We start from the raw sequence: 115,343 nt of genomic DNA, 5'->3' as shown, positions 1-115,343 counted from the left end.
CGGGAAAAACTGCGTGGCGATCTGGTGCAAGGCATCAACAAACGCTTGGCCGAGTTGAAGGCAGGCGGGCAGGGCATCGGCATCGAAGTCGCGCGGGTGGATGTGCAATCGAGTCTGCCCGATCCGGCGGTCAGTGCTTTCAACGCGGTATTGACCGCTAGTCAGCAAGCCGACAAAGCTGTGGCCAATGCACGCACCGACGCCGAAAAACTCACCCAGACCGCCAATGAACAGGCCGACCGCACGCTACAAGTCGCTCACGCGCAGGCTGGTGAGCGCTTGGCCAAAGCCTCAGCCGACACAGCCACGGTGTTGAGTCTGGCCAACACTACCGACCCGCAAATGCTCCTGCGCCTGTACCGCGAGCGCATGCCGAAAATACTCGGCCAGGCCGGATCGGTGACCACGGTCGACCCGAAAGACGATTCCCGTCTGATCATTCAGGGAGCCAGTAAATGACTGCGACCACCGCCGCACCGAGCCTGTTGTCTTCGGCAGAACAACGCCGTGCTGCACGGCAACTGACCTTGGCCATGCTTGCGCTGGGCCTGCTTGGTCTGGGTCTGATCTGGCGCTGGCAGATGCCCGAGCAAACCGGTGTCAGTCAGTTGCTGCTTGGGTTTGCATCTTTATTGGTTGGCGTGCCGGTAATGCGCTCGGCGTGGTACAGCCTGCGCTATCCGAGCTTGCACGGCATCACCGATCAACTGATTGCCCTGGCTATGCTCGGTGCATGGGCGACTGGTGACTTGCTGACAGCGGCGTTGCTGCCAATCATCATGATCTTTGGCCATGTGCTGGAGGAGCGCAGCGTCATCGGCTCGCAAGAGGCGATCCATGCCCTTGGCCAACTGACGCGCAGCCATGCGCGCAAGGTGCAAGTGGATGGCTCGATCATCGAAGTGGACAACGGCACGTTGAAAGCCGGCGACACCGTTGAAGTGCGCGCCGGTGATCGGATTCCCGCAGATGGTCGAGTGTTATCCGGTCAGGCCAGTCTCGACACTGCATCGATTACCGGTGAATCGGTGCCGGTCGAGACGGGTGTCGGCATGTCGGTGTTCGGCGGTGCGATCAACCTCGACGGTCTGTTGCGTATTGAAGTGACGCGCACCGGTGGCGAGTCGACGCTGGGCAAGGTCATTGCGTTGATGCAGAACGCCGAGCGCTCGAAACCGCCAATCACCCGGTTGCTCGAACGTTACGCTGGCAGCTATATGGTGCTGGTCTTGCTGCTGGCGGCAGTGACCTGGTTTATCACTCACGATGCGCAAGCGATGCTTGCGGTATTGGTCGCCGCTTGTCCGTGTGCGTTGGTGCTGTCGGCTCCGGCCACGGCGATTGCGGGTGTGGCGGTGGCCGCACGTCACGGCATACTGATCCGCAGTTCGGCGTTCCTTGAAGAACTGGCCGACCTGACTTCGCTGGTGGTCGACAAGACCGGCACCCTGACTTTCGGCACCCTGCGCCTGCAGTCGATCAATAATCCGTGTGCAGATTCGTCCGTGATCATCGCGCTTGCCGCCAGCCTTGGCGCGGCAAGCAGTCATCCGGTCAGTCGTGCGCTCGCAGGGTTGGTCAGTCAGGAAGAATGTTTGGCACTCAGTGATATCCACGAACGTCAGGGCCTCGGCGTAGTGGCCATGACCGCGCAAGGCGAAGCCGCGTTGGGCCGACCGGAGTTGTTCGCGCAACTGGGCATCACCACGACGACGGTTCCCGATCACGACGGTCCGATTGCCGGGTTGGCATTGAACGGTGCATTCCTCGCTTGGTTGTTGCTTGCCGACACGGTTAAACCGGAAGCGCGTTTTGCCCTCGACGAATTGCGCGAGTTGGGTCTTGGCCGGCAATTGCTGCTGACCGGCGATCGCCAAAGCGTGGCGCAATCGCTGGCCAGCGAGGTCGGCTTGCATGAGGTGCAAGCCCAAGCCCTGCCCGAGGACAAACTCAATCACGTACTCAAGGAAATCAACAATGGTTTCCGGCCGATGGTAGTCGGTGACGGTATCAACGATTCCCTCGCACTGAAGGCGGGCGTGGTCGGTGTAGCGATGGGCGCGGGCGGAGCGGACATCGCGCTGGCCTCAGCCGACATCGTGTTGATCGGCAGTGACCTGCGCCGTCTCGGTACATGTGTGCGGCTTAGCCGCCAGTGCCGCAGGACGTTGCAGGTCAATGTGATCATCGGCCTGGGCTGGACGCTGGCCATTGTCGTGTTTGCCGCTTTCGGTTGGCTGGGTGCCGCCGGGGCGATGATCGCCGCGCTGCTGCACAACCTCAGCACGTTGCTGGTCCTCGGGAATGCCGGGCGCTTGCTGCGCTTTCAGGAGCCGTTGCTCAAGCTCAAGAACGATCTTTGAAATTATTTTTCGATCCTCTGTAACGCCGTCGGGGCCGCTCTCTCTAGTGCTATGTCGGGACTGAACAACCTTCCAGCCGACACCCCTGACGATTACCGAGGATAATAAAAATGACCATCAAGACCGCTGCTGCTGGTGCCGCTCTCGCTTTGGCTGCCGCCACAATGTTTGCCGGTGTTGCCTCCAACGCGATGGCCGCCGATGCCAACGTTCACTGCTACGGCGTGACCGCTTGCAAAGGCCAGAACGACTGCAAAACCAAAGACCACGCCTGTAAAGGCATGGGCGCCTGCAAAGGCCAGGGCTTCAAGGCAATGACTCAGGCGGCGTGCGAAAAAGCCGGTGGCAAGGTCGGCGAATAACTGACCGGCAAGTGTTGCCGCAGTGGTTTGCGCCACTGCGGCCACTTTTTATCAGGAGTCCGCACATGTCCGCCTCTTTTCCTTTTCTGGGTTATGGCCTGGGTTTACGCAGTGCTTATTATCAACAGATCCTTGAGCAGTCGCCGGATGTCGACTGGTTCGAGGTGGTCTCGGAAAACTTCATGGTGCAGGGCGGCAAGGCTCTGTATTACCTCGATGCCTTCGCCGAACGCTATCCGTTGGTGATGCACGGCGTATCGTTGTCCATCGGCGGGCCGCATGCCCTCGATCCTGACTACCTCAAACAACTCAAACAATTGGCCGAACGCGTCCGACCGGCATGGATTTCTGATCACCTGTGCTGGAGCCGCGGCAATGCCCATCAGCTACACGATTTGCTGCCGTTGCCTTACACCGAAGAAAGCCTGGTCCACATTGCTGCTCGGGTGATGCAGGTTCAGGACATTCTGCAGCGCCCGTTGGTGCTGGAAAACGTCTCCAGTTACGTGCGCGGCGCCTCTGACGAATTCACCGAGTGGGAGTTTCTTGCTTTGCTCAGCCATGTGAGCGGCTGCGAATTACTGCTGGATGTGAACAATGTCTACGTCAGTTCACGTAATCATGGCTTCGATCCATGGGACTTCATCAGCAGCCTGCCCGTTGATAAAGTCCGCCAACTGCATCTGGCGGGGCACAGCGATTACGGCGATTACGTGATCGACACCCACGACCATCCGGTGAGCGATCCGGTCTGGGCGCTCTATCAACGCACACTCGAACATTTCGGCCCGGTGGCCACGTTGCTGGAACGCGACGATCATTTTCCGCCCTTCGAAGCGCTGCTTGATGAACTACAAACGGCCCGTCAGCTCGGGAACAAGGTTCTTGCGCGGAGGCAACCATGCTCCTGAAAGACTGGCAACTGGCGTTTGAAGCGTTTCTGCTCGAAGAAGACCCCAACGCGAATCCGACGTTGAGCGAGAGCCTGATCAGTGGCCCGACACTGGATGTCGGCACGGGACTGGCGATCTACCACAATGCTTACAAGGCGCGTTTGCTGGACGTGTTGCGCAATGACTTTCCCACGAGCCTGCACTGGCTGGGCGATGAGGAATTCGACCGCCTCGCAATGGCTTACATCTATCGGTATCCGTCTGCGCACTTCAGCCTGCGCTGGTTGGGTAAAGGCTTCGAAGGCTTCGTCCGCGAGCATCTGGTGCCGGAACAGAGCGCGCCGCTGGCCGAGCTGATTGCGCTCGAATGGGCCTTCACCCTGGCTTTCGATGCACCTGCCGCTGAGCCGCTGACAATTGAGGCCATGGCGGCCTTGGCTCCGGAGGAGTGGCCCGAATTACGCGTCAGAGCGGTGCCGTCCATGCAACGGCTGGAGTGCCGTTTCAACAGCCTTTCTTTATGGCGCTCGGTAAAGGAAGAAGCGCAATTCCCTGAAAGCGCGCCGATCGAAATCCCACAGATCTGTCTGATCTGGCGAAACCAGTTGATCTGCAGTTACCGCAGCCTGGATTCAGCCGAAGCCTCAGCTCTCATGGGCATACTCAACGGTGGCTGGAATTTCGCCGAACTGTGCGCCGAGTTAGCAGTCACTTATGGTGAGGGCGCGCCACTTCAAGCGGTTACCTGGTTGAAACAGTGGATACAGGATGGTTTGCTGGAGCGTCTGCAACGATAGACAAGGTTAATCAAATCGATAGCCTGCTATTTTTTCGGGATGGTCTACCCTCAGATCTGACGTCTGAAACAAGGGGGATTTTCCATGCTCGCGCAACTTCCACCGGCCTTACAGAATCTGCAGCTTCCGCTGCGCCTGCGACTCTGGGATGGCCATGAGTTCAATCTGGGGCCGGCGCCCAGCGTCACCATCGTGGTCAAGGACCCGACGATGGTCACCCAGTTTACCCATCCAAGCCTCGACACGCTCGGAGCGGCATTCGTTGAAGGCAAGCTGGAACTGGAGGGCTCGATCAGCGAGGTCATCCGGGTCTGCGACGAATTGAGCAACGCGTTGCTCGGCGAAGATGACGACAGTCAGCCAGTGCGTACCTTGCACGACAAGGAAACCGACGCCAAAGCCATTTCCTACCATTACGATCTGTCGAATGCGTTCTACCAGCTCTGGCTGGACAGCGACATGGCCTACTCCTGCGCGTATTTCGAAACCGGCAGCGAATCCCTCGAGCAGGCGCAACAAGCCAAATTCCGCCACCTTTGCCGCAAGCTGCGTTTGCAGCCGGGTGACTATCTGCTGGATGTCGGTTGCGGCTGGGGTGGGCTGGCCAGGTATGCCGCGCGGGAGTTCGGGGCGAAAGTGTTCGGCATCACCCTGAGCAAGGAACAGCTGGAACTGGCCCGCGAGCGGGTCAAAGCCGAAGGCCTGGAAGACCAGGTCGAACTGCAATTGCTCGACTATCGCGACCTGCCTCAGGACGGGCGTTTCGACAAGGTAGTCAGCGTCGGCATGTTCGAACACGTTGGCCATGCCAACCTGGCCGAGTACTGCAAAACCCTGTTTGGCGCGGTGAAGGAGGGCGGTCTGGTGATGAACCATGGCATCACCGCCAAGCACACCGACGGCCGCCCGGTGGGACGTGGTGCCGGGGATTTCATTGAGAAATACGTCTTCCCCAACGGCGAATTACCGCACCTGGCGATGATATCGGCCGAGATCAGCGAAGCCGGTCTGGAGATTGTCGACGTCGAAAGCCTGCGCCTGCACTACGCGCGCACGCTGGACCACTGGAGTGAGCGGCTGGAGGACAACCTGGAAGCCGCTGGCAAACTGGTGCCGGATCAAGCGCTGCGTATCTGGCGTCTGTACCTGGCCGGCTGCGCTTATGCGTTTGCGCGCGGCTGGATCAATCTGCACCAGATCCTCGCGGTGAAGGCGCATGCGGATGGCAGCCATGAACTGCCGTGGACGCGCGACGATATCTACAACCCTTAACCGCTAAGCAGTCCTTTTCTTACCGGTGAGGGCTTTCATAGAATCGGTGAAATAAGCCGGGCGATCCGCATGCCGACCTGTTGCAGGCGGTGGATCTCCCGGCTTTCTTCTTTGGCGACCTCGTAGGCTTGCGCGAAATCGGCGCTGAGCATGTTCTCCACGCTGGCGGCGAAGTCACTGTCGACGGTCAGCAGCATCACTTCGAAATTCAGCCGGAACGAACGGTTGTCCAGATTGGCGCTGCCGATCGCGCTGATCTCGCTGTCGATCAACACCACTTTCTGATGCAGGAAACCGGGTTCGTAGCGGAATACCCGTACGCCGGCGCGCACGGCTTCAAAGGCGTAGAGACTGGACGCGGCGTAAACGATGCGGTGATCGGGACGCGACGGCAGCAGCAATCGCACGTCGACGCCACGCAATACGGCCAGCCTCAGTGCGGCGAATACGGCTTCGTCCGGAATGAAATACGGGCTGGTGATCCACACCCGTTCGGTCGCCGCGTGGATCGCTTCGACAAAGAACAACGAGCAGGTTTCGTAGGCATCCGCCGGGCCGCTGGCGAGCAATTGGCAGAGCACGCCGTCATCCGGGTACTCGTCAGGCAGGATCAGTGGCGGCAGTGCGCGCGCAGCCCAGAACCAGTCTTCGGCAAAGGATTCCTGCATGCAGGCGACCACCGGGCCACGTACCTTCACATGCGTATCGCGCCAAGGTGCCAGCGGTGGTTTTTCACCCATGTATTCATCGCCAACGTTATGCCCGCCGACAAACCCGACCACTCCATCGACCACGACGATCTTGCGGTGATTACGGAAGTTGACCTGAAAGCGATTGAGCCAGCCACTGCGTGTGGCGAAGGCTTTGACCTCGACGCCGCCATCACGCAACGTCTGCACATAGCTGTGGGGCAGGGCATGGCTGCCGATGCGGTCGTAAAGCAGATGGATGGATACGCCTTCAGCGGCCTTCTTCAGTAGCAGATCACGCAAACCCTGACCGAGCCTATCATCGTGGATGATGAAAAACTGAATCAGCACGGCTTCTCTGGCTTGATCGATGGCGTGGAAAATCGCCTCGAACGTGGCTGCACCGTTGACCAGTAATTGCACTTCGTTATTCGCCAGACACGGCATGCGTCCGAGTTTGGGCATTGCGCGTAACGAAGCGTAGGCATTCGAGGCACGCGCGGTCAGCGCTTCTTCCACCCACGGACGCCAGTTCAACTCGGAGATGGCCTGACGCATCTGTTCGTTGGCCTGGCGTCGTGCCTTGATGTAACCATCAAAGGTGCTGCGCCCGAACACCAGGTACGGAATTAGCGTGAGATAGGGAATGAAGATCAGCGACAATGCCCAGGCGATCGAGCCTTGAGCCGTGCGCACGGTGAGCACCGCGTGAATTGCGGCGATCAAGCCGAGGGTGTGTATCAGGGCGATCAGATAACCGAAAATGTGTGGTCCAAAATAATCCATGGGGCAGCCTTGCTCCGGAAGATTCAATGCTTAACAGACCATGTTCTGCCGCGAATGTCGCTATTTAATTGGGGCATGAACCGAAGCAATCGGCCGACGTCTAACGGCCACTACTGATCAGGAGTTTTTCGATGAACGTTCGTCTGCTGGGTTTGGCGCTGGGCCTGGGTTTGGCATTGCCGGTGGTTGCGCAGGCGCAGATGCTGCAGCCGGGGCTGTGGGAAATGACATCGAGCAACGTCAAGGTCGATGACCAGCCGATGGATGTGCAATCGATCCTCGGCCAGTTGCAAGGCCAGATGACCCCGCAACAGCGTGCTGCGCTGGAGAAGAACGGGATCAATATCGGCGGCAAGGGCATTCGTGCCTGTCTGACGCCGGAGCAGGTGGCGACCAACGATATTCCATTGGCCGACCCGCAATCGGGCTGCAAACAGCAGATTACCGACCGCACGGGCAACCAGTGGAAATTCCGTTTCAGTTGCCCGAAAGCGCAGGGTACCGGGGTGGCGACGTTCCTCAGTGATCGTGAATTCACCACCGTGGCCAACGGCACGTTCAATGCGATCGGGATCAATCAGAAGGGCAGTCTGGAGACTCGCGCGGTTTGGTTGGGTCAGGACTGCGGCGCTGTGAAGCCAAGAGCTTAAAAGCTTCGCGAGCAGGTCGAATCGTCGTACCGTCGCTCCCACCTTTGAAATGCAGTCTAATGTGGGAGCCTGCTCGCGAAAGCGTCTTCGTATTCAGCGCATAAACCTCAGCGCCAGCCCCCGACATCCCTCGTTCACCCGACCCTCCCGCCAGGCAATCTGCCCCGACACCATCGTCGCATTCACCCGATGCCGAAAGCTGCGCCCGGCAAACGGCGTCCATCCGCACTGCGACAGAATGGGTTGCCGATCGACCTCCAGCGTCTGCGCCTCAACCAGCACCAGATCCGCCCAGTAGCCCTCACGTAGATACCCACGATCGGGAATCGCAAAAAGATCCGCGACTCTGTGGCTGGTCTTCGCCACCAGCGTAGTGATTGGCAGCACCTCGTCCGCCACTAACTCCAGCAGTGCCGGTAACGCGTGCTGCACCAATGGTAAACCCGCAGGTGCCTGCGCATAAGGTCGCTGTTTTTCAGCCCAGGTATGCGGTGCATGGTCACTGCCGATCACATCGAGTCGATTGCTGTTCAGTGCCGCGCGTAGTGCATCGCGATCGGATTGGGTTTTGATCGCCGGATTGCATTTGATCAGGTTGCCGAGATGGGGATAGTCGCGATCATCAAACAGCAAATGGTGCAGGCAGACTTCCGCCGTGATGTGTTTTTGCGCCAGCGGTCTGTCCTCGAACAACGCCAGTTCACGCGCCGTGGTCAGGTGCAAAACATGCAGGCGCGTGCCGTGACGTTTCGCCAGATCAACCGCCATTGAAGAAGAGCGATAACAGGTCACGGCATTACGGATCAACGCATGGGCAGCCGGGGGCAAACGATCACCGAACAGCTCATGCAAGTTGGCGGCATTGGCGTTGATGCTGGGCGTGTGCTCGCAGTGAGCCAAGAGGATCGTCGGCACCTCGGCGAACAGTCGCTCGAGGATCTTCGGATCGTCCACCAGCATGTTGCCGGTCGATGCGCCCATGAACACTTTCACCCCGGCGACTTCACACGGATTGAGCGCCGCCACTGTATCGAGGTTGTCCTGGCTCACGCCAAAGTGAAACCCGTAGTTGGCCACGGAGTTGATCGCAGCCCGGCGCTTTTTATCCGCCAACGCTTCGAGGGTGAGAGTGGCCGGGTTTGTATTCGGCATGTCCATAAAACTGGTGATGCCACCGGCGACCGCCGCCCGCGACTCGGTATGAATGCTGCCCTTGGCTGGCGCACCAGGCTCACGAAAATGCACTTGGTCGTCGATCATCCCCGGCAGCAGCCATTGGCCCTTCGCGTCGATTTCCACCTTGGCGTTTTCGCCTTCGATGCTGCGGGCAATCTTGACGATGCGCCCATTGCTGACCAATAGATCGCCGTCGAACTCGCGTCCTTCGTTGACCAGCCTTGCGTTGCGAATCAGCACGCTGCTCATGGTTCAGAACTCGTTCTGCAAGGCTTTGTAGCCGCGCACCAGGTCGACGTTGGTGCGCGCCACGTCTTCGGAAAACTCCGAGGCGCTGACGCTCACCGGTGGAAATTGCGAGAGGTCGGTGTTCGGGCCGATGCGAGTCGTCGAGGGCACATAGAAAGCGTCCGGCAAATCCCGACCGTCGACCACCGAGTTGTGCCGCACCACACAACCGTTGCCGACGACGCAGTTGAACAGGACGCTGTTGAAACCGATGAACACTCGATCGCCGACGACGCAGGGGCCGTGCACGATCGAGCGGTGGGCGATGGAACTGTACTCACCGATGGTCACTGCCGCGCCGGATTTGGAATGGATGACCACGCCGTCCTGGATATTCGAATTGGCGCCGATGATGATCGGCTCCATCTCGCCTGAGGCGTCTACTTCGTCGGCGCGAATGACTGCATAGGGGCCAACGAAGACGTTCTCGCCGATCACCACTTTGCCGCAGATGATCGCGGTTTTATCGACGTAGGCCGACTCGGCAATGTGGGGCAGATCACCTGAAGGATTCTTGCGGATCATGGTTGGCTCAGTGCGTCGTAAAGAGTGTTGAGGTTGTATTCGAACAGACCGGTGAAGGTACTGGCGGGACCGCTGGCAGCGAGGGCATCCGAGTACAGCGTGCCGCCAATGTGCGCGCCGCTTTCGTCAGCGATCTGTTTGAGCAGGCGTGCGTCCTTGATGTTTTCCATGAACACCGCTTTGACGTGGGCCTGGCGAATCTGGGTGATCAGCGCGGCGACTTCGGCAGCCGAGGGGTCGCGTTCGGTGGACAGGCCTTGCGGTGCCATGAAGTCGATACCGTAGGCCTGACCGAGATAACCAAAAGCATCATGGCTGGTAACGATCTTGCGGTTGCCCGGTGGCAGCGCACCGAGTTTGGCTTTGGCTTCGGCGAGCAGGGCGTAGATCTGCTTCAGGTAGGTTTTGCTGTTGCGTTCGTAGTCGGCCTTGTTCGCGGGATCCGCAGCGATCAGTGCTTTGGTGATATTGGCGACGTACAACTCGGCGTTTGCCAGATTGTGCCAGGCATGCGGGTCGGGAACGGTTTCGCCGTCTTCATCCAGCGAGCGTGGAATCACGCCGTGACTGGCACTGATGACCGTGGCTTTGGTCTCGGTGCTGGTCACGAGGCGATCCAGCCACGGCTCGAAACCAAGACCGTTCTTGATGATCAGTTTGGCGCTGAGCAGCGCTTTCGCATCATCCGGTGTCGGCTCGTAAGTGTGCGCATCGCTGTCCGGGCCGACCATATTGCTGATCTGGATATGCTCACCACCGACTTGATGAACCATGTCGGCGAGGATGCTGAAGCTGGTGACCACAGGCAGTTTTTCTGCCGCCGACAATGACATCGACAGCATCAGGCTGAACAGCACGAGTAGAGCGCGCATCGGGAAGCACCTCATTGGGATGTGAGCAAAGGCGGGCGGCGCAACAGACCGTGCACCGGCCCGAACACCACGGACAACAGATAGCCAAGACCGGCGATCAGCACGATGGCCGGGCCGCTCGGCAACGAGTAGTAGAACGACAGCAGCAAGCCGAACCAGACCGAGAGGCAACCGATGACGGCCGCGATGGCAATCAGGGTCGGCAGCCGGCGGCTCCAGAATCGCGAAGCCGCAGCGGGAAGCATCATCAGGCCGACCACCATCAGCGCGCCGATGGCACGGAAACCGATCACCAGATTGAGTACGACCAGCGTCAGGAACACGCCATGGGCGAGTGGGCCGAGGCGGCTGACGGTTCTCAAGAACAACGGATCGAGGGTGTCGAGCAGCAGCGGTTTGTAGATCAGCGCCATGGCGATCAGGCTGAATCCCGAAACCCACAACATGCCGGTGAGGGTCGGACCATCGACGGCCAGTGCTGAGCCGAACAGCAGGTGCAACAGGTCGAGGCGTTTGCCGGCGATGCCGAGTATGAGTACGCCACTGGCCAGCGAGATCGGATAGATCGCAGCGAGACTGGCGTCTTCGCGCAGGCCCGTGCGACGGGTGATCCAGGCGGCGAGGCCAGCCATGCTCAAACCGGCGCCCAAGCCTCCCAGCGTTAGCGCGGGCAGGCTCAGTCCGGCAAACCAGAAACCCAGTGCCGCGCCGGGAAGGATACCGTGGGCCACGGCGTCACCGATCAGGCTCATCCGTCGCAGGATCAAGAACACGCCGAGGGGGGCGGTGCTGCACGCCAATACCAGTCCGCCGAGCAGGGCACGGCGCATGAACACGAACTCATTAAATGGTTGCCAGAGGTGGGCGACGGTGAGCATCAGGCCACCTGTGTGTGAGGTGTTTGCTGAATGAGTTCTGCGCTTGCACCAAACACGCAGTCGCGGTTTTTGATCAGCAACGTTTTCGGGATGTGTTGGCGTACGGCGGCGAGGTCGTGACACACGACGACCAGTGTCCGACCTTCGCCGTGCCAGCCGTGGATGTGCTGCCAGAGCAACTGCTGACCGAGTTCATCGAGTGCGGCGTGGGGCTCGTCGAGCAGCAGCACGGGCGCGTCGGTCAGGCTCAGTCTCGCGAGCAGGGCGCGTTGCAGTTCGCCACCGGACAGGGCCATGAGTGGGCGTTGCTCAAGTCCGCTCAGGTGCCAGTTCGCCAGTGCGTCTTTCAGGCGCTGGCTTCGTAGTTGAGTCGAGAGCCTGCGTCCCCAGAAACCGGCGGCGACCAGATCTTCAAGGCTGATGGGGAATTGGCGATCCAGATGCTGTTGCTGGGGCAGAAAGGACAACCCGCTTTGACGTGGGACACTCAGCCCGACATTGCCTGCCAATGGCTTTTGTAGCCCGGCGATAACTTTCAGCAGGCTGCTTTTGCCACAGCCGTTGGCGCCGATGATCGCCGTCAGGCTGCCGCTGTCGAGTTCAAGGTCCAGGGGCACGGTCAGTGGTTGGCCGGGCGCACCCCAACTCAGGGATTGGCAGCGGATCATGCTTGCTCACGCTGCCAATGGCTTTCGGCGACGGCGTCGTGAGCGTGCAGACTTTCGGCGTGGATCACTCGCAGTTGAAATGCGCTGATACCGGGAGTACGTCGCAGGGCCAGATTCAGACGGCGTGCCGCGTCTTCGCAGAACATCAGGTTCTGCCCGTTGGCGAGGGCGAAGGCTTGTTCGTCTGCGCGTTTCACGGCGGTTTGTACGGCGGTGCCGAGGGCAGCTTCAGCGTCATTGATGATCACGCTAAGAGGAAACTCATCAATGAAGTCGTCGAGGTGAAGGTGCAATTGTGCTGTGCTGCGTTGGCTGTGAGGCGTGGCAAGGATGCCTTGGGTCGAGCCAAGCCATGCCAGAACGTCGGCGTGTTGTAGAGCTTTGTTGGCGAAGTCGGCGATGAATTTCTGCTGGATCAACTGTCGCGCCAAGGCTGCTGAGCAAGGGCAAGTTGAGGAGTAGGGCACTTCGATTTTGAGTTCCACGTGGAACACTTCATTTATCAGGCTGGCGAAAATGCTCGCGGGATATGACTTCCAGCCGGCCAATGGGCTGATCAGCGCTAACCTCTTTAGCAGCAAATCGGTGTGGATATTCAGGTAGGCGCGGGTGGATAAACCTTCGTGGCTTTGCAGGAAATCCTTGAGCACCTGATGCAGTAGCGCTGGGGACAGGTTCTTCTGTTCGAGTGCTTCCAAGGCCAGATACAGCCGCGACATGTGAATGCCACGCGCCTCGCCATCATCAAGACTGACACCCGCATCAGCCTTGGCGCTCAATCGCTGACCCTCTAACAAAACAGGTAACGCAATGCCGCGCATGCCCACCCATTCGAGTGGCAAAGTTTGGCGTGCGGCCTGCGCGGCGATATCCGGAAGTGTCATCGAATTCATGTTCGGGACCGTCATGTTGATTGAATTGAATGTTACATTATAACAATTCAAATCACGACGCCTTTTTCATGAACAGGCTTTCATATGCACAGACGCCACTTGCTTAATCTCATCCTGGCCAGCGCGGCCCTTGCCCTCCCTTTCAGTGTTTCAGCTACGCAAATTCGTAATGCGCGCCTATGGCGCTCGGATGCAAAGCTGCGATTGGTGTTCGATCTAAGCGGCCCGGTGCGCTATAAAACCTTCACGCTAACGGCCCCGGAACGTCTGATAATTGATGTGTCTAGTGCGAGCGTAGGCGCAGATTTCCGTCAGCTCGCGCTAAATGGAACGGTGATTCGTTCGATTCGCTCCGGGCCTTTTGGTCACGGTGACACACGGATTGTTCTGGATCTGAGCAATCCGGTGCTGTTGAACAGCTTCCTTTTGGCGCCGCTGGACGGCCAGGGCCATCGCTTGGTTCTGGATCTGGTTAGCGCCAAATCAACGCCAAATACGCCAATGGTTCCACGTGAAACACCTGCGCTGAAAGCGCATCCCAGACGCGACATCATTGTTGTCGTTGACCCTGGGCACGGCGGAAAGGATCCCGGTGCTGTCGGTGCCAAGGGCGAAAGGGAAAAGGATGTGGTGCTTGCCATTGCGCAACTGCTCGCCAAACGCCTGAAAAAAGAGAGGGGCTTCAATGTAAAACTGGTGCGCAATGACGACTTTTTCGTGCCGTTGCGCAAACGCGTGGAGATCGCGCGTCAGCATAAGGCGGACATGTTTATCTCAGTGCATGCCGATGCAGCGCCGCGTCTGACTGCTTCCGGCGCGTCGGTCTATTGCCTGTCTGAGGGCGGTGCGACATCGGCGACGGCGCGTTTCATGGCGCAGCGCGAGAATGGTGCGGATCTGCTCGGCGCCACCAGTCTGCTCAACCTGAAAGATAAGGATCCGATGCTGGCGGGGGTGATTCTCGACATGTCGATGAACGCGACGATCGCTGCCAGTCTGCAGTTGGGCAGCACGGTACTTGGCAGTCTGGCCGGCATCACTACGCTGCATCAGAAGCGTGTGGAGCAGGCAGGATTCGCGGTCCTGAAATCGCCAGACGTACCTTCAATTCTGGTGGAGACAGGCTTCATTTCCAATGCGCGCGACAGTCAACGGCTGGTTACTGCGCGACATCAGCAGGCCGTGGCCAACGGTTTGTTTGAAGGATTGCAGCGTTATTTTGCAAAGAATCCGCCCATCGACAGCTACCTTGCCTGGCAGCAGGCGCAGAAAAACACCCAGGTTTAACAGCCGGTAATGCGGCTGCAGGTGAATTTTGCGCTGCTGCCGCCCGAGCTGGAGAAACGATTGATGGTCGTCCAGCCGACACGTCGGGTGTAACCAACCCAGGCTTCGCCGTCAGAGGCGATCCCGGTGAAAAACGTCAATTGCCCGAAACGGCTGTTGGTCTGCGCCCAATAACGTTGGCCATTCTTCTCAAAACCGCGCAGATAAAGGGTGTTGCCTACGGTATTGACGCTATAAGCGTTGCCATCGGCGTCGACACAAGCCAGCAGGTTGGCGCTGCGTGTGCAGCTGGCGAGTGCCGGCAACTGCGCGTAGGCATTGCCGCCCAGCAACAACCCAAGGCTCAACATCGAGCATTTCAGCGCATTTCTCATGGCGATTTCCGGGTGCGGGATTGGCGAAGCTTCCTGTTGTTTGTCGATCAAGACAAGAGAAGGCTGGTTTCTTTTTATTGTTATAATATAACATTTATTCGAATTAAGCTTGGGCAGCCCGATTTCAAGGCGTTGGTTTTCTACGTAATCCACCCGTGGGAAGCGCAAAAACGCCATGCGCCAGTAAAAGCGCCAATTGGCTGCCTTCTGAAGAGGATTATCCAATGTCAGCAGAATTGCCCGTCACCGTACTTTCAGGATTTCTCGGCGCTGGAAAAAGTACACTTTTGAATTACGTACTACGTAATCGAAAGGGTTTGCGCGTGGCTGTTATCGTTAATGATATGAGCGAGATCAACATTGATGGCAGCGAAGTCCAGCGTGATGTCAGCCTGAACCGCGCCGAAGAAAAAATAGTCGAAATGAGTAACGGCTGCATCTGCTGTACGTTACGCGAAGACCTGCTGGAAGAAGTCAGCAAGCTGGCCCGTGAAAATCGCTTCGATTACCTGCTGATCGAGTCCACCGGGATTTCCGAGCCACTGCCCGTGGCAGAGACGTTTACCTTCCGCGATGAGCACGGCCAGAGTCTCTCCGACATCGCGCGTCTGGACACCATGGTCACTGTAGTCGACGGTGTGAACTTCCTGCCGGACTACCAGGCAGCGGAAAGCCTCGCGTCCCGTGGCGAGATCCTTGGCGAAGAAGACGAACGCTCCATCACCGATCTGTTGATCGAACAGATCGAGTTCGCCGACGTGTTGTTGATCAGCAAGATCGACTTGATCAGCCAGCGCGAGCGTGAGGAGTTGATCGCGATCCTCCAGCGTCTCAACGCCCAAGCGGAAATCATCCCGATGGTGATGGGTGAGGTGCCGTTGGAAAAAATCCTCAACACCGGGCGTTTCGACTTCGAGAGAGCCGCACAGGCACCGGGTTGGTTGCAGGAATTACGCGGCGAACACGTGCCGGAAACCGATGAGTACGGCATCGCCTCCACAGCCTATCGCGCCCGCCGACCCTTTCACCCGCAACGGTTTTTCAGCTTTATCGATCGTCCTTGGCTGAACGGGAAATTGCTGCGCTCCAAAGGCTTCTTCTGGCTCGCGAGCAAACCCACCGACGCCGGCAGCTGGTCGCAAGCCGGTGGTTTGATGCGCCACGGTTTTGCCGGGCGCTGGTGGCGTTTCGTGCCAAAGGAGCAGTGGCCACAAGATCAGGAAAGCACCGCTGCCATCATGGAAAACTGGCTGTCGAGCGTAGGAGACTGCCGCCAGGAGCTGGTGTTTATCGGTCAAAATATTGATTTCCTACAGCTCTCAGCCGAACTGGATGCCTGCCTGCTCAACGATGAAGAAATGGCGCTCGGTGTCGAAGGCTGGCAATTGTTGCCCGATCCGTTCGGCCCTTGGCACGAAGAGGCTGCCTGATGCTCGCGCTAAAGCTGCTGCAGAACCGTACGCGCCATCAGCATCAAGGTCCGACACCGAAGGCGTTGACGCGAATCCTCGAAGACGACACCAACCTCGCCGTCTGGCAACGCCAACTGCCGTTGCACATCAGCGAGTTCGCCCACCTGCTGCTGTCGCTCAATGAACCCTTGGCGGAATCGTTGTGCCTCGAGTTGCCGGATGAGGACGCCGAGCCTGATCTCACCGGTGTGGCATCAGGCTTCCGTGATCTGGAAGGCTACGAGGGCTTTATCGCCGACCTGAAATGGCTGGTCAGCGCATTCGCCTGCTTACTGGGGGCAAAGCGCGTGGGCCTGCGCCTGCGGGTACTGGATAAAGCCATGTGTCCACGCTTCCATGTCGATCACGTGCCGGTGCGACTGATCACGACTTATGCGGGCGTTGGCAGCCAATGGCTCAAGGAAGGTGCGATGGATCGCAGCCAGCTGGGGCAGGCCAACGCCGAGCCCCACGTGCAGATCCAGCAACTCAACAGCGGCGACGTGGCGCTGTTGAAAGGCGAGAAATGGCACGGCAATGAAGGCTTTGGCCTGATCCACCGCTCGCCGCACCCGGACGCGGGGCAGCGCCGTCTGATACTGACCCTCGACTGGCTCGGCTGACGCCTCAAGGCTTGAGCCACTTACCCTGGCTCAGGCCTTCGCAGTACGGTTGCAGATACGCCGCATCCGTGGCCACGCCGTAATAGTGGATATCCTGGCGATAGGGCATATTGGCGACTTGCGCGTTGCTGCATACGCCAAATGCACCGCTCGGGCACTGGTCGACGTACTGCACTTTGACTTTCTGCCCGGCCAGCGTCGGCTGGCAGAAACCGTCGTTGAACAGTTTCTCCGGGATATTGCGGTTCTGCTGACAGACTTTGACGTCGAGCCGCTCGCCCTGACTGTGCACCACGCAGGCCTGGGCCCATGCTTCACTCGACAGCAGCGCCAACAGCAACGACCATCCCCTCCAACGCATCTTTGAATCTCCCAAGAAAGCTCCCGGCCATGTTGCAGAACATTCCTACCCATGTCATTGCTGGCCCTTTGGGCGCCGGCAAAACCAGCCTGATTCGCCAACTCATGGCCCAGCGTCCAGAAGGCGAACGTTGGGCGGTATTGATCAACGAGTTCGGCCAGATCGGCCTCGACGCCGCCCTGTTGACGAGTGACGCCGAGGGTATCGCACTGGGCGAAGTGGCCGGCGGCTGCCTGTGTTGCGTCAACGGCGCGCCGTTTCAGATTGGCCTGGGGCGGTTGTTGCGCAAGGCGAAGCCGGATCGGTTGTTTATCGAACCGTCCGGGCTGGGGCATCCGGCGCAGCTGATTAGCCAGTTGAATGAGGCGCCGTGGCGAGGTGTGCTGGCGGTGCAGCCGTGTGTGTTGGTGCTGGATGCTCAAGCGCTGCAGGCAGGGAAAGCCTTGCCGGTAGCGCAACAAGAAGCCTTAAAAGCCGCTGGCCTGCTGTTGTTGAACAAGGCTGAAAACCTTGATGACAGGGCCAGAGAAAAAATCGCCAGTCAGTTGCCGGCAGTGCCGTTGGTCTGGACTCAAGAGGCGCAACTAAGCCTGGGCGAACTGCCGGGCCTAGCCGCAAAAGCGGTCAACGGTGTGGATAATTTGGCCGTACCCAAGGGATTAGGACAAATGCCGGCCGTCTGGACTGATCCGACGCTGCCGATTTGCCTGAGTCAGGCGCAGGAGGGAGGCTGGAGTATTGGTTGGCGTTGGCATCCGGGACAGACGTTCGACAAGCGGCAGATTGCTGACTGGCTAGCCAGCCTCAATTGGCAGCGGGCGAAACTGGTTATCCACAGCTCGCAGGGTTGGGTGTCGGCTAATGCTCTGAATAATGCCGAACTGATCTGGCAAGCCAGCGAATGGCGAAAAGATTCGCGACTCGAGCTGATCTTCGCTGAGGCACAGAGTGTTGAAGTGTTGCAGCGGGAGCTATTGGGGTGTCGGGAGGGTTAGATCAAAAGATCGCAGCCTTCGGCAGCTCCTACATGGGATTTTTGTGCACCCTTTAGAAGCTGCCGAAGGCTGCGATTTTTACGGTTTCCACTTCGTATGTTCTTGCCGCCACTGGCTCAACTCGATCACTTCCGCCCGCGGCTTGTGCACTTCCACTACTGGCGGCGTGTCGTCGAACGGTGCCGGGTAGGGCGCCAGTTCGATCTGCGCACTGTGCGCGCCAAACTGGGTGATGGTGCCGTTATGCCGGGTTTCGCCGGTCACGGTGAATTCAAAGTTGTACACCCGCGCCAGTCGTCGGCGACCGTTGGCGTCCTTGATGAAACCGATCCTCTTCAGGGCAACGTTGCCGTCGAGCAACTCGACCCGTACGTTCAGGCAATGCTGTTTGACCCGCTCCAGCGCGCGCTCGCGCAAGCCGTGGTTGTGCCATAACCACGCGCCGGCAGCGGCGAACAGTATCAGCACGAAGATGTTTTCCAGGGTCAGCATCAACATCGAACTCCAAAAGATAGCGTCAGCTTAACTGCGTCGCTGGTCTGTCGTACAGGCTGCGTTTCGTCGCATACTGCGCGGCTTGAATTTCAATCGTTTTACGGAATGACCCGAATGAAACGTACGCCTCATCTGCTCGCCATTCAGTCCCATGTGGTGTTCGGCCACGCCGGCAACAGCGCCGCGGTTTTTCCGATGCAGCGGGTCGGGGTTAATGTCTGGCCGCTCAACACCGTGCAGTTTTCCAACCACACCCAGTACGGTCAGTGGGCTGGCGAAGTGCTGGCACCGCAACAGATTCCCGAGCTGGTCGAAGGGATTGCTGCGATTGGCGAGCTGGGCAATTGCGATGCGGTGCTGTCCGGTTACCTCGGCAGCGCGGCGCAGGGCCGGGCGATTCTCAGCGGCGTCGAGCGCATCAAATCGGTCAATCCGAAGGCGCTGTATCTGTGCGATCCGGTGATGGGCCATCCGGAGAAGGGCTGCAGCGTGCCGACCGAGGTCAGTGATTTCCTGCTGGAAGAGGCGGCGGCCGTAGCGGACATCATGTGTCCAAACCAGTTGGAGCTGGACAGCTTCTCCGGGCGCAAGCCGCAGTCGCTGTTCGATTGCCTGGCAATGGCGCGGGCCTTGCTGGCGCGCGGGCCGAAAGCAGTACTGGTCAAGCATCTGGATTATCCGGGCAAACCGGCCGATGGCTTTGAAATGCTACTGGTGACGGCTGAAGGCAGCTGGCATCTGCGCCGTCCGTTGCTGGCGTTCCCGCGTCAGCCAGTGGGTGTGGGCGATCTGACATCCGGCCTGTTCCTGGCGCGGGTGCTGCTGGGTGACAGTCTGGTGGCGGCGTTCGAATTCACCGCGGCGGCGGTGCATGAGGTGCTGCTGGAAACGCAGGCATGCGCCAGTTATGAGCTACAACTGGTGCGGGCGCAGGACCGGATTGCGCATCCGCGGGTGAAGTTCGAGGCGACGGCGATCAGTCTGTAAGACCGCGCTGCCCCCATTCGCGAGCAAGCTCGCTCCCACATTTGGTTTTGTGTACGCCACAGGTCCAGTGTGGGAGCGAGCTTGCTCGCGAAGGCTATAGCTCAGACAGCATCAGTTCAAAGACTGATCAGGCGTCGCCCTTGATCTCCTGATAGCGCTTTTCCAGCTCCTGACGAATCTGCCGACGCTGCTGCGCCTGCATGTAACGACGTTTGTCTTCACTGTTCTGCGGTTGCAGCGGCGGCACGGCGGCCGGCTTACGCTGGTCATCCACCGCGACCATGGTGAAGAAGCAGCTGTTGGTGTGGCGCACCGAGCGCTCGCGGATGTTCTCGGTAACGACTTTGATACCGACTTCCATTGAGGTGTTGCCGGTGTAGTTGACCGACGCGAGGAAGGTCACCAGTTCGCCGACATGGATCGGCTCGCGAAAAATCACCTGATCCACCGACAGCGTCACCACGTAGCGACCGGCATAACGGCTCGCGCAGGCGTAGGCCACTTCGTCGAGGTATTTGAGCAGGGTGCCACCGTGGACATTGCCAGAGAAGTTGGCCATGTCGGGGGTCATCAGTACCGTCATCGACAGCTGGGCGTTTCCGGGTTCCATAACGTTCTCACGGATCAAGGCTGATTGCTGGAAGCACCTCTGCGGGTGCCTGGTCGCTTTTCAAAAGCACCGTTATCGGGACGCCGGGCGACTGGCCGCCGTCACGCCGGAATCGATCTGTTTCCATATATTGCACCGCCTTCCAGCCGCAAGTCGCGGTGTTAACCTGCAAAAGCCCCTTACAAAGGCAATTCCCACAGGAAAAGCGGACTTTTACTACGCTCGCCCAGACCTTTCTGACGTCTGCTGGCGGGCCTCGTCATTCAAGGAGCCCACACCATGCATGCCATCAGCTTTATTCAGGATCTGGCAGTGATCATGTTGGTCGCGGGCGTGGTGACCGTATTGTTTCATCGCTTCAAACAGCCGGTGGTGCTCGGCTATATCGTCGCCGGCTTCATCATCGGCCCGCACACCCCGCCGTTCGGCCTGATCCACGACGAAGACACCATCAAGACCCTCGCCGAGCTGGGGGTGATTTTCCTGATGTTCTGCCTCGGCCTGGAGTTCAGCCTGCGCAAGCTGTTCAAGGTCGGCGCCACGGCGTTTATTGCGGCGTTCCTCGAGATCGTCCTGATGATCTGGATCGGCTATGAAATCGGCCGCTGGTTCGACTGGAACACCATGGACTCGCTGTTCCTCGGCGCGATTCTGGCAATCTCCTCGACCACCATCATCGTCAAGGCCCTCAATGATCTGAAGATGAAAAACGAGCGCTTTGCGCAGTTGATCTTCGGCGTGCTGATCGTCGAAGACATCCTCGGCATCGGCATCATCGCACTGCTTTCAAGCATCGCCGTCAGCGGCACGGTCAGTTCCGGAGAAGTGTTTTCCACGGTTGGCAAACTGTCGCTGTTCATGATCGTCGCGCTGGTCATCGGCATTCTGCTGGTGCCGCGATTGCTGGCCTATGTGGCCAAATTCGAAAGCAACGAGATGCTGCTGATCACCGTGCTCGGCCTGTGTTTCGGCTTCTGCCTGCTGGTGGTCAAACTCGAATACAGCATGGTACTCGGTGCGTTCCTGATCGGCGCGATCATGGCCGAGTCGCGACAACTGCTAAAAATCGAGCGTCTGATCGAGCCGGTTCGCGACCTGTTCAGCGCGATCTTCTTTGTCGCTATCGGGCTGATGCTCGATCCGATGATTCTGCTCGAATACGCGTGGCCGATTGCGGTGATCACCGTAGCCGTTGTACTCGGCAAGATGTTGTCCTGCGGTCTCGGAGCGTTTATCGCCGGCAATGACGGACGTACCTCACTGCGCGTGGGGATGGGGCTGTCACAGATTGGTGAATTTTCCTTCATCATCGCCGCTCTCGGGATGACGTTGCAGGTGACCAGTAACTTCCTCTACCCGGTCGCCGTGGCGGTGTCGGTGATTACCACTTTGCTGACGCCGTATCTGATCCGCGCGGCTGATCCGCTGTCGATCAAGTTGTCCGCGGCTGTGCCCAAGCCTCTCGGCCGCGTGCTGGGCATGTATGGCGAATGGCTGCGCAGCATTCAGCCGCAAGGCGAGGGTGCGATGCTGGCGTCAATCATTCGCAAGATCTTGCTGCAAGTCGGCGTCAACCTGGCGCTGGTGATTGCGATCTTCTTCGCCGGCGCGTATTTCGCTGAACGCATCTCGCTGTGGCTGCAAGACTGGATCAGCGACCCGAGCTGGCAGAAGGCGTTGATCTGGGGCGGGGCATTGTTGGTGTCGTTGCCGTTCCTGATCGCCGCTTATCGCAAGCTCAAGGCGTTGTCGATGCTGCTGGCGGAGATGGGTGTGAAGCCCGAGATGGCCGGGCGTCATACACAGCGAGTGCGCCGGGTGATCTCCGAAGTGATCCCGATTCTCTCGCTGCTGGTGATTTTCCTGCTGCTGGCAGCCTTGTCGGCCAGTATCTTGCCGACCAACAAGTTGCTGGTACTGATCGCTGTGGTGGCGGCGGCCGTGGCGGCGCTGCTCTGGCGCTGGTTCATCCGCGTGCACACGCGGATGCAAGTGGCGCTGCTGGAAACCCTCGACAACCATAAGGAGTCGTCGGGGCATTGATCATACGGGGCGGCTGGCCGATCAGCTTTCCAGCCAGACGTCCCGCGCCCAGTGCCATACCGATTCCCAGGTTTCCTCGGCAATCAACTCTTCTTCGGCCTGCCACAACACCACCGTGCCATCCTCTTCGACACAGTAGTAGTCATCGCCGTCCTGACAGATTGGAATCAGGCTGCGATCAACACCGGCATCCCAGGCGTTGGCGGCAACATCCGGCAAGTAGGTGTGGGATTGTGGGTCGGTGACAGTCACCGGTTCGAGGCTGCCATACACCACATCGCTGACGGTCAGCAAAAACTCTCTGAAGACAAACGGAATGTCGATGAACAGCTGTTCTTCGATTTCGACCAGCAGATCTTCGTCAGGCAACTCCAATGGAACCGGCACGGGTTCGTTGGCTTCACGCAGTTGTTCGATGATTTCTTCCACGTCCGGGATCCTCTTGCTTGAATGGCGCGGTTTATATGGGCCGGTTTATACAGTAGCTCGCTATAGATGCAACCGCGAAATAGAAAACCCCAGCCGAGGCTGGGGTTTTTTATTACGGCAAGTGACGCCTGGAAGGGATCAGCCGTTCTGGCGGATACCGGCAACCAGCCAAGGCTGGTTTTCGCCCTGCGGACGTTCCATGTTCCAGCTTTCGCTGAACACTTCGCCCTGGTCGAAACGCGAGGTCTTCGACACACCGCTGAAGGTCAGGGTGGCGATGGTCTTGTCGGCGCGGTCATCCACACCATCCAGTTGAACCTGGAGGTTGTCGATGTAGGTCGACTGGAACGCATCGCCCAGATCCGCACGCTCACGCTTGAGGAACTCGAGCATTTGCGGGGTCACGAACTCGGCGATCTTGTCCATCTCGTTGGCGTCCCAGTGCTGCTGCAGCGCCTGGAAGTGGCTGCGGGCAGCTTCAAGGAAGTTATGCTCATTGAACCAGGCTGGCGCGTTGATCACAGGACGAGCGGCGGCGGGTGCGGCCGAACCACCGAAGATCGAACCCATGGCGGCAGGCTTCTGCTCGAACACTTCACGCTGCATCGGCGCGCCGGCCGGAGCGAACTGCTCCTGCTGCTTGCGTCGACGCGCGGCGATGAAGCGGAAGATCACGAACGCGATCACGGCCATGATCAGGATGTCGAAGATCTGCATGCCCTGGAAGCCGCCGCCCATGAACATGGACGCGAGCAGGCCACCGGCGGCGATACCGGCCAGAGGGCCGAGCCATTTCGAAGCACCGCCGGCCTTGGCGGCAGCGCCTGCGGCACCGGCAGCACCTGCGGTCGCCGCAGCGCCGCCGACACCTGGAGAAGAAGGAGCCATCTGGCTGGTCTGGTGCGTCGGCGCAGCGCCGGCGCTTTTGCCACCACCAAAGCGCTTGGCGTTGGCGTCGAGGCTCATCGTCAGGCCGATGCACAACGCCATGGCGATGCTAAGAAAACGTTTCATAAAGGGAATTCCCGTTTGTGGAGACACGCGCGCCATGTTGCACAGCTGAAGTGTTACTGGCTAGCGAGAGAGTGTTTCGGGCTTTTGCCTGACAGGTTACGTTCAGCTCGGTCGGGACAATAAGGCCATGTACTTTTGGTTGTAGGAAATCGGGACAGGTTCAGTGAGAAAGCTCGTTTAGCGACGAAAAGCGAGCATCACCACACCTGCGGTGATCAGGCCGATGCCGCCCCATTGACGCAGGTCGAGTTTCTCGCCCAGCAGGATCACGCCGAGCACTGCCACCAGCACCACGCTGAGTTTGTCCACTGGCGCGACCAGCGAGGCCGGACCGACTTTCAGCGCGCGGAAATAGCACAGCCACGACGCACCGGTTCCCAGGCCAGACAGCAGCAGGAACAGATAACTCTTCGCAGAGATCGATCCCAAAGATTGATATTGGCCCGTCGCGTACAAAATCAAGGCCAGGCTGACGAGTACCACGATGGTGCGCAGCAGGGTGGCGAAGTCGGAATTGACGTTTTCGATGCCGACTTTGGCGAAGATCGCCGTCAATGCGGCGAAAGTCGCCGAGAGCAGGGCCCAGAATGTCCAAGAAGAAAAGAAGCCTGAGCCCATGGAAATTTCCTTTGATCAACCTGCCGACCCAGATCCTGTGGGAGCGAGCTTGCTCGCGAATGCCGCACCACGGTTTATCAGATCAACCGCGGTGATTTCATTCGCGAGCAGGCTCGCTCCCACAGAAAAGCGAAATCGGCGTCAGATCGCTTCCAGCTTGGCGTAACCGAGCATCAGCCATTTGCTGCCTTCGCTGAAATTCACCTGCACCCGTGCCTGGGCGCCGGCGCCTTCGAAGTTGAGGATCACGCCGTCACCAAAGATCGAATGGCGTACCGCCTGACCGAGGCTGAAACCCGTTTCCGGAATCTCGCTGCCGCTGAACAGATTGCTTCCGCTCATCGACTGATTGCCGCCGAAGGGTCGGCTGACGCTGTTCGACAAGCGCACTTCCTGAATCAGGCCTTTCGGTACTTCGCGCACGAAGCGCGAAACCTTGTTGTAGGTCTCGCTGCCGTACAGGCGTCGGGTTTCAGCATAGGTCATCACCAGATTCTGCATTGCCCGGGTAATGCCCACGTAAGCCAGACGCCGCTCTTCTTCGAGACGCCCCGGTTCTTCCAGGCTCATCTTGTGCGGGAACAGGCCTTCTTCCATGCCCACGAGGAACACGTAAGGGAATTCCAGGCCTTTGGCGCTGTGCAGGGTCATCAGCTGAATGCTGTCTTCGTGTTCGTCAGCCTGAGTGTCCCCGGCTTCCAGCGAAGCATGGCCGAGGAACGCCGCCAGCGGCGTCAGTTCTTCATCCTCTTCGGTGTTCTCGAAGTTGCGCGCGGCGCTGACCAGTTCCTCAAGGTTTTCTACCCGGGCCTGGCCTTTCTCGCCTTTTTCCGCTTCGTGATAGGCGATCAGCCCCGATTGCTCAATGACGGTCTGGGTCATCAAGTGCAGCGGCATCTCCATGCACTTGGCAGCGAGATTTTCGATCAACTCGATAAACGCACCCAGCGCACCGGCTGCTCGACCGGTCAGGCCTTTGTTGGCGACCAGTTGACGCATCGCTTCCCACATCGACACATCGCTGTGGCGTGCGTGATCGCGGATGGCTTCGACGGTTTTTTCGCCAATGCCTCGGGCCGGCACGTTGATCACCCGTTCCAGCGCCGCATCGTTGCCGCGACCTTCGAGCAAACGCAGGTAGGCCATGGCGTTCTTGATTTCGGCACGTTCGAAGAAGCGCTGGCCACCATAAATGCGGTAGGGAATGCGCTCACGCAGCAAGGCTTCTTCGAGAACGCGCGATTGGGCGTTGGAGCGGTACAGAATCGCGATATCGCTGCGGGCCAAGCCGGTTTTCAGCGCGCTTTCGATGGTTTCGACAACGTAGCGTGCTTCGTCGTGTTCATTGAACGCGGCGTACAGATTGATCGCTTCGCCGTCGCCGCCGTCAGTCCACAGCTCTTTGCCCAGACGCCCGGTATTGTTGGCGATCAAGGCGTTGGCGGCCTTGAGGATGCCGGCGGTGGAGCGGTAGTTCTGCTCCAGACGAATGGTCACCGAATCCGCGAAGTCGGAAGAATACTGATGAATGTTCTCGATTTTCGCGCCGCGCCAGCCGTAGATCGACTGGTCGTCGTCGCCGACCACCATCAGGCTGTCGCCGCCTTTGCCAAGCAGGCGCAACCAGGCGTACTGCACGGCGTTGGTATCCTGGAACTCGTCCACCAGAATGTGCCGAAAGCGCTTTTGATAATGCGCCAACAGGCCCGGGTGATCGCGCCACAGGTCGAGGGCACGCAGCAGCAGTTCGGAGAAATCGATGACGCCGGCACGCTGACACGCCGCCTCATAGGCCTCATAGATGCCGCGCATGGTCGCCAGGTACAAATCGCCGCTGGCCTGAATGTGTTGCGGACGCAGGCCTTCGTCTTTCTGGCCATTGATGAACCACTGCGCCTGACGCGCCGGCCAGCGTTGCTCGTCGAGGCCGAGTTCGCGGATCACCCGTTTGACCAGCCGTTGCTGGTCATCGCTGTCGAGAATCTGGAAAGTCTGGCTCAGGCCTGCTTCCTGCCAGTGCGCCCGCAGCAAGCGGTGCGCCAGGCCGTGGAAGGTGCCGACCCACATGCCGGCCGGGTTGATCCCCAGCAACTGCTCGATGCGGTGACGCATCTCCGCAGCGGCCTTGTTGGTGAAGGTCACCGACAGAATGGAGTGGGGCGAGGCGTTTTCTACCTGGATCAACCAGGCGATACGGTGCACCAGCACTCGGGTTTTACCGGAGCCAGCACCGGCCAGGACCAACTGACGGCCAACGGGGGCTGCTACGGCCTGGCGTTGGGCATCGTTGAGGGAGTTCAGCAGAAGGGAGAGATCATCGCGCATCGGGGCATTCTAGGGTGCGCCGCAGGCCCGGGCAAACCGAGCTTTGCATTAGCCGATGAAACTCCCGTCGATGACGACCGGTCGGTCACTGGCTACAGGCATCGGCCCGCCGCGCTCCAAGGGTTTGGCCGGTGGCAAAGGACGGAAAAGTTTCGCTGAAATTATGATGTGGAGCAGTTTGGCAACGGGATCGGCTTGTGTATGCTCCGTCCACGTTTCGGGCGCACGCCCTCCTTATAAGAACAAGAACGTTGCCCATGACCCTCAGCTCCGAACTGTCGGGCCCCTCCGTGGATCCCCGGGTTATCCGCAAGCACTATGCCGTCGAGATGGCGGTCGAGCGCACGCGTCTGCTGTATCAGGGCTCGTTGTTGCCCACGCTGTTCATGTTGATCAATGGTCTGGTCTGCGCCGCTTTGCTCTGGAGCCCGCAGCGCTATTTCGTGGTCAGCGTCTGGCTGGTGTGGTTGCTGTCGCTGGTGGCATTGCGGGTGATTCAGGTGGCGGCGTTCGATTCGGCGATCCCTGATCGTCAGGCGCAACCGATCTGGCGGCGGATGTTTCTGCTCGGCTCGACCATGACCGGTCTGACCCTGGCCGGTGCCGGCATCGCCCTGGTGCCCGCCGACAACTTCATACAACAGGCCTGGGTGTTCGGCCTGATCGGCGCCGCAACCCTCTCGGCCAGCGTCGCCTACGCGGTGAGCCTGCCAGCGTTTCTGTCATTTACCTTGCCCTGCCTGTTGCCGGCGATCGGTTATCTGTTCTGGGGCGGTGACGAGCAGGCGCGCGGTTGGGGCTGGCTCGGTCTGATCCTGCTCGGCTCGCTGAGCGTGGTCGCGTGGCAAGTCAATCGGCTGATTGATCGGGGCTTGCTGCGGCGCTTCCAGAATCAGCGCTTGATCGAACACCTGCAACAGACGCAGGCGCGCAGCGAACAGCTCAATCAGGAACTGGCCAAAGAAATCGATCAGCGCCGCTGCGCCGAGGGCAAGTTGCGTGAAGCGCAGGTCGAACTCGAAGACCGCGTTGCCCAGCGCAGCCTTGAACTGGACGCGGCCAATCAGGCCCTGAGCAAAAGCGAAGCGCGGCTGGCGCTGGCGCTGAAGGCCAGTGAGCTGGGGCTGTGGGACTGGAACCTGCAAACCGATGAGGTCCACCACACGCAGATTCAGGAACTGTTCGGCCTCGCTCCGGAATACGTCACGGCACTTTTGCGCGACCTCAAGCCACGTCTGCATCCAGACGATGTGCCGACGCTGAAATACGCGTTGATCGAGCACTTGAAGGGGCGCACCGAGGACTATCAGATCGAATACCGCGTACGTCACGGCGATGGCCATTGGGTGTGGATCGAAGACCGAGGCCGCGCCGTAGAGCGCAGCGACAGCGGCCGGGTGATCCGCATGGTCGGCACCCGCCGCGACATCAGCGCCAGCAAAAGCCTCGAAGAGCAGCAGCGCCTGGCGGCGACCGTATTCGAAGCGGCCAGTGAAGGCATCGTGATTCTCGACCCGAACTATGCGCTGATCGCGATCAATCAGGCGTTCAGCCGGGTTACCGGTTACGACATCGAGGACATGCTCGGGCGCAACGTCGTCGAGCTGCCGTGCAGCCGCGACGCCCGCCGTCATTACGTGGCGATACGTCATGCCTTGGAGCAGCACGGCAGTTGGCAGGGCGAACTGGTGGAGACGCGCAAGAATGGCGAGCTGTATCCGCAGTGGCTGCAACTGAATGCAGTGCGTGATGGTCGGGGAAATGTCAGCCATATCGTCGGCTTCTTCGCCGATCTGTCAGCACGCCGCGAATCCGAAGAGCGCATGCGCTATCTGACCCATTACGACGAGCTCACCGGGTTGGCCAACCGCTCGCTGTTCCGCGAGCGCTTGCATGAAGCGCATCAACGTTCGCGTCAGGGCCGGCGCAGCCTGGCGTTGCTGCACATCAATCTGGATCGCTTCAAATTGCTCAACGACAGTCTCGGCCATGAGATTGCTGACCAGTTACTGCAGAAAATGGCGCGCCGGCTGGTCAACGCCTTACCGGAAGCGGATACCATCGCCCGCTTGTCCGGTGACGAGTTCGCCGTACTGTTCGATGCCTACGGCAATCTCTCAAGTCTGGCCCGGGTCGCCACGCGCCTGTCGAGCAAGTTGCGCCTGCCACTGACGGTCGAAGGGCATGAGCTGGTGGTCAGCGCCTCGATGGGCATCAGCATGCTGCCGGACAACGCTCGGGAAATCTCCGCACTGGTCAGCCAGTCGAACATGGCCATGCAACATGCCAAGCATCTGGGCGGGAACAACTTCCAGTTCTACACCGACAGCCTGCAGGCCAGCACCCTTGAGCGCTTGCAGCTGGAAAACCATCTGCGCAAGGCCATCGAAGACAAGCAGCTGAAAGTGTTCTATCAACCGAAGCTGTGCCTGCAAACCGGGCGTTTGAATGCGGCAGAGGCACTGGTGCGCTGGGATCATCCAACCATGGGCCAGGTGCCGCCGGGGGACTTCATCGGGCTGGCCGAGGAAACCGGTCTGATCGGGCCGATCGGCGAATTCGTCCTGCGTCAGGCGTGCTGGCAGGCCTGCGAATGGCAGCGTCAGGGGCTGGAGCCGATTCGTGTTTCGGTGAACCTGTCGGTGCATCAACTGCGTCAGGGCAAACTGGTCAGTCTGGTGCGGCAGGTGCTGGAGGAAACCGGACTGGCGCCGCACTACCTCGAACTGGAACTGACCGAAAGCCAGTTGCTCGACAGCGTCGAGCACATCATCGCGACCTTCCAGCAACTGCGCGATCTGGGGGTGAAACTGGCCATCGATGATTTTGGCACCGGGTATTCGTCGCTGAGTTACCTCAAGCGCATTCCGGTGGATTACGTGAAGATCGATCAGGCATTCATTCGCGGTTTGGGGGAGGGCAGTGAAGATGCGGCGATCACTCGCGCGATCATTGCCATGGCCCATGGGCTGTCACTGAAAGTGGTCGCCGAAGGTGTCGAGCGCCAGGAGCAGCTGGAATTTTTACGCGCCGAGCGTTGCGATGAAGTGCAGGGTTACCTGATCAGCCGGCCGGTGGAGGCGAGCGGCCTCGCCGGGCTTTTGCGCGAACAGGAAAAACCGTTTTAAGGGCTACATACACCCCATCGCGCCTGATATGGGGACATGGAGTTACGCATTGAGCAGGCAAAAAGCCAATTCATGTAGTATAACTACAAGCGTGCTACATCCTTGCCCATAAGAAGAGTCCAGCCCCTTGAATCTGCTGCAACACATCGCCCAGTCACGTCACCTGTTACGCAAGTCGGAGCTCAAGGTCGCCGACCACGTGCTGCTTGACCCTGCGGCGGTGATGCACAGTTCCATGGCCGACCTGGCCCACAGCGTTGGCATCAGCGAGCCGACCATCGTGCGCTTCTGTCGCGCCATTGGTTGCTCCGGTTTCCAGGATCTCAAGCTCAAACTGGCGCAAAGCCTGGCCGCCGGTGCCAGCTTCGGCCAGTTCGCAATCCATGAAGACGACTCGGTTGCCGATTACAGCCTGAAGATTTTCGACACCACGTTGCACACCTTGATGGAGGTTCGCGAGAAGCTCGATCCGGTTGAGCTGCAGCGTGCGGTGACGTTGATGTCGCAGGCGCAGCGCGTCGAGTTCTACGGCTTCGGCGCGTCGGGCGCGGTGGCGGCGGATGCGCAGCACAAGTTCTTCCGTTTGCTGCTGACGGCGGCGGCGTATTCCGATCCGCATATGCAGGCGATGTCGGCGGTGACGTTGAAACCGACCGATGTGGCGATCTGCATTTCCCAGTCGGGGCGTTCCAAGGACCTGCTGATTACCGCCAATCTGGTGCGTGAGAGCGGCGCTTCGCTGATTACTCTGTGCCCTAGCCAGACGCCGTTGGCCGAACTGTCGACCGTCAATCTGGCAATCGATGTGCACGAAGACACCGAAATCTATACGCCGCTGACTTCGCGTATTGCTCACCTGGTAGTGATTGACGTGCTGGCGATGGGCGTGGCGATGGCGCGTGGGCCGAGTCTGGTCAATCACCTGAAGAGCGTGAAGCGCAGTCTGCGCAGCTTGCGCTTGTCGCCGAAAGCCGTGAAAGCGCTGGATGACTGAAGTTATCTAAGTAATCGCGAGCAGGCTCGCTCCCACAGGGGATTTCCTGTGAACACAGATTCTGTGTCATACCGAGATCAGATGTGGGAGCGAGCCTGCTCGCGAAGGTGTCCTCAAAAACACCACAACCCTGCGCAAGTTTCATCGCACTGTCATCCACACGCAGCCAAACCGTCATCCCTCCCGCCTATGGTGAAACTCCCGTAATCGCCTTGGGAGACTCGAAATGGCTCAGCCCTACGAAGAACGCAACAGCGCCGCGAAAACCCGTCGTCAGCAGGAAGACCAGCGCCGCATGGAGTTTCGCCGCGCTATCGAAGATCGCTTCGAACTTCGCCAGCTACAAGCCGAAATCGGCGATTTTCCCGAGATCAACCATTGGCAGGCAGCACCCGCAGCTTCCCGTCGAAGCGCTCAACCAGCGCGCTGATCTGCACCCGTTCGCTGCGGATAAACGCCAGGAAGGCGTGTGCCACCGGTGACAAGCGTTTGGCCTTGGCTTGCACCAGACACCAGCTACGGAATAGCGGCAATTCCTCGACCGGCAACTCGACGAGGCCGCCGGTCGCCAGCTCCAGGTTCAGGGCGTGGCGCGTCAACAGCGCCAGGCCCAGACCCGCCTGCACACATTCACGCTGAGCTTCGGCCGAGGCCACTTCCTGAGTCTGGGTGAAGTGCACGCGTTTCTCTTTGAAGTACTCTTCGCAGGCCAATCGTGTGCCCGAGCCGGGCTCGCGGATCAGCAGCGTGTAGGGTTCCAGATCCTGTAACCGCAGCGGACCCATGTGTGCCAGCGGGTGATCCGGGCGCGCCACGGCAACAATCGGGTTGTTGAGGAACGGCAGGAATTCCAGACCCATGTCCTGCGGCACCATCGACATGATCACCAGATCGTCGCGGTTGTCGGACAGCCTGCGAATCACCTGGCCACGGTTGACCACGGTCAGTTGCAGATTCACTTCCGGGTGCTGACGCTTGAACGCGGCGAACAGGTGCGGCACGAAGTATTTGGCGCTGGATTCCACCGCCAGCTTCAATTGGCCCTGCAGCGAACCCTGCATGTCGGACAGCTGCATATCGAGGTTTTCCAGACGCCCGAAGATGTCCCGGCTGGCGCGCTGAAGTGCTTCGGCGGCCTCGGTCATGTAGAGTTTTTTGCCGACGTAATCGAATAATGGCTGCCCGATCAGCTCTTCGAGCTGACGAATCTGTAGGCTGACGGCCGGTTGTGTGAGCGACATTTCCTCGGCTGCGCGGCTGTAAGAGCGTAAATCACACACTTCATTGAAGATTTGCAACTGACGCAATGTCATACGCATCAATGACTTACGCATTTCTTATAGGCTCTGATGGCAGGCTGATCGTTCAACTATAAGTCTTTGCTTATGGCTAACCCAATTTTTATTCATTTTTGTTAATCCCTCATGAGCGCTAGTGTGGACCTGCGACTGAATTGAAACATTTGGTCACGCGTCGACCTGGGTCTAGCAGGTCGTGGTGCCACCGGCTCAAGGGAACCTCCAAGTGATAACAAAGATCCTGATCGCCAACCGTGGTGAGATTGCCGTACGAATCGTGCGAGCCTGCGCCGAAATGGGCATTCGCTCGGTTGCGATTTTTTCCGACGCCGACCGCCATGCGCTGCATGTGAAACGCGCGGACGAGGCCCACAGCATCGGTGCCGAGCCACTGGCGGGTTACCTGAACCCGCGCAAGCTGGTGAACCTGGCGGTTGAAACCGGCTGCGATGCGTTGCACCCCGGTTACGGTTTCCTTTCGGAAAATGCCGAGCTGGCAGACATCTGCGCCGAGCGCGGCATCAAATTCATTGGCCCGTCGGCGGAAGTCATTCGCCGCATGGGCGACAAGACCGAAGCCCGGCGCAGCATGATCAAGGCCGGTGTACCGGTGACGCCGGGCACCGAAGGTAACGTCGCCGACATCGAAGAAGCCTTGGCCGAGGGCGACCGCATCGGTTACCCGGTGATGCTCAAAGCCACTTCCGGTGGTGGCGGTCGCGGTATCCGTCGCTGCAACAGCCGCGAAGAACTCGAACAGAATTTCCCTCGGGTGATTTCCGAAGCGACCAAGGCCTTCGGTTCGGCCGAAGTGTTTCTGGAAAAATGCATCGTTAACCCCAAGCACATCGAAGCGCAGATTCTCGGCGACAGCTTCGGCAATGTCGTGCACCTGTTCGAGCGTGATTGCTCGATCCAGCGCCGCAACCAGAAACTCATCGAAATCGCCCCGAGTCCGCAACTGACCCCGGAACAGCGCGCCTACATCGGCGACCTGTCGGTGCGTGCGGCCAAGGCTGTCGGTTACGAGAACGCCGGTACCGTGGAGTTCCTGCTCGCCGAGGGCGAGGTGTACTTCATGGAGATGAATACCCGGGTGCAGGTGGAGCACACCATCACCGAAGAAATCACCGGGATCGACATCGTCCGCGAACAGATTCGCATCGCCTCCGGCCTGCCGTTGTCGGTGAAGCAGGAAGACATTCAGCACCGGGGTTTCGCGTTGCAGTTCCGCATCAACGCCGAAGACCCGAAGAACAACTTTCTGCCGAGCTTCGGCAAGATCACCCGTTATTACGCCCCCGGCGGACCGGGTGTGCGCACCGACACAGCGATCTATACCGGCTACACCATTCCGCCGTTCTACGATTCGATGTGCCTGAAGCTTGTGGTCTGGGCGCTGACCTGGGAAGAGGCGATGGACCGTGGCCTGCGCGCCCTCGACGACATGCGTCTGCAAGGTGTGAAGACCACCGCCGCGTACTACCAGGAAATCCTGCGCAACCCGGAATTCCGTAGCGGCCAGTTCAATACCAGCTTCGTTGAAAGCCACCCTGAACTGACCAACTACTCGATCAAGCGCAAACCCGAAGAGCTGGCCCTGGCCATCGCCGCCGCCATCGCCGCCCACGCAGGCCTGTGAGGAATACAACAATGTCCAAGAAGATCTTTGTCACCGATACCATCCTGCGCGACGCTCACCAATCGCTGCTCGCCACCCGCATGCGCACCGAAGATATGCTGCCGATCTGCGACAAGCTCGACAAAGTCGGCTACTGGTCGCTGGAGTGCTGGGGCGGCGCGACGTTCGACGCCTGCGTACGCTTCCTGAAAGAAGACCCGTGGGAGCGTCTGCGCCAACTGCGCGCGGCGCTGCCTAACACGCGCCTGCAAATGCTTCTGCGCGGGCAGAACCTGCTGGGCTACCGCCACTACAGCGACGACGTGGTCAAAGCCTTCGTCGCCAAAGCTGCGGTCAACGGCATCGACGTGTTCCGCATCTTCGATGCGATGAACGACGTGCGTAACCTGCGCGTGGCGATCGAGGCGGTGAAGGCTGCCGGCAAACATGCGCAAGGCACCATCGCTTACACCACCAGCCCGGTGCACACCATCGATGCGTTCGTCACGCAGGCCAAGCAGATGGAAGCCATGGGTTGCGACTCGGTGGCGATCAAGGACATGGCCGGCCTGCTGACTCCGTACGCCACTGGCGAACTGGTTCGCGCGTTGAAAGCCGAGCAATCGCTGCCGGTGTTCATCCACTCCCACGACACGGCCGGTCTGGCGACCATGTGCCAGCTCAAGGCGATCGAAAACGGCGCCGATCATATCGACACCGCGATCTCCAGCTTCGCTTCGGGCACCAGCCACCCAGTGCACCGAGTCGATGGTTGCAGCACTCAAGGGCACCGAGTACGACACCGGTCTGAACCTCGAACTGCTGCAAGAGATCGGTCTGTACTTCTACGCCGTACGCAAGAAGTACCACCAGTTCGAAAGCGAGTTCACCGCCGTCGACACCCGCGTGCAAGTCAACCAGGTGCCGGGCGGGATGATCTCCAACCTCGCCAACCAGTTGAAAGAGCAGGGCGCCCTTAACCGCATGGCCGAAGTGCTGGCGGAAATCCCACGCGTGCGTGAGGACCTCGGCTTCCCGCCACTGGTGACCCCGACTTCGCAAATCGTCGGCACCCAGGCGTTCTTCAACGTGCTGGCCGGCGAGCGCTACAAGACCATCACCAACGAAGTGAAGCTGTACCTGCAGGGCGGTTACGGCAAGGCGCCGGGCGTGGTCAACGAGAAGCTGCGTCGCCAGGCGATCGGCAGCGAAGAAGTCATCGACGTGCGTCCGGCCGATCTGCTCAAGCCGGAAATGACCAAGTTGCGTGCTGATATCGGCGCCTTGGCCAAGTCCGAAGAAGACGTGCTGACCTTTGCGATGTTCCCGGACATCGGCCGCAAGTTCCTCGAAGAGCGTGCTGCCGGCACCCTGACCCCTGAAGTACTGCTGCCGATTCCGGAAGCGGGCGGTGTGACCAAGGCGGGCGGCGAAGGCGTGCCGACCGAGTTCGTCATCGACGTTCACGGCGAAACTTACCGCGTCGACATCACCGGTGTCGGCGTCAAAGCTGAAGGCAAGCGTCACTTCTACCTGTCCATCGACGGCATGCCGGAAGAAGTGGTGTTCGAACCGCTCAACGAATTCGTCGGCGGTGGCAGCAGCAAGCGTAAGCAAGCCTCTGCACCGGGCCACGTCAGCACCACCATGCCGGGCAACATCGTTGATGTGCTGGTCAAGGAGGGCGATACCGTCAAGGCCGGCCAGGCTGTGCTGATCACCGAAGCGATGAAGATGGAAACCGAAGTCCAGGCAGCGATTGCCGGCAAGGTAACCGCCATTCATGTGGCCAAGGGTGATCGGGTCAATCCGGGTGAAATTCTGATCGAGATCGAAGGCTGAGATAACGGCCGCGATCCAACGTTTTAAACCTCGGGGGGGCATGTGCTCCCCTTTTTTTCATCCGGAATTTGTCTGCATCACATGAGGCCTATGTGGGAGCGAGCCTGCTCGCGAAGAGGAGTGTCAGTCGATATTTATTCAACTGACCGATCGCATTCGCGAGCAGGCTCGCTCCCACAGTGACGATGTTCAATCCGTCAGAACGCCATGCGCCATTGGCCCATTACGCCATGAGTGCGGCTGTCAGTGGCCATTTCACCCGTGAGACCCACACCGACCGTGTGATTGGCAGACAGCCCGAGATCGAGGCCGGCATCCACCGACAGGCTGTTGCGATCCAGCGCGGCACCGGCAATTTCAAAGCGTTTGCCACCCTTGACCAGTTGCTGGCGGGTGTCGCTTTCGATCTCGCCAAAGGTGTGTTTCCAGCCGGCACTGAATCGCGGTGTCAGCGTCATGCCGTTGTCCAGCCGATTGATTTTCGCCGTGCGCAGGCCAAAGGTACTGCTGAGGTTGTCGCGGGTTTGTCCGAAGACTTTCAGCGCCGCATCCCCGCCGTTTTCGCGGTAGCTGTCGCGTTGATAGCGCTGATAGCCGACGCTGGCGAACGGTTCGAGCGTCGCGTTGTGCCGGCCGATGTTGACCGCCAGTTCGGCAAAGGCTTGTTGGGTGTTGGCGTCATAGTTGCCCTTGAGGCGATCGCTGAAGCCGTTGAAGGCCACGCGACGTTTACTGGCGCCGTCATGACTGGCGTAGGTCGCCCCGAGACGCAGCGAGAAGGGGCCGTCCTGACGTGCGGCGTAGGCACCGAGGTGCCAGCTGTCGAGGTCGCCATCGTATTGCCGGGCATCGAGTCTGGTCTGCGATTTACCGCCGACCAGGCCGACATGCCATTGCTCGTTGAGCCGCCAGTCGGCGCCCATGACCAGGCCTTGGGTAGCGTGTTTGAGGGTGCTGTCGAAGTTGCGGTCGACTTTGCCACCATGGCCAAGCGCCTGAATCCACACGCGCCCGGAATCGGCAGCGCCGGCGGCCTGACGCGGCGAGTTGCCGGAACTGTAGGCAGAACCGTAACGGCTGTTCAGTTGCTGCATGGCCGAAAGCATGCTCGCGCTTACGGGAGTGATGCTGCTCAGCGTGGCTTTGGCGAGGTTTGCATTGCTGCCGGCGGCGAGTTGTTCGAGGGCGACCGGTGCGGTGGTTTTGTCGCTGGTCAGAAGCGCGGCGACTGCTGCGTTTGCAGGTTTTATAGGCGCAGGTGCGGGCGGTTCGGCGGTCTCGTTAACTTGCGCAGTAAGAGGTTCGTCCGGCATTGGCGATGGGACGGACTCTGCAGTGGGAGTCGGCGCTGAAGTCGGGACAGGAACAGAAATTGGAGCTGGTGCAGACGCCGTCAATGGCGTTGTTGTCACTGATGGCGGAGGTGCTGTTGGATCGACAATGGCCTCGGCAGCGGCACGAGTGTTGGCTGTCGTGGCAGCGCTCGAAAGCGGCTTACCGTTACGGGCGTAAGTCAGCCCGACGGACTTTTTGTTGTATTGCGCAGTGGCTGTCATGAAGGCGAGGTCGCTAACGACCGTACCGAATTCGCCTTCTACCTTGCCCGCTTCGAGGATTTTGTACTGTCTGCTTTGCGGATATTCTCCCGGACCTGCAACGACTTTCAGGGTGGCGCCTTCCAGCTTGGCGGTGCCATCAACCTTGATCGTTTGACTGCCACCGGGGGTGACCTCGTAAGCCAGTTCGGCGGTCGGGGACAAGCGCAAGTCGCCTTTCACGCGCGGGCTGCCTAGCACCTCATTGACGGTGAGCAGGCCGGCGACCTCCAGGCTTCCCACCACACCTTTACCGGCAAAGCTGCCACCGCTCTCGACATACACGTCGCCCTTAATGCTCCCCAGGTTGGTCAACGTGGTACCGCTGTTGACCAGCACGCCCTCCTTGAAGTCTCCCTTGGAACTCAGCGCCCAATCGCCCCGGCTGAGGAACAGGCCGTTGAAATTACGTGTGTCTTTCAGCTCGCCGCCTGCCGCTGCATCCAGGAACAGGACGTTATCTCCCCCGCCACCATCCAGCAGGCCGGTAAAGCTTGCGCCGTCCGTGAGCGTGATCAGATCGTTTACAGCGGTACCTTTAAACGTTTCTTTAGGGGTTTTAAAAGCGATGGGCACCGTACTTGGGTCGGTGAGAAATCCCTTCAGTCGTTCAAGCGCCATTTTTTTAGGGCTGGTTTCGGACAATTCAGTGACATCCGCTACTGCGGTTGAATCAGCGACTTCAGAGGGTTGCTGAGCGTTGGCAACCGCTACGCAACCCAGCGCCAGCGAAATGGCCAAAGCCAGATGTTTTGGTTTGAACGTGTGTCGAATGGTCATTGAGTCGAGCCTCGGTTAGCAGGAGACCCAACTCTATTGATGCCCCAAAAAATCCGATGTCGGCTGCTTCCCGCAGGCTTGCAGGCGACATCGCATCGTTTTGTAGAAAATGACCGCGAGATCCGCAACCAGGATTTTTACTCGGTTGCAGCGTTCCCTTTTCCTACAACCATTCAAGACCCCGCCGGCTGTTCAACCCTCAAAAGCTCATCTGCCACTGCCCGATCAAACCGTGATTGCGGCTGTTGCTGCCGATCTCACCGCTGTATCCCACACCCAGCGTGTGCCGCGCCGAGATCCCCACATCCAGACCGGCCTCCAGCACCAGGCTGTCGCGATCCAGCGAGCTGCCATCGACACTGAACGCCGTGCCGCCAGTCACAAACGCCTGACGAGTCGAGCTGCTGACATCGCCATAGGTGTGTTTCCAGCCAGCGGCCATGCGCGGGGTCACGCTCATGCCGTTGTCCAGGCTGCTCAGGTGCGCTAGGCGCAGGCCGAAGGTGCTGCTGAAGTTGTCCTGGGTCTGGCTGTCGACTTGCAGTGCGGCGGCGCCACCTTTTTCCTTATAGCTGTCGCGGTGGTAGCGCTGATAACCGAGGCTGGCGAATGGTTCGGCGCTGAGGCGGCCGCTGCCCATGGCATAGCCGAGTTCGGCGAAGGCTTGCTGGCTATCGGCGTCGTAGTCGCCTTTCGGGCGGTCGCTGAAACCATTGAAGGCGATGGTGCGTTTGCTTTCGCCCTGATGGCCGCTGTACGCCGCGCCGAGGCGCAAAGCGATCGGGCCGTTCTGGTGCAGCGCGTAGACGCCGGCGTGCCAGCTCTCGACGTTGCCGTCGACGCCGGTCGCGTCCAGATCGGTTTTCGAATAGCCACCGAGTACGCCCAGCCGCCATGCTGCATTCAGCGACCAGTCGGCACCCAGCACGCTGCCCTTGGTGCGTTGTTCCAGACCACTGCTGCCATGTTCGCCATCGAGCTTGCCGTAGCCGCCGATGCCTTGCAGCCAGAGCCGCCCGCGAGCGTTCGGGTCATTCAGGTTGCGTGCTTCGGACGGCACGCCATTGGCTGCCAGCACGGGGGTGTCGCGCTGATCGAGACCGACCATCAGTCCCGGGCTGGCGCCCATTTGCTGCATCGCCGAGAGCATGCTGCTGCCGACCTGACTGCTGGCGCCGAGGGTGGCGCTGGTCAGGTTGGCATTGCTGGCACCGGCCAGTTGCTCGATCGCCGCGCCGGCGCTGCTTTGGCTGGTATTGAGCAAGGCGTTGTACAAGGCGTTGCCTTTGCCGATTGAGGCGAGGCTGTTGGCGGCGTTTGTGCCGTTGCCAGTCGTGGCGAACTCATTGAACGCCACATCATTGCGGGTGTAGGTCAGATCGACTTGCGTGGGTGTGTAGGCGAGAGTCGGCGTCAGGAATGCGTAGTCGCTGCTGACCTTGCCGAAGGTGCCGTTGACCTGCGCCGCTTGCAGTACGGTGTAGTGGCTCTGCCAGGGATAGGTGCCGCTGCCGGGATTGACGGCGAGCGTTGCACCGTTGAGGTTGGCGATGCCGCCGACCTGTACCGGCGCGCTGCTGCCGTCGGCATTGACGCCGTAGGCGAGGGTGCCGGCGCTGCCCATGTTCAAGTCGTGAACGATGGTGGCGCGGCCGAGTCCGGTGTCCGTGCGTAGCGTGCCGTTGACGTTGAGATTGCCCACCGAACCGCCACCGGCATACACACCGCCAGCGTCGACGGTCAGGTTGCCAGTGATGCTGCCTTGGTTGATCAGGGTGGCGCCGTTGCGCACCGCGCCGCCGTCGCTGAAATCGCCACTGCCGGACAGCGTCCACGCGCCTTGCTTGACCTCCAGCCATTCGAAGTTGCGACTGGCGCCGAAGCTGCCACCGGCCGCGTCCTCCATCACCACGCGGTCGTAACCGCTGCCGCCATCCACCACGCCGACAAAGCGACTGCCATTGCGCAAGGTCAGGCTGTCGTTGCCGCTGCCCAGATCCAGCGCCAGGCCATTGCTGCCGCTGATCGTGCCGCCGTTGATGACGTTGTCGGCGAACTCACCGACGAACTTCACGCCAAAACCGTTGAGGCCTTGGATGGTGCCGAAGTTTTCCAGGGTGGTCGCCGCCAGCCCCAAACCGCCGCTGCCATCGTCCACCAGGATGGCGCTGTCGGCACCGCTGATCAACGCGTTGCTGGCGTTGAGTATGTAGCCACCACCGAGGGCAATACCTTCGCTGCCGTTGGCGAAACCGCCCTTGTCGACACCACCTGCACCGACGCCCTGAATGGTCCCGTAGTTTTCGATGTGGGCGATCTTGTCGATGTCCACGCCATCGCCGTCACCGTTCGCTTGCAAGCCTGAGTAAGCGCCAGTGATGGTGCCGTGGTTAATCACCGTGCCATCGCCGTCGGAACCGAACCCGGAACCATTGCGGCCGGTGATCTGCCCGTAGTTGATCAGCGTCGCGCCGAGGTCGGTGGTGATGCCGTGCCGGCCGCCGGAAATCACCCCGTAGTTGGTCACGCTGACGCCACTCGCCGAGTCGATATCGATGCCGTCGAATTTCTCGTCGGCATTGTGCGAATCGCCGGTGGAAATCTCGCCGTAGTTGGTAATGGTCGCGTTGGCCCCGGTCTTCATGCCGTCGCTTGCGTCGCCGCGAATCAGCCCGCCGGCACGGTTGATGATGGTGGTTTTCACCCCGTCGCTGCGCAGCGCATCCAGATCCAGACCTTGGCCCGTGGTTGAGCGAATCACGCCGCTGTTGTCGATCAACAGGCTGCCGCTGACGAAGTTGCTGTCGATGCGCAAGGCGTCGTTGGCGCCGAGAATCTGCCCGCCGCTGCGGTTGTAGATCGTGTAGTTGCGCGCCTGGGTCAGGTCGCCGCTGCTGTCGATGGCCCGGCCACCGCTGGACACGATTTTGCCGGCGTTATCGATCACCACACCCGCACCACTGGTCTTGTCTTTCAGGCTCACGGCCTTGCCGCTGTTGGTGATGCTGCCCGGTGCGGAAATCGTCAGCGTATCGCTGCCTCCCAGCGTTTGCGCTGCCGTGGTGGCGGTGTCGATCTGCACGGTTTTGCCGTGGGCTGCCGTGGCGGTGATCAACAGGGCAATGGCGAGAGACAGACGCTGGGGCGGGAACGGCATGGTCGGACGGCCTTTTTGTTATAAGCGGGCCGTCCTGTATAGCGAAGGGTTTTTACAGAATGATGTCTTTGAGGTGATGAGTCACTGATCGCGACGCACGTAAGCCTTGCCGTAATGCCGCTCCATGCGTGCCTGAATCAACTCCAGGCCAATCGACATCAGCCAGTAAATGATCGCCGCCGTCGTCAGCATTTCGATATAGCGGTAGCTTGAGCGCCCGTATGACTGGGCGAGAAACATCACTTCCCAGACCCCCATCACCGAGATCAGCGACGAGTCCTTGAGCATCGAGATGAACTGGTTGGTGGTGGGCGGGATGATCGTGCGCATGGCTTGCGGCAGGGTGATGCGCCAGAAAATCACCGTCTCGCGCATCCCCAATGCCAGCGAAGCTTCACGCTGGCCGTGGTCGACCCCGAGGATGCCGGCGCGGAAGATTTCGCTGAGATAGGCGCCGTAGTTCAACGACAGGGCAATGATGCCCGCGACAATGGCGCCAGGCACGATGCCCAGTTGTGGCAAGCCGAGGTAGATCAACAGGATCTGAATGAGCAGTGGCGTGCCGCGAAAGAACGAGGTGTAGAAGCTGGCGATACCGAACGCCACGGCGCTTTTCGACAGGCGCGCCAATGCCGTGATGAAGCCCAGCAGGGACGAGGCGACAATCGAGCACATACACAGGAAAAGCGTCAGCGCCGCGCCTTGCAGAAAGCCGTTGGGCGCCAGGTGCAAACCGACCAGGTTGGGCAGTTTGTCGAGGATGATCGAGAACTTCAGGTCGAAGCTCAGGAAGAACCCGGCGAACAGGCAGAACAGCGCCGCCCATGTCAGGTACAGCCGCGTACGAAAACCGAACAGGCGTTGCATGCGTGATTCAGCCACCGGTTGTGGTGGCTGTGGCGGTGTCGGGAAAGAAGTCATTGGCTGATATCAGCACCGATCCATTTTTGCGACAGCTTGCTCAGGGTGCCGTCCTGTTTCAGTTGCGCGAACACCTCGCGCACTTTGGCATCCCATTGCGCGTCACCTTTTTCGATGGCCACCGAGTTCGGTTCCGAATACAGCGGCGCGCCGGCCAGTTTGAAGCGTTTGTCTTCGTTCAGGCGTGGCTGCGCGGTGACGAGGTTGGTGAGGATTGCATCCAGACGCACGCCGGCGCCCAGGCCCAAATCCTGGAAGGCAACGTTGTCGGTGTCGTACGGCGCGATCTGCACATCTTCGAACGGGTACTGCAACTGCTTGTCTTCGGCACCTTCGATGACCAGGTTCTTGTTCAGATAACTTTCGTAACTGGACGCGCTGGTGAGGCCGACTTTTTTGCCACTCAGATCCTTGGCAGCGTGAATCCGATCATCCTTGGCGTTGACTACGATCACTGCGGGCGAGGCGTAGTACTCGACCGGGAAATCGAACACTTCGGCGCGGGCCTTGCTCGGTGTCATCGAGCAGATGCAGATATCGTAACGCCCGCTCCAGCGGCCGGCGGCAATGACGTCCCAGGACGGCGTTTCCAGTCGCAACTTCACGCCCAACTTGTCAGCCACGGCCTTGGCGACGTCCACATCGAAGCCATCAAGCTGATTCTGGTCATTGAGAAACGAGAACGGTGGATAGCTTTCCATCAGCACACCGACCAGCTCTTTTTTCTGCTCGATACGATCCAGCGTGGCGCCAGCAAAGGCTTGAGTGGAAGCGGCCAGAATCGTCAGGCCCAGGGCCAGTAGCGGTTTAAATTTCACAGTCGATCCCTGGGTAAAAAAGAGGTTGTTTTTAACGGAATGGTGCGTATTAAATAGTTATAAGAACGACTCTGATAGTGAGTTATTTTCATAAGCATATGAGTGAAAAGCATATGGGCGCAGGAAGCACGATTATTCTCGATGGCGGCATGGGCCGTGAGTTGCAGCGCGCCGGGGCGCCATTTCGTCAGCCGGAGTGGTCGGCGCTGGCGTTGAGCGAGGCGCCGCAAGCGGTTGAGGGGGTGCATGCCGCTTATATCGCCAGTGGCGCCAATGTGATTACCACCAACAGTTATGCCGTGGTGCCGTTCCATATTGGCGAAGAGCGTTTCGCCGCAGAAGGGCAGGCGCTGGCCGCGTTGGCCGGTGAGCTGGCGCGACGTGCGGTGCAGGCCTCGGGGAAATCCGTGCGGGTGGCCGGCTCATTGCCGCCGCTGTTCGGTTCTTATCGTCCGGATCTGTTCGAGGCCGCACGAGTGACCGAGTTGCTGGCGCCCTTGGTCAATGGTCTGGCCCCGCACGTTGATCTGTGGCTGGCGGAAACCCAAAGCTCGATCATCGAGGCGCGTGCCATTCACGCCGGGTTGCCGAAGGATGGCAAACCGTTCTGGTTGTCGTTCACCTTGAAGGACGAAGACACCGATGAAGTGCCGCGCCTGCGCTCGGGTGAGCCAGTCGCCGAGGCGGCTGCGGTGGCGGCTGAGTTGGGCGTCGAGACGTTGTTGTTCAATTGCAGTCAGCCGGAAGTGATCGGTGCCGCGATTGATGCCGCGCGTGACACCTTCGAGCGTCTGGGGGCGAAAATTCACCTTGGTGCCTATGCCAATGCGTTTCCGCCGCAGCCAAAAGAAGCTACGGCCAATGACGGACTTGATCCGCTGCGCGATGACCTGGATCCGCCGGGTTACTTGCACTGGGCGATTGACTGGCAGCAGCGCGGTGCGAGCCATTTGGGCGGTTGCTGCGGGATCGGGCCGGAGCACATTGCGGTGCTGGCGCAAAAGCTGGTGTAACCGCAGATCAAAAGATCGCAGCCTGCGGCCACTCCTGCATGGGATTTAAATTCACCGTGTAGGAGCTGCCGCAGGCTGCGATCTTTTGCTTTTCAGATAATCAGGAACGGCACTCGACCAAACCTTTCACCTGCCCGTTGGGCGTCTGATTTTCATCCGACAGCCACCGCTCGAAACCTGCCGCAATTGCCGGCCACTCGCCATCCAGAATCGAGTACCACGCAGTGTCGCGGTTCTGGCCCTTGACCACCATGTGCTGGCGGAACACGCCTTCGAAGCTGAAACCCAGACGTTCGGCGGCGTATTTCGAGCGGGCGTTGCCGTTGTTGCATTTCCATTCGAGGCGGCGGTAGCCGAGGTCGAAGGAATATTTGGCCAACAGGTACACCGCTTCGGTGCTTCTCGGCGAGCGCTGCATCGGCGCGCCGAAGGTGACGTGGCCGATTTCGATACGGCCCTGGGCCGGGACAATCGACATCAGGCTGAGGATGCCTTGTACCTGACCGCTGGCGCGATCGACGACGCTGAAGAAATACGGGTCGCTGGCGGCCGCGTGGTTGTTCAGCCAAGCGTCGAAAACGCTGCGTTCCGGGAACGGGCCGTAGGGCAAATAATCCCAGAGTTTCGGGTCGGCACCGGGGCCTTCGAGTGCGGCGAACAGCTGGTCACCGTGGCGCGCCGGGTCGAGTCTTTCCAGACGAATAAAACGCCCTTCAAGCAAGGTGGCGGTGGGGGCGGCGACGCCTTTCCAGTCAGCGAGTGAAGCGGTCATGCGTGCGTCTCCTTAAAGGGCTTGGCGAAACTGGATGAAGCCCGGGCGTTCGGCGATACGCTCGTAGAGCTGGATCGCGGTGGCGTTGGTTTCGTGGGTCAACCAATGAACCTTGCAGCAGCCGTCAGCCTTGGCGGTGGCGTAGACGTGTTCGATCAACTGGCGGCCGACGCCGGTGCCCCGGGTCTCCGGGATCACCAGCAAGTCCTGCAGGTAGCAGGAGTTTTCGATGCTCCAGTTCGAACGATGATAGATGTAATGCACCATGCCTACCGCTTTACCGCCAGCCCAGGCGAGGGCGGCGTGGGTCGGTTCGTTCGGGTCGAGAAAGCGCTGCCAGGTGCTGTGCGTCACAGCGTCCGGCAGTTCGGTGTTGTAGAAACGCAGGTAGGCCTGCCATAGCGGCAGCCAGGCGGCGTGGTCGTCGGCGCTGACCGGGCGAATGTCGATCTGACTCATGGGGGATTTCCTTAGCGCATCAATCGGGCGAGGGTTTGATCATTGATGTCCGGGCTGGCGGCCAGGCCTTCGCGGACGCCGGCAATGTCTTCGGCGCTGCGGTTCTGGCTGAGTTTGCGCTTGCCTTCGAGGCGGTCGATGGGAATGGCGAAACCGACAATCGCCTTGAGCATGCCGTCGATGTAATCGGCAGGCGCGTCGGCGACCGACCACGGCTGGGCGCGGCCGGCCTCATGCCGGTCGGTGAGGGTGCTGACAATGTCGAGCAGGCGTCCGCCATCGCTGAAGGTTTCGGCGTGGCCATAAGCGTGCACGGCGATGTAGTTCCAGGTCGGCACGACTTTGCCGTGTTCGGCCTTGCTCGGGTAAAAGCCCGGGCTGACGTAGGCATCGGCGCCGGCGAAGATCAGCATGGCTTCGGCGCCGTCGCGCAGGTCTTTCCACTGTGGGTTGGCGCGGGCCAGGTGCCCGTAGAGCGTGCCGTACTCGCCCTGTTCGCAATGCAGCAGTACCGGCACATGGCTGGCCTGCAAGCCGCTTTCGCCATGGCTCACCAGAATGGCGAGGCGGGTGGCGAGAATCAGTTCGTGCAGTTGGGACAATTCTTCGATGGCAAAGGCGCGTGGCGTGTACATGGGCAGATTTTCCTTGGCGAATGCCAGCATCCTAGGCAGGCTATTGGTCTGTTGTAAGAGCCATTGATGACCAATTTCATAGGTCCATTGCCATGCCCGATTCGCCGCTGTTATCCATGCCGTTCAACCCTGCCGGGATCGAGCTTGATCGCCGCCAGGGTTTGAGTCGTCAGCTGTATCAGGCGTTGCGCCTGCGGGTACTGGACGGGCGACTGGCGAGCGGCACGCGGTTGCCGGCCAGTCGCGATCTGGCGGCGGCGTTGGGGATTTCCCGCAACAGCGTGGTGCGCGCCTACGATCAACTGTATGCCGAAGGCTTTATCGAAGGGCGGGTAGGCGATGGCACCTACGTCGCACAATTGATGCCGGTAGCGAGCCCTGCGAAAAAATTATCCACAAAAGTATCCACAGGGTTTTCAACAGGCTTACCCACAGCCTTATCCACAAATTGGCTGGATTTACCTGTAATTTCATCCAGTAAAGTTATCCACAGCGATAGTTTTTCGCGCATCGAAAAGAACCATTTGGCCCGGCCACCGAGTGGTCCGCCACGAGCATTTCGGGTCGGTGTACCGGCGTTTGATCTGTTCCCGTTCGAGGTGTGGGCCAAGCTGAATGCGGCTTTCTGGCGCAAACCGGATCTGGAGCAACTGTGCTATGGCGATCCGTCCGGCGACGCGCGCCTGCGTGCAATGATCGCGGCCTATTTGCGCAGTTCGCGCGGCATGCAGTGCTCGCCTGAGCAAATTGTGATCACCAGCGGCGCACAGCAAGGCATTAGCCTTTGTGCACAGTTGCTGGTGGAGCCGGGCGACGGTGTAGCGATCGAGAATCCGGGCTACCGCGCGGCCGGTCATGCGTTCGCGGTGGCAGGAGGTCGTTTGCAGGGTATTGCCGTGGACGAGGAGGGTATGGACTGCTCGGCGTTGTCGGCCACCGGGGATTGTCGGGTAGCGTATGTCACGCCCTCTCATCAGTACCCGACAGGCGTGGTGATGAGTCTTGCCCGGCGCCTCGAACTGCTCGCCTGGGCCGAGCGCAACCAAGGCTGGATCGTCGAGGACGACTACGATGGCGAATATCGCTACACCGGTGCGCCGCTGGCGCCGTTGGCGGCACTCGATCGACAGGGGCGAGTGCTGTATGTCGGCACTTTCGGCAAAGTTGCCTTTCCGGCATTGCGCCTCGGTTATCTGGTGCTGCCGCCGGCGCTGGTCGATGCCTTCTCGCAACGCCGCGCGGTGGATGTCCGCCATTCCGAGGTCAGTACCCAAGCGGTGATGGCCGAGTTCATGGCGGCCGGGCACTTCCAGCGGCATATCCGGCGCATGCGCCGCGCCGCCCTTAGCCGTCGCAACACCTTGCTCGACGGTTGGCCGACCGCCATTGCCGGTGTTGGAGATTTGCCCGCCGTTTCCGCCGGGCTGCACCTGACCGTGGCCGTAACAAGCATCGAACGCGAGCAGCAGTTGATTGCGCAGGCAGCAGGCGTTGACGTGGAGATCAACGGCTTGAGCAGTTACTGGCTGCCGGACTCCACTACACCGCTGGACCAGCGTGCCGGGCTGGTCCTGGGCTTTGCCGCCGTCCCTGAACCTGACATTACAGCGGCACTGAAGCGCTTGCGGCAGGTTTGGCAGGCGTGAAGAACAGATGCTCGGCTGACTGTCGTGAAATCTCGCTGCGATGGATTTCGAGGAGCTGCGAACTGGTGGGATCGCTCGGCTCGTGGGAACCGCCGATGTGTCGTTGCGCGACTGTTTTCATATGCCCGGCGGTGAACGAAGCGACGGGAGCGTCGACACTGCTGTAGTGGAAGTGTGCGTAACACAGCACCTTGCCGGTGTGGGCATCGCGTACTTCGTATTCGTCGAGAAAACCCCTTGAGTGGCCTTTGAGCCGGCGACGGGTAATGGTTTTGGAAACCGTTACTTCACCTTTTTCTTTGAGCCACTGCACCCCCGCCGCAGTCGGTGGTTGTTGTTTGACCAGTCCGATGCGAATGCTGGTGCCTTTTTCGTCAAGGGCGTTAGCGGCCTCGTCAAGCTTGTGGCTGATTTCTTCGGTCGGCTTTTTGAAGTCTGCGGTCAGATTACTGGCGGTCAATGCTTCATCAATCGCCGCATTGGCTTCGCGCAAGACAGCGGCATGCTTGTGGTATTCCTCCTCGACCTCGACAGGTATCCGCCGCCCTCGTTTGAGGTGAGCCTCGATACGTTGGTGGAATGCATCCAGGCCGTCGATCAGCGCCTGGCCGGCACGGCTGCTGGCACTCACGGAAGAATGGGCCTTGGGTTGGCGGGTCTTTGCCGTGCGCTGTTCTACCCAGACACCGGGTGACTCTTCCTGGAATGTGGCGATGACACCCGTCAGGGTGGTTCGTACTTCCACCTGGTCGGATTTTTGCCCCTTGATGCGTTTTTTTCGATTGCCGACTACCGTGCCTCTGGATTGGGTTTTGATGATCTGGCGCGTTGATGATCTCGCCTTCGAAGGCCCCGGTGTCGGTCCCAGCAGGTGCTTGAAGTGCAGCAACTCGGCCAGTTTTACATCCGTGCGCGCCCTGAACCCGTTTACCCGTTTACGCACATGCTGCAGTCGCTCAGTGTTGATCTGTTCGGGGTAGTCGATGAGCAGATCACCAAAGCGCTGATCGATGGCGGAAAACTGTTCGGCCACATTGCTCAGGACATCGATGCGTTCGCGCAGGTTGTCGAGGCTTTCATCCTCGGTCAGATTCAGCGTGCTCTGGATACTCAACGCGGCGTCTTCGACGAGACTGGCGAGTGCCTGATAGGCATTGGCCGCGTCCGCTGTCGTACCGGCCTTGATGCAAATCTCCTGGCCAAGACTGATCTGCAAAAGCTTGAGGTCGTTCAGATCATATTTCGGCAATGCCTTGCGATAGGTTGGAATAATTTTGACGGCATCTTTTCCCAACAACATCAGTTCGTCAAAACGGCTATTGGCCAACTCTGTTTTTTCAATGATGGCCTGGGTCTGGAGGGTCATTCTTTCAAAGGTCTGAACAAACGCCTGCGCGATGAATCCGGCTTCATCGGCAAGCATTGTCTGCATGGCCTTCAGGTCAGTCTGAAATACGGCGGAATGCAGGTCGAGCCATTCCTGCCCGAGAAACAGCTGCATTTGCAGGCGCTCAATCATGACGGTCCGGTAGTTCGGAATCGGCTCTTTCTGATTCAACGCCTTGATCTGTTCAATATTCGCGCCGTACGCCTTGAGCTGTGCGTCTAGCGTTGCCAGATAGTGCTCGCGTGCCGGTCCTCGTGCTTGCCCGTCCGCATCGTTGAAGGCCTTGTGGTCAGCATCACGCTGAATCTGCTTGGCTTTCATCGTTACGTCGAACGCACTGATTTCGGCAGTCAGTTGCCTGGCGTCCATTTTGCTCACGTCCTGAACGGCCTCAAGTGCGCTGTCGAGTCCGCCGCCTCGCAGGCGCAAGCGAAGGTCGACCACCCATTGGCCGTTGGCCGTGCGGGTCAGTTGCGGCCCGTTGCGTGGCGGTTGCTGGCGCGAGTCGATGATCTGCACCTCGGCGTGCTCATTGAGCATGACTTCGAACCAGCGCTGGCCTACGGGAGCGAACCACTGTTGTTGGCGGGGATAAAGATGCCTGTGCGTGCCCTCGGTGGCGGCATCGCCGATGCCTTTGGGTTTGGCGATCTGAAAACTGTCGAGCAGCGCTGCGAGTGCGACCGGGGATCGTTTCAGCGCCGTGAAGGGGTTGACCACCATCTCATGCGCAATGGGCAGTGCAGTGCTGGAGACGTCCGGCAACTGCAACGGTTTGCTGACGACGAGTTCGGTGGTGACGGTGGCGGTGGGTTCTTCCTGCGAGATCGACTCGCTGAATGGCTTGTCGCCGACCGCTGCGCGATGGGCGAGCACCATGCCCAAGGCCAGGAGAATGTCGGTGAGGGCTGTCCAGGCAAGCTTGCCGGATTGCTCATTGGCCTCGTCGCTGATCTCTTGCAGGTCGTCCATGATCTGCCAGATCCACGCTGCCGTGCCGACGCTGCGCCCGAGGAATGGCAACGCCGCGTTGAACAGCATCCAACCGCCGTGTTTGAGCGTTGCCCAGCGTGCTTCTGCATCAGAGACCGATTGCCGATCGGCCTGGGTGATGACAGCCTGCACGTTGCTGTTATGCAGGGTCGCCAGTACATCGTGTTCAATCGTTGCGGTCGCCAGCGCAACGGGGCCGGACATGTCGAGGGCGGTGAAGGGGTTCACCAGCAATTGCGGGATAGTCCAGACTGAAGGCAATCGGGCGGTGAAGACGAACTGGCTGTACTTGAAGCGCACATCGTCCGGCAACCAGGCCAGGACCGATTCGCGCAGCTCCTGTGAGTGCTGGATCTCGTAAAACAGGTTGGCGTGTGAGGGAAATTGCATCAGTGCCGTTTCGAACAGTGGTCGATAAAGCAGGCACGGCCCTTTGTCCGCCTCGCGCGGGCCGATGACGAACATGTTGTTGACGATGTCGGCCTGTGATCGACTGCGATGGGCCACGAACCCCAGCGGGCGAATGACGATTTCATCGCGATCGACATGACGCTCATCGCCGGTGTTTGCCAGCGCGGCAACCACATAGCGATAACCCTGCTCAGTGATGCCGGTCTTGCCCTGTATTTTGTGCTGTAACGCCAGCAGCGGCAGCTCGATGGGCAACTGGCTGGCATAAAGTGCTTGCACTGCCGACGCCTGCTCATTGTTGTCAATCAGCAGGTTTTGCAGGTACGCCGGGTAGGTCTGGCCGATATCGACGCTGCTGACCAGTTGTTGCAGGTAGCTTGCGGTCATCCACTCAGGCAACACGCCGCCATCCTTGTAACGTACGGTTTTGTTGCCGGCTGGCTGCCCCGCGAGGTTCTGCAGCGCGAGTTCAATGAGCGACAGCGTCTTGGTCTGCGTGTTACCCGGAAAGACAAATGTGCCCCAGACCACCAGGCTGGTGATGCTGATCTCGATGTCATCGATCCTCACCTCGCCGGCTTGCGGATGATCCTTGGCTATCTGTTGTTTCAGGGCATCACGGGTGAACGCTTGCAGGCTGATGACTTCGCTTTGAAATGATTTTCCCTTGTTCGTGTGCTGCACCATCGTCAGATCCAGCAGATGCCGGCTGTAACGGGTTTGATCGGCGGGAGAGGCGCTGTCGAGCCATTCTGGCAGCATCGGACGCAGGCGAGCGATATGAGGTTTGAGGCGCGGTGTCGGCTCTCGCGGATTGCCGACAGTCCCGGTGTGCGGATATAGCTCGCTGGAACTCGAACCCTGAAAATAATTGATCGCGCCCAGCGCCTCGGCTTCCAGGGCGACCAGTGTGCAGGCTTGATAGTCGAAGAAATGGCCCTGTGGTTCGACCAGTCGCCATTTCAACCCGGCACCGGAGGCACCTTGCCAATAACGACGCGGCAGGGCTTCGCCGAGTTTTTCCAGCGATTGAAAACTCTCGAAGCCCTGCAGCACCGAGTGGGTCATGATCAAGGTGCGCTTGTCATCGGTGCCGATCAGTACCGCGGTATCGAGCAGGGTCACATGCTTCTGCTCGTCACCCTCGCCACGGTCAAGATCAATCAGGCAGGCGCGGGTCTTGTATTTGTCGGTGGGCAGTCGCTGGTGTTTGTCCGGGTATTTATAAAGCGCTTCGGCCATGGCGCGCTGGTCGGCATCCCAGCCAGGGTTCGCGTCGACCTTCCACAAATTGCGCAGGGCCTGTGACATCTGCTGCCAGCGCGGCTGCCCTGGGTAGGTGAAATCATCCCAGTAATTGACCTGGTGTTCCTTGTAGGCGATGAACAGCAACGGTGCCAGCTCATTGAGCAGCTTACCGATCGCGCTGATTTTCACCGGCAGCTGGATGGCGGACGGCAGGTCGGGCTGCAAGGTCAGATAATGCTCACCGTCGAGATACGCCACAGTCGTGCCGGAGAGGCCCAGGCGTACCAGGGTGTCGGTCAGCGATTCGATCAGGTGGCGACCGGGGACGACCCGATCATCTTCAATGACCCAGGTCGGTCTTACGACCATGGCCAGCTGCGGGTCGAGATCGAGGTCGGGATACAGCGTCCTGAGCGCGGGGCGCAGCGTTTTCGACGCAACTTCTCGCAGTGAAGGGCCGGTCACCAGTTGAGTCACGACATCGACGGCGCTGGGCGAGGGGATTTCGGGCATGGGCAACTCCTGCTCTGATGGGCGCGCCCAAGGGCGGCGGTTCCGGGCAAGGTAGCGGCGAGCGGCGGCGCACGTGCGGTACATACATATTGCGGGCAAAAAAAGACCCGCCTGGGCGGGTCTGGTGTTTACGATTGCGACGGGAATCCGGTTATCGTTCGAAGCCTTCCAGTACGTTCACCGCGTTGATGCCGATTTCCTCCACAGCGTAACCGCCCTCCATGACGAACAATGTCGGTTTGCCGAGTGCAGCGATGCGCTTGCCCATCGCCAGGTAATCGGGGCTGTCGAGTTTGAACTGCGAAATCGGGTCATCCTTGAAGGTGTCGACGCCGAGCGATACGACAATGATGTCGGCGCCGTAGCGATCGATCTCATCGCAGGCCTGATCCAGCGCCGCACTCCACACGTCCCAGCCGGAGCCGGCGGCTAGCGGATAGTTGAAGTTGAAGCCTTCCCCAGCGCCTTCGCCACGCTCATCGTCGTAGCCGAGGAAAAACGGAAATTCTGCTTCCGGGTGGCCGTGGATCGAGGTGAACAGCACGTCGCTGCGCTCATAGAAAATCGACTGCGTACCGTTGCCGTGATGGTAATCGACGTCGAGGATCGCGACTTTCCTGTGGCCCTGATCGAGAAAGGCTTGTGCGGCGATGGCGGCGTTGTTGAGGTAGCAATAACCGCCCATCAAATCGCTGGCGGCGTGGTGTCCCGGTGGCCGGCACAAGGCGAAGGCCGCGCGCGCGCGCGCTGAATTTCCGCTTGTGCGGTCAGGGCCACTTGCGCCGCGCTGTACGCCGCTTGCCAGGTGCCGGCGGTGATCGGTGCGCCGCCATCGAAGCTGTAATAACCGAGCTGGCCGTGCAGGCTGGTCGGTTTGATTGCACGCAGAGTGCGCGCCGGCCAGGTGTAGGGCAGCAGATCGCCATCGGTATTGAATTCAGTCCAGCGCGCCCACGCGCCTTTGAAAAAGTCGAGGTAGTCACGGCTGTGGATGCGGGCGATCGGCTCCAGACCGAAATCCTTCGGCGCTTCGACCGAGCCGAGCTTCTGGTTTTTAACGCGCTGCAGCACATGGTCGGCGCGCGACGGCATCTCGAAGCACGGCTTCAGTTGGCCATCGATGAGTTCGCAGCGGCCATGGTGCAGGTGGTGATCGTCCGAGTAGATCGTCAGCATTTGTTGGTCTCCGCAGGGCTGATTCGGTTGCTCCCAGTGTTGCGGCGCAAGGTGAATCGGAGAACGGCAGGAAAGGCCAAAAGGGGATGGATATGGCCAAAAACACTGACCGAAATTCGCCCCCTCAGGCCCGGAATTGGCTCGGCGCCACGCCGCTCCAGCGCACGAAGGCATGACGAAAGCTCGCAGTCTCACTGAAGCCAAGGGTCTCGGCGATGCGGTAGATCGGCAACTGATCCTCACACAACATCTGCTTGGCTCGCTCGAAGCGCAGTTCATCGAGCAATTCCTGATAGCTGCAGCCCATGTCCTTGAGATGCCGGCGCAGAGTGCGTGGCGAGCACTTCATCTGTTGCGCCAGACCTTCCAGCCCCGGCGCGGCGTTCAGTTGGGCGCTGAGCAACTGGCGGATGCGCCCGAGCCACGCTTGGCGTCCGGTGAACTCAAGGTTCTGCTTGCGACAACGTTCGGCCATGGCTTGATGGGTGATGGCATCGGCCAGCGGCAGCGGTTGATCGAGCCAGTGACGGTCGAAGGCGAAGGCGTTGTCCTTGGCGGCGAAGTGCAGCGGGCTGTCGAAGTGCTCGGCATAACTGTCACGGTAATCCGGTGCGGCGTGTTCGAAGCGCGTGGCGAGCAAGGGCAGCGGATGCCCGAGCAGGTCATCACAAATGACTTTCAGCGACACCAGGCAGAACTCGGCATTGAACACCGCCATCGCCGGGCTCTCGCGATAATCGGCAGCGACGAACCAGACGCGTTCGCCATCGTCCTCCAGACTGAGTTCGAAAAGTGTTCCCAACAGCGCCGGATAACGAATCGCCAGACGCAAAGCGTCACCGAAGGTGGCACAGGTCAGCAAGGCATAGCCAAGGATGCCGTAGCAGGAAACGTGCATGCGCCGGCCCAGCTCTAGGCCGATGTCGTGCTTAAGCGCGACCGCATTGGCGCAGACCTGCATCTCCTGATTGGTGGTGATGCGCGTGTCGGCCCGGCTGAGATCCGCCGCACTGATGCCGCTGCCGGCCAGCAACGCTTCGCTCGACAGGCCTTCGGCTTTGAAGGTGTTGAGGATTAGCGAGACGGCGTTGAGGGTGGTGAGGTGGGAGTGGAGCATAAGATCTTCCAGCCTGAGGATGGCTGGAATGCAGCAAGTTGCATGCCGCAGCAGCCCCTCACCCCAACCCTCTCCCAAAGGTAGAGGGGGCCGATTGGGGGATATTGGCGAGATCCATCGACGTGAGACATCTCTGCCGAATCCACGATCGACACGGTTTATCAGGTCGACGGACAGCGAAAAACAACTCGGTCAGTTCCCTCTCCCTCCGGGAGAGGGCTAGGGTGAGGGCCGATCCAGAGTTATGCTCAGAGCAGCTCACCACACAGATCCAGTTCGATCAGTCGGCGCACTTCTTGAGTTTCAAGCCCAGCACCGAGCAGGCCATGCAACTTGCCGAACGCCGCCTCACGAGTCATGCCACCACCGGACAACACGCCTACACCGCGCAATCGACTGCCAGCCTCGTAAACATCCAGCTCAACGCCGCCTTCATGGCATTGCGTCACGGCAACCACCACCACACCGTTATCCCGCGCACGGCCAAGGCTTGCCAGAAACTCAGGGTTGTCGCTCGGCCCTGTACCGCTGCCGTAGCACTCCAGCACCAGACCCTGAATGCCGCTGTCGAGCAGACCATCGAGGACTTCGGCGCTGATGCCGGGGAACAGTGGCAGCACGGCAACCTTGGCCAGTTGCTTCGGCTGGTTGTAGTTCAACGACGCTGGAATCGAAGGCGCTTTCACGCCGCCGCCCTGACGCTCAAGTCGTTTGAACGGATGACGGCCGAAGCTGCGCACCTTCGCGCAACGGGTTGGCGCCAGTAACTCACCGTGGAAGTACAGATGCACACCGGGCGCCAGGCCTTGGCCGAGGGCGATCAGTGCGCCACCGAGGTTTTCCCAGGCATCGCTGTCGGTAACACCGGCCGGCAGCATGGAGCCGGTGAAACACACGCGAGCATTCAGCCCCAGTAACTGGAAGCTCATCGCCGCCGCACTGTAAGCCAGGGTGTCGGTGCCGTGCAGGATCAGTACGCTGTCGCAGCCTTGCACATCCACGGCATCGACCACCGCTTCACGCAGTTGCTGCCAATAGGCCGGGGTCATGTTGGCGCTGTCGATCAGCGGCGACATTTCCCGGAAACGCCACTGCGGCACAACGAGCTCAGGCTGACTGTGCAGGTAGTCGCGCATCCGCGCTTCGAAACCGGATGCCGGGGCCAGACCGTTGGCGCTGGCCTGCATGCCGATGGTGCCACCGGTGTAGAGCACCATGACGTGTTGGGCGGCTGGGTAGGAATTGGCAATCATCTGAGGGTCTCCACAAGAGATGACATTGTAGGAGTGAGCCTGCTCGCGATAGCGGTTCATCATTCAACATTGGTGTTGGCTGAAAGACAGCTATCGCGAGCAGGCTCGCTCCTACAAGTTATTGCATCACAATAACTGACGAGCGCAGGGGATGCGCCCGTCATTCACCTGTCAGCGTTGCGCTGCAGGCACGCCTTGCGGCTCGGCTTCGGTCTTGCCGGCAGCGGCAGACGGGTTGGTCGGCCAGGCCTGCAGGTCGAGATCCAGATCGGTAAATTTGCTGGAGTCGAAAACGGGCTGTTTAACGCCGGCGCGGCGCTGCTCGTCGTAGTCGCGCATTACACGCATGCCGACCTTGAACAGCATGGCCAGGGCCATCAGGTTGACGAAGGCCAGGCAGGTCATGGTGATGTCAGCGAAGGCGAACACGGTCGACAGGTCCTGCATCGAACCCCATACCACCAGCGCCAGCACCAGGCCGCGGAAAATCATCAGCGCGGCGCGGTTGCGGGTGAGGAACTGCAGGCTGTTTTCGCCCAGGTAGTAGTTGTAGAGGATGCAAGTGAAGACGAACAGCGACAGCGCGACGCTGACGAACATGCGACCCCAGTCACCGACCACAGCGGCCAGCGAGTTCTGGGTCAGGACGATGCCGTCACCTTCGAAGCCCGGGGTGTAGAAGCCCGACAGCAGAATCAGCAGCGCGGTGCAGGTGCAAATCACGAAGGTGTCGAGGAACACGCTGAAGGCCTGAACCACGCCCTGGGCACCCGGGTGCTTCACGGCAGCCACGGCGGCGACGTTCGGCGCACTGCCCAGGCCTGCTTCGTTGGCGAACACGCCACGCTTCACGCCCATGACAATGGCGCTGCCGAGCAGGCCACCAAAGGCCGGGTCGAGGCCGAAGGCGCTCTTGAAGATGGTTTCCAGCATGGCTGGTACGTGTTCGATCTGAGTACCGATCACGTACAGGGTCACGCCGATATAGGCGAGGGTCTTGATCGGTACCAGCAGGTCGGACACCGAGGCGATGCGCTTGATGCCGCCGATGAAGGTGATGGCCAGCAACACTGCCAGGACGATACCGGTGTGTTGTGGGTTGAATTCAAAGGCGTTCTGCAGCGAGTGAGTCACGGTGTAGGACTGCAGGCCAATGAAGGCAAAGCCGTAGGTGACCAGCAGCAGGACCGAGAACACCACCGCCATGCCTTTGAGTTTCAGGCCGTGCTGGATGTAGTAAGCCGGACCGCCACGGTACAGGCCGTCGCCATCGGCGCGCTTGTAGACTTGGGCCAGGGTGCATTCGAAGAAGCTGCTGGACATGCCGACCAGTGCGGTCACCCACATCCAGAAGACCGCACCTGGACCACCCAGGGTCACGGCGATGCCGACACCGGCGATGTTGCCTGCACCGACACGGCCGGCAAGGCTGAGCATCAGGGCCTGGAACGAGCTGAGTTGCCCGGTGCTGCCTTTGAGGCTGTCGCGGAACACCGCGAACATGTGGAAGAAGTGCCGCAATTGAACGAAACGCGAGCGAATCGTGAAGTAGCTACCGAGCCCGACAATGAGCACGATCAGTACTTTCCCTGAGAGGAAGTCGTTGATGACTTCGAGCATGGATTTTTCCTCGCTGTTTTTTGTGTGAGCAAATGCTGGATGGTAGAAATATCGTGTTACACCGGTGTGCGCACGGCACGACAGGTGAGGCGATGGTTTCGTCCCGGATCCATTTCGCGGGTTTGTTATTAGTTCGGGTTTCGCATGGGTTGTGGCCTCGTTACCGACGACCGCTCACGCGAAGAGGGGCGGCACTATACCGATCAGTGCGGCGCCCGTCTGCACGGTTGTGGTGCAAGCGACGAAACGAAGCTGTGAAACACCCGGCGTTACCGGCGCCGGGCTTGTGCGGGAACTGCTTTTTTGTGGGAGCGGACTCCCCCATTGTTCAGTCCCCAGACATACGGGTCTCAGGGTCAGAAAGTTAAAAAAAAGGGCTTGGGGACAAATCCCCAAGCCCTCAAAAGGTGAGAGGTGTCTAGTCCCTCGACCTGGTGAGCGGTGCTACAAACTACGCGTCGGCTCAGGCTTTAAGCGGAACCAGACGCGGAGCAATCATGTTTTCCGGGCGCAGAATGTCGGCGAGCATGGCTTCGTCGAGCAGACCTTCTTCGCGCACCAGTTCCAGTACGCCGCGGCCGCTTTCAAGGGCGAGGCCGGCAATACGGGTGGCGTTTTTGTAGCCGATGTACGGGTTCAGTGCGGTGACCAGACCGATCGAGTGCTCGACCAGTTCGCGGCAGCGCGCTTCGTTGGCGGTGATGCCGACGATGCAGTGCTCGCGCAGCATGTCCATGGCGCGTTGCAGCAGGCGGATCGAGTCGAAGATCTTGAAGGCGATCAGCGGCTCCATCACGTTCAACTGCAGTTGGCCGCCTTCGGCTGCCATGGTCAGCGCCAGGTCGTTACCGATGACCTGGAACGCCACCTGATTCACGGCTTCCGGGATCACCGGGTTGACCTTGCCGGGCATGATCGAGCTGCCTGGCTGACGCGCTGGCAGGTTGATTTCGTTGATGCCGGTGCGTGGGCCGCTGGACAGCAGGCGCAGGTCGTTGCAGATCTTCGACAGTTTGACTGCGGTGCGCTTGAGCATGCCGGAGAACAGCACGAAGGCGCCCATGTCGGAAGTCGCTTCGATCAGGTCGGCCGCCGGCACTACCGGTTGACCGCTGATCAGGGCCAGACGCTGTACAGCCAGCGCTTGATAACGCGGGTCGGCGTTGATGCCGGTACCGATCGCGGTGCCGCCCAGGTTCACTTCAGTCAGCAGTTCCGGGGCCAGCGACTTCAGACGCGCCAGGTCTTCGCCCATGGTGGTGGCGAACGCGCGGAATTCCTGGCCGAGGGTCATCGGCACGGCATCTTGCAGCTGGGTACGGCCCATTTTCAGGACGTGATCGAATTCTTTGCCCTTGGCCGCGAACGCCTGAATCAGGCTGTCGAGGCTGGCCAGCAGGGTGTCGTGACCGAGCAGCAGACCCAGGCGGATCGCCGTTGGGTAGGCGTCGTTGGTCGACTGCGCCATGTTGACGTCGTCGTTCGGGTGCAGGTACTGGTACTCGCCTTTCTGGTGACCCATTGCTTCCAGAGCAATGTTGGCGATCACTTCGTTGGCGTTCATGTTGGTGGAAGTACCGGCGCCACCTTGAATCATGTCGACCACGAACTCTTCGTGGAAATCACCGCGGATCAATCGGGCACAGGCTTCGCTGATGGCAGCGTGCTTGGCTTCGCTCAGGTGACCCAACTCGCGGTTGGCGTCAGCGGCGGCCTGTTTGACCATCGCCAGGCCGACAACCAGTTTCGGGTAATGCGAAATCGGAACGCCGGAGAGACGGAAGTTGTTCACCGCTCGCAGGGTCTGGATGCCGTAATACGCTTGAGCCGGTACTTCGAGGGCGCCAAGCAGGTCGTTTTCTGTGCGGAAAGATGCAGCGGAGGACATGATAGAAATCATCTCGATATGGACCCGGTCTGTGCCGGAACGCTGCGAATGCTAGGCTTGTGGGAAATTTTGGGCCAATGCTGTTCAGCACTGCCCTATGCACATTCGGCATAATGCCCGTGTGACGCCGCGTGCGCGGCAGACGTGTGACCTGTTTTGGTGCGTGTCCTGGAGGACGTGATGAATCTGGAAAGCAAATGGCTCGAGGACTTCAGTGCTCTGGCCGCCACCCGCAGCTTTTCGCAGGCGGCCGAACGGCGCTTCGTGACCCAGCCGGCGTTCAGCCGACGGATTCGCAGTCTGGAGGCTGCGCTGGGGCTGACTCTGGTCAATCGCTCGCGCACGCCGATCGAACTGACGGCAGCGGGGCAGTTGTTTCTGGTGACCGCGCGCACGGTGGTTGAACAGCTCGGTGAAGTGCTACGCCATCTGCATCATCTGGAAGGCGGGCAGGGCGAAGTGATGCAGGTCGCTGCCGCTCACTCCTTGGCGCTGGGTTTCTTCCCGCGCTGGATCGCGCAGTTGCGTAATGAAGGGTTGAACATCGCCACCCGATTGGTTGCAACCAACGTCGGCGATGCGGTGCATGCGTTGCGCGAAGGTGGCTGTGATTTGATGCTGGCGTTCTACGATCCGGATGCGGCAATGCAGATGGACCCGGAGATTTTCCCTTCATTGCATTTGGGCCAGACGGAAATGCTCCCTGTGTGTGCGGCGGATGCCGAGGGCAAGCCCCTGTTCGATCTCGAAGGTGATGCGAGCGTGCCGTTGCTGGCGTATAGCGCCGGTGCGTTTCTCGGGCGTTCGGTGAATGGTTTGCTGCGTCAGCGTCAGCTGCGTTTCACCACTATTTACGAAACGGCGATGGCTGACAGTCTGAAAAGCATGGCACTGGAAGGCCTGGGTATCGCCTGGGTACCGCAATTGAGCGTGCGTGCTGAGCTGGCTCGTGGCGAGCTGGTGGTCTGCGGCGGCCCGCAATGGCATGTGCCGCTAGAAATTCGCCTCTACCGCTGCGCCTTGGTACGCAAAGCCAACGTACGCCTGCTGTGGCGCAAGCTCGAGGGTGGCGCTGCCCAAGCTTCCTGAGCCTACGCGGCCCCCTTGTAGGAGTGAGCCTGCTCGCGATAGCGTCTGCACATTCAACGATGATGTGACTGATACACCGCCATCGCGAGCAGGCTCACTCCTACAGGGGATTTGCGGTGTTCTGTCGCTGACCTTCAAGTCAATAAAACCGGGCATTTGCGGCAGATGACAGATGGTCGTGCGGGGGGCTGTTTATTGCTTTCTTTGCGGTATACTGCGCGGCCTTCGGCCGGCACGTCCGGCCATTTTTCGTACAATCAAGCCACGCAACCTGCGTGGCTTGTTGTTTTATGACGCGCCTGCGGGCGCTCCAGAGAGAAGAGGCGCGACGATGAGTGCACTGGTTGGCGTGATCATGGGCTCCAAGTCCGATTGGTCCACCCTTAGCCACACCGCCGATATGCTGGAAAAGCTCGGCATCCCGTACGAGGTCAAAGTGGTCTCTGCCCACCGCACCCCGGATCTGCTGTTCCAGTACGCCGAAGAGGCTGAAGGTCGTGGCATCGAGGTGATCATCGCCGGAGCCGGTGGCGCGGCCCACCTGCCAGGCATGTGTGCGGCCAAGACCCACCTGCCGGTGCTGGGTGTGCCGGTGCAGTCGGCCATGCTCTCTGGCGTCGACTCGCTGCTGTCGATCGTGCAGATGCCAGCGGGCGTTCCGGTCGCCACCCCGGCCATCGGCAAGGCCGGCGCGATCAACGCTGCCCTGCTCTCGGCGAGCATCCTCGGCGCCAAGCATCCGCAGTTCCACGCGGTACTGAAAACCTTCCGTGCCGAGCAGACAGACAGCGTCCTGGACAATCCAGACCCACGTATTGCCTGAGGTTGTTGAGATGAAGATCGGTGTAATCGGTGGCGGCCAGTTGGGTCGCATGTTGGCTCTGGCGGGTACGCCGCTGGGCATGAACTTCGCTTTTCTCGACCCTGCGCCGGACGCTTGCGCCGCTGCGCTGGGCGAACACCTGCGGGCCGATTACGGCGATCAGGATCATCTGCGCCAACTCGCCGATGAAGTCGATCTGGTGACCTTCGAGTTCGAAAGCGTCCCGGCCGAAACCGTGGCATTCCTGTCGCAATTCGTTCCGGTCTACCCGAGCGCCGAAGCCCTGCGCATCGCGCGCGACCGCTGGTTCGAAAAGAGCATGTTCAAGGACCTGGGCATCCCGACTCCGGCTTTCGCTGACATTCAGTCGCAAGCCGATCTGGACGCTGCGGTGGCTTCGATCGGTCTGCCGGCCGTGCTGAAAACCCGCACCCTGGGTTATGACGGCAAGGGCCAGAAAGTCCTGCGCAAGCCGGAAGACGTGGTCGGCACTTTCGCCGAGCTGGGCAGCGTTGCCTGCCTGCTGGAAGGCTTTGTGCCGTTCACCGGTGAAGTCTCGCTGATCGCCGTGCGTGCCCGCGATGGTGAAACGAAGTTTTATCCGCTGGTGCACAACACCCACGACAGCGGCATCCTCAAGCTGTCGGTGGCCAGTACCGATCACCCGTTGCAGGCGCTGGCCGAAGACTACTCGAGCCGCGTGCTCAAGCAACTCGACTACGTCGGCGTCATGGCGTTCGAGTTCTTTGAAGTCGACGGTGGCCTCAAGGCCAACGAAATCGCCCCGCGCGTGCACAACTCCGGGCACTGGACCACCGAAGGCGCCGAGTGCAGCCAGTTCGAAAACCATCTGCGCGCCGTTGCCGGCCTGCCGCTGGGCTCGACGGCCAAAGTCGGCGAGAGCGCGATGCTTAACTTCATCGGTGTTGTACCGCCGGTTGAGAAAGTCATCGCTATCGAAGACTGCCATCTGCATCACTACGGCAAGGCCTTCAAGGCCGGGCGCAAGGTCGGTCACGCCAACCTGCGCTGCGCCGACATGGCCACGCTACAGGCGCAGATCGTCAAGGTCGAAGCGCTGATCGCTGAGTAACGACAGTTTCATGTGCCAGCGGCGGAACCATTCAGGTGCCGCCGTTCTCTGATGGCAGGATGCTAAAGTCTGACTAGGCTTCGCATATCTACTATTCAGAGGGAAATGCCATGGGAATTATCGGAACCATCTTTATCGGCTTGATCGTCGGCCTGCTGGCGCGGTTCCTGAAACCGGGCGATGACAGCATGGGCTGGATCATGACCATCCTGCTCGGTATCGGCGGTTCGCTGGCAGCCACCTACGGCGGCCAGGCCTTGGGCATCTATCAGGCAGGTCAGGGCGCAGGCTTCATCGGCGCACTGGTCGGCGCGATCGTGTTGCTGGTGATCTACGGCCTGATCAAAAAGAACTGATCCAAAGCGACAAAGCCCTCTCTGCCAAAGTGGCCGGGAGGGCTAGAATGCTCGGCGATTTACTGTTCTTTCCTTTCTATACCGAGCACCTTCATGCGCCGTCTTTTGTTGACTCTCCTTTTCCTGGGTAGCGGTTTGGCCCACGCCGGCGAACTGCCGGAAACCGACTGGCTCGAACTGATGCCCAAGTCGGACCAAAAGGCCCTCGAGGCCATGCCAGAAATCGACCACAACTCCCCGGAAGCCACCGGCACCTTCACCGAGAAGGGCGGGATGAAGCAGGCCAAAGGTCTGCCGGCAGTGATGTATTCGACCAAAACCGTGGCGTCGATGAACGACAAGCACATCCGCATCGGTGGTTATCCGGTGCCGCTGGAATCCGACGCCAAGGGTCGCAGCACGCTGTTCTTCCTCGTGCCGTACCCGGGCGCGTGCATCCATGTGCCGCCACCGCCACCGAATCAACTGGTGCTGGTGCGTTATCCGAAAGGCTTGAAGCTGGACGATATCTACACGCCGCTGTGGGTGACCGGCACGCTGAAGGTCGAGAAGGTCAGCAATGATCTTGCCGATGCGGCGTATGCGCTGGAAGCGGACAAGGTGCGGGTTGTGCAGGAATCTGATCTGTAGGACCTATACAAAACAATTGTGGGAGCGAGACTGCTCGCGAAAGCGGTGTGTCAGACATTTGAATGTTGACTGATACAACGCCTTCGCGAGCAAGCTCGCTCCCACATTTCGTATTGCGGCGCGTCTTAAAGCGGTTGGCTGCCGACGCTAACACCCATGGTATGGCTCGCACCCGGTGCCAGCGTAACCACGTCATCCATCACATTCGCCGTCTCGATGCACAGCATGCGCTGCCAGCCATCGTTATCCATGTCGGCCAGCGCGGCGGCACGGTCGATCCACGGGTTCCAGATCACCGCCGTGCGCGAACCGGTAGCCGTCAGCACAATGCGTCGTTCCCACGTTGGATCGACAATGCTCAGCTGTGGCGGAGCATCGAGGTAGATGCGGTCGGTCTCTCCGGCAAAATGCAGAGCACCTTGCTGACTGGTGGTTTTCCAGTCATCCAGCGTCTCGATGTAATTCAAACCATCCACGCCATCGACATGCACATTGCGCACGTCACTGACCGCGAAGTAAGTGTGCAGCGCCTGGCTCAGGCTGACGCTGTCACTGCCACGGTTATGGCTGGTCAGGCTGAAACTCAGTTGCTCGGACAAATGCAGGGTCAGGGTCAGATCGACCTGATGTGGCCAGCCCGGCAGGCCACCTTCGGGGTAGGGCAGCTTGAATTCGACCTTGACGCCGTCAGCCTCCGATTCGATGCCGCCCAGCTCCCAATCCATCGCCCGCACCAGACCGTGCGCGGGTGCCGGTTGCTCACCGGTAAACATGGCCTGCACGCTCTGCGGGTTACGCTCGAACTTGCCGAACCACGGCCAGCACACCGGTACACCGGCGCGGATGCTTTTGCCGGTCTTGAACTCGGCCTTGTCGTTGAGCCAGATGATCGGCGGCTGGCCATCGATCTGATAACTGAGGATGTGCGCGCCTTGCTGGGCCACCAGCACTTCGGCCTGACCGTGGCGGATACGCCAGCAGTTCAGTTCATCCAGTTTCACTGCTTCAACGTTGGGCGTGTTCATGGGACAGCTCTCGATCAGTAACAAGGACAACTATCGACCGTAAAACGGCGACGATGTTTAACGCGCGCGTGGTGGAACCGAGCGAGTGCGACCGCTGCCGTCGATGGCGACGAAGACGAAGACCGCTTCGGTGACTTTACGCCACTCGCTGGACAACGGGTCGTCGCTCCACACTTCGACCATCATCTGGATCGAGCTGCGGCCGATTTCCAGGGTCTGGGTATAAAAGGACAATTGCGCGCCGACAGCCACAGGCACGAGGAACGCCATGCGGTCGATGGCGACGGTGGCGACGCGTCCGCCAGCGACACGGCTGGCCATTGCGGTGCCGGCCAAATCCATCTGTGCCACCAGCCAGCCGCCGAAAATATCGCCAAAGCCGTTGGTTTCGCGTGGGAGTGCGGTGATTTGCAGGGCCAGGTCGCCTTGCGGGATCGGATCTTCTTGTTCGAGCTCTATCATGCCGGGGGTGCCTCTGACCCGTGACTCTTCGTTGGTATTGCTGGTGGTAGCCGTCTTCGGGAAAAACGATTCAGCACCGAACATACTACGTTCGTCACGTTTTCCATCAGGCGCCTAAGGAGAAACTCTGCGAAACCGGCTAATCCCGAGCAAAGGCCGGGCCAACGACGTTTTCGCACAGCAACCCCCTACAAACCGGAGCAGGTTGCGAGTATATCGGTCGGTAGACTCCGCGACGACCATCCGGTTCTCATTTCGACCGTCAAATACGCACCTCTATGTGCTTTTTCGAACAATTTGCTATGGTGCCGAACCTGCCCAAGCCACCGCCAGCGTTGTTGTGGCGGCAGATCCGACTATAAGAGAAGCCCTTGCCATGACCACAGCGCCTTCGAGCCTCGCGCAGCCCGAGCAACCCGCACGACCGTTGACCCGCAATGACTACAAGACTCTGTCGCTGTCCGCCCTCGGTGGCGCGCTGGAGTTCTACGATTTCATCATCTTCGTTTTCTTTGCCACCGTGGTCGGCAAGCTGTTCTTCCCCGCCGACATGCCCGAGTGGCTGCGCCTGATGCAGACCTTCGGCATTTTCGCCGCCGGCTATCTGGCGCGACCGCTGGGCGGCATCGTCATGGCACACTTCGGCGACCTGCTGGGGCGCAAGAAGATGTTCACCCTGAGCATTTTCATGATGGCCGTGCCGACCCTGATCATGGGTCTGCTGCCAACCTACGCGCAGATCGGCCTGTGGGCGCCGATCCTTCTTCTATTGATGCGGGTCATTCAGGGCGCGGCGATTGGTGGCGAAGTACCGGGCGCGTGGGTCTTCGTTTCCGAACACGTACCGCAAAAGCACATGGGTTACGCCTGCGGCACCCTCACCAGCGGCCTGACCGCCGGCATTTTGCTCGGCTCGCTGGTCGCCACCGCGATCAACAGCATTTATACGCTGGCGGAAGTATCCGATTACGCCTGGCGTATTCCATTCCTGCTGGGCGGTGTGTTCGGCCTGTTCTCGGTTTACTTGCGCCGCTGGCTGCACGAAACCCCGGTATTCGCCGAGCTGCAACTGCGTAAAGCCTTGGCTGAAGAAGTGCCTCTGCGCGCAGTGCTGCGTGATCATCGCGGGGCGATTGCGATCTCGATGCTGCTGACCTGGTTGCTGTCGGCCGGGATCGTTGTGGTGATCCTGATGACCCCGACCGTGCTGCAAACGGTCTATCACTTCTCGCCGACCGAGTCGTTGCAATCGAACAGTCTGGCGATTGTGTTCCTGAGCATCGGCTGCATCATTTCCGGCGCACTGGCGGATCGCTTTGGGGCCGGCCGGGTATTCGTCTTCGGTTGCCTGGGTTTGCTGATCAGCTCATGGACCTTCTATCACAGCCTCGCCGATCACCCGAACTGGCTGTTCCCGCTGTATGCGCTGACCGGTTTTCTGGTTGGCACCATTGGTGCGGTGCCGTACGTGATGGTCAAGGCGTTCCCGCCGGTGGTGCGCTTTAGTGGATTGTCGTTCTCGTACAACGTGGCTTACGCGATCTTCGGCGGGTTGACGCCGATGGTGGTCAGCCTGCTGCTGAAAGAAAGCGCGATGGGGCCTGCCTACTATGTGGCGGTGCTGTGCGCGATGGGGATTCTGGTCGGGGCCTGGCTCTGGAAGAAAGGGCGTTGATCCAAGTTCAGCTATCTAGGGCTCTCGCCAGCGCAAGAGCCTTGTTTCACACTCGCTTGTTGGGAGTCGAGCTCCATGCTCAAGCATGTGAGCTAAGGCGACCGCAGCATGCGGCTCTTCGATTACTTGGTGTTCAACCATTAAGTCTAATAGCCACAAAGCGCCGTGTACCTAGAGCCCGTCTCGTTGTGCCTGGCGCCTCAACCTACCATCTCCAGTTAGTAAAGGGCGGCGTGTTTCCTGTGCCAGAAGGTAACAGGAAACATCAGCCAGCGAGCTGTTGTTGTGCTCGACTCGCAAGCCGTATAAACGCATTACACTGGCTTCATCAAGCGACTCGATAATCAGACCTTGGTCGAGCAATTCGTCGTGGGGGAAGTCTTCAAGTTCCTGCATCACGAAGTCAGTGCAGCACAAAGTGAAAGGCAATCTAAACATCTGCTCCAGTAATCCGGCATTTCTGAAATCGATCCAGATATTCGTATCACTGATGTAGATAAGACTCATGCACTCTCCAGTGAGCCCAAGAAACTCGGGTCCAAGGTTTTTACTGGCCTTCGCAAGAGTTCGGCAGCCCGAGATTTGGTGATCAGCCCCTCCGCCAGCGCCCAAAATGCTAATGACTCAAACCTTTGCGGCGGTTTGCACGGCATCGGTTCAGGTTCTGACTTTCGCCAACCTTTGGCACTGAATTGGATAGTGAGGGATTTATAACCACCTTCGCTGAGTAGCTTCAGATCCTTCAGTCGCCTCAGGGCTGCGTGCATCGATATACCGTATTGCCGCTTCGCAATCAGTAGTTCCTGTGGATGAACCCTAGTGCGAGGATGGCTGCCGAAATCGCTAGTAACGCTTTTGGCGGGATACAGAAATGCCCCCGCGAAACGGTGGCAGCAGTTCTCTTTATCCTTTTCAGGCATCTCCTCTGGTAATGCCATGACCCAATGACCGAGCTCATGGGCGGCAGTAAACCTGATTCGTTCGCCTGGGCGATCAGCATTCAACGCAATTAGGACATGCTCGCCGTCGCCGGTGGTAGCGCAGGCGCCATCGAAATCGTCTGGGCCATTGAGCATTGCAACCTTGATGCTGTGCTCTTCTAGCTGTTCGGTGAGGTTGGCAATGGGGTCAGTGCCGATTCCCCAGAATTGGCGAAGCTCCTCAGCTGCTAGCTCGGCTTCTTCAAGAGAGGAAACTGCAATCATTTGCGCGGGAGTGACAGGAGTGTGGATGTCTGCGGGATCGAAACATTCCTCTAGGGCGATGTATCGCTCGAGGTGCTCTCGAATTTTTTCTTCTACTTGGGCTTGGCGATATTTAGGCATCCTGGCCAGCTTACGAAATTCCAGAGGCGCCAACGGGACCGCTTCTGCACGGAAAAAGTACTCAGGATTGACCTGCAGTGCTTTAGCTAATTGCAGCAGGCGAGTGGAGTTAGGGGTGCTCAACCCCTTCTCATATTTGCTCAATGCTTGTTTGGTTATGTCGCCGAGCTGGATGGCCAGAGCATCAAGGGTTAGTCCTCGTTGCAGGCGTGCGCGGCGAATTCGGTCGTTTATCATGGTGTCCTCTCGTGGTTGACAAGACTATCTTCTGCTAGTGATTTGTCAACCTGACGAGAGTTTCCTTTTTTTAAGACGAGGCCCATGCTGGCCTTTCATCCAATTGTCATATTTCAGCCATAGAGTGTTCACACGGCCTGCTGATACTTGGCCCCGACTTAACACACCCTATCTGCTAGGAGTAAGGCATGAAACTGAAGCGTTTGATGGCGGCAATGACTTTTGTCGCTGCTGGCGTTGCGACTGCCAACGCGTTCGCCGCTGTTGACCCTGCTATCCCGAGCTACACCAAGACCACTGGTGTGTCGGGCAACCTGTCCAGCGTCGGTTCCGATACCCTGGCCAACCTCATGACCCTCTGGGCTGAGAACTACAAAAAAGAATACCCGAACGTAAACATCCAGATTCAGGCCGCTGGCTCCGCCACTGCGCCACCTGCGCTGACTGAAGGCACCTCCAACCTGGGCCCGATGAGCCGCAAGATGAAGGACACAGAACTGGCGGCCTTCGAGCAGAAGTATGGCTACAAGCCAACCGCTATTCCGGTTGCCGTGGATGCCCTGGCAGTGTTCGTGCACAAGGACAACCCGATCCAGCACCTGACCATGGAACAGGTTGACGCGATCTTCTCGTCCACCCGCCTGTGCGGCGCCAAAACCGACGTGAAAACCTGGGGCGACCTGGGCGTGACCGGCGACCTGGCCAACAAGCCAGTGCAACTGTTCGGCCGTAACTCGGTATCCGGCACCTACGGCTACTTCAAAGAAGAAGCCCTGTGCAAAGGCGACTACAAACCAAACGTCAACGAACAACCAGGTTCGGCGTCGGTTGTGCAGTCGATCAGCTCCTCGCTGAACGGCATCGGTTACTCGGGCATCGGCTACAAGACCGCTAGCGTGAAGACCGTTGCTCTGTCGAAGAAGGGCAGCACCGAGTTCATCGAAGACAGCGAAGAAAACGCCCTGAACGGCAAGTACCCGCTGTCGCGTTTCCTCTACGTGTACGTCAACAAAGCCCCGAACAAGCCTTTGGCTCCGCTGGAAGCTGAGTTCGTGAAACTGGTGCTGTCGAAGCAGGGCCAGGAAGTGGTAGTGAAAGACGGCTACATCCCACTGCCAGCCAAGGTTGCTGCAAAAGCACTGGCTGACCTGGGTCTGCAGGAAGGCGGCGCTGAAGTCGCAAAAAAGTAACAAATTGAGTCCAGAGTGAACCCCACCGGACTCATGTAAAAGGCCGGATCTGCGCGCAGACCGGCCTTTTACACACCTCAAATTTTTGATCCCCTGCCAGTCCCGCTGGCGGTGGATTTGCTGCGTCACTGCATTGTCATCTTTCTGTCATACAGGATCGCTAGGGTGAGCGCATGAATGATCTGGCCAATTCCCACATGACTACTAATCCTCCCAAGCGCATTGATTTCAATACGCCTGAGCTGCAACGCAAGCGCCGCATTCGCGCGCTCAAGGATCGCTTCACCCGCTGGTACGTCCTCGTTGGCGGTCTCGCGGTGCTGGCAGCCATCACCCTGATCTTCTTCTTCCTCGCCTACGTGGTGGCGCCGCTGTTCCAGGGTGCCGACCTGACTGCGAAAGACTCGATCACCCCAGCCTGGATGCAGGACGCCGGCAAGCCGCTGATGATTTCGCTCGAAGAGCAGAATCAGGTGGCCATGCGCGTTTCCGACAAGGGCCAGGCATTGTTTTTTGACATCGACAGTGGCGCTGAACTGAAGCGCGTCGATCTGCCAGTGCCAGCCGGCGCAACCGTGACTTCTATTGGTGAAGATCAGCCGGGCCATCCGCTGGTGGCCGTGGGTCTGTCCAACGGTCAGGCGCTGGTGTTCCGTCACACCTATAAAGTCAGCTACCCCGATGGCAAGAAAACCATCAGCCCGGCCATCGAGTATCCGTACGGCGAGACGCCGATCGCGCTGAACGAAGCCGGCGGCGCGCTGGAGCATGTCAGCCTGAACGCCACCGACACGACGTTGATGCTGGTCGGTTCGACCGGTTCGCAACTCAACGTGCTGTCGCTGACCAGCGAAGAAAACATGATGACTGGCGAAGTCACCAACGAGCAGAAGCGTATCGATCTGCCGCAAATGACTGAGCCGGTGAAAAACATCTTCGTCGACCCGCGCCAGCAGTGGCTGTACGTGGTCAACGGTCGCGCTCAGGCCGATGTGTTCAGCCTGCGCGACAAGAGCCTCAACGGTCGCTACAAACTGCTGGAAAACGCTGACGCCGAAGTCACTGCGACCACGCAACTGGTCGGTGGTATCTCGCTGATCGTCGGCGACTCCAAGGGTGGTCTGGCCCAGTGGTTCATGGCCCGTGACACCGATGGTGAGCTGCGCCTGAAGCAGATTCGAACTTTCCAGATGGGCACCACGCCGATCGTTGAAATCACTGCCGAAGAGCGTCGCAAGGGCTTCCTTGCTCTGGATGCTAGCGGCAAGCTTGGCGTGTTCCACAGCACCGCGCATCGCACCTTGCTGGTCGATCAAGTGGTAGAAGGTCAAGGCCTGTTCGGTCTGTCGCCGCGTGCCAACCGCGTGATCGTCGAAGCCGGCGGCAAGCTGCAACCATTACTGCTCGACAACCCGCACCCGGAAGTTTCCTGGAGCGCGCTGTGGAGCAAGGTCTGGTACGAGAACTACGACGAGCCTAAATACGTCTGGCAATCGACCGCGGCCAACACCGATTTCGAACCGAAACTGAGTCTGTCGCCACTGACCTTCGGCACTCTGAAAGCTGCGTTCTACGCCATGCTGCTCGCTGCTCCACTGGCCGTTGCCGCTGCGATCTACACCGCGTACTTCATGGCCCCGGGCATGCGCCGCAAGGTCAAACCGGTGATCGAGCTGATGGAAGCGATGCCGACGGTGATCCTCGGTTTCTTCGCCGGGCTGTTCCTCGCGCCATATGTCGAAGGGCATCTGCCGGGCATCTTCAGCCTGTTGATGTTGCTGCCTATCGGCATTCTGGTCGCCGGTTTCACCTTCAGCCGCCTGCCTGAATCGATCCGCCTGAAAGTCCCGGACGGTTGGGAAAGTGCGCTGCTGATTCCGGTGATCCTGTTTGTGGGTTGGTTGTCGCTGTACATGAGCCCGTTCATGGAAAACTGGTTCTTCGGCGGTGACATGCGCATGTGGATCTCCCACGACCTGGGCATCACCTACGACCAGCGCAACGCTCTGGTGGTCGGTCTGGCCATGGGTTTCGCGGTGATTCCGAACATTTACTCGATCGCTGAAGACGCCGTGTTCAGTGTGCCGCGCGGCCTGACCCTCGGCTCGCTGGCGCTGGGTGCCACGCCGTGGCAGACCATGACCCGCGTGGTGATCCTGACTGCCAGCCCGGGGATCTTCTCGGCGCTGATGATCGGCATGGGCCGTGCGGTCGGCGAAACCATGATCGTGTTGATGGCCACCGGTAACACCCCGGTCATGGAAATGAACCTGTTCGAAGGCCTGCGCACCCTGGCCGCCAACGTCGCGGTGGAAATGCCCGAGTCGGAAGTCGGCGGCAGCCACTACCGCGTGCTGTTCCTCTCGGCGCTGGTGCTACTGTTGTTCACCTTCGTCATGAACACCCTGGCAGAACTGATTCGTCAGCGTCTGCGCAAGAAATACTCGTCGCTTTAAGCAAAGGTAGAAGTCTGTGAAACAGAACTCCCTGAAAGGATGGTTCAAGAGCGGCGCCCCGGGCGTCTGGATCAGCGGTGGCGCGGTGTCCATCGCGGTCATCATGACCATTGGCCTGCTGGCGGTGATTGCCGTGCGCGGTCTGGGTCACTTTTGGCCGGCGGACCTGGTCCACGCCAATTACGACGTACCGGGTCAGGCCAATCACCTGGTCGTCGGTGAAGTGGTGCAGAAAGAAGAAGTGCCCCGTGCCCGTCTGAAGAGCGCCGGTTTGCCGGTGCCTGATGCAGGTCCGGAATTCATGACCCGTGAGCTGATCAAGGTCGGCAACCGTGACCTGAACGGCAACGACTTTACCTGGATCGTCGGCGAGTGGCTGACCAACCAGACGACGCCTCCCGAGTTGATGGCGATCGAACGTCGCGAGTGGGGCAACTTCTACGGCTACCTGGTCAACGTCAAACAGGACGGCAAGGTCATCGCCGAAGGCGAGGCGGCATGGCCAGAGTTGCAAGCGCGGATCAACCGTGTGAACGGTCTGGCGGCGCAACTGAAGTCGTTGGAAAAGACCGACATCGGTGCAATCAACGCAGGGCTCGAACGCATCCGTCTGCACGGTCGAAAACTGGAACTGGAAGGCAAGCTCGACGCCACCGCGCAGGCGGACATGGAGTCCGAGCGTGCCGAGCTGAATGCGCGTTATCAGGACATCGAAGCACGTCTGGCCGATCTGCATGCGCAGTTCAACCGTGATGCCTTGACCGCACGTGACGCCAACGGCAAAGAGATTGAAATCGGCCTGGGCAAAGTGGTTCACGCTTACCAGCCGAACGCGATGAGCACCTTCACCAAGCTCGGTTTCTACTTCAGCAAGATCTGGGAATTCCTCTCGGACGACCCGCGTGAAGCGAACACCGAAGGCGGGATCTTCCCGGCGATCTTCGGCACCGTGATGATGACCCTGATCATGGCGATGATCGTCACCCCGTTTGGTGTGCTGGCGGCGGTGTACCTGCGTGAATACGCCAAGCAGAACACCCTGACGCGGATCATCCGTATCGCGGTGAACAACCTCGCCGGTGTTCCGGCGATCGTTTACGGCGTGTTCGGTCTGGGCTTCTTCGTTTACGTACTCGGTGGTTCGGTCGACCGTTTGTTCTTCCCCGAAGCACTGCCGGCGCCGACCTTCGGTACACCGGGTCTGCTCTGGGCCTCGCTGACCCTGGCGCTGCTGGCGGTGCCGGTGGTGATCGTCGCGACTGAAGAAGGTCTGGCACGTATTCCGCGTACCGTGCGTGAAGGCTCGTTGGCCCTCGGCGCGACCAAGGCTGAAACCTTGTGGAAGATCGTCATCCCGATGGCCAGCCCGGCAATGATGACCGGCATGATCCTCGCCGTGGCCCGCGCCGCCGGTGAAGTGGCGCCGCTGATGCTGGTGGGTGTGGTGAAACTGGCGCCGTCGCTGCCGGTGGACGGTAACTACCCGTACCTGCACCTGGATCAGAAGATCATGCACTTGGGCTTCCACATCTATGACGTCGGCTTCCAGAGCCCGAACGTCGAAGCGGCGCGTCCGCTGGTGTATGCCACGGCGCTGTTGCTGGTACTGGTGATCGCGACGTTGAACCTGTCGGCGGTGTATATCCGCAACCACCTGCGCGAAAAATACAAAGCACTGGATAGCTAAGGACGACGCGAACCCTGTGGGAGCGAGCTTGCTCGCGAAGCTTTTGGCGGCCGTGAGGGCCCCTTCGCGAGCAAGCTCGCTCCCACATTGAATCGCGACCGCCGCAATATTGATGGAAGCTGCACCGAGCAGTGTTCCGAACCGAATTTGTTAGCACAGGGAGCCTCCCATGCAGCACGAAACACATACCCACGGCATCAACATGTCTGCCCTGGGCCGCGACAAGCAGAGCCTGAATCTCGAACAGGAAACCGTGGCCATCGAAGTACCCGGCCTGAGCCTTTACTACGGCGAGAAACAAGCGCTGTTCGACGTCAGCATGAACATCCCGAAACAGCGCGTGACCGCCTTCATCGGCCCGTCCGGCTGCGGTAAATCCACGCTGCTGCGCACCTTCAACCGCATGAACGACCTGGTTGACGGCTGCCGCGTAGAAGGCGCGATCAACCTCTACGGCAATAACATCTATCGCAAGGGCGAAGACGTTGCGGAGCTGCGTCGTCGCGTCGGCATGGTGTTCCAGAAGCCCAACCCGTTCCCGAAGACCATCTACGAAAACGTCGTTTACGGTCTGCGCATCCAGGGCATCAACAAGAAGCGCGTCCTCGACGAAGCGGTCGAGTGGGCGTTGAAAGGCGCGGCACTGTGGGACGAAGTCAAAGATCGTCTGCATGAATCGGCACTCGGCCTGTCCGGTGGTCAGCAGCAGCGTCTGGTCATCGCCCGCACCATCGCGGTTGAGCCGGAAGTGCTGCTGCTCGACGAACCGTGCTCGGCCCTCGACCCGATCTCGACGCTGAAAGTCGAAGAGCTGATCTACGAGCTGAAGTCCAAGTTCACCATCGTCATCGTTACCCACAACATGCAGCAGGCCGCGCGAGTGTCTGACTACACGGCGTTCATGTACATGGGCAAACTGGTGGAATTTGGCGACACCGATACCCTGTTCACCAATCCGGCGAAGAAGCAGACCGAAGACTACATCACCGGTCGTTATGGCTGACAGTTGCGGGTTATTCACAGAATTGACGCTGCGGCCCACCGCACCTTACCGGACGCTCCAAGGACGCCAACATGATTAGTAAAGAAGGCCTTACCCACCACATCTCCGCGCAGTTCAACGCTGAGCTTGAGGAAGTGCGCAGCCACCTCCTGGCCATGGGCGGGCTGGTCGAGAAGCAGGTCAACGACGCGGTCACCGCACTGATCGAAGCCGACTCCGGTCTCGCTCAGCAAGTGCGCGAGATCGATGACCAGATCAACCAGATGGAACGCAACATCGACGAAGAATGCCTGCGCATTCTCGCCCGCCGTCAACCGGCGGCCTCCGATCTGCGTCTGATCATCAGCATTTCCAAGTCGGTGATCGACCTGGAGCGCATCGGTGACGAAGCGACCAAGATTGCTCGCCGTGCGATTCAATTGTGCGAAGAAGGTGAAGCGCCACGCGGTTACGTCGAGGTTCGCCACATCGGCGACCAGGTGCGCAACATGGTCCGCGATGCGCTGGACGCGTTTGCCCGTTTCGACGCCGATCTGGCGTTGTCGGTGGCGCAATACGACAAGATCATCGACCGCGAATACAAGACCGCGCTGCGTGAGCTGGCGACCTACATGATGGAAGACCCGCGCTCTATCTCGCGGGTCTTGAGCATTATCTGGGTGCTGCGTTCGCTGGAACGCATCGGCGACCACGCACGCAACATCTCCGAATTGGTCATTTACCTGGTGCGCGGCACCGACGTGCGCCACATGGGCCTCAAACGCATGAAAGAAGAAGTTGAAGGCACAAGCGGCGAAACCGCTAATGTTCCGGGCGATGCTGACGATAAGTAAGATTGCCTGAGAAAAGCGCCCGGCCCTTTGGCCGGGCGTTTTTGTTTGTGCTTTTCATGGGCAGATTCGATTAAAAAGCAGCACCCGCGAACGAAAAGTCCCGGCGTGACTGAAGAGTTTTGGCAATGTGCCATCAGCCAGCGTTATGCTTGCCGGGATTTTAATAGGGGTGTTGGATGAGCAAGATCAGTGTGTTGGTCGTGGACGATGCTTCGTTCATTCGTGACCTGGTGAAAAAGTGCCTGCGTAATTACTTCCCGGGGATCCGCACCGAGGACGCCGTCAACGGCAAAAAGGCTCAGGCCATGCTGGCCAGGGAAGCGTTCGACCTGGTTCTGTGCGACTGGGAAATGCCGGAAATGTCCGGTCTCGAGCTGCTGACCTGGTGCCGCGAGCAAGACAACCTCAAGACCATGCCGTTCGTCATGGTCACTAGCCGTGGCGACAAGGAAAACGTCGTGCAGGCGATTCAGGCCGGCGTTTCCGGCTACGTCAGCAAGCCGTTCACCAACGAGCAACTGCTGACCAAGGTCAAACAGGCGCTGAACAAGGTCGGCAAGCTCGACACCCTGATGAACAGCGCGCCGACCAAGATGAACTCGGCGTTCGGCAACGATTCCCTGAGCGCCTTGACTGGCGGCAAGCCTGCCGTGGTCGGTGGTGCTCCGGCTGCGGCGGCGGTCAATCCGTTCGCCAAACCTGCCGTCGCTGCACCAGCGCCCGCTGCTGCTCCATCGCGCGGTCTGCTCAACAGCCCACCGATTCAGGCTCCCGCCACGTCGAAAGCGCCGGTCGGTGGTCGCGGTCAGGGCCAATTGCGCCTGCCAAGCGGCACCCAGCAATGCGTGATCAAGGCCCTGAGCATCAAGGAAGCGTTGCTGGTGGTGAAACGCACCGAGACCCTGCCGCAGATCCTCGACAGCGCCGTACTCGACCTGGAGCAGGGCGACAACGCCGAAATCGCCCGTCTCAATGGTTACCTGCACGCCATCGTTGCGCATGAGCAGAAACCCGACAGCGACTGGCTGCAACTGACCTTCCGTTTCGTCGACCAGGACGCGCAGAAACTCGACTACATCTCCCGCCTGATCGCCCGCGGTACGGCGCAGAAGCACTTCGTTCCGGGCGCGTGATCTTCGTCGCCTGACACATCGCCTTCGCGAGCAGGCTCGCTCCCACCCTGGAATGCATTCCAAATGTGGGAGCGAGCCTGCTCGCGAAGGGGCCATCCCTTACGACTTACATTTTCTAGGCTGCCTAATTTGAAACATCTGTCGACTAGCCTGGTCTGCTTCACCTGCTAGGCTCATTCACAGGCCTTACTTCGACAGACTCTTGCCCATGCTCGCGCGCCTGCTGTTTTTCTATGGTCTTTTCATGGCATCCACTTCGGCTGTGGCCATGACCATCTACAAATCCACTGATGCCAACGGTGTGGTGTCGTACAGCGACCGGCCGAGCAAAGGCTCGCAGGTGTTCGTGTTTCAGGACCGCATGGTCGAGCGCCTGGAACGGCAGGTTTACCTCGATATCAAGAAGCAGAAGGGCACAGACGTGGTCTTCGTGCGCAACGATTTGTATGCGCCGGTCAAAATTGCCTTGGCATTCACCGGGCTGAGCAATGTCCGCGGTGCGCCGGCGCAAACCATCCACCGGGTTTTGCCGGCGCGCAGCAACACGCGGTTGGCGTTGCTGACGGCGATATCCGGCAAGCAGCCGCTAGTGTATACGCCGCAGTTCTACTATTCCCTCGGTGACCCCACTGGTATCGCGCAGGGCTATCGCTATCCGCTGCCGTGGCGTGGCGGGCCGTTTCGTCTGAGTCAGGGCGCCAACGGTCAGTACAGTCACTATGGGCCGAAGAATCGCTATGCGATGGACATCGCCATGCCGGTAGGCACGCCGATCATTGCCGCGCGGGCCGGGGTGGTGGTGAAGACCGAGAATTCCCAGAGCGGGCGCGGTTCGGATGCGTCCGGCAATTTCGTGCGGGTACTGCATGACGACGGCACCATGGGCGTGTACCTGCACCTCAAGCAAGGTTCGGTGAGCGTGCGCGAAGGGCAACGGGTGGCGGTGGGCAGTCCGCTGGCCCTGTCGGGCAATACCGGCAACAGCAGCGGCCCGCACCTGCACTTTGTGGTGCAGCGCAATACCGGCGAGGGGCTGGTGTCGATTCCGTATCAGTTCATCCAGCCGCTGGGGGCGTTGCCCAACTTTGCGTTGGGCAAGCAATAAAGCAAAAAAGATCGCAGCCTGCGGCAGCTCCTACACAGGAATGCGATCCTGTAGGAGCTGCCGCAGGCTGCGATCTTTTAGCAGGCAACGCGGTTTCCCGCATTGCACTCAATCCAGCATCAACACCTTCGCCAGCACAATCTTCGGCCCTTTCATCTTCTTGATGATGATCCGCAGGCCTTCGACTTCCAGCACTTCTTCCTCTTCCGGCACCCGTTTCAGGGTTTCGTAGACCAGCCCGGCAAGGGTTTCCGCTTCGATGTGGTCGAGGTCGATGCCCAGCAGGCGTTCCACCTTGAACAGTGGCGTGTCGCCACGCACCAAGAGCTTGCCCGGCTGATAGGCGAGGATCCCGCGCTCAGCCTTGCGGTGTTCGTCCTGAATGTCACCGACCAGCACTTCCAGCACGTCTTCCATGGTCAGGTAGCCGATGATGTTGCCGTCAGCCTCCTCGACCACGGCGAAGTGCGAGCCGCCCTTGCGGAACTGCTCCAGCAACTGCGACAGCGGCATGTGCCGCGACACGCGCTCGAGGGGACGGGTCAGCTCAGCAAGGTTGAACGACTCGGGAATGTGGTCCAGCGCCGCCAGTTCCAGCAGCAGATCCTTGATGTGCAGCAGGCCGACGAACTCCTGGCGCTCACTGTCGTACACCGGGTAACGGCTGAACTTGTGACGACGGAACATCGCGAGGATTTCTTTCAGCGGCGCGTTGAATTCGAGGGTGATCAGGTCTTCGCGGGAGTTGGCCCAGTCGACCACTTCCAGCTCGCCCATTTCCACCGCCGAGGCCAGAACGCGCATGCCCTGATCGCTCGGATCCTGGCCACGGCTGGAGTGCAGGATCAGTTTCAGTTCTTCGCGGCTGTAATGGTGCTCATGGTGCGGACCGGGTTCGCCTTGCCCTGCGATACGCAGAATCGCGTTGGCGCTGGCGTTGAGCAGGTAAATCGCCGGGTACATCGCCCAGTAGAACAAGTACAGCGGCACCGCCGTCCATAGCGACAGCAGCTCGGGTTTGCGGATCGCCCAGGATTTCGGGGCCAGCTCACCAACCACGATGTGCAAGTACGAAATGATGAAGAACGCGGTGAAGAACGACACACCTTTGACGATCTCCGGCGACTGCACGCCGACCGCGCTCAGCAGCGGTTCGAGGATGTGTGCGAACGCCGGCTCACCGACCCAGCCAAGGCCAAGGGAGGCGAGCGTGATACCGAGCTGACACGCCGAGAGGTATGCATCGAGCTGACTGTGTACGGTGCGCAGGATGTGCCCGCGCCAGCCGTTCTGATCAGCGATGGCCTCGACCCGGGTCGAGCGCAGTTTGACCATGGCAAATTCCGCCGCAACGAAAAAGCCGTTGAGCAAAACCAGGATCAGAGCAAAAAGGATCATGCCGAAATCGGCGAAAATTGTAGCGAGGGACAAGCCAGGGGAAGGGTCCATGATGGAGTTTTGCGGGTTCCGTGTGATTCAAGAGAGAGAAAAATCGCGCCTGAAAGGCAGGCACAAGTCAGCCAATGTAGCGGCTGACATGGCGATTGCCTAGTGGCGAGTGCCGGTCGGTCTTACTCGGCGGCGCTGATGGCCCGCGCCTGAGCCACCTGAGCTGGGGCGAAATGGCAGGTGAACGTGCTGCCGTGACCGGGCACGCTGCTGATTTCCATGCGTGCGCGGTGGCGCAGCAACACGTGTTTGACGATGGCCAGACCGAGCCCGGTGCCGCCGGTGTTGGAGTTGCGGCTGGAGTCGACGCGGTAGAAACGCTCGGTCAGGCGCGGCAGGTGTTTGCTGTCGATGCCGATGCCGGAATCCTGCACGCTCAGGTGTGCGCCTTGATCGTCACCCCACCAGCGAATGCGGATGTTGCCCTCGGCCGGGGTGTACTTCACCGCGTTGAACACCAGATTGGAGAACGCGCTGCGCAATTCCGCTTCGCTGCCCTTGAGCAACAGGCCGGCATCGGCTTCGAGGCTGATGCGCTGGTTCTTCGCGCCGGACAATTGCTGGGCATCGCTCTTGATCGATTGCAGCAGGGTGTCGATCTGCACCGGATGATTGTCCGACGGGTAATCGGTGGCTTCGAGTTTCGCCAGCAACAACAAATCGTTGAGCAGCGTCTGCATGCGCCCGCCCTGTTGTTGCATCTGCTGCAGCGCGCGACTCCAGCGCGGATTCACTTCCTCGACGTTGTCGAGCAGGGTTTCCAGGTAGCCGCAGATCACCGTCAGCGGCGTGCGCAACTCGTGGGAGACGTTGGCAATGAAATCTTTGCGCATCTGTTCCAGCTGATGGATGCGCGTGACGTCGCGCACCAGCATCAAGTGTTCGTTGTTGCCGTAGCGGGTCAGGTACAGCTGAATACGCACGCGATCGTTGGTCGGCGAGGGGATTTCCAGCGGCTCGGCGTAGCTCTCCTGCTCGAAGTACTCCTTGAAACGCGGATGGCGCACCAGGTTGGTCACCGGTTGGCCGCTGTCCTGGGGGGTCTTGAGGCCAAGCAAGGTTTCGGCGGCGCGGTTCCACCATTCCAGATTGCCGTCGCTGTCGAGCATGATCACCGCGTCTTTCAGCGCGGCGGTGGATTCCTGCACCCGGTCGATCACCGCTTGCAGACGCCCGCGCACGCGTTGGTCGCGGCGTTGCAGGTGGTAGATGCTGTCGAACACCTCGCCCCACAGGCCGTAGCCGTCGGGCGGTGCTTCGTCGGGTTGGTGCTGGCGCAGCCACTCGTGCAGACGCAGCAATTGCTTGAGTGTCCAGGCCAGATAAATCCCCAGGCCCGCCGCAAGGCTCCAGCCGTAATAGCCGGTGATCAGGCCGATCACCAGACACGCTGTGACTAGCAACAGCATGTGGCGGATCAGGGTGCCATGCCAGTTTTGATTCACGGAAAATACGGTCCTTGTCTGCGAGTCTGGCGGTCGGATCAGGCCTTGGTGGAAAACCGGTAGCCGGTGCCGCGCACGGTTTGTACCAGATTTTCGTAGGCGTCGCCGAGCGCCTTGCGCAGGCGCCGGATGTGCACGTCGACGGTGCGCTCTTCAACATAGACGTTGCCGCCCCAGACCTGATCCAGCAACTGGCCACGGGTGTAGGCGCGTTCCTGGTGGGTCATGAAGAATTGCAGCAGACGGTATTCGGTCGGGCCCATCTCGGCCGGTTTGCCGTCGATGGTCACGCGGTGGCTGATCGGATCGAGCAGCAGGCCGCCGACTTCGATCGGCGCTTCGCCGTCGGTCGGGCCGGCGCGGCGCAGCACGGCTTTGAGGCGGGCGACCAGTTCGCGCGGGGAAAACGGTTTGGTGATGTAGTCGTCGGCGCCGACTTCCAGACCCTGGATCTTGTTGTCCTCTTCGCCCTTGGCGGTGAGCATGATGATCGGGATGTCCCCGGTCAGCTCGTCACGCTTCAGACGACGGGCCAGTTCGATGCCGGAGGTGCCGGGCAGCATCCAGTCGAGCAGGATCAGGTCCGGCTTGCGGTCGACGATGATGGCGTGGGCCTGCTGCGAGTTCTCGGCCTCGAGGCAGTCATAGCCGGCCATTTCCAACGCAACGGCGATCATTTCGCGAATGGGCGCTTCGTCGTCGACGATCAGAATGCTCCTGCCAACCATGCCTTAATCCTCTTGTCATTTAACTGTCTTGCGCCGCATTAGATAACGGAATTATTGCAGTCGTGTGACAGTATTTTAGTCCGGCGGCGATTGTGCAAATCCTCAACTAAGCTCTAAGTCCGAATCCTGACAACCACAAAAGAAGGTTTCCATGACTCAAATGACTGTTTCTTTCAAAGCCCTGCTGATGGCTGCTGCCCTGACGCTGCCTGGATTTGCCATGGCCGCCGAGCCGGCCATGATGAAGGACGGCATGATGGTCGATCACAAAGGCATGACCGTTTATACGTTCGACAAGGACGATGGCGGTAAATCGATGTGCAACGGCGATTGCGCGAAGAACTGGCCGCCGATGATGGCGCCGGCGGGGGCCAAGGCTGAAGGCAAATTCACCCCCATCAAGCGTGATGACGGCATGATGCAATGGGCATATGACGGCAAGCCGCTTTACACCTTCAAAATGGATGAAAAACCAGGCGACATGAAGGGGGAAGGGTTCAAGGACATGTGGCACATGCCGAAACACTGAGTCCTGCAGCAACTGCGTCCCTGTGGGAGCGAGCTTGCTCGCGAAGGCGTCGTCTCAGTCAGCCTATGTGGCAACTGACCCAACGCTTTCGCGAGCAAGCTCGCTGCCACAGGTTTGAATCTTCAGCGCAATGCGTAATCCAGCACGATCCCGACGAAAATCGCCAACCCGGCCCAATGGTTATGCAAGAACGCCTTGAAACAACGCATGCGGTCGCGATCGCGGGTGTACCAGAACTCCCACGCATAACACCCGGCAGCCATCAGCAAGCCAAGATGGAACCATACCCCCAGCTCGAACTTCGACCCCGCCAGCAACAAGCAGCCCAGCGACAGTCCCTGCAAGCTCAGGATGATCACCCGGTCCGCCTCGCCAAACAGAATCGCCGTGGATTTCACGCCAATCTTCAAATCGTCATCCCGATCGGTCATTGCGTAATAGGTGTCGTAACCCACTGTCCACAGCAGGTTGGCGATCCACAGCAGCCACGCTGCCGCCGGCAGTTCACCGGTCTCGGCCGTGAACGCCATCGGCATGCCCCACGAAAACGCCGCGCCCAGCACCACTTGCGGGTAATAGGTGTAGCGCTTCATGAACGGATATGTGAACGCCAACGCCAGGCCGCCCAGCGACAGCCAGATCGTCGGCGCATTGGTGCACAGCACCAGCAGAAAACTCACTCCCATCAACAGCGCAAAGAACACCAGCGCCTCTTTCGAACTGATCTTGCCGCTGGCCAGCGGTCGTTGCGCGGTGCGTTTGACGTGGCCGTCGACCTTGCGGTCGGCCCAGTCGTTGATCACGCAACCGCCGGCGCGGGTCAGTACCACGCCGAGGACGAAAATCACCACGTTGGCCAGCGACGGCGAGCCTTTGCCGGCAATCCACAGGGCCCAAAGGGTTGGCCACAGCAGCAGATAAATGCCGATCGGCTTGTCCATCCGGGTCAACTGAATGAAGTCCCACGCGCGCGGGTTCAAGCGGTTCAGCGACTTGAGCAGGCTCTGATACATCAGCAGTTCTCCGGATGGGCGCGGGCGGCCCGCCACAGGCTCGGCAGGAAGATTTCTGCGACCAGGACGCTCAGCGCGCCACGGTCGAAACGCGAACGCCGACCCCACAGCTCAGGCGCCTTCACGTCTGGCGGCAACCATTGTTCAGGGTAGTGACAAACTTCGAGGGCGCGACGCTGGAACGCCTGATCGCAAAACAGCAATTCGCCCAGCGAACGGCTACCCAGTTCATCCATATGCAAGCCGTCGCCTTGCAAGGCGGCGCGCGAAGCGACGCTGCGGGCAAACACCCAAGCCTCGCCGTGACCGCGCAAATACACCTCGCGCACCCAGCCTTCGCTGCCTTCGGCCAACTCCAGCGCCGCGCATTCGTCGGCGCGCAGAGTGTCCCAGCCTTCGAACAACGGCGTGACGCTGAAGCCATCATGGGACAGCCGGGTCAGTCGGCGGGTGAGGGAGCCTTCGTCGAACAGCCAGTCGAGGGTCACCGAATCGGGGAGGGGCGTCAGTTGGCTTTGGGTCAGCCAGAGCGGGGCCGGGCAGGCATTTGAATGTCGCACAATGAGTCATTATTGGCCGCAAATGAGGCGGCGAGCTTACCATGGCGAGCTGCGAGATTGATTGATCCGGGTCGCCGTTGCGCCGAACAGGCTTGCATCTGCCCGGCTCCATCAGTACAAAACGCCCTGAGCCGGATGGCAGCGCAACACCCATCGACCGTCCGCGCCGGCACCACGCCTGAACCCTGAGGAAGTACCTGAATGAAAAAGTGGCAATGCATCGTCTGTGGCCTGATCTACAACGAAGCCGAGGGTTGGCCGGATGACGGCATTGCGCCGGGCACCGCTTGGCAGGATGTACCGGCAGACTGGCTGTGCCCGGACTGCGGCGTCGGCAAGACGGACTTCGAAATGATCGAAATCAACTAAGCAAGAAAAACAAAGGAGTAAGGCATGAGCGCACCTGTCGTCATCGTTGGCACTGGCCTGGCGGGCTACAACCTGGCCCGCGAGTTTCGCAAGCTCGACAGCGAAACCCCGCTGTTGCTGATCACTGCTGATGACGGTCGCTCTTACTCCAAGCCGATGCTCTCCACCGGTTTCGGCAAGAACAAGGACGCGGACGGCCTGAGCATGGCCGAGCCGGGCACCATGGCCGAGCAGTTGAAGGCCGAAGTGCGCACGCACACGCGCATCAGCGGCATCGACGCTGGCCACAAGCGCCTGTGGATTGGCGAGGAGGCGGTCAGCTATCGCGACCTGATTCTCGCCTGGGGCGCGGAAACCGTGCGTGTGCCGATTGAAGGCGATGGCAGCGATCTGGTGTTCCCGATCAATGATCTCGAAGACTATGCGCGCTTCCGCGCCGCTGCGGCGGGCAAGCGTCGGGTGCTATTGCTCGGCGCTGGACTGATCGGCTGTGAGTTTGCCAACGACCTGATAGTTGGCGGCTACGAAGTGCAACTGGTGGCGCCGTGCGAACAAGTCATGCCGATGCTGCTGCACCCGGCCGCTGCGGCGGCGGTGCAGGCCGGGCTGGAAAGCCTTGGTGCGAAATTCCACCTCGGCCCGGTACTGACCCGCCTGCAAAAAGTCGCCGACGGCCTGGAAGCGCACCTGTCCGACGGCCAGGTCATTCCTTGCGACGTGGTGGTTTCGGCCATCGGCCTGCGCCCGCGTATCGATCTGGCGGCGGCTGCCGGCGTGCAGGTCAATCGCGGCGTCGTGGTCGACCGGCACCTGAAAACCTCCCACGCCAATATTTACGCCCTGGGCGACTGCGCCGAGGTCGACGGATTGAATCTGCTGTACGTGATGCCCCTGATGAGTTGCGCGCGCGCGCTGGCGCAAACCCTCGCTGGAAACCCTACTGCCGTGAGCTACGGCCCGATGCCGATCACCGTAAAAACCCCGGTGTGCCCGCTGGTGGTTTCGCCACCACCACGGGGCAGCGAAGGTGTGTGGACCGTCGAAGGTCTGGGCGCCGACATCAAGGCGCTGTGCCACGGTGCCGATGGGCAGTTGCTCGGTTATGCGCTGACGGGTGCAGCGGTGATGGAAAAACTCGCCCTGAACAAACAGCTTCCGGCGCTGCTGGCGTAAATACCGGTCGTTCTGTCGGAATCACCCCGCTTTTGCCCCTACAAAGGTCGCGTGGAGACTGGCGCCGCCGGTATCCGCGTGCCATTCTCACTCCCGTCTGCCGCAGAGTAGAGCCTGCGGCGCCTTGGGCGCTGTTCCAACGAGAACAGCACGGACATAACAACAAAAAACCGTCAAAGGGGCTTCACTAATGCGTAAACCAGAACTCGCCGCTGCAATCGCTGAAAAAGCAGATCTGACCAAAGAACAGGCCAACCGCGTACTCAACGCCGTTCTCGAAGAAATCACCGGCGCTCTGCACCGCAAGGACAGCGTGACGCTGGTCGGCTTCGGCACCTTCCTGCAACGCCACCGCGGCGCCCGCACCGGCAAAAACCCGCAGACCGGCGAGCCGGTTAAAATCAAGGCCAGCAACACTGTTGCGTTCAAGCCAGGCAAATCGTTGAAAGACAGCGTAAATCCTTAATTGCGGCGAACTCCTCGAATAACGGGGAGAACCGCTGAAAAAATGGGCACACCGATTGCGGTCGGGTGCCCATTTTTTATGCCTGCCTATTTGTTATGCCCTGCAGCAATAATAAAGCCACGTAATCAATTGCATTGGTTGGCTATCGATCTGCCTCACACTTAAATCAATACCCTATATATAAAAGCCATCATAGTGATGGCACTTTTGCCATTGTTGGTTGTCTCGCTGTGGATTGTTGAAACAACACTGAAATCTTTCGGAATCATCCTACATCCGTTTTTTTCAAAACCCGTCATGCTCCGCGCCATTGTCGTCGGCCCCGGTCTTCGGTGATCACCGCAGATTGGAACGATCGCTCTAAATCAGGGTTTTCAGGTGTTTCGTGCAGCTGCGTATATATGAAGACGGCATCGGGGATTCCCTGACTGAATATAGGGAAACCTCCTACAACAAACAAAGAACAGTTCGTCTTGTTGTTTAATCAGATGCTTGCTAGTGGCCATCATAGTGATTACGATGCGCCCACTTGAAAGAGCACATCTCAATTGGATGAGTCGCTTCACCGCTCTTCGATACTGTCCCGCGCCGCGGTAACTCCAATAGGCGCCTGACTGTAATCCTTAATAAAGGCCATGGATGTCCTACTCAAGCAAACTTTCCGCCCATTACCTCGAACTCGCTAAAGTCTCTGTTTCCAAAGAGAATTTCGCGGGCGAAGACGTTCGTTTTTCGAGCGAATTCGAGGCCTTGGAAAGTGAGCTGGCCAAAGCCTCGTCGATGCACGAAAGCGGGCAGATCGACTGGCTGAAAATTCGCGAAAACAGCGAAAACCTGCTGCGTACCCAATCCAAGGATTTACGTGTCGGCGCCTGGCTGACCTGGTCGCTGTACCAGCGCGAATCCTTCCCCGGGCTGCTGGCCGGCCTCGGTCTGCTGCACCATCTGTCGGAAAACAACTGGGCTGACGTTCACCCGCTCAAACCCCGCACCCGTGCCGCCGCGATCGGCTGGCTGGTGCCGCGTCTCGAGCAGGTCATCACCGAAAACATTGCGATCAAAGAGCAGTTGCCGATGTTCCGGCAGCTCTCCGAGCACCTGTCCGGTCTCGAAGCGGCGTGTGCTGAGCACCTGGGCGATGACTCGCCGCTGTTGCTGCCGATCTCCCGTCGCCTGAAAACCATGATCCAGCGCGCGGCCGACAATCAGCCAGCCCCCGGTGTGGTCGGTGCGGCGGTGGCGCAGGTCAAGCAGGCTGCCAGCCAGTTGCTCACTCCCGGCGCACCGATCGACAACGAGCGCGAGGCGCACAAAGCCCTGCGCGCCCAACAGGAAAGCGCCCGTCCGTTGTGCGCCTGGTGGCTCAAGCAGAAAGCCACCGACCTGCGCGCCCTGCGCCTCAATCGCACGCTGCTGTGGATGACCATCGACGCGGTGCCGGAGCGCAACGCCGAGCAGATCACCGTGCTGCGCGGTTTGCCGCTGGAAAAGCTCAAGCTCTATCAGGACCGTTTCGATCAGGGCAAATACGCTGACCTGCTGGTGGAACTGGAGGCGAGCCTGGCGAAGGCGCCGTTCTGGTTCGATGGCCAGAGGATGGTCTGGGAGTGTCTCCAGAACCTCAACGCCGAATTGGCAATGCGCGAAGTGGAGATCCACTTCGCGCTTTTGGTTCAACGGCTGCCCGGCATTGTCGAGTTGCGCTTCCATGACGGCGCGCCGTTTGCCGATCCGTCCACCCGGGCGTGGATCGCCGCCAACGTCATGCCGCACCTGCAAAGCGCCAGCGCGCCGCGCAAGGTCGAAAGCGAAAACGTCGAAACCCAGCCGGCCTGGGAAAAGGCCCTTGAGGAAGTCCTGCCGCTGCTGCGCAAGGAAGGCTTGAAGCCTGCCGTGCAGACGCTCAAACAGGGTTTGCAATCCGCCCACGGCGGCCGCGAACGCTTCTTCTGGCAGTTCGCCCTCGCGCGCCTGTGCTTCATGGCCAAGAAATACGAACTGGCCAAGAACCAGCTGGAAACCCTCGATCAGACATTACAGGACTCAGGCCTGCACGCCTGGGAGCCCGATCTTGCATTGGAAGTGCTGCACCTGCTGCACAGTTGCTGCGAGTTGTTGCCGCAGAACCATGCCGTACGTGAACGCAAGGAAGAGATTTATCGCAGGCTGTGCCACCTCGACCTCGAAGTGGTACTCGAATAGGCCCCAGGGCCACAACCGCAAGGAGAAAAGCCATGGCCAAAGAAGGCTCGGTAGCCCCCAAGGAACGCATCAACGTCACCTTCAAACCCGCCACCGGCGGTGCTCAGGAAGAGATTGAACTGCCGCTGAAGCTGCTGGCAATCGGTGACTACACCCACCGCAAGGACGATCGCAAAATCGAAGATCGCAAGCCGATCAGCATCGACAAGATGACCTTCGACGAAGTGTTGGCCAAGCAAGAGCTGGGTCTGACGCTGAGCGTGCCGAACCGTCTGCAGGAAGATGGCGAGGCCGACGAGCTGGCTGTGCAACTGCGCGTCAATTCGATGAAGGACTTCAACCCGGCCAGCCTGGTCGAGCAAGTGCCTGAGCTGAAAAAACTGATGGAACTGCGCGATGCGCTGGTGGCCCTCAAAGGCCCGCTGGGTAACGCACCTGCGTTCCGTAAAGCGATCGAAGGCGTGCTCGCCGACGACGAATCCCGCGGTCGCGTACTCGGTGAGCTGGGCCTGAACGCCGCAGCCCCGGACGCCTGAGACTCCAGCCAAGGAAGCCAACACAATGAGCACTAGCGCAGCACAAGAGAAGAGCGCCGCCAGCGGCGAATACAGCATTCTCGACAGCATCATCGCCGAAACCCGTCTGACTCCGGACGACGAAGCCTACGACATCGCCAAGCGCGGTGTGTCGGCCTTCATCGAAGAACTGCTCAAGCCGCAGAACAACGGTGAGCCGGTCAAGAAGGCCATGGTTGACCGCATGATCGCCGAGATCGATGCCAAGCTCAGCCGTCAGATGGACGAGATCCTGCACCACCCGGACTTCCAGGCGCTGGAATCGTCGTGGCGTGGCCTGCAGTTGCTGGTCGACCGCACCAACTTCCGCGAAAACATCAAGATCGAAATCCTCAACGTCTCGAAAGAAGACCTGCTGGACGATTTCGAAGATTCGCCGGAAGTCATGCAGTCGGGCCTGTACAAGCACATCTACACCGCTGAATACGGCCAGTTCGGTGGTCAGCCGGTGGGCGCGATCATCGCCAACTACTACATGTCGCCAAGCTCGCCAGACGTGAAGCTGATGCAATACGTGGCCAGCGTTTCGTGCATGTCGCACGCACCGTTCATCGCTGCCGCCGGCCCGAAATTCTTCGGTCTGGAAAGCTTCACCGGCCTGCCGGATCTGAAAGATCTGAAAGACCACTTCGAAGGCCCGCAATTCGCCAAATGGCAGAGCTTCCGTACCTCGGAAGACTCCCGTTATGTTGGCCTGACCGTGCCGCGTTTCCTGCTGCGTAACCCGTACGATCCGGAAGAAAACCCGGTCAAATCGTTCGTGTACAAGGAAACCGTTGCCAACAGCCACGAGCACTACCTGTGGGGCAACACCGCTTACGCGTTCGGCACCAAGCTGACCGACAGCTTCGCCAAATTCCGCTGGTGCCCGAACATCATCGGCCCGCAGAGCGGTGGCGCAGTTGAAGACCTGCCGTTGCACCATTTCGAAAGCATGGGCGAAATCGAAACCAAGATCCCTACTGAGGTTCTGGTTTCCGACCGTCGTGAATACGAACTGGCCGAGGAAGGCTTCATCTCCCTGACCATGCGTAAAGGCTCCGACAACGCGGCGTTCTTCTCCGCCAGCTCGGTGCAGAAGCCGAAGTTCTTCGGCATCAGCGCAGAAGGCAAGGCCGCAGAGCTGAACTACAAGCTCGGCACCCAACTGCCGTACATGATGATCGTCAACCGCCTGGCTCACTACTTGAAAGTGCTGCAGCGCGAGCAACTCGGTTCGTGGAAAGAGCGTACCGACCTCGAGCTGGAACTGAACAAGTGGATCCGTCAGTACGTTGCCGACCAGGAAAACCCGAGCGCCGAAGTGCGTGGCCGTCGTCCGCTGCGCGCTGCGCAAGTGATCGTCAGCGACGTTGAAGGCGAGCCGGGCTGGTACCGCGTGAGCTTGAACGTGCGTCCGCACTTCAAGTACATGGGTGCCGATTTCACCCTGTCGCTGGTTGGCAAGCTGGACAAAGAGTAAGAGCGACTCATGGACGGATACGGCAGCCTGTTCGAACGCCTCAATGGCGACGCGCAACTACGCAAGGGCAACAGCCTTGAGGCTTGTGCCATGGCGTCAGTGGCTGCCCATCTGGCCAAAATGCTCAGCACCCGGGCCGGCAGCGTGCAAACGCTGTCCGACTACGGGTTGCCCGATCTCAATGACATGCGTCTGAGCCTGCACGACTCCCTGAGTCAGGCCCGTCTGGCCATCGAAAACTTCATCGAAGCCTACGAGCCGCGCCTGAGCAACGTGCGTGTCATTTCCCTGCCGCGTGACCACGATCAGCTTCGCCTCGCCTTCAGCATCGAAGGCCTGCTGGAAGTAGAAGGGTTCAAGCGTCAGGTCAGTTTTTCCGCGCGCCTGGATGGCAGCGGACAAGTGAAGGTGAATTAGGACCATGCGAGGGGGCGCCGTGAATTTAGGTCTTTTGGCAAAGTTGGGGCGTAGCGCTTTGCTGTTTCTAGCCCTGACGGCCACTGTCCTGATTTCAATTGCCTGTTACGTGAAAACGACGGCAGCACGGCTGGCTCACGAGTACTCGATTGTCTGGAACGGCAATGGTACGTGCTCCATCCGTTCCTACATTCCGCAGTACTCAGCCTTCGGCATACCGGGAAAGCTTTTCAAGCTATTCGCCAGCGAAGCCTTTTTCCGCGTTTATGCAAAAGACGGCACGTTGCTGAAGTCGTCCGAATGGCTGCTCTGGCAGAACGAGTTCACCACCGATGAACGCTCGCAGTGGGTATACGGTCACGCGATCTACCCGACAGCGACGGGTTATGAGGGCTGGAATATTCCGGCGTGTGCTCAAGAAATGAATAGTCATCAAGCCAAGGTCAACTAAGGAGAACCCCGATGTCTGGCAAACCCGCGGCACGTGTATCCGACCCCACCGCTTGCCCGCTCCCCGGTCACGGCACCAATCCGATCGCCGCCGGTTCCGGCGACGTGTTCTTCGACGGCCTCGCGGCCGCCCGCCAGGGCGATGCCTCGGCGTGTGGTGGTGCGATGTCGGGAGGTTTGGCGACCACTGTGTTGATCAACGGCAAACCTGCCGCGACGGTTGATTCGGTGGGTACGCATGGCAACAAGGTTACGGCTGGATCCGGGACGGTGATTATCGGGAATTCGCATTCGCCGGCGCCGTTTGTGCCGCCGGAGCCCGTTGTTATTCCTGGGATCTTCAACCGAGTTTTTTCCTTTCATGCAGCGGACGGACAACCAATCGCGAACTTGAATTACAGAATGGTTTCTGAGAGTGGATTAGAAAAAGCAGGATGTTCGTCGGCAGCTGGGGGCACGGGGTGTTTCTCCACTGGTAAACAAGGCGAGATGGTTACCATCTACGTGTCGGCGGAGTAATCGCGTGGAAACCTCTATTGTTATCGACGGCATCGCACATGTTTTCGAGACCTCCGATGGAAAAACGGAGCTGAAAATTAAAGCCGAAACTACGCCGAGTGAAGATAAAGAACCGAAAAAGCTTCCTTTGCCAAATGTTTGGCTGATAATCAGAGGCAATGGCGTGCCTCTTTTTGCTGTAAAACCGAATGCATCAGATGTTCAGTTCAGAATCATGACGGCTGAAAAGCTCTATGCGGAAGCCATCCAATGGTTTGAGCCTCTAGCTGATAACTACCGGGAAAAGGTATGGGTGAATCCCGAGTCTAAAACTGCCGGCACGGACGCATACAATGCTTATAAACAATTTACCTGGGCAGAAATTATAAAGTTTGCAATTGTTGACAGAATGTCAATTAGCTTCGCTCCCAGAATGCCCGGTGATTGGAAAAATAGTTCAGAGGGCGGCGCCGGATTTATAATGGTGATGATCGAGGGCGAGCCCTATTGGACTGACGGTGTTGGACAAATACCGTTCTCGACCGATACCTACCGTTTATATTTGGAAGAAACCAAGTCTTCGGAAACGGCTATCAAGAAAACCGTTGAAACCGGTATGACGTATGGTGATGGTATCCCTATATTTCCGAAGGAGGACAAAACCAACGAATACGATAACTACATGGTGCTGCGCGGTGCTTTGTGGGCCTCTGAAAATTTTGAGCTACGCACTGAAACTATAAGAGTATTTGCTGGGCGAATGGGCTATCGCGAAAAAGTGGTGACCAGCACAGTTTACCTCGGCGTTTCCGATCAGAAATTGAGAAGCTCCATCACTCAGGGCTCTGTAGATAAGTATGGAGAGTGGAAGAGATGATGACGAGGATAGCAGCGGGCTTGCTCGTGCACTTTTTTGCCTGCGTCGTTTATGTTGTTGTTAATTATTACGGGGTCTCTCTGTATAAAGTTTCATTTGGTGGTTTGACGTCTCGTGGCGCTTCCATTGGGATTGCCATGTATATGATTTTTTACCTATTTGTTTTTGCTAATTTATTGGTTGCTATAATTCCAAGACTATTTTTTAAGTTTAGTATTGTTGTTTTAATGGTTTCGATGATATTGCTTTACTTGTTGCCGCTTTATCCCGTTCGAGCGGTCGCCTATAGCATTCTTACAGGTGGGCTCACTGCTCTGGCGATATGGGTGGCTGGTAAGTTTGAACGGTTCTTGCTAGCTCGGAGTACGAAATGATTTTTTTTGTTTTCCCATATTTGCGCTCTCAGTCGCTTTCAGTTTGCAAATCAAACGAATAAATACCCAGGCAGCCATACATGTCCTTTAACCACTACTACCAAAGCGAACTCACCGCACTGCGCCAACTCGGTCGCCGTTTCGCCGAGCGTAGTCCGGCGTTGGCGCCGTATCTGGGCCAGGCCGGGCGGGATCCGGACGTGGAGCGGTTGCTCGAAGGCTTTGCGTTTCTGACTGGGCGTCTGCGCCAGAAGCTCGATGACGAGCTGCCGGAACTCAGCCATTCGCTGATGCAATTGCTGTGGCCGAACTACATGCGCCCGCTGCCGGCGTTCAGCATTTTGCAGTTCGATCCGCTCAAGCGTTCCGGGCCGGCGTTGCGCGTCGAGCGTGATACGCCGATCGAAAGCAAACCGATCGAAGACGTGCGTTGCCGCTTCCGTACTTGTTACCCGACTGACGTGCTGCCGCTGGATCTGGCCGCGCTGAACTACTCGGTGAAGGGCGACGGCTCGCTGCTCAGCCTGCGTCTGGAAATGAGTGCCGACGGTCACCTCGGTGAGTTGGAACTGAGCAAACTGCGTCTGCACTTTGCCGGCGAGCGCTACATCAGCCAGATGCTCTACCTGAGCCTGTTGCGCAACCTTGAAGGCATCGAACTGATCCCGCTCGACGGCGCCGGCAAACCGATTGATGGCGTCAGCGGCAAGCCGATGGCGTTCAAGATTCCCGGTGATCGGGTCAAACCGGTGGGCTTTGCCGAAGAAGAGGCGTTGATCCCGTATCCGCTGAATACCTTCCGCGGCTATCGCTACCTGCAGGAATACTTCGCCTTCCAGGACAAGTTCCTGTTCGTCGATGTGAATGGTCTGGACATCATCAACGCACTGCCGGAGGACACCCTCAAGCAGATGCGCGGCCTCGAATTGCGCTTCGATATTCGCAAGAGCGGCATCATGCGCATGCGGCCGACCCTGGATAATGTGAAGCTGTTCTGCACGCCGATTGCCAACCTCTTCGCCCACGACGCGCTGCCGATTCGCCTCGACGGCAAACAGGATGAATACCTGTTGCTGCCGGCGGAATACGATCTGGAAAACTGCGGTGTGTTCTCGGTGGAAACCGTGACCGGCTGGAAGCCCGGCGGCCTCGGTTATCAGGAGTACGTGCCGTTCGAATCCTTCGAGCACGACCCGAGTTTCGACGTGCCCAACAGCCGTCCGCATTACAGCATCCGCCAGCGTTCGTCCTTGCTGCACGACGGCCTCGACACCTACCTGAGCTTCGGTATTCGCCATACCGAAGCCCACGAAACCCTGTCGATCGAGCTGATGTGCACCAACCAGAACCTGCCGCGCAAGCTCAAGCTCGGCGACATCTGCATGGCCAGTGAAGAGACGCCGGAGTTCTTGAGCTTCCGCAACATTACCCCGGCCACTTCCAGCTTCGCGCCACCGCTGAACCGTGACTTCCTGTGGAAGCTGATCAGCAACATGTCGCTTAACTATCTGTCGCTGGCCGACGTCAATGCGTTGAAGGTGATTCTCGAAACCTACGACTTGCCGCGCTACTACGACCAGCACGCGGAGAAGGTCAGCAAACGCCTGCTCGGCGGCCTCAAGCACATCAAGCATCACCACGTCGACCGCTTGCACCGTGGGTTGCCGGTGCGCGGTTTGCGCACCGAACTGACCATCGACCCGGAAGGGTATATCGGCGAAGGCGACCTGTTCGTCTTCGCTTCGGTTCTTAACGAGTTTTTCGCGCTTTACGCCAGTCTCAATTCATTCCATGAGCTGCGCGTAAAAAGCACACAGGGAGAGGTGTACCAATGGACACCACGTATGGGCCTGCAGCCCCTGCTTTAAGCGGGCTGACCAAGGTAATACGCGAGTACTCGCTGTTTCAGGCCGTGCTGCTGGTGATCGACCGGCTGCGCGAGGCACACCCGCACCTGAGCGAAGACGATCTGTACGACCACGTGGAGTTCCAGGCCAACCCGAGCCTGGGCTTTCCGCGCAGCGACGTCGATCGTGTGGAGTTTTTCGAAGAACACGGGCAGATGCGCGCGCGTATGCGTTTCAACCTGATCGGCCTGGTCGGTTCCGGTTCGCCATTGCCGGCGTTCTACGGCGAACAAGCCCTGGGCGACAGTGAGGACGGTAACCCGACACGCAACTTCCTCGACCTGTTCCACCATCGCCTGCAACGGCTGATGCTGCCGATCTGGCGCAAGTACCGCTACCGCGCGAGCTTCCAGAGCGGCGCGATCGACCCGTTCTCTTCGCAGCTGTTTGCCCTTATCGGCCTCGGTGGCGAAGAGATCCGCAAGGCCAAGGAACTCAACTGGAAACGCCTGCTGCCGTACCTCGGCTTGCTCAGCTTGCGGGCGCACTCGGCGGCGCTGATCGAAGCCGTGCTGCGTTACTACTTCAAGCACGAAGACCTGGTCATCGAGCAGTGTATCGAGCGCCGCGTAGAAATTCTCGAAGAGCAGCGCAATCGTTTGGGCCGCGCCAATAGCATGCTCGGTGAAGACCTGGTGCTCGGCGAACATGTGCGCGACCGCAGCGGCAAATTCCGCATTCACATCACCGAGCTCGACTGGCAGCGATTCCATGAATTCCTGCCGATCGGTTTCGGTTACCAGCCGCTCTGCGCGCTGGTGCGGTTCACCTTGCGTGACCCGCTCGATTACGACATTCGCCTGGTCCTGCGCCAGGAAGAAATCCGCGAACTGCGCATCGGTGAGCAGAACGCCTGTCGCCTCGGTTGGACTAGTTGGCTGGGCCGCGAAAAAGCGGACGGCGTGGTAACCCTGGGCAGCAAAATTCATTAAGGACGTGAGCCATGATCAACGTAGACCTGCAACAACTCATCCAGGCGCTGGACGCCGAAACCCGTCGTGATCTGGAACGTTCGGCCGAGCGTTGTGTGGCCCGTGGCGGCAGCAAGATCCTCGTCGAAGATTTGATGCTTGGCCTGCTCGAACGCCCGAACGGCTTGCTGTCGCGTGCACTGCAGGATGCAGACGTCGACGCCGGTGAACTGAGCGCTGCGCTGCAATCGCGCGTCGAGCACAGTGCATCGCGCAATCCGGTGTTCGCCCCGGAACTGGTGCAGTGGCTGCAAGATGCGCTGCTGGTGGCCAACCTCGAACTGGGCCAGACCCAGGTCGAAGACGCGGCGCTGATCCTCGCGCTGCTGCGCAATCCGATGCGCTACGCCGGCAGCCGTTATCAGCCGCTGCTCGCCAAGCTGAACATCGATCGCCTGAAGGAATTTGCCCTGTCGCAACAGGAGCAACCAGCGGCCAATGGCAAACCGGCCGCACAGGGCGAATCGCTGTTGCAGCGCTTCACCCACAACCTGACCCAACAGGCCCGCGACGGCAAACTCGACCCGGTGCTGTGCCGTGACGGCGCGATCCGGCAGATGGTCGACATCCTCGCCCGTCGCCGCAAGAACAACCCGATCGTCGTCGGTGAGGCCGGTGTCGGCAAGACCGCCATCGTCGAAGGATTGGCTTCGCGCATCGCCGCCGGTGAAGTGCCGCAAGTGCTCAAAGGCGTTGAACTGCTGTCGCTGGACATGGGCCTGCTGCAGGCTGGCGCCAGCGTCAAAGGTGAGTTCGAGCGTCGTCTTAAAGGCGTGATCGACGAAGTCAAAGCTTCGCCGAAACCGATCATTCTGTTCATCGACGAAGCCCACACCCTCATCGGCGCGGGCGGAAACGCCGGCGGTTCCGACGCGGCCAACCTGCTGAAGCCGGCACTGGCCCGTGGCGAACTGCGCACCATCGCTGCGACCACTTGGGCCGAGTACAAGAAATACTTCGAGAAAGACCCGGCGCTGGCCCGTCGTTTCCAACCGGTGCAACTGCACGAACCGACTGTCAGCGAAGCGGTGACCATCCTCCGTGGTCTGGCCCAGGTTTACGAGAAGAGCCACGGCATCTATCTGCGTGATGACGCGGTGGTCTCGGCGGCTGAACTGTCCGCACGTTATCTGGCCGGTCGGCAGCTGCCGGACAAAGCGGTCGACGTTCTCGACACCGCTTGCGCCCGCGTGCGCATCAGCCTCGCCGCTGCCCCGGAAAGCCTTGAGCGCCTGCGTGGCGAACTGGCTGAAGGTGGCCGTCAGCGTCAGGCCCTGCGCCGCGATGCCGAGGCCGGTCTGCTGATCGACCACGAAGCGCTGGATGCACTGGAAGCTCGTCTCGACGAAGCCGAAGACGAAATGGTCGCGCTGGAAACCCTGTGGACTGAACAGAAGCAATTGGCCGAGCGCCTGCTGGAACTGCGTCAGCAACTGGCCAAGGCTCGCGAAGCCGCCGCCGTCGAGCCGACCGTCAGCGTCGAAGAAGACGCCGAAGGCACCGTGATCGAGACCATCGCTGCCGAAGTCGAAGAAGGCCAGAGTGTCGAAGCGCTGGAAGCCCAGCTCAACGAAACCCACAGCGCCCTGACCGCCGCCCAAGTCAAAGAGCGTCTGGTCAGCTTCGAAGTGTGCCCGCGTCTGGTCGCCGAAGTGATCAGCGCCTGGACCGGCGTGCCATTGGCGCAACTGGCCCGTGAGCACAACGCCAAAGTCGCCAGTTTCGCCACCGACCTGCGCACGCGCATCCGTGGTCAGGAACAAGCCGTGCACGCCCTGGATCGCTCGATGCGCGCCACCGCTGCCGGTCTGAACAAACCTGACGCACCAGTGGGCGTGTTCCTGCTGGTCGGCCCAAGCGGCGTCGGTAAAACCGAAACCGCACTGGCCCTCGCTGACTTGCTGTACGGCGGTGATCGTTTCATCACCACCATCAACATGTCCGAGTTCCAGGAGAAGCACACCGTTTCCCGCCTGATCGGCGCGCCACCGGGCTACGTCGGTTACGGCGAGGGCGGCATGCTCACCGAAGCCGTGCGCCAGAAGCCGTACTCGGTAGTGCTGCTCGATGAAGTCGAGAAGGCCGACCCGGACGTGCTCAACCTGTTCTACCAAATCTTCGACAAAGGCGTGGCCAACGACGGCGAAGGTCGCGAGATCGACTTCCGCAACACGTTGATCCTGATGACCTCGAACCTCGGCAGCGACCGCATCAGCGACCTCTGTGAAAACGGCGCGCGGCCAACCTCCGAAGTGCTCGAAGAAACCATTCGCCCGGTGCTCAGCAAACACTTCAAACCGGCACTGCTGGCGCGGATGAAAGTAGTGCCGTACTACCCGGTCGGCGGCCCGGTATTGCGCGAGCTGATCGAGATCAAACTCGGTCGCCTCGGCGAGCGTCTCAATCGTCGTCAGCTGGATTTCAGCTGGTGCCAGAACCTTGTCGATCACCTGTCCGAGCGTTGCACGCAAAGCGACAGCGGTGCGCGCCTGATCGACCATTTGCTCGACCAGCACGTTTTGCCGCTGGTTGCGGATCGTCTGCTCGACGCCATGGCCACCGGTGAAAGCCTCAAGCGTGTGCATGCCACGCTCGACGGCGAGTCCAGCGTGACGTGCGAGTTCGCCTGAGGTGGGTGTGATGTTCACTCAGGTGCCGCAGCCACTGGTCTATGCCGAAGCGTTGCTGGCGCAGTTCGCCAGTCTGTCGCGGGCGGCGGACGGTGCTGCGTTGCTGGGTGACTTCGTGCGTGGGTTGGCCGAACTGAGCGGTTGCGAATTGACGCAGCTGTATTTGCTCGACGCCACCCACACGTGCCTGGGGATGAACGCCGAATGCCTCGACGGCGCCTTGCAACCGCGTGAAGCGGCGAGCCTGCCGGCGGATTACAACGGTGAACAACTGCTGCAGTTTGCCCTGTGCCAGAACCGCGTGGTGTGCCTCGACGACTTGAGCGGCAGCCTGCACGAAACCAGTTTCCTGCCGGCGGCGGTTTCGCCGTGGCAGTCGCTGTTGTGCGTGCCACTGGTCAATCAGCACAAGGCTGTCGAGGGTCTGCTGCTGTGCGCCAGCCGTCGTCGCACCAACTTGCAAGGCTTCGCCGATTCCCTCGGCCAGCTCGGCTCGTTCGTGCTGGGCCAGTTGCATTTGCTGCAACGCCTGCGCCAGCCACTGGCGGAATCGGCCACGGTGGCGCGCAGCGTGCCGAGCATCAGTGGCTATGGCCTGATCGGTAAAAGCGCGGCGATGCGCCAGACCCATTCGCTGATCAGCAAAGTCCTGCACAGCCCGTACACCGTGTTATTGCGCGGCGAAACCGGTACCGGTAAGGAAGTCGTCGCGCGGGCTATTCACGATTGCGGCCCGCGTCGTTCTCAGGCATTCATCGTGCAGAACTGCGCGGCCGTCCCGGAAAATCTGCTGGAAAGCGAACTGTTCGGCTATCGCAAAGGTGCCTTCACCGGCGCCGATCGCGACCGCGCCGGCCTGTTCGATGCGGCCAATGGCGGCACGCTGTTGCTCGACGAGATCGGCGACATGCCGCTGTCGTTGCAAGCGAAGATTCTGCGCGTGTTGCAGGAAGGCGAGATTCGTCCGCTGGGTTCCAACGACACCCACAAAATCGACGTACGCATCATCGCTGCGACGCACCGCGATCTGTCGACGCTGGTCAGTGAAGGCAAATTCCGCGAGGACTTGTACTACCGCCTCGCGCAATTCCCGATCGAGCTGCCGGCGCTGCGTCAGCGCGAAGGCGACATCCTCGAACTGGCCCAGCACTTTGCCGAGAAGACCTGCACTTATTTGCAACGCGATCCGGTGCGTTGGTCGAGCGCGGCGCTGGAACACCTGTCCGGCTACAACTTCCCCGGCAACGTGCGTGAACTCAAGGCCTTGGTCGAGCGTGCGGTGCTGTTGTGCGAGGGCGGCGAGTTGCTCGCCGAGCATTTCTCCCTGCGCATGGAGGCAATGCCGGAAGACAACAGCCACCTGAATTTGCGCGAACGTCTGGAGCAGGTCGAACGCACGTTATTGCTCGACTGCCTGCGCAAAAACGACGGCAACCAGACCCTCGCCGCCCGCGAACTGGGCTTGCCGCGACGCACGCTGCTGTATCGGCTCGGCCGTCTGAACATCAATCTGGGAGATTTCGATGGGTAGGCAAAACGTCATCGAAATCCCCACAAAAACCAATTTCAGCGCCGCCCGCAAGGGTCGGCGCTTTGTGCTTTGTCTACACCTGGAGACCCTCTGATGTCTGTTCGTCACTGGCACGCTGTCCTGCTGACCCTCGTCGTTCTATGCGGCCTTGGCGGCTGTAGCGGCAACTACAAATTCAACGACAACGACTATCGCCCGTTGGGTGATCCGCAAGCGGTCAATCGCGGCAAGTGACCGCAAGGAGCATCAAACATGGAATTGGTTTTCGAAATGCTGAACACCAAGCAGTTCGTGCCCACCGAGTTGTGCCAGAAGACCTTTAAACAGGCCGGCGGCGTGATCGGGCGGGGCGAGGACTGCGACTGGATCATCCCTGACCGCAAGCGTCACCTGTCCAATCACCACGCGATTGTCAGCTATCGCGAGGGCACGTTCTTCCTCACCGACACCAGCAGCAACGGTGTCCAGGACGGCGAGAGCGGCGCGCGTCTGCACAAAGGCGAACCAGTGCGCATCGAGCACGGCAGCACCTACGTGCTGGGTGACTTCGAGATTCGCGCGCGCCTGGTCCGTGACCCGGCGACCTTCGATGGCGAAGTCGGCCGCCCACGCGCCGCTGGCAGCATCATTCCCGATGATGCCTTCCTCGATCTCGACCCGCTCAATGCTCTCGAGCAGCAAGAGCGTGTGTACTCGGAAATCGACGAACTGCTGGCGCCGAACACCAAGCCTGAGGATTCCCGTCAGCGTGCCGACTACGCACGTATCGACATGGAAAGCCTGATGGTGCCGGAGCTGATTGCCGCTCCGGTCGAACCTGAGCCCGCTCCAGCACCGAAAGCCGTCGAGCGCCAGAGCGAAGGTTTCTGGGATCATTTCGGTGCGGCGCTGGGTGTCGACGTCAAAGGTCTCAGCCACGACGAACGCGAAGCCCTGGCGTTGAACGCGGCGCGCTTGCTGCGCCAAAGCATCGGCGGATTGCAGCAGAGCCTGCGCACCCGCTCGGAGCTGAAAAACGAATTGCGTCTGGCCCAGACCACCGTGCAAGGCACCAACAAGAATCCGCTGAAATTCGCCGTCGATCCGAGCGAAGCCCTGCAGATTCTGTTGCAGCCAAGCAAGCCCGGCCATCTGCCGGCCGAGCAAGCGATCTCCCGTGCGTTCCGCGATCTGCAGGCGCATCAAGTGGCACTGCTGACCGCCAGCCGCGCCGCCGTACGCGGCACCCTGGAGCACTTCTCGCCGGAGCAACTGACCCTGCGTTTCGAGCGCGACAACAAGCCGTTGATCGCGACATCGGGCGGGCGCTGGAGAGCGTTCGGCCGCTATCACCAGGCGCTGCGTCAGGACGATGACTGGAGCGAGCGTCTGCTGGCCCGCGACTTCGCTCAGGCCTACGAAGAACAGATCCGCCTGATCTCCACCCTCCACACCGACCATCAAGGATGATGCGCATGTCTCGCCGCTCGACCGCTTTTTTCAAGACGCTGACTGCGCTCACCGTGCTGGTGCTGCTCGCCGGTTGCTCGTCGCTGTCGCCGTACTCGAAAGTGACCAAGATCAACCTGAAGCTGACCGGCAGCGATCAGCTCAACCCGGACCTCAACGGTCGGCCGTCGCCGATCGTCGTGCGCCTGTTCGAACTCAAGCACCCGGTGACCTTCGAGAACGCTGATTTCTTCAGCCTGTACGAACGCGCCAAGGAATCCCTCAACCCGGATCTGGTGGCCAGCGAAGAACTCGAGCTGCGCCCGGGTGAAACCGTGGAAATGAAGCTCAAGGTGGAAGAGGGCAGCCTTTATGTGGGCGTCCTCGCCGCTTACCGCGACTTGCCCGACACCCAATGGCGCCACACCGTTCAGATCACTCCGCTGGAAGTCACCGAAGTCGATCTGACTCTGGACCAGACCGGCATCCGTAACACCAATCAAGTGCTCGCCAAGGCGGATGACTGATCATGAATACCCATAAAGTCATTTGGCAGGAAGGCATGCTGCTGCGGCCGCAGCACTTCCAGCACAACGATCGTTATTACGATCACCAGATGAAAACCCGCACCCAATTGCTGGGTGGCTACACCTGGGGTTTCCTCAATCTGGAGATCGACTTGCAGTTCCTCAACATGGGCAAACTGGTGATCAGTGAAGCCTCGGGGATTCTGCCGGACGGCAGCCTGTTCGAACTCGGTGGCAACACTGAGCCGCTGGCGCTGGACGTGCCGCCGAACACCGGCAACACGCCGATCTACCTGGCGCTGCCGCTGGTCACCGGCAACCACATCGAGTCGCGCCGTCCGGAGCAATCCGACGTGCTCGCGCGTTACACCGCGTACGACGCCGAAGTGGCCGACTCCAACGCCGGCGACGATTCCGCCAGCCAGGTCAGCTGCGGTCGCCCGGACTTCAAACTGTTGCTCGGCGAGCAGCAGAGCGATCAGGCCTACGTGAAGCTGAAGATCTGCGACGTGCTCGACACCACGCCGGACGGCGTGATCAGCCTCGACCCGGATTTCGTGCCTACCTACATTCAGGCCCACGCCTCCAGCTACCTGCTGTCGTGCCTGAAAGAAGTCATCAGCATGCTCAACCACCGTGGCGACACGATTGCCGAGCGGATTCGCTCCAACGGCAAGGTCGGCGGTGCTGAGGTCGGTGACTTCATGATGCTGCAACTGATCAACCGCACCGAACTGTTGCTGCGCCACTACCTCGGCCTGGAGCAAGTGCACCCGGAAGAGTTGTACCGCACGCTGCTGACCATGCTCGGCGATCTGGCGACCTTTTCCGGCGAGAGCAAACGTCCGCGTCTGGACAGCCGCTACTCCCACGCCGACCAGGGCGGCAGCTTCCGCAAGCTGATGGAAGCGATTCGTCAGGTACTGTCGATGGTGCTCGAACAGCACGCCATCGAGCTGATCCTGCAAGCACGTCAGTACGGCATCATCGTCTCGCCGTTGCACGACCATAAACTGCTCGGCTCGGCGTCGTTCGTGCTGGCAGCCAGTGCCAACTGCGACTCCGAAGAACTGCGCCACCGCTTGCCGGCGCACCTCAAGGTCGGCCCGGTGGAGCGTATCCGCCAACTGGTCAACCTGCACTTGCCGGGGATCAAGGTCAAACCGTTGCCGGTGGCCCCGCGGCAGATCGCGTTCCATTCGAACAAAACCTATTTCATCCTCGAACTCAGTTCCGAAGACCTGGCACAACTCGAGCGCTCCGGCGGTTTCGCGTTCCATGTGTCCGGCGAATTCGCCGAGCTTGAACTGAAATTCTGGGCCATCAGGAACTGACCGACATGATCAAGGAAACGGATTACAACCAGGACGACAAAACCGTCCTGCTCGATCGTCAGGGCCACGGACCGGCATCGAGTCCGCTGACCGACTTCGCCGCGCCGCCGCGTTTCGAGCAACTGGAAGAACGCATGATCTACGCCGCGCGCCTGCGCCCGGCAGAAGCGTTCAACATCAGCCTCAATTCGCTGGTCGCTGCTTCGTCCGAGCTGCTTTCGGAAGTGGTGCGCCTCAAGCACAGCGAAACCCGCGAAGACTTGTACGCACTCAACGAGCGTCTGACTGCCGGGCTGAAATTGTTTGAAGTACGCGCCCTGCACAACGGCGCCGAGAGCAGCCAGGTGATGGCCGCGCGTTACGTGCTCTGCACCGTGGTCGACGAAGCTGTCGTGACCACACCGTGGGGCAACGAAAGCGAATGGTCGCAGATGAGCCTGCTGAGCAGCTTCCACAACGAAACCTTCGGTGGCGAGAAGTTCTTCCAGTTGCTCGATCGCCTGTCGAAAAACCCGGTCAAGCACTTGCCAATGCTCGAGCTGATGTACCTGTGCCTGTCCCTCGGTTTCGAAGGCAAGTACCGCGTGCAAGCACGCGGCATGCTCGAACTTGAAGGCATCCGCGATGCTCTGTACCGGCAGATTCGTCAGTTGCGTGGCGACGTGCCGCGCGAGTTGTCGCCGCACTGGGAAGGCTTGAACGATCAGCGCCGCAACCTGGTGCGCATCGTGCCGGCGTGGATGGTGGTGTTGTTCACTTTGGTCTGCCTGGTGGTGATGTATTCGGGCTTCGCCTGGGTCTTGGGCGAGCAGCGCGACACCGTTCTGCAACCTTATCAGCCGCTTGATCCGGCCGCGGTGCAACCGCAGTCGCAGCCGTAAACAGGGACGTGTGATGAAAAAGTTTTTCAAGAAAGTCGGCGCCTTCCTGCGCCAGACCTGGGTCTGGACCTTGCTGCTGGTGCTGTTCGTGGCGCTGCTGGTGTGGTTCGTCGGCCCGTTGTTGGCGGTTGATGACTACAAGTTCTGGGAGAGCTCGACCTCTCGCTTGCTGACCATCGCTGTGCTGTTTCTGATCTGGGGCCTGACCATGGTCTTCGTCAGCTGGCGCGCGGGTATTCGCAAGAAAGCCGAGGAAGAAAGCGAGGACGGCCAGGACCGCATTCGCCGCGAAGAGCTGATCGACGAAGAACAGAAGGAGTTGAAGGCACGTTTCAAAGACGCGCTGAAAACCCTGAAGACTTCCAGCCTGTATCGCGGCCGCAGCGAGCGCTGGCGCAGTGACTTGCCGTGGTACCTGCTGATCGGTCCGCAGGCTTCCGGCAAGACCAGCCTGCTGGACTTTTCCGGTCTGGAATTCCCGATCAACAAGATCGACCGCAAGCTGACCCGCGACACCCTCGGCACCCGTCATTGCGACTGGTACTTCGCCGACCACGGTGTGCTGATCGACACCGCCGGGCGCTACATGACCCAGCCTGACGCGGAAGTCGACGGCAGCGCCTGGACCACCTTGCTGGAACTGCTGCGCAAGCGCCGTCGCGGGCGTCCGTTGAACGGCGTGCTGGTGACCATTCCGGTGGAAACCCTGCTTGGCGGCAGTGAGCAGGACATCGATACCCTCGCACGCCAGGTTCGCGGCCGTCTGCAAGACGTGCATCAGAAACTGCACGTCGACGTGCCGGTGTACCTGGTCCTGAGCAAGGCTGACAAGCTGCTTGGTTTCGACGAGTTCTTCGATCAACTGACTCGCGAAGAAAGCGATCAAGTGCTCGGCACCAGTTTCCGCAAGGATCAGGTCGGCACCGACGTCGCTGTGCTGCGCAACGAGTTCGAAGAACTGCTGCGTCGCCTCAACAGCCAAGTGATCATGCGCATGCACTCCGAGCGCGACACTCAGCGCCGTGGTCGCATCCTCGACTTCCCGCATCAACTGGGGCAGATCGGCGAGCGCCTGTGCCTGTTCGTCGACATGGCGTTCACCGGCAACCGTTATCAGCGTGCCACGCAACTGCGCGGTTTCTACCTGACCAGCGCGCCGCACCTGACCCAAGAGATGGATGCCACCACCGCCGGCATCGGCGCCAGTCTCGGCATGAGCGCCGGCGTGCTGCCGACCCTGCGCAGCGGCCGTTCGCGGTTTATCCATCACCTGTTCAGCCAAGTGATTTTCCCCGAAGCCGATCTGGCCGGTCTGGACAAGCGCGAACGCAGCCGCATCCATTGGGGCCAGCGTGCGTTGTACGTCGGCGCACTCGCTTCGCTGGCGCTGTTCGGCATGCTCTGGGCCGGTGGTTTCTCGGCCAACTACGAGCGCCTGGAAAACCTGCGCAATCTGGCGCAGAACTGGACGCAGCAGCGCACGGCTTTGTCGCCGCGTGATGACGCCATGGGCGTGCTGAAAACCCTCGACACCAGCTACGCCGCAACCCAGGTCTTTCCGAAAAAGGGCGACGTTTCGTATCACGAACGTGGCGGGCTGTATCAAGGTGAAGACGTCAATCCAGTGGTCAAAGAGGCTTACGAGCGCGAGCTTGAAAAGCAACTGCTGCCACGGGTGGCGACCATGCTCGAAGGGCAGATCCGCGCCAACATGAAGGACCGCGACCGCCTGCTCAACAGCCTGCGCGCGTACCTGATGTTGAACATGAAGGATCGTCGCGATGCCGCGTGGCTCAAGGACTGGGTCGCTACTGACTGGTCGACGCGCTATACCGGCAACACCGCCGTACAGAACGGTTTGAGTGCGCACCTCGATCGCCTGCTGAAGCAGCCGTTTATCTACCCGCTGAACGACCAATTGGTCACTCAGGCGCGTCAGGTATTGCGCAGCGAATCGCTGGCCACGGTGGTTTACCGCATGCTCCGCGAGCAGGCGCGCAACCTGCCGGACTACCGTTTCAGCCAACACCTCGGCCCACAAGGCTCGCTGTTTATCGGCACCGAATACGTGATCCCGGGTTTCTACACGCAAACCGGTTATCAGCAGTACTTCTCGGTACAGGGTTCGGCGCTGGTCACCGACATCCTGCGTGACAACTGGGTGCTGGGTGAAGGCGCCGGCATCAGCGACATGGACTTGCGTCGTCTGATGGTCGAGCTGGAGCAGCTGTACTTCCGCGACTACGCCAACTATTGGAGCGAAGCGGTTGGCCAGGTTGCCCTGCCGCCAATCAGCGACGCCGGTGAAGGTGCCGAGCAACTGGCGGGCCTGACCTCGGCGAATTCGCCGGTGCTGGCATTGCTCACTGAAGTGCGTGAGAACACCCGCTTCCAGTGCCGCTGCAGACCCTGTCGAAGAAGCTGGCGACGCTGCTGATGCACTGGCCGGGCAGAAAGGCAAACTGGGTAAAGTCGGTAAACTGGCCTCGGCTGTCGCGGACAAGGCTTCGGCCCTGAACGTGGCGAAGACCCTGCCGGACACCGCGAAGAAGTCGCTGCAACGCCGCTTCGAACCGCTGCATCGTTTGCTCGATGACAACAACGGCCCGGCGGCGGATCTCACGCCTGCACTGAGCGCGCTCAACGACCTGCAACTGCAACTCGCCGGTCTGGCCCGTTCCAGCACGCCGGAACAAGCCGCGTTCGAAATGGCGAAAACCCGCATGAGCGGCCAGCGTGATGCGCTGACCAACCTGCACAATGCCTCCGGTCGTCTGCCGCGTCCACTGAGCGTGTGGTTCAACGTGCTGGCCGAAGACTCGTGGCGTCTGGTGCTCAACGATGCTTACCAATACCTGAACGGCCGTTATCAGAACGAGCTGTACAGCGTGTATGGCAAAACCATCAGCAAGCGTTATCCGTTCAGCGCCAGCAGCACCAGCGACGTGGCGATCAGCGATTTCCGCGAGTTCTTCCGCGCTCAAGGCACCGTCGACCGTTTCTTCGACAGCTACCTGCGTCCGTTCGTCAGCGGCGATCCGGGCAACTACCGCATGCGCAGCGTCGACGGCCACAGCCTGCCGGTGTCGAAAATGTATCTGGACCAGATGGCGGCGGCGCTGACGATTCGTCAGAGCTTCTTCTCGATCAACCCGGCCGAGCCGACCGTGCAGTTCAAACTGGAGCCGTACACCCTCGACCCGGCGGTCAGCCGTTCCGAGTTCAAGTTCGGCGACAAGACCATGGAATACCGCCACGGTCCGATCCTGCCAATGTCGTTCAAATGGCCGACCGATGCTGAAGACGGTCGTACCAGTCTGGTCATGGACAAAATGGCCGGTCGCCCGATCGGCATCGAGAAGAACTCCGGCCCATGGTCGCTGTTCCGTCTGTTCGACCTGATGCAGACCGAGTACCTGACCGGTCGAGACGTGCTGGTGCTGAAAGCCGATGTAGGTGGCCTGCGCGCCAACTACCTGCTGACCAGCCAGCGCACGCCGAACCCGTTCGACATGGGCGTACTGCGCACCTTCCGTATGCCGGTGCAGCTCTGATGCTGGTGGCCAGTGCCTGGCGCAGCGCGGCGCGTACCGACCCGGGCAAGGTGCGGGCGCGCAACGAAGATGCTTTCCTCGACTCGCCACAGCAGGGGCTGTGGGTGGTCGCGGACGGCATGGGCGGTCATCAGGGTGGCGACATCGCCAGCCAGTTGATCGTCGCCAGCCTGGCTGAACTGCCGCAACACGAGGACTTCGACGAACGCCTCAAAGCCATCCGCCAGTGCCTGCACTGGCTGAACCGGCGTTTGGGGCAGGAGTTGACGGTCACCGCCGGGCGTCACGACAGCATCATGGGCAGCACCGTCGTCGCGCTGCTGGTGGAAGGCAATCGCGCGGCCTGCATCTGGGCCGGCGACAGCCGTTGCTACATGTGGCGTGGGCAGCGGTTGTATCAGCTGTCCAAGGATCATTCGCTGCAACAACAATTGATCGACGAGCAACAAATGAGCGTCGAACAAGCGGCAGCGCACCCAGCGGCTCAGGCCTTGACCCGAGCCGTCGGCGCCGCTGAACAACTGACCCTGGATGTCCTCGAACTCGAGGTTTATCCGGGCGATGCGTTTTTGCTCTGTAGCGATGGTTTGTATCAGGGCTTGAGCAGCGATGCCCTCGGCAACGCCCTCAGCCTCAGCGCGCCGCACGTGGCGCTGGAACGTTTGTTCGACGGCGCCCTGCGTGGTGCCGCGCGCGACAACCTGACAGCAGTGGTGATCCGCCAATGACTGAAATCGAATCCTCAGTCGATGACTTGCTGATGAGCGAAGAGCAGGCCAACAACCTGACCTACTTCGCCTTCGCCAAGGAAAACAAGGCAGAGCCTTTGCTGGCGCCGACCAAGGCCAGCATCGGTGCACTGCCGGATGTACTCGCCGGTCGCTACCACCTCGAGCGTCTGCTCGGGGCCGGTGGCATGGGCGCCGTTTACCGGGCGCGGGATCTGTTGCACGAACAGTTCGGTGATCCCGATCCTTACATTGCGCTGAAAATCCTCAGCGAAGAATTTGCCGAATCGCCGGACGCCAGTGCCTTGCTCTACAGCGAGTTCGCCCTGACCCGACGCCTGCGCCACGACAACGTCGTGCGTGCACACACCTTTGAAGTCGACACCGACTGCCAGCGGGCCTTCATCACCATGGAATACATGCGTGGCCTGACCCTGGACAAATTGCTCTGCGAGCGGCCCCTCGGCCTGCCGTGGCAAGAGCTGCGCGACATCGTCCTGCCGCTGCTCGACACGCTGGCCTACGCCCACGGTCGCGGCGTGCTGCACGGTGACATGAAACCGAGCAACGTCATGCTCAGCGAAGACGGCTTGCGCCTGTTCGATTTCGGCCTCGGTCAGGCAGAGGAGGGTGTAATGCCCGGCCTGCCGCACCTGAGCCGCGAACGCTTCAACGCCTGGACCCCGGGCTACGCCGCCCCCGAACTGCTTGAGGGCCAACCCTTGTCGGCCAGCGCGGACGTGTACGGCGTGGCCTGCGTGATCTTTGAACTGGCGGGCGGCAAACACCCGTTCCGCCGCTTGCCCTCCACCCAGGCCCGCGACGAGCACCTGGAGCGCGAACTGCAAGCACCGGCGAATTTACCCAAACACGGCTGGCCAGCGCTGCGAGCGGCGCTGAGCTTCGACCCGGCAGAACGCAGCATCACTGCCCAACAATTGCGTGACGCTTTGGGCGCCACTTCGTCCTGGCTGCAACGTCTGCGACTTCGGGCGTAACGGATGACATTCGAACAGGGAGCACTTTATGTTCAACCCAGCTAACGAAACCCACTTCAGCCTCAAGGTCGAAGACTACGTCGGCGACCTGCAAGTGCTGTCGTTCACCGGCACTGAAGGCATCAGCCAGCCGTTTCGTTTCGACCTCGAACTGGTCAGCGAAAACCCTGATCTGGACCTCGAACAACTGCTGCACAAGCAGGCGTTTCTCGCATTCGATCCACAAGGCTCGGGCATCCACGGCCAGATCTACCGCGTCGCCCAAGGCGATGCCGGCAAGCGCCTGACCCGCTACAAAGTGTCGATGGTGCCGCAACTGCAATACCTGCATCACCGCACCAACCAGCGCATCTACCAGCAGATGTCGGCGCCGAAAATCATCGCGCTGATCCTCGAAGAACACGGCATCAAGGGCAACGCTTACAACTTCCAGCTCAGCCAACCGTGCCCGGATCGCGACTACTGCGTGCAATACGACGAAACCGACCTGCACTTCGTCCAGCGCCTGTGCGAGGAGGAGGGTATTCACTACCACTTCCAGCACAGCGACAAAGGCCACCTGCTGGTGTTCGGCGACGACCAGACCGTGTTCCAGAAACTCGGCCAGCCCACCGCGTATGTGCAGGGCAGCGGCATGGTCGCCGAAGAACCGGTGATCAAAGGCTTCAAACTGCGCCTGGAAACCCGCACCAGCCGGACCACGCGCCGCGACTACGACTTCGAAAAACCGCGCCTGCAAATGGAAGCGGCCTACAAACCCGAAGGCGAGAGCACTGAGCCGGATCTGGAAGACTACGATTACCCCGGCCGCTTCATCGACCGGGCCCGTGGCAAGTTCCTCAGCCAACGCGCCCTCGAACGCCACCGCGCCGACTACCGTCAGGCCGAAGGTCGCGGCGACCAGACCAAACTGGTCAGCGGCCACTTCATGGCCATGTCCGACCACCCGCGCAGCGAGTGGAACGACCTGTGGCTGCTCACCGAAATCTTCCACGAAGGCAAACAGCCGCAAGTCCTCGAAGAAGGCGTGACCAGCGACACCACCGACAACAAAGACGACTTCCACCAAGGCTACCGCAACACCTTCCTCGCCACCCCGTGGGACGTGTTCTACCGCCCGGCGCTCGAACACCCGAAACCGCGGGTACTCGGCAGCCAGACCGCCATGGTCACCGGCCCCAAAGGCGAAGAAATCCACTGCGACCAGTACGGCCGCATCAAAGTCCAGTTCCACTGGGACCGCGAAGGCCAGGCCGACGACAAAACCAGCTGCTGGCTACGCGTCTCCAGCTCCTGGGCCGGCGACCGCTACGGCGCCATCAGCATCCCGCGCATCGGCATGGAAGTCCTCGTCACCTTCCTCGAAGGCGACCCCGACCAGCCCCTCGTCACCGGCTGCCTGTACCACAAGGAAAACCCGGTGCCGTACGCACTGCCGGCGAACAAGACTCGCAGCGTGTTCAAAACGCTTAGCTCACCGGGTGGCGGTGGGTACAACGAACTGCGCATCGAAGACAAGAAAGGTGCGGAGCAGATCTACATTCATGCCCAGCGGGATTGGGATGAGAACGTTGAGCACGATCAGAAGATTCGGGTCGGCAATGAACGTCATGACACGGTGGTTAAGAACACCTACACCGAGCTGAAGGCTGAAGAACACCGCACGACGATTAGCGATCGCAAGATTGAAGCGAAGCTGGATGACCACCTCACGGTTGGGCAGAACCAACATGTGAAGCTGGGGACTGCGCAGCTCACCAGCGTGGGGAAAGAGATTCACCTTAAGGCAGGGGACAAGATCGTTATCGAGGCGGGGACGGAGCTGACCATCTTGGGGGGTGGGAGTTTTATCAAGCTGGATGGCGGTGGTGTGACGGTGGTTGGGCCGGTGATCAAGATCAATGCTGGTGGCTCGGCTGGTTCCGGCACGGGGATCGGGATTAAACCGCCGGTGCTGCCGGGGGCGGCGGATAAGGATAAGGCGGGGAGTTTGATGGATCAGGCGATTGCGAACGCGCCAGAAGAGCCGAAACCTAAAACAAAGTACCTGTTATCGCTGTGACGTCAGCGCTCAATGGATTTGAAGAATTTATTAAATATGGATCACACCTATGTTGATTAGCCCTCCATTTCTTCCAGCTCCGACGGCCGGAGAGACTGACGAAGCGTATTTGAATCGAGCAATGCTGTGTGGAGAGCCGGGTGATGGCTTTTTCCCGATCAGCTTTGATTTGAATTGGCACGGGGGGACTCACCTAAAAGCGCCCCCTTTGGCTGGAAAAGTACTTCCGGTCCGGGCCATTGCTGACGGAAAGCTAGCCTATTTCCGTCAACCAACTCCGGTAGATACTGCCGACGATGCGCCTTTGAACTATGGCGGATGGACAGATAACGGCTGTATTGTCCTGCGACATGAAACAGAAATTGGCGAAGGTGAAAGTTCGAAGGTCGTTTTTTATTCAATTTACATGCATCTTTCGAAAATATCGTTGGTAAATCCAAAAGTTGATATGCGGGTTTATCGGAAAGATATTATTGGTGAGTCCGGAAAAATCTATGGCGTGCCAAACAAGATTCATTTTGAGATCATTGCGGATGATACTCAGATACCACATCTGTTCGGTCGAACTGAACGTGAGCTAATGTATCAAACCAAAGCTGGTCGCACAGATAGCTGCTGGGGCGATATGCATTTTTATTTACCGCCAGAAGTAATAGGCTATTCACAGCCCGCAGCTAATTGGACTGATCAGAATAGTGCAGGCGATTGTTTGGCTCGGCCACCAGAAGACTTATTCGTACGTATGCATTACGAAAAAGGGCAATGCGTTTTGAGTACTTACACGCTTGAGGGTAAGTGTATTGGTGAACATAAAGAGAGCGAAGGCTTCGAATACGACCTGTTTGAAATTGCTGGCTCTCGTTACCCTGCTTGCCCAAGCGCAGGTTATGAAATGCTGCGATTCGGTCGAGTACTAGGTCCCGATTCCCTTACTCCAGCCAATGCGGCACATTGGAGACAGGTAGCACTACCAACAGGGGTGGCTTGGTTCAACTTAAACGCTAGCACTGTAACCTGTTTCAGCGACGCGGATTTTCCGCATTGGCTAGGTTGGAAATTAATTGATGACGATACCGATGAAGACAGCCACTGTCAGTCGCCCTATCTAAGAGCATTGTTGAAGCTAGATGAGGATCCGCTATTTCCCCCATCTCGTAGTATTGTGGAAATTTCCAAGTCGCCAGATTTTAAACATGCACCAGCAAAGCCAGAAGAAGAGCACGTTTATAGTAAGAGTTTTAGGATTAAAAAGCACAACCAAGAAATAATTCAAAAGGAAGAGTCTCGAAAGCAATTGGAAAAATGCATTTTTAAGTTTCCAAGCGAGTGGGGGTGTGAAAATTTTGATACTCGATATGGCTGGCTTTTGAGCGACTCCGAGCTAGGGCCAGCGATGCCTAAAATTGATTACAATCAGTTAAAGGAGCATCAACAGGCGATGGCCTTCTGGGAGGATGCAGGCCTGAAGGATATTAAGGCAAAACACTGGCACTTCCCTCCAAAGGAATTTATTCATGTGTTTAGGAAATGCGGTTGGTTGAGTGGTGAGGAACTAACTCAATTGCTTCCGACTAGCGCTCTGCGGATAAAGGATTCAAACTTGGTCTCAGAAGGCGTTACGTTGAGTGCAGTAGCGCAACAAAATATTGGAGATCTGAAACGTCCTTTAAATAAGGCTTTGCAGAAGTTTTTGGTTGCCAATAGTACATTGCGAATGGCTGCTTTTTTTGGGAATGCCACTCAAGAAACCCAATGGCTAGGGAAAATGCATGAAAATAATAGTAGCGCGAAATATTTTCCCTGGGATGGTCGTGGGTTACTGCAGTTAACATGGCCTGGAAACTATGTAAAGTATTGGAAGTTCCGTGGTCGCAAAGTGCCCTCTCCATTAGTAAGCGCGCTTACAGCCGCGCATAAGTCTGCGGATAACACCGGTAGTAACAGCCACCTTGCTGATAGTCAGCTGACGCCCAAAGGGCTGACTGCAGAAATGATTCGTTGGCGTGACGATGTAGAAAAGAAACCAGTTGATGCTACCAACAGTGCGGGAGCTTATTGGGCTTGGACGCAGGCAGCCAAATTAGCTGATAAAAGTCCTGTGATGGAACGAGTTGTTAGAGAATCCGGCGGGAAACAATTTGTGTACTATAGTTGTGAGGTTTTTGGACAGGTTGCCGCAACTGTGAATTTTGGTAGTCCGGTTCATGATGTAACTAAAATCAACAAAGTGAACGGAATAATTGCCCGCAACCAAGCGTATACCAACGCTTTGGTGGTTTTAACTGAGCAGATGAACTTTCCAGACGCTAGTGGAAAAATTAGTGAGCTCCCAGATCCGTTTAAGGCGAGGAGACAGTGATGAAGGTTTGGTTGATTGTTTTGGTTCTTTCATTTTCGTCGATCTCGTTCGCTAATGAAGCAAATGTGAAGTCGTCGGTCATATTTGCAGATCTCAATGTGTGCAAATTTAAAATGAATAATTTGTACAGAGGTGATTATGAGGTGGATAAGGAAGAAGTGCCTGCGCTCTTATTTTATTCGAAAGTTATTAAGCCTAATTCTAGGCGGCCGATAGAAGTCGATTTGAAATTTCGATGTGTGGATCCCGCCGATGCCCAAACTTTTGCTAACTTTTCGGGTGGGAAAATGACTGACAAAGGATGGGTCATGAGTTTGGATCCAGATGTTGAGGCTGACAAGTCCATGCATAATACTTTTTATGTATTAAAAGGGAAGAGTTGGGAAGGTCCAGCGATATCTCAGGACGTTACAAATGGTGAAGAGGAGGACCGAACGCGTGGGTTTGGATTCTGCATCCCTCATGGATCTGCTGCACTTTGTGGAGGTGGAAATGTGGCCTACTTGAATGATCTAAATGGCTCTGCGTTGAAAGAGGTCATTAAGATGGTTGAAACTATTGAGTTTGTTGAGTAAGGCTCTAAGGTAGAGGAAGGATTTGTTTTCATCTGAATTTGTTAATAATCAAAGCGGACAATCAAAGGGGACGGATTTATTTTTTTGCGCTCGACCGCTTTGAATTTAGTTGAAAACTTAAATAGATCTGACCCGTTTGTCGGTTCTGACTCTATCTTCTGTCGCAGGCCCGTTCAGAATTGAACGGATCACTGAGTTTTTACGGACGCCAAGGAATGCAGATTTTCCGATTTAGCCTCTTTTTTTTACTTTCAATACTGTCGCCTGTGGTCATGGCTGAGGGCACGATGATTGCCACCATCCTTCAGGCCGACTTTTCCAAGGACCCGGAAGTCCGGTTGCTTGTCAGAGTCGTTGATGTGGGTGGCGGTTCGGATACCCCTTCCATGGCGGTTCGTAATCAATGCCTGGAGAGGAAGGCGTCCGCAGAGCGTCCTGGGCCGGATCCGTGCTTTTCGATAGAGATCACTGAGAGCAAAAAGCAACGGGCCATTGTTCGGCAAACGCTTTTGAATGATCCTCAGCGCACAACCGACCCTATCTATTTGGAAATTGTTTATCGCTCGGAGGTCAGCGAGACCGATCCGACGAATCACCATCAGCGATCCGCCACACTGAAGATCGAAGAGTACGGCCTCTACAATTGGAACAATGAGAGCGAACAGGCATTGGCGGACGTTGAGTGGTTTCCCTCGGGAAATGGTGTTCTTGATCTGATGGTTCCTGATGCGGATGCATTGCTGAATTCTGTATATCGGGATCGTATGAGTCGGCTGGACGAAAGCGGTCAGAAAGCTCTGAGGGAAACTCAAAGAGCCTGGATGAAATTTCGAGATGCGGAGTGCCAAGCCGACCCGAAATCGCATAAATCAGTTTTCGGTGAGTGGTCCGATGCCTGCCTAATTCGCGCGACGATAGAGCGTGCTCGCCAATTGGCTTTGGCTCCGGACAAGAGCAGACGTTGAAACGGACAAGCCAGTGCATTCGCGCGAAAGCGTCGACTTGGATGAGCATGAACAAACTTTTCTTTCTCTTTTCTGCGCTATTTCCTTTACGTGTGAAAGGGGACGGATTTATTTGTTGCGCCAAAATTATTTGATTTTGAGGCGGAGCGTAAACGTATCCGTTTCGATGGTGGGAAAATTTCTTTGATGGCTGAATCAATGAAAAATTTACATTCGCTCCCTTGCTTTTTATCGTTAACCTTTTTGCTATTCAGTTCGGTCGCATTTTCTGCGAGTTTCGACTGTGGCAAAGCTTCGACGGAAGTGGAGAGGAAAATTTGTAGTTCTCCTTCTTTGTCCGCAATGGACGAAAAGCTCAGTGAGGTCTTCAAACCGATAAAAAATCGGCGAGCTTTACAAATAATCGAAAGTGAATGGCTTGAGTCAGAGCGTAACTCTTGTGAGTCAGTGGAGTGTTTAGAGGACTCTTATGTTCGGCAGATAAGCTTTCTCACACCGGTTTCTATTGCGCCTAGGCCGACTCAGAAAGATATTAAGTTAATGTTGGGTGATAAGCCCTACACACAGTTTGAACGCTCATGGAAGGTCATTGATTTAGCATGGCTTCCCAATGAAAAAGGGGCTGTTGAACGATTTGTGATCTCCGCTGAAACAATTTCAGGCATGTTGCATGTCATCGTGTTTGAAGGGCATTTTGATGCGGCGATGATTGCGTACCGGGGTAATCTATATGAGTACGTTGATCGCAACGACAGGCCGGTATTGCACACGATTGCGAAAGATATCGGTTTTGATGGTGCTCTGAGTTTGGGTTCAAACGACGAAGGGAAAAGGTTTGCGGGAATCTTTGATGGGGCGTTTTACTATCGACAGCAGCTCTCTAAGAATCAGCTGCGGGGGATGGTTTATAAGCTCGGTTCAAAATCTCCGCCATTGGAAAGCAGTTTGCTGTTCCAGCAGTGGCCAAATACTGATGAAAATGCTGTTAGTGGTTTGACATTCGGTTGGGGTGGTGAGTATGGAAAATTGCAAGCGTACTACTCGCACACCTCCGGGTATGAAACGATAGCGCAGGCTGGTCGGCCCGAGGCTGGTTGGAATATATATGCTCCGATTTGGAGCAAGTCACGGCCGACGTTTTATTTCAAGAATGGTGATGGAACTATTTGGCGTGC

At 59.3% G+C, this 115,343-nt stretch carries 97 protein-coding genes and 3 pseudogenes (2 of these 100 cut by a window edge); 62 read left to right on the top strand and 38 right to left on the bottom strand.

Annotation, left to right across the window (positions count from 1 at the left end):
* The 6 genes from hflK to cfaB all read left to right on the top strand — a co-directional run.
* Positions 1-459, top strand: partial view of a protease modulator HflK gene (gene hflK / locus AB4O11_RS08290; RefSeq protein ID WP_460130447.1) — the 3' end only. 591 nt of this gene lie to the left of the window's left edge; only the last 459 of its 1,050 coding nucleotides appear in the window; the start codon falls outside the window, past its left edge; the stop codon is at positions 457-459.
* A complete protein-coding gene (locus AB4O11_RS08285; RefSeq protein WP_460130446.1) occupies positions 456-2,363 on the top strand; it encodes a heavy metal translocating P-type ATPase in 1,908 nt (635 codons plus the stop codon). Before hflK ends, AB4O11_RS08285 begins: the two co-directional genes overlap by 4 nt.
* Before the next feature lie 110 nt (positions 2,364-2,473).
* Positions 2,474-2,725, top strand: coding sequence for a BufA2 family periplasmic bufferin-type metallophore (gene bufA2, locus AB4O11_RS08280; RefSeq protein ID WP_093429581.1), 252 nt, complete (start codon positions 2,474-2,476; stop codon positions 2,723-2,725).
* A gap of 65 nt (positions 2,726-2,790) precedes the next feature.
* Positions 2,791-3,636 (top strand): MNIO family bufferin maturase, encoded by an 846-nt coding sequence (bufB, locus tag AB4O11_RS08275; protein ID WP_093429582.1) that lies wholly within the window; start codon positions 2,791-2,793, stop codon positions 3,634-3,636.
* Positions 3,627-4,415 carry an HvfC/BufC family peptide modification chaperone gene (locus tag AB4O11_RS08270; protein ID WP_460130445.1) on the top strand — a complete coding sequence of 263 codons (789 nt, stop codon included), beginning with the start codon at positions 3,627-3,629 and terminating at the stop codon, positions 4,413-4,415. The genes bufB and AB4O11_RS08270 overlap by 10 nt, the downstream gene beginning before the upstream one ends.
* 84 nt (positions 4,416-4,499) lie before the next feature.
* Complete coding sequence (gene cfaB / locus AB4O11_RS08265) at positions 4,500-5,687, top strand: C17 cyclopropane fatty acid synthase CfaB (RefSeq protein ID WP_116254199.1); 1,188 nt, start codon at positions 4,500-4,502, stop codon at positions 5,685-5,687.
* A 35-nt stretch (positions 5,688-5,722) separates the two neighbouring features.
* Here the strand turns inward: cfaB and cls are convergent, their stop codons facing one another.
* Positions 5,723-7,162 carry a cardiolipin synthase gene (cls, locus tag AB4O11_RS08260; RefSeq protein WP_320336108.1) on the bottom strand — a complete coding sequence of 480 codons (1,440 nt, stop codon included), beginning with the start codon at positions 7,160-7,162 and terminating at the stop codon, positions 5,723-5,725.
* 131 nt (positions 7,163-7,293) lie between these two features.
* Here cls and AB4O11_RS08255 point away from each other — a divergent pair, with 131 nt between their 5' ends.
* Positions 7,294-7,812, top strand: coding sequence for a DUF3617 domain-containing protein (locus tag AB4O11_RS08255; protein WP_034152149.1), 519 nt, complete (start codon positions 7,294-7,296; stop codon positions 7,810-7,812).
* A gap of 93 nt (positions 7,813-7,905) precedes the next feature.
* Here the strand turns inward: AB4O11_RS08255 and AB4O11_RS08250 are convergent, their stop codons facing one another.
* The 6 genes from AB4O11_RS08250 to folE2 are packed head-to-tail and all read right to left on the bottom strand — an operon-like array spanning position 7,906 to position 13,112.
* Positions 7,906-9,237 (bottom strand): dihydroorotase, encoded by a 1,332-nt coding sequence (locus AB4O11_RS08250; protein WP_460130444.1) that lies wholly within the window; start codon positions 9,235-9,237, stop codon positions 7,906-7,908.
* A 3-nt stretch (positions 9,238-9,240) separates the two neighbouring features.
* Positions 9,241-9,801 carry a gamma carbonic anhydrase family protein gene (locus AB4O11_RS08245; RefSeq protein WP_093429587.1) on the bottom strand — a complete coding sequence of 187 codons (561 nt, stop codon included), beginning with the start codon at positions 9,799-9,801 and terminating at the stop codon, positions 9,241-9,243.
* Positions 9,798-10,673, bottom strand: a complete 876-nt coding sequence (locus tag AB4O11_RS08240; RefSeq protein ID WP_460130443.1) for a metal ABC transporter substrate-binding protein — start codon at positions 10,671-10,673, stop codon at positions 9,798-9,800. The genes AB4O11_RS08245 and AB4O11_RS08240 overlap by 4 nt, the downstream gene beginning before the upstream one ends.
* 11 nt (positions 10,674-10,684) lie before the next feature.
* A complete protein-coding gene (locus AB4O11_RS08235; protein ID WP_460130442.1) occupies positions 10,685-11,551 on the bottom strand; it encodes a metal ABC transporter permease in 867 nt (288 codons plus the stop codon).
* Entirely contained in the window at positions 11,551-12,219 is a 669-nt protein-coding gene (locus tag AB4O11_RS08230; RefSeq protein ID WP_093429590.1) for a metal ABC transporter ATP-binding protein, read from the bottom strand. Before AB4O11_RS08230 ends, AB4O11_RS08235 begins: the two co-directional genes overlap by 1 nt.
* A complete protein-coding gene (gene folE2 / locus AB4O11_RS08225; RefSeq protein ID WP_460130441.1) occupies positions 12,216-13,112 on the bottom strand; it encodes a GTP cyclohydrolase FolE2 in 897 nt (298 codons plus the stop codon). Before folE2 ends, AB4O11_RS08230 begins: the two co-directional genes overlap by 4 nt.
* Positions 13,113-13,196: 84 nt before the next feature.
* Between folE2 and AB4O11_RS08220 the strand changes: the two genes are divergently transcribed.
* Complete coding sequence (locus AB4O11_RS08220; RefSeq protein ID WP_460130440.1) at positions 13,197-14,399, top strand: N-acetylmuramoyl-L-alanine amidase; 1,203 nt, start codon at positions 13,197-13,199, stop codon at positions 14,397-14,399.
* Here AB4O11_RS08220 and AB4O11_RS08215 read toward each other — a convergent pair.
* The gene (locus AB4O11_RS08215; protein ID WP_460130439.1) at positions 14,396-14,773 is read right to left on the bottom strand and encodes a glutamine synthetase; all 378 of its coding nucleotides are present in this window, start codon (positions 14,771-14,773) and stop codon (positions 14,396-14,398) included. The genes AB4O11_RS08220 and AB4O11_RS08215 overlap by 4 nt on opposite strands.
* A gap of 224 nt (positions 14,774-14,997) precedes the next feature.
* Between AB4O11_RS08215 and zigA the strand changes: the two genes are divergently transcribed.
* Entirely contained in the window at positions 14,998-16,203 is a 1,206-nt protein-coding gene (gene zigA, locus AB4O11_RS08210; RefSeq protein ID WP_460130438.1) for a zinc metallochaperone GTPase ZigA, read from the top strand.
* Positions 16,203-16,847, top strand: coding sequence for a DUF1826 domain-containing protein (locus tag AB4O11_RS08205; RefSeq protein WP_099757563.1), 645 nt, complete (start codon positions 16,203-16,205; stop codon positions 16,845-16,847). The genes zigA and AB4O11_RS08205 overlap by 1 nt, the downstream gene beginning before the upstream one ends.
* A 4-nt stretch (positions 16,848-16,851) precedes the next feature.
* On the opposite strand, the gene AB4O11_RS08200 is transcribed toward AB4O11_RS08205, so the two are convergent.
* Entirely contained in the window at positions 16,852-17,208 is a 357-nt protein-coding gene (locus AB4O11_RS08200; protein ID WP_460130437.1) for an NADH:ubiquinone oxidoreductase, read from the bottom strand.
* Between the two features lie 29 nt (positions 17,209-17,237).
* Here AB4O11_RS08200 and AB4O11_RS08195 point away from each other — a divergent pair, with 29 nt between their 5' ends.
* Positions 17,238-18,203 carry a CobW family GTP-binding protein gene (locus AB4O11_RS08195; protein WP_460130436.1) on the top strand — a complete coding sequence of 322 codons (966 nt, stop codon included), beginning with the start codon at positions 17,238-17,240 and terminating at the stop codon, positions 18,201-18,203.
* Positions 18,204-18,281: 78 nt separating this feature from the next.
* Here the strand turns inward: AB4O11_RS08195 and AB4O11_RS08190 are convergent, their stop codons facing one another.
* Entirely contained in the window at positions 18,282-18,695 is a 414-nt protein-coding gene (locus tag AB4O11_RS08190) for a DUF3301 domain-containing protein (RefSeq protein WP_427120260.1), read from the bottom strand.
* A gap of 117 nt (positions 18,696-18,812) precedes the next feature.
* Between AB4O11_RS08190 and pdxY the strand changes: the two genes are divergently transcribed.
* A complete protein-coding gene (pdxY, locus tag AB4O11_RS08185) occupies positions 18,813-19,685 on the top strand; it encodes a pyridoxal kinase PdxY (RefSeq protein WP_007912061.1) in 873 nt (290 codons plus the stop codon).
* Between the two features lie 127 nt (positions 19,686-19,812).
* On the opposite strand, the gene AB4O11_RS08180 is transcribed toward pdxY, so the two are convergent.
* The gene (locus tag AB4O11_RS08180; RefSeq protein ID WP_003229693.1) at positions 19,813-20,295 is read right to left on the bottom strand and encodes an acyl-CoA thioesterase; all 483 of its coding nucleotides are present in this window, start codon (positions 20,293-20,295) and stop codon (positions 19,813-19,815) included.
* A 279-nt stretch (positions 20,296-20,574) separates the two neighbouring features.
* Between AB4O11_RS08180 and AB4O11_RS08175 the strand changes: the two genes are divergently transcribed.
* Positions 20,575-22,338 (top strand): cation:proton antiporter, encoded by a 1,764-nt coding sequence (locus tag AB4O11_RS08175; protein ID WP_093429598.1) that lies wholly within the window; start codon positions 20,575-20,577, stop codon positions 22,336-22,338.
* 21 nt (positions 22,339-22,359) lie between these two features.
* Here the strand turns inward: AB4O11_RS08175 and AB4O11_RS08170 are convergent, their stop codons facing one another.
* From AB4O11_RS08170 to uvrD, 4 genes are all read right to left on the bottom strand, one after another.
* The gene (locus AB4O11_RS08170) at positions 22,360-22,767 is read right to left on the bottom strand and encodes an SMI1/KNR4 family protein (RefSeq protein WP_003187120.1); all 408 of its coding nucleotides are present in this window, start codon (positions 22,765-22,767) and stop codon (positions 22,360-22,362) included.
* Between the two features lie 138 nt (positions 22,768-22,905).
* The gene (locus AB4O11_RS08165) at positions 22,906-23,781 is read right to left on the bottom strand and encodes a Tim44 domain-containing protein (protein ID WP_093429599.1); all 876 of its coding nucleotides are present in this window, start codon (positions 23,779-23,781) and stop codon (positions 22,906-22,908) included.
* 177 nt (positions 23,782-23,958) lie between these two features.
* Positions 23,959-24,399, bottom strand: coding sequence for an EamA family transporter (locus AB4O11_RS08160; protein WP_016984014.1), 441 nt, complete (start codon positions 24,397-24,399; stop codon positions 23,959-23,961).
* A gap of 141 nt (positions 24,400-24,540) precedes the next feature.
* A complete protein-coding gene (gene uvrD, locus AB4O11_RS08155; protein WP_007912069.1) occupies positions 24,541-26,724 on the bottom strand; it encodes a DNA helicase II in 2,184 nt (727 codons plus the stop codon).
* Between the two features lie 257 nt (positions 26,725-26,981).
* On the opposite strand from uvrD, the gene AB4O11_RS08150 reads away from it, so the two are divergent.
* The 3 genes from AB4O11_RS08150 to AB4O11_RS08140 all read left to right on the top strand — a co-directional run bounded on the left by AB4O11_RS08150 (position 26,982) and on the right by AB4O11_RS08140 (position 31,276).
* Entirely contained in the window at positions 26,982-29,852 is a 2,871-nt protein-coding gene (locus AB4O11_RS08150) for a putative bifunctional diguanylate cyclase/phosphodiesterase (RefSeq protein WP_460130435.1), read from the top strand.
* Positions 29,853-29,979: 127 nt separating this feature from the next.
* Positions 29,980-30,846 (top strand): transcriptional regulator HexR, encoded by an 867-nt coding sequence (gene hexR, locus AB4O11_RS08145; protein WP_007962240.1) that lies wholly within the window; start codon positions 29,980-29,982, stop codon positions 30,844-30,846.
* A 226-nt stretch (positions 30,847-31,072) separates the two neighbouring features.
* Entirely contained in the window at positions 31,073-31,276 is a 204-nt protein-coding gene (locus AB4O11_RS08140) for a PA3496 family putative envelope integrity protein (protein WP_095188667.1), read from the top strand.
* Here AB4O11_RS08140 and AB4O11_RS08135 read toward each other — a convergent pair.
* Positions 31,218-32,180 carry a LysR family transcriptional regulator gene (locus AB4O11_RS08135; RefSeq protein ID WP_093429604.1) on the bottom strand — a complete coding sequence of 321 codons (963 nt, stop codon included), beginning with the start codon at positions 32,178-32,180 and terminating at the stop codon, positions 31,218-31,220. The two genes, AB4O11_RS08140 and AB4O11_RS08135, sit on opposite strands and share 59 nt — an antisense overlap.
* A gap of 190 nt (positions 32,181-32,370) precedes the next feature.
* Here AB4O11_RS08135 and AB4O11_RS08130 point away from each other — a divergent pair, with 190 nt between their 5' ends.
* Both AB4O11_RS08130 and oadA read left to right on the top strand, forming a co-directional pair.
* Positions 32,371-33,786, top strand: a complete 1,416-nt coding sequence (locus AB4O11_RS08130) for an acetyl-CoA carboxylase biotin carboxylase subunit (RefSeq protein ID WP_025112637.1) — start codon at positions 32,371-32,373, stop codon at positions 33,784-33,786.
* Between the two features lie 11 nt (positions 33,787-33,797).
* Positions 33,798-35,607, top strand: a pseudogene (oadA, locus tag AB4O11_RS08125) (sodium-extruding oxaloacetate decarboxylase subunit alpha).
* Positions 35,608-35,804: 197 nt separating this feature from the next.
* On the opposite strand, the gene AB4O11_RS08120 reads toward oadA, so the two are convergent.
* The 4 genes from AB4O11_RS08120 to AB4O11_RS08105 all read right to left on the bottom strand — a co-directional run bounded on the left by AB4O11_RS08120 (position 35,805) and on the right by AB4O11_RS08105 (position 42,878).
* Positions 35,805-37,982 (bottom strand): autotransporter domain-containing protein, encoded by a 2,178-nt coding sequence (locus AB4O11_RS08120; RefSeq protein ID WP_460130434.1) that lies wholly within the window; start codon positions 37,980-37,982, stop codon positions 35,805-35,807.
* Positions 37,983-38,181: 199 nt separating this feature from the next.
* Positions 38,182-41,139: an autotransporter outer membrane beta-barrel domain-containing protein gene (locus AB4O11_RS08115; RefSeq protein ID WP_460130433.1), complete on the bottom strand. Its 2,958-nt coding sequence runs from the start codon at positions 41,137-41,139 to the stop codon at positions 38,182-38,184.
* 81 nt (positions 41,140-41,220) lie between these two features.
* Complete coding sequence (locus tag AB4O11_RS08110; protein WP_460130432.1) at positions 41,221-42,060, bottom strand: amino acid ABC transporter permease; 840 nt, start codon at positions 42,058-42,060, stop codon at positions 41,221-41,223.
* Positions 42,057-42,878 (bottom strand): ABC transporter substrate-binding protein, encoded by an 822-nt coding sequence (locus tag AB4O11_RS08105; RefSeq protein WP_099757552.1) that lies wholly within the window; start codon positions 42,876-42,878, stop codon positions 42,057-42,059. The genes AB4O11_RS08110 and AB4O11_RS08105 overlap by 4 nt, the downstream gene beginning before the upstream one ends.
* 113 nt (positions 42,879-42,991) lie before the next feature.
* Here AB4O11_RS08105 and AB4O11_RS08100 point away from each other — a divergent pair, with 113 nt between their 5' ends.
* Positions 42,992-43,891: a homocysteine S-methyltransferase family protein gene (locus tag AB4O11_RS08100; RefSeq protein ID WP_460089317.1), complete on the top strand. Its 900-nt coding sequence runs from the start codon at positions 42,992-42,994 to the stop codon at positions 43,889-43,891.
* Positions 43,892-43,991: 100 nt separating this feature from the next.
* Here AB4O11_RS08100 and AB4O11_RS08095 read toward each other — a convergent pair whose 3' ends face one another.
* From AB4O11_RS08095 to AB4O11_RS08085, 3 genes are read right to left on the bottom strand one after another with little or no spacing between them, the layout of a single operon-like run.
* The gene (locus tag AB4O11_RS08095) at positions 43,992-44,663 is read right to left on the bottom strand and encodes a GNAT family N-acetyltransferase (protein WP_460130431.1); all 672 of its coding nucleotides are present in this window, start codon (positions 44,661-44,663) and stop codon (positions 43,992-43,994) included.
* Positions 44,664-44,675: 12 nt separating this feature from the next.
* Positions 44,676-45,122, bottom strand: a complete 447-nt coding sequence (locus AB4O11_RS08090) for a GNAT family N-acetyltransferase (protein WP_116254208.1) — start codon at positions 45,120-45,122, stop codon at positions 44,676-44,678.
* Between the two features lie 11 nt (positions 45,123-45,133).
* The gene (locus AB4O11_RS08085; protein ID WP_093429613.1) at positions 45,134-45,757 is read right to left on the bottom strand and encodes an FMN-binding negative transcriptional regulator; all 624 of its coding nucleotides are present in this window, start codon (positions 45,755-45,757) and stop codon (positions 45,134-45,136) included.
* A 92-nt stretch (positions 45,758-45,849) separates the two neighbouring features.
* On the opposite strand from AB4O11_RS08085, the gene pdxR reads away from it, so the two are divergent.
* Positions 45,850-47,403, top strand: coding sequence for a MocR-like pyridoxine biosynthesis transcription factor PdxR (pdxR, locus tag AB4O11_RS08080; protein WP_460130430.1), 1,554 nt, complete (start codon positions 45,850-45,852; stop codon positions 47,401-47,403).
* Here the strand turns inward: pdxR and AB4O11_RS08075 are convergent.
* The 6 genes and pseudogenes from AB4O11_RS08075 to aspA form a co-directional block, all read right to left on the bottom strand.
* The gene (locus AB4O11_RS08075) at positions 47,360-51,955 is read right to left on the bottom strand and encodes a dermonecrotic toxin domain-containing protein (protein WP_460130429.1); all 4,596 of its coding nucleotides are present in this window, start codon (positions 51,953-51,955) and stop codon (positions 47,360-47,362) included. The genes pdxR and AB4O11_RS08075 overlap by 44 nt on opposite strands.
* A gap of 151 nt (positions 51,956-52,106) precedes the next feature.
* A pseudogene (locus tag AB4O11_RS08070) lies at positions 52,107-53,131 on the bottom strand (histone deacetylase family protein).
* 124 nt (positions 53,132-53,255) lie between these two features.
* Positions 53,256-54,248: an AraC family transcriptional regulator gene (locus tag AB4O11_RS08065; RefSeq protein WP_116254211.1), complete on the bottom strand. Its 993-nt coding sequence runs from the start codon at positions 54,246-54,248 to the stop codon at positions 53,256-53,258.
* Between the two features lie 248 nt (positions 54,249-54,496).
* Positions 54,497-55,501 (bottom strand): asparaginase, encoded by a 1,005-nt coding sequence (locus AB4O11_RS08060; protein WP_460130428.1) that lies wholly within the window; start codon positions 55,499-55,501, stop codon positions 54,497-54,499.
* Positions 55,502-55,672: 171 nt separating this feature from the next.
* A complete protein-coding gene (locus AB4O11_RS08055; protein ID WP_460130427.1) occupies positions 55,673-57,121 on the bottom strand; it encodes an alanine/glycine:cation symporter family protein in 1,449 nt (482 codons plus the stop codon).
* A gap of 463 nt (positions 57,122-57,584) precedes the next feature.
* The gene (aspA, locus tag AB4O11_RS08050) at positions 57,585-59,009 is read right to left on the bottom strand and encodes an aspartate ammonia-lyase (RefSeq protein WP_095049638.1); all 1,425 of its coding nucleotides are present in this window, start codon (positions 59,007-59,009) and stop codon (positions 57,585-57,587) included.
* A gap of 180 nt (positions 59,010-59,189) precedes the next feature.
* Here aspA and AB4O11_RS08045 point away from each other — a divergent pair, with 180 nt between their 5' ends.
* The 5 genes from AB4O11_RS08045 (at position 59,190) to AB4O11_RS08025 (ending at position 63,000) form a co-directional block, all read left to right on the top strand.
* Positions 59,190-60,098 carry a LysR substrate-binding domain-containing protein gene (locus AB4O11_RS08045; RefSeq protein WP_093429621.1) on the top strand — a complete coding sequence of 303 codons (909 nt, stop codon included), beginning with the start codon at positions 59,190-59,192 and terminating at the stop codon, positions 60,096-60,098.
* A 331-nt stretch (positions 60,099-60,429) separates the two neighbouring features.
* Positions 60,430-60,921, top strand: a complete 492-nt coding sequence (gene purE / locus AB4O11_RS08040) for a 5-(carboxyamino)imidazole ribonucleotide mutase (RefSeq protein WP_460130426.1) — start codon at positions 60,430-60,432, stop codon at positions 60,919-60,921.
* Between the two features lie 10 nt (positions 60,922-60,931).
* Positions 60,932-62,014: a 5-(carboxyamino)imidazole ribonucleotide synthase gene (locus tag AB4O11_RS08035; RefSeq protein ID WP_047596872.1), complete on the top strand. Its 1,083-nt coding sequence runs from the start codon at positions 60,932-60,934 to the stop codon at positions 62,012-62,014.
* A gap of 110 nt (positions 62,015-62,124) precedes the next feature.
* A complete protein-coding gene (locus tag AB4O11_RS08030; protein WP_003229635.1) occupies positions 62,125-62,370 on the top strand; it encodes a GlsB/YeaQ/YmgE family stress response membrane protein in 246 nt (81 codons plus the stop codon).
* Positions 62,371-62,463: 93 nt separating this feature from the next.
* Entirely contained in the window at positions 62,464-63,000 is a 537-nt protein-coding gene (locus AB4O11_RS08025) for a DUF3299 domain-containing protein (RefSeq protein WP_007920225.1), read from the top strand.
* 125 nt (positions 63,001-63,125) lie between these two features.
* Here AB4O11_RS08025 and AB4O11_RS08020 read toward each other — a convergent pair whose 3' ends face one another.
* Together AB4O11_RS08020 and AB4O11_RS08015 are read right to left on the bottom strand one after the other, a co-directional pair.
* On the bottom strand, positions 63,126-64,025 hold the full coding sequence (locus AB4O11_RS08020) for a D-hexose-6-phosphate mutarotase (protein ID WP_257356625.1): 900 nt from the start codon (positions 64,023-64,025) through the stop codon (positions 63,126-63,128).
* A gap of 57 nt (positions 64,026-64,082) precedes the next feature.
* Positions 64,083-64,487: an acyl-CoA thioesterase gene (locus AB4O11_RS08015; RefSeq protein WP_003229628.1), complete on the bottom strand. Its 405-nt coding sequence runs from the start codon at positions 64,485-64,487 to the stop codon at positions 64,083-64,085.
* Between the two features lie 376 nt (positions 64,488-64,863).
* Between AB4O11_RS08015 and AB4O11_RS08010 the strand changes: the two genes are divergently transcribed.
* Complete coding sequence (locus AB4O11_RS08010; RefSeq protein ID WP_460130425.1) at positions 64,864-66,162, top strand: MFS transporter; 1,299 nt, start codon at positions 64,864-64,866, stop codon at positions 66,160-66,162.
* A gap of 171 nt (positions 66,163-66,333) precedes the next feature.
* On the opposite strand, the gene AB4O11_RS08005 is transcribed toward AB4O11_RS08010, so the two are convergent.
* On the bottom strand, positions 66,334-66,669 hold the full coding sequence (locus AB4O11_RS08005) for a PIN domain-containing protein (RefSeq protein ID WP_460089308.1): 336 nt from the start codon (positions 66,667-66,669) through the stop codon (positions 66,334-66,336).
* A complete protein-coding gene (locus AB4O11_RS08000) occupies positions 66,666-67,724 on the bottom strand; it encodes a helix-turn-helix domain-containing protein (RefSeq protein ID WP_250605632.1) in 1,059 nt (352 codons plus the stop codon). The genes AB4O11_RS08005 and AB4O11_RS08000 overlap by 4 nt, the downstream gene beginning before the upstream one ends.
* A 188-nt stretch (positions 67,725-67,912) precedes the next feature.
* Here AB4O11_RS08000 and AB4O11_RS07995 point away from each other — a divergent pair, with 188 nt between their 5' ends.
* The 7 genes from AB4O11_RS07995 (at position 67,913) to AB4O11_RS07965 (ending at position 77,131) form a co-directional block, all read left to right on the top strand.
* On the top strand, positions 67,913-68,914 hold the full coding sequence (locus tag AB4O11_RS07995; protein WP_054048327.1) for a phosphate ABC transporter substrate-binding protein PstS: 1,002 nt from the start codon (positions 67,913-67,915) through the stop codon (positions 68,912-68,914).
* Positions 68,915-69,336: 422 nt separating this feature from the next.
* Complete coding sequence (locus AB4O11_RS07990) at positions 69,337-71,370, top strand: ABC transporter permease subunit (protein WP_175559543.1); 2,034 nt, start codon at positions 69,337-69,339, stop codon at positions 71,368-71,370.
* 16 nt (positions 71,371-71,386) lie between these two features.
* Positions 71,387-73,057 carry a phosphate ABC transporter permease PstA gene (gene pstA, locus AB4O11_RS07985; protein WP_093429625.1) on the top strand — a complete coding sequence of 557 codons (1,671 nt, stop codon included), beginning with the start codon at positions 71,387-71,389 and terminating at the stop codon, positions 73,055-73,057.
* 169 nt (positions 73,058-73,226) lie between these two features.
* The gene (gene pstB, locus AB4O11_RS07980) at positions 73,227-74,060 is read left to right on the top strand and encodes a phosphate ABC transporter ATP-binding protein PstB (protein ID WP_093429626.1); all 834 of its coding nucleotides are present in this window, start codon (positions 73,227-73,229) and stop codon (positions 74,058-74,060) included.
* Positions 74,061-74,131: 71 nt separating this feature from the next.
* The gene (phoU, locus tag AB4O11_RS07975; RefSeq protein ID WP_007954334.1) at positions 74,132-74,893 is read left to right on the top strand and encodes a phosphate signaling complex protein PhoU; all 762 of its coding nucleotides are present in this window, start codon (positions 74,132-74,134) and stop codon (positions 74,891-74,893) included.
* A gap of 176 nt (positions 74,894-75,069) precedes the next feature.
* Complete coding sequence (locus tag AB4O11_RS07970; RefSeq protein ID WP_257356624.1) at positions 75,070-76,026, top strand: response regulator; 957 nt, start codon at positions 75,070-75,072, stop codon at positions 76,024-76,026.
* A 208-nt stretch (positions 76,027-76,234) separates the two neighbouring features.
* Positions 76,235-77,131, top strand: coding sequence for a peptidoglycan DD-metalloendopeptidase family protein (locus AB4O11_RS07965; RefSeq protein ID WP_093429628.1), 897 nt, complete (start codon positions 76,235-76,237; stop codon positions 77,129-77,131).
* 108 nt (positions 77,132-77,239) lie between these two features.
* Here the strand turns inward: AB4O11_RS07965 and AB4O11_RS07960 are convergent, their stop codons facing one another.
* The 3 genes from AB4O11_RS07960 to phoB form a co-directional block, all read right to left on the bottom strand.
* Positions 77,240-78,580: a hemolysin family protein gene (locus AB4O11_RS07960; RefSeq protein ID WP_007920256.1), complete on the bottom strand. Its 1,341-nt coding sequence runs from the start codon at positions 78,578-78,580 to the stop codon at positions 77,240-77,242.
* 122 nt (positions 78,581-78,702) lie between these two features.
* Complete coding sequence (phoR, locus tag AB4O11_RS07955; protein WP_256573782.1) at positions 78,703-79,989, bottom strand: phosphate regulon sensor histidine kinase PhoR; 1,287 nt, start codon at positions 79,987-79,989, stop codon at positions 78,703-78,705.
* Positions 79,990-80,063: 74 nt separating this feature from the next.
* Entirely contained in the window at positions 80,064-80,753 is a 690-nt protein-coding gene (phoB, locus tag AB4O11_RS07950; RefSeq protein WP_007896474.1) for a phosphate regulon transcriptional regulator PhoB, read from the bottom strand.
* A gap of 151 nt (positions 80,754-80,904) precedes the next feature.
* Between phoB and AB4O11_RS07945 the strand changes: the two genes are divergently transcribed.
* Positions 80,905-81,282, top strand: a complete 378-nt coding sequence (locus AB4O11_RS07945; RefSeq protein ID WP_093429630.1) for a COG4315 family predicted lipoprotein — start codon at positions 80,905-80,907, stop codon at positions 81,280-81,282.
* Between the two features lie 122 nt (positions 81,283-81,404).
* Here AB4O11_RS07945 and ubiA read toward each other — a convergent pair whose 3' ends face one another.
* Both ubiA and AB4O11_RS07935 read right to left on the bottom strand, forming a co-directional pair.
* Positions 81,405-82,295, bottom strand: a complete 891-nt coding sequence (ubiA, locus tag AB4O11_RS07940; RefSeq protein ID WP_460089303.1) for a 4-hydroxybenzoate octaprenyltransferase — start codon at positions 82,293-82,295, stop codon at positions 81,405-81,407.
* Entirely contained in the window at positions 82,295-82,855 is a 561-nt protein-coding gene (locus AB4O11_RS07935) for a chorismate--pyruvate lyase family protein (RefSeq protein WP_116254216.1), read from the bottom strand. Before AB4O11_RS07935 ends, ubiA begins: the two co-directional genes overlap by 1 nt.
* 201 nt (positions 82,856-83,056) lie before the next feature.
* Between AB4O11_RS07935 and AB4O11_RS07930 the strand changes: the two genes are divergently transcribed.
* From AB4O11_RS07930 to AB4O11_RS07795, 28 genes and pseudogenes are all read left to right on the top strand, one after another.
* Complete coding sequence (locus tag AB4O11_RS07930) at positions 83,057-83,224, top strand: rubredoxin (RefSeq protein WP_095049651.1); 168 nt, start codon at positions 83,057-83,059, stop codon at positions 83,222-83,224.
* 24 nt (positions 83,225-83,248) lie between these two features.
* Positions 83,249-84,397: an FAD-dependent oxidoreductase gene (locus AB4O11_RS07925; RefSeq protein WP_116254217.1), complete on the top strand. Its 1,149-nt coding sequence runs from the start codon at positions 83,249-83,251 to the stop codon at positions 84,395-84,397.
* Positions 84,398-84,587: 190 nt separating this feature from the next.
* Positions 84,588-84,863, top strand: coding sequence for an HU family DNA-binding protein (locus tag AB4O11_RS07920; RefSeq protein WP_003213368.1), 276 nt, complete (start codon positions 84,588-84,590; stop codon positions 84,861-84,863).
* Positions 84,864-85,502: 639 nt separating this feature from the next.
* On the top strand, positions 85,503-87,065 hold the full coding sequence (gene tssA / locus AB4O11_RS07915) for a type VI secretion system protein TssA (RefSeq protein ID WP_038359349.1): 1,563 nt from the start codon (positions 85,503-85,505) through the stop codon (positions 87,063-87,065).
* A gap of 32 nt (positions 87,066-87,097) precedes the next feature.
* Positions 87,098-87,601, top strand: a complete 504-nt coding sequence (gene tssB, locus AB4O11_RS07910; protein WP_003229587.1) for a type VI secretion system contractile sheath small subunit — start codon at positions 87,098-87,100, stop codon at positions 87,599-87,601.
* Positions 87,602-87,626: 25 nt separating this feature from the next.
* On the top strand, positions 87,627-89,102 hold the full coding sequence (gene tssC / locus AB4O11_RS07905; protein WP_016772499.1) for a type VI secretion system contractile sheath large subunit: 1,476 nt from the start codon (positions 87,627-87,629) through the stop codon (positions 89,100-89,102).
* Positions 89,103-89,111: 9 nt separating this feature from the next.
* Positions 89,112-89,519 (top strand): type VI secretion system baseplate subunit TssE, encoded by a 408-nt coding sequence (gene tssE, locus AB4O11_RS07900; protein WP_093429635.1) that lies wholly within the window; start codon positions 89,112-89,114, stop codon positions 89,517-89,519.
* Between the two features lie 19 nt (positions 89,520-89,538).
* Entirely contained in the window at positions 89,539-89,970 is a 432-nt protein-coding gene (locus AB4O11_RS07895) for a hypothetical protein (protein ID WP_236427323.1), read from the top strand.
* An 11-nt stretch (positions 89,971-89,981) separates the two neighbouring features.
* Complete coding sequence (locus AB4O11_RS07890) at positions 89,982-90,488, top strand: PAAR domain-containing protein (protein ID WP_093429636.1); 507 nt, start codon at positions 89,982-89,984, stop codon at positions 90,486-90,488.
* A 4-nt stretch (positions 90,489-90,492) separates the two neighbouring features.
* Positions 90,493-91,344 (top strand): hypothetical protein, encoded by an 852-nt coding sequence (locus tag AB4O11_RS07885; RefSeq protein WP_460130424.1) that lies wholly within the window; start codon positions 90,493-90,495, stop codon positions 91,342-91,344.
* Positions 91,341-91,718, top strand: a complete 378-nt coding sequence (locus AB4O11_RS07880; RefSeq protein WP_093429638.1) for a hypothetical protein — start codon at positions 91,341-91,343, stop codon at positions 91,716-91,718. The genes AB4O11_RS07885 and AB4O11_RS07880 overlap by 4 nt, the downstream gene beginning before the upstream one ends.
* A gap of 80 nt (positions 91,719-91,798) precedes the next feature.
* A complete protein-coding gene (gene tssF, locus AB4O11_RS07875) occupies positions 91,799-93,586 on the top strand; it encodes a type VI secretion system baseplate subunit TssF (protein ID WP_093429639.1) in 1,788 nt (595 codons plus the stop codon).
* Positions 93,550-94,557: a type VI secretion system baseplate subunit TssG gene (gene tssG / locus AB4O11_RS07870; RefSeq protein WP_460130423.1), complete on the top strand. Its 1,008-nt coding sequence runs from the start codon at positions 93,550-93,552 to the stop codon at positions 94,555-94,557. The genes tssF and tssG overlap by 37 nt, the downstream gene beginning before the upstream one ends.
* 11 nt (positions 94,558-94,568) lie before the next feature.
* The gene (gene tssH / locus AB4O11_RS07865; RefSeq protein ID WP_460130422.1) at positions 94,569-97,226 is read left to right on the top strand and encodes a type VI secretion system ATPase TssH; all 2,658 of its coding nucleotides are present in this window, start codon (positions 94,569-94,571) and stop codon (positions 97,224-97,226) included.
* A 10-nt stretch (positions 97,227-97,236) separates the two neighbouring features.
* Positions 97,237-98,757, top strand: a complete 1,521-nt coding sequence (locus AB4O11_RS07860) for a sigma-54 interaction domain-containing protein (protein ID WP_460130421.1) — start codon at positions 97,237-97,239, stop codon at positions 98,755-98,757.
* Between the two features lie 93 nt (positions 98,758-98,850).
* On the top strand, positions 98,851-98,991 hold the full coding sequence (locus AB4O11_RS07855) for a hypothetical protein (RefSeq protein WP_003229566.1): 141 nt from the start codon (positions 98,851-98,853) through the stop codon (positions 98,989-98,991).
* A gap of 18 nt (positions 98,992-99,009) precedes the next feature.
* Positions 99,010-100,206, top strand: coding sequence for a type VI secretion system-associated FHA domain protein TagH (gene tagH, locus AB4O11_RS07850; protein ID WP_034152083.1), 1,197 nt, complete (start codon positions 99,010-99,012; stop codon positions 100,204-100,206).
* A 5-nt stretch (positions 100,207-100,211) separates the two neighbouring features.
* Entirely contained in the window at positions 100,212-100,712 is a 501-nt protein-coding gene (gene tssJ, locus AB4O11_RS07845) for a type VI secretion system lipoprotein TssJ (protein WP_007920299.1), read from the top strand.
* Positions 100,713-100,714: 2 nt separating this feature from the next.
* On the top strand, positions 100,715-102,046 hold the full coding sequence (gene tssK, locus AB4O11_RS07840) for a type VI secretion system baseplate subunit TssK (protein WP_007920300.1): 1,332 nt from the start codon (positions 100,715-100,717) through the stop codon (positions 102,044-102,046).
* Between the two features lie 5 nt (positions 102,047-102,051).
* Positions 102,052-102,927 (top strand): type IVB secretion system protein IcmH/DotU, encoded by an 876-nt coding sequence (gene icmH / locus AB4O11_RS07835; protein ID WP_007920301.1) that lies wholly within the window; start codon positions 102,052-102,054, stop codon positions 102,925-102,927.
* A 13-nt stretch (positions 102,928-102,940) separates the two neighbouring features.
* Positions 102,941-106,481 (top strand): annotated as a pseudogene (gene tssM / locus AB4O11_RS07830) (type VI secretion system membrane subunit TssM).
* Positions 106,481-107,209, top strand: a complete 729-nt coding sequence (locus AB4O11_RS07825; protein ID WP_038359322.1) for a PP2C family protein-serine/threonine phosphatase — start codon at positions 106,481-106,483, stop codon at positions 107,207-107,209. Before tssM ends, AB4O11_RS07825 begins: the two are co-directional and overlap by 1 nt.
* Complete coding sequence (locus AB4O11_RS07820; protein ID WP_460130420.1) at positions 107,206-108,207, top strand: serine/threonine-protein kinase; 1,002 nt, start codon at positions 107,206-107,208, stop codon at positions 108,205-108,207. Before AB4O11_RS07825 ends, AB4O11_RS07820 begins: the two co-directional genes overlap by 4 nt.
* A gap of 28 nt (positions 108,208-108,235) precedes the next feature.
* Positions 108,236-110,269, top strand: a complete 2,034-nt coding sequence (locus tag AB4O11_RS07815) for a type VI secretion system Vgr family protein (RefSeq protein ID WP_460130419.1) — start codon at positions 108,236-108,238, stop codon at positions 110,267-110,269.
* A 49-nt stretch (positions 110,270-110,318) separates the two neighbouring features.
* The gene (locus AB4O11_RS07810; protein ID WP_460130418.1) at positions 110,319-112,628 is read left to right on the top strand and encodes a hypothetical protein; all 2,310 of its coding nucleotides are present in this window, start codon (positions 110,319-110,321) and stop codon (positions 112,626-112,628) included.
* Positions 112,628-113,203 carry a hypothetical protein gene (locus tag AB4O11_RS07805; protein ID WP_460130417.1) on the top strand — a complete coding sequence of 192 codons (576 nt, stop codon included), beginning with the start codon at positions 112,628-112,630 and terminating at the stop codon, positions 113,201-113,203. The genes AB4O11_RS07810 and AB4O11_RS07805 overlap by 1 nt, the downstream gene beginning before the upstream one ends.
* A 215-nt stretch (positions 113,204-113,418) precedes the next feature.
* Complete coding sequence (locus AB4O11_RS07800) at positions 113,419-114,168, top strand: lysozyme inhibitor LprI family protein (protein WP_460130416.1); 750 nt, start codon at positions 113,419-113,421, stop codon at positions 114,166-114,168.
* Between the two features lie 186 nt (positions 114,169-114,354).
* A protein-coding gene (locus tag AB4O11_RS07795; RefSeq protein WP_460130415.1) for a lysozyme inhibitor LprI family protein crosses the window boundary here: on the top strand, positions 114,355-115,343 show its 5' portion. It continues 151 nt past the right edge of the window; only the first 989 of its 1,140 coding nucleotides appear in the window; the start codon lies at positions 114,355-114,357; the stop codon falls past the right edge of the window.

The sequence above is a fragment of the Pseudomonas sp. H1_D05 genome (assembly GCF_054682705.1).
Note: the sequence above shows the minus strand (reverse complement) of the source record. Positions and strands in the feature narration are given on the sequence as shown.

Bases quoted from the DNA above. Each gene is read 5' to 3' on its own strand.
- AB4O11_RS08285 (WP_460130446.1), top strand. From the start codon at position 456: ATGACTGCGACCACCGCCGCACCGAGCCTGTTGTCTTCGGCAGAACAA.
- bufA2 (WP_093429581.1), top strand. From the start codon at position 2,474: ATGACCATCAAGACCGCTGCTGCTGGTGCCGCTCTCGCTTTGGCTGCC.
- bufB (WP_093429582.1), top strand. From the start codon at position 2,791: ATGTCCGCCTCTTTTCCTTTTCTGGGTTATGGCCTGGGTTTACGCAGT.
- AB4O11_RS08270 (WP_460130445.1), top strand. From the start codon at position 3,627: ATGCTCCTGAAAGACTGGCAACTGGCGTTTGAAGCGTTTCTGCTCGAA.
- cfaB (WP_116254199.1), top strand. From the start codon at position 4,500: ATGCTCGCGCAACTTCCACCGGCCTTACAGAATCTGCAGCTTCCGCTG.
- cls (WP_320336108.1), bottom strand. From the start codon at position 7,162: ATGGATTATTTTGGACCACACATTTTCGGTTATCTGATCGCCCTGATA.
- AB4O11_RS08255 (WP_034152149.1), top strand. From the start codon at position 7,294: ATGAACGTTCGTCTGCTGGGTTTGGCGCTGGGCCTGGGTTTGGCATTG.
- AB4O11_RS08250 (WP_460130444.1), bottom strand. From the start codon at position 9,237: ATGAGCAGCGTGCTGATTCGCAACGCAAGGCTGGTCAACGAAGGACGC.
- AB4O11_RS08245 (WP_093429587.1), bottom strand. From the start codon at position 9,801: ATGATCCGCAAGAATCCTTCAGGTGATCTGCCCCACATTGCCGAGTCG.
- AB4O11_RS08240 (WP_460130443.1), bottom strand. From the start codon at position 10,673: ATGCGCGCTCTACTCGTGCTGTTCAGCCTGATGCTGTCGATGTCATTG.
- AB4O11_RS08235 (WP_460130442.1), bottom strand. From the start codon at position 11,551: ATGCTCACCGTCGCCCACCTCTGGCAACCATTTAATGAGTTCGTGTTC.
- AB4O11_RS08230 (WP_093429590.1), bottom strand. From the start codon at position 12,219: ATGATCCGCTGCCAATCCCTGAGTTGGGGTGCGCCCGGCCAACCACTG.
- folE2 (WP_460130441.1), bottom strand. From the start codon at position 13,112: ATGAATTCGATGACACTTCCGGATATCGCCGCGCAGGCCGCACGCCAA.
- AB4O11_RS08220 (WP_460130440.1), top strand. From the start codon at position 13,197: ATGCACAGACGCCACTTGCTTAATCTCATCCTGGCCAGCGCGGCCCTT.
- AB4O11_RS08215 (WP_460130439.1), bottom strand. From the start codon at position 14,773: ATGAGAAATGCGCTGAAATGCTCGATGTTGAGCCTTGGGTTGTTGCTG.
- zigA (WP_460130438.1), top strand. From the start codon at position 14,998: ATGTCAGCAGAATTGCCCGTCACCGTACTTTCAGGATTTCTCGGCGCT.
- AB4O11_RS08205 (WP_099757563.1), top strand. From the start codon at position 16,203: ATGCTCGCGCTAAAGCTGCTGCAGAACCGTACGCGCCATCAGCATCAA.
- AB4O11_RS08200 (WP_460130437.1), bottom strand. From the start codon at position 17,208: ATGCGTTGGAGGGGATGGTCGTTGCTGTTGGCGCTGCTGTCGAGTGAA.
- AB4O11_RS08195 (WP_460130436.1), top strand. From the start codon at position 17,238: ATGTTGCAGAACATTCCTACCCATGTCATTGCTGGCCCTTTGGGCGCC.
- AB4O11_RS08190 (WP_427120260.1), bottom strand. From the start codon at position 18,695: ATGCTGACCCTGGAAAACATCTTCGTGCTGATACTGTTCGCCGCTGCC.
- pdxY (WP_007912061.1), top strand. From the start codon at position 18,813: ATGAAACGTACGCCTCATCTGCTCGCCATTCAGTCCCATGTGGTGTTC.
- AB4O11_RS08180 (WP_003229693.1), bottom strand. From the start codon at position 20,295: ATGGAACCCGGAAACGCCCAGCTGTCGATGACGGTACTGATGACCCCC.
- AB4O11_RS08175 (WP_093429598.1), top strand. From the start codon at position 20,575: ATGCATGCCATCAGCTTTATTCAGGATCTGGCAGTGATCATGTTGGTC.
- AB4O11_RS08165 (WP_093429599.1), bottom strand. From the start codon at position 23,781: ATGAAACGTTTTCTTAGCATCGCCATGGCGTTGTGCATCGGCCTGACG.
- AB4O11_RS08160 (WP_016984014.1), bottom strand. From the start codon at position 24,399: ATGGGCTCAGGCTTCTTTTCTTCTTGGACATTCTGGGCCCTGCTCTCG.
- uvrD (WP_007912069.1), bottom strand. From the start codon at position 26,724: ATGCGCGATGATCTCTCCCTTCTGCTGAACTCCCTCAACGATGCCCAA.
- AB4O11_RS08150 (WP_460130435.1), top strand. From the start codon at position 26,982: ATGACCCTCAGCTCCGAACTGTCGGGCCCCTCCGTGGATCCCCGGGTT.
- AB4O11_RS08140 (WP_095188667.1), top strand. From the start codon at position 31,073: ATGGCTCAGCCCTACGAAGAACGCAACAGCGCCGCGAAAACCCGTCGT.
- AB4O11_RS08135 (WP_093429604.1), bottom strand. From the start codon at position 32,180: ATGCGTAAGTCATTGATGCGTATGACATTGCGTCAGTTGCAAATCTTC.
- AB4O11_RS08120 (WP_460130434.1), bottom strand. From the start codon at position 37,982: ATGACCATTCGACACACGTTCAAACCAAAACATCTGGCTTTGGCCATT.
- AB4O11_RS08115 (WP_460130433.1), bottom strand. From the start codon at position 41,139: ATGCCGTTCCCGCCCCAGCGTCTGTCTCTCGCCATTGCCCTGTTGATC.
- AB4O11_RS08110 (WP_460130432.1), bottom strand. From the start codon at position 42,060: ATGACTTCTTTCCCGACACCGCCACAGCCACCACAACCGGTGGCTGAA.
- AB4O11_RS08100 (WP_460089317.1), top strand. From the start codon at position 42,992: ATGGGCGCAGGAAGCACGATTATTCTCGATGGCGGCATGGGCCGTGAG.
- AB4O11_RS08095 (WP_460130431.1), bottom strand. From the start codon at position 44,663: ATGACCGCTTCACTCGCTGACTGGAAAGGCGTCGCCGCCCCCACCGCC.
- AB4O11_RS08090 (WP_116254208.1), bottom strand. From the start codon at position 45,122: ATGAGTCAGATCGACATTCGCCCGGTCAGCGCCGACGACCACGCCGCC.
- AB4O11_RS08085 (WP_093429613.1), bottom strand. From the start codon at position 45,757: ATGTACACGCCACGCGCCTTTGCCATCGAAGAATTGTCCCAACTGCAC.
- pdxR (WP_460130430.1), top strand. From the start codon at position 45,850: ATGCCCGATTCGCCGCTGTTATCCATGCCGTTCAACCCTGCCGGGATC.
- AB4O11_RS08075 (WP_460130429.1), bottom strand. From the start codon at position 51,955: ATGCCCGAAATCCCCTCGCCCAGCGCCGTCGATGTCGTGACTCAACTG.
- AB4O11_RS08065 (WP_116254211.1), bottom strand. From the start codon at position 54,248: ATGCTCCACTCCCACCTCACCACCCTCAACGCCGTCTCGCTAATCCTC.
- AB4O11_RS08060 (WP_460130428.1), bottom strand. From the start codon at position 55,501: ATGATTGCCAATTCCTACCCAGCCGCCCAACACGTCATGGTGCTCTAC.
- AB4O11_RS08055 (WP_460130427.1), bottom strand. From the start codon at position 57,121: ATGCTCGAAGTCATCAACGACTTCCTCTCAGGGAAAGTACTGATCGTG.
- aspA (WP_095049638.1), bottom strand. From the start codon at position 59,009: ATGTCCTCCGCTGCATCTTTCCGCACAGAAAACGACCTGCTTGGCGCC.
- AB4O11_RS08045 (WP_093429621.1), top strand. From the start codon at position 59,190: ATGAATCTGGAAAGCAAATGGCTCGAGGACTTCAGTGCTCTGGCCGCC.
- purE (WP_460130426.1), top strand. From the start codon at position 60,430: ATGAGTGCACTGGTTGGCGTGATCATGGGCTCCAAGTCCGATTGGTCC.
- AB4O11_RS08035 (WP_047596872.1), top strand. From the start codon at position 60,932: ATGAAGATCGGTGTAATCGGTGGCGGCCAGTTGGGTCGCATGTTGGCT.
- AB4O11_RS08030 (WP_003229635.1), top strand. From the start codon at position 62,125: ATGGGAATTATCGGAACCATCTTTATCGGCTTGATCGTCGGCCTGCTG.
- AB4O11_RS08025 (WP_007920225.1), top strand. From the start codon at position 62,464: ATGCGCCGTCTTTTGTTGACTCTCCTTTTCCTGGGTAGCGGTTTGGCC.
- AB4O11_RS08020 (WP_257356625.1), bottom strand. From the start codon at position 64,025: ATGAACACGCCCAACGTTGAAGCAGTGAAACTGGATGAACTGAACTGC.
- AB4O11_RS08015 (WP_003229628.1), bottom strand. From the start codon at position 64,487: ATGATAGAGCTCGAACAAGAAGATCCGATCCCGCAAGGCGACCTGGCC.
- AB4O11_RS08010 (WP_460130425.1), top strand. From the start codon at position 64,864: ATGACCACAGCGCCTTCGAGCCTCGCGCAGCCCGAGCAACCCGCACGA.
- AB4O11_RS08005 (WP_460089308.1), bottom strand. From the start codon at position 66,669: ATGAGTCTTATCTACATCAGTGATACGAATATCTGGATCGATTTCAGA.
- AB4O11_RS08000 (WP_250605632.1), bottom strand. From the start codon at position 67,724: ATGATAAACGACCGAATTCGCCGCGCACGCCTGCAACGAGGACTAACC.
- AB4O11_RS07995 (WP_054048327.1), top strand. From the start codon at position 67,913: ATGAAACTGAAGCGTTTGATGGCGGCAATGACTTTTGTCGCTGCTGGC.
- AB4O11_RS07990 (WP_175559543.1), top strand. From the start codon at position 69,337: ATGCAGGACGCCGGCAAGCCGCTGATGATTTCGCTCGAAGAGCAGAAT.
- pstB (WP_093429626.1), top strand. From the start codon at position 73,227: ATGCAGCACGAAACACATACCCACGGCATCAACATGTCTGCCCTGGGC.
- phoU (WP_007954334.1), top strand. From the start codon at position 74,132: ATGATTAGTAAAGAAGGCCTTACCCACCACATCTCCGCGCAGTTCAAC.
- AB4O11_RS07970 (WP_257356624.1), top strand. From the start codon at position 75,070: ATGAGCAAGATCAGTGTGTTGGTCGTGGACGATGCTTCGTTCATTCGT.
- AB4O11_RS07965 (WP_093429628.1), top strand. From the start codon at position 76,235: ATGCTCGCGCGCCTGCTGTTTTTCTATGGTCTTTTCATGGCATCCACT.
- AB4O11_RS07960 (WP_007920256.1), bottom strand. From the start codon at position 78,580: ATGGACCCTTCCCCTGGCTTGTCCCTCGCTACAATTTTCGCCGATTTC.
- phoR (WP_256573782.1), bottom strand. From the start codon at position 79,989: ATGCTGTTGCTAGTCACAGCGTGTCTGGTGATCGGCCTGATCACCGGC.
- phoB (WP_007896474.1), bottom strand. From the start codon at position 80,753: ATGGTTGGCAGGAGCATTCTGATCGTCGACGACGAAGCGCCCATTCGC.
- AB4O11_RS07945 (WP_093429630.1), top strand. From the start codon at position 80,905: ATGACTCAAATGACTGTTTCTTTCAAAGCCCTGCTGATGGCTGCTGCC.
- ubiA (WP_460089303.1), bottom strand. From the start codon at position 82,295: ATGTATCAGAGCCTGCTCAAGTCGCTGAACCGCTTGAACCCGCGCGCG.
- AB4O11_RS07930 (WP_095049651.1), top strand. From the start codon at position 83,057: ATGAAAAAGTGGCAATGCATCGTCTGTGGCCTGATCTACAACGAAGCC.
- AB4O11_RS07925 (WP_116254217.1), top strand. From the start codon at position 83,249: ATGAGCGCACCTGTCGTCATCGTTGGCACTGGCCTGGCGGGCTACAAC.
- AB4O11_RS07920 (WP_003213368.1), top strand. From the start codon at position 84,588: ATGCGTAAACCAGAACTCGCCGCTGCAATCGCTGAAAAAGCAGATCTG.
- tssA (WP_038359349.1), top strand. From the start codon at position 85,503: ATGTCCTACTCAAGCAAACTTTCCGCCCATTACCTCGAACTCGCTAAA.
- tssB (WP_003229587.1), top strand. From the start codon at position 87,098: ATGGCCAAAGAAGGCTCGGTAGCCCCCAAGGAACGCATCAACGTCACC.
- tssC (WP_016772499.1), top strand. From the start codon at position 87,627: ATGAGCACTAGCGCAGCACAAGAGAAGAGCGCCGCCAGCGGCGAATAC.
- tssE (WP_093429635.1), top strand. From the start codon at position 89,112: ATGGACGGATACGGCAGCCTGTTCGAACGCCTCAATGGCGACGCGCAA.
- AB4O11_RS07890 (WP_093429636.1), top strand. From the start codon at position 89,982: ATGTCTGGCAAACCCGCGGCACGTGTATCCGACCCCACCGCTTGCCCG.
- AB4O11_RS07880 (WP_093429638.1), top strand. From the start codon at position 91,341: ATGATGACGAGGATAGCAGCGGGCTTGCTCGTGCACTTTTTTGCCTGC.
- tssF (WP_093429639.1), top strand. From the start codon at position 91,799: ATGTCCTTTAACCACTACTACCAAAGCGAACTCACCGCACTGCGCCAA.
- tssG (WP_460130423.1), top strand. From the start codon at position 93,550: ATGGACACCACGTATGGGCCTGCAGCCCCTGCTTTAAGCGGGCTGACC.
- tssH (WP_460130422.1), top strand. From the start codon at position 94,569: ATGATCAACGTAGACCTGCAACAACTCATCCAGGCGCTGGACGCCGAA.
- AB4O11_RS07860 (WP_460130421.1), top strand. From the start codon at position 97,237: ATGTTCACTCAGGTGCCGCAGCCACTGGTCTATGCCGAAGCGTTGCTG.
- AB4O11_RS07855 (WP_003229566.1), top strand. From the start codon at position 98,851: ATGTCTGTTCGTCACTGGCACGCTGTCCTGCTGACCCTCGTCGTTCTA.
- tagH (WP_034152083.1), top strand. From the start codon at position 99,010: ATGGAATTGGTTTTCGAAATGCTGAACACCAAGCAGTTCGTGCCCACC.
- tssJ (WP_007920299.1), top strand. From the start codon at position 100,212: ATGTCTCGCCGCTCGACCGCTTTTTTCAAGACGCTGACTGCGCTCACC.
- tssK (WP_007920300.1), top strand. From the start codon at position 100,715: ATGAATACCCATAAAGTCATTTGGCAGGAAGGCATGCTGCTGCGGCCG.
- icmH (WP_007920301.1), top strand. From the start codon at position 102,052: ATGATCAAGGAAACGGATTACAACCAGGACGACAAAACCGTCCTGCTC.
- AB4O11_RS07825 (WP_038359322.1), top strand. From the start codon at position 106,481: ATGCTGGTGGCCAGTGCCTGGCGCAGCGCGGCGCGTACCGACCCGGGC.
- AB4O11_RS07820 (WP_460130420.1), top strand. From the start codon at position 107,206: ATGACTGAAATCGAATCCTCAGTCGATGACTTGCTGATGAGCGAAGAG.
- AB4O11_RS07815 (WP_460130419.1), top strand. From the start codon at position 108,236: ATGTTCAACCCAGCTAACGAAACCCACTTCAGCCTCAAGGTCGAAGAC.
- AB4O11_RS07810 (WP_460130418.1), top strand. From the start codon at position 110,319: ATGTTGATTAGCCCTCCATTTCTTCCAGCTCCGACGGCCGGAGAGACT.
- AB4O11_RS07805 (WP_460130417.1), top strand. From the start codon at position 112,628: ATGAAGGTTTGGTTGATTGTTTTGGTTCTTTCATTTTCGTCGATCTCG.
- AB4O11_RS07800 (WP_460130416.1), top strand. From the start codon at position 113,419: ATGCAGATTTTCCGATTTAGCCTCTTTTTTTTACTTTCAATACTGTCG.